Annotated in this window: 86 protein-coding genes, 8 tRNA genes and 1 pseudogene (2 of these 95 cut by a window edge); 23 read left to right on the plus strand and 72 right to left on the minus strand. The window is 43.6% G+C overall.

Annotated elements, in window-relative coordinates; all coding sequences use genetic code 11:
- Nucleotides 1-24, plus strand: partial view of a CBS domain-containing protein gene (locus tag CXF86_RS02045; RefSeq protein ID WP_101090645.1) — the 3' end only. The gene continues 537 nt to the left of window position 1, outside the view; only the last 24 of its 561 coding nucleotides appear in the window; its start codon lies off the left edge, out of view; the stop codon is at nucleotides 22-24.
- A gap of 161 nt (nucleotides 25-185) precedes the next feature.
- Here CXF86_RS02045 and CXF86_RS02050 read toward each other — a convergent pair whose 3' ends face one another.
- Nucleotides 186-671, minus strand: a complete 486-nt coding sequence (locus CXF86_RS02050; RefSeq protein ID WP_180960992.1) for a hypothetical protein — start codon at nucleotides 669-671, stop codon at nucleotides 186-188.
- A 195-nt stretch (nucleotides 672-866) separates the two neighbouring features.
- Between CXF86_RS02050 and CXF86_RS02055 the strand changes: the two genes are divergently transcribed.
- Together CXF86_RS02055 and CXF86_RS02060 are read left to right on the plus strand one after the other, a co-directional pair.
- The gene (locus CXF86_RS02055) at nucleotides 867-1,874 is read left to right on the plus strand and encodes a helix-turn-helix domain-containing protein (protein WP_180960993.1); all 1,008 of its coding nucleotides are present in this window, start codon (nucleotides 867-869) and stop codon (nucleotides 1,872-1,874) included.
- Nucleotides 1,875-2,056: 182 nt separating this feature from the next.
- Nucleotides 2,057-3,055 (plus strand): lipid A deacylase LpxR family protein, encoded by a 999-nt coding sequence (locus CXF86_RS02060; protein ID WP_102038238.1) that lies wholly within the window; start codon nucleotides 2,057-2,059, stop codon nucleotides 3,053-3,055.
- Between the two features lie 78 nt (nucleotides 3,056-3,133).
- Here the strand turns inward: CXF86_RS02060 and CXF86_RS02065 are convergent, their stop codons facing one another.
- Together CXF86_RS02065 and bshA are read right to left on the minus strand one after the other, a co-directional pair.
- Nucleotides 3,134-5,365 carry a cation:dicarboxylate symporter family transporter gene (locus tag CXF86_RS02065; RefSeq protein WP_101090642.1) on the minus strand — a complete coding sequence of 744 codons (2,232 nt, stop codon included), beginning with the start codon at nucleotides 5,363-5,365 and terminating at the stop codon, nucleotides 3,134-3,136.
- Between the two features lie 15 nt (nucleotides 5,366-5,380).
- A complete protein-coding gene (gene bshA / locus CXF86_RS02070; RefSeq protein WP_232775136.1) occupies nucleotides 5,381-6,544 on the minus strand; it encodes an N-acetyl-alpha-D-glucosaminyl L-malate synthase BshA in 1,164 nt (387 codons plus the stop codon).
- A 308-nt stretch (nucleotides 6,545-6,852) separates the two neighbouring features.
- Here bshA and CXF86_RS02075 point away from each other — a divergent pair, with 308 nt between their 5' ends.
- The 3 genes from CXF86_RS02075 (at nucleotide 6,853) to CXF86_RS02085 (ending at nucleotide 10,416) form a co-directional block, all read left to right on the plus strand.
- Complete coding sequence (locus CXF86_RS02075; protein WP_101090641.1) at nucleotides 6,853-9,012, plus strand: LruC domain-containing protein; 2,160 nt, start codon at nucleotides 6,853-6,855, stop codon at nucleotides 9,010-9,012.
- An 11-nt stretch (nucleotides 9,013-9,023) separates the two neighbouring features.
- A complete protein-coding gene (locus tag CXF86_RS02080) occupies nucleotides 9,024-9,542 on the plus strand; it encodes a hypothetical protein (RefSeq protein ID WP_102038239.1) in 519 nt (172 codons plus the stop codon).
- Between the two features lie 271 nt (nucleotides 9,543-9,813).
- Complete coding sequence (locus CXF86_RS02085; RefSeq protein WP_257985264.1) at nucleotides 9,814-10,416, plus strand: CIA30 family protein; 603 nt, start codon at nucleotides 9,814-9,816, stop codon at nucleotides 10,414-10,416.
- Nucleotides 10,417-10,476: 60 nt separating this feature from the next.
- On the opposite strand, the gene CXF86_RS02090 is transcribed toward CXF86_RS02085, so the two are convergent.
- The 6 genes from CXF86_RS02090 to CXF86_RS02115 all read right to left on the minus strand — a co-directional run bounded on the left by CXF86_RS02090 (nucleotide 10,477) and on the right by CXF86_RS02115 (nucleotide 23,113).
- Entirely contained in the window at nucleotides 10,477-11,061 is a 585-nt protein-coding gene (locus CXF86_RS02090) for a lipid-binding SYLF domain-containing protein (protein WP_101090639.1), read from the minus strand.
- A gap of 443 nt (nucleotides 11,062-11,504) precedes the next feature.
- On the minus strand, nucleotides 11,505-12,518 hold the full coding sequence (locus tag CXF86_RS02095) for an HD-GYP domain-containing protein (protein ID WP_101090638.1): 1,014 nt from the start codon (nucleotides 12,516-12,518) through the stop codon (nucleotides 11,505-11,507).
- 39 nt (nucleotides 12,519-12,557) lie between these two features.
- The gene (locus CXF86_RS02100; protein ID WP_102038240.1) at nucleotides 12,558-17,282 is read right to left on the minus strand and encodes a response regulator; all 4,725 of its coding nucleotides are present in this window, start codon (nucleotides 17,280-17,282) and stop codon (nucleotides 12,558-12,560) included.
- Nucleotides 17,283-17,345: 63 nt separating this feature from the next.
- Entirely contained in the window at nucleotides 17,346-18,413 is a 1,068-nt protein-coding gene (locus tag CXF86_RS02105) for a DUF2955 domain-containing protein (protein ID WP_102038241.1), read from the minus strand.
- Complete coding sequence (locus tag CXF86_RS02110) at nucleotides 18,403-19,563, minus strand: HlyD family secretion protein (protein WP_101090635.1); 1,161 nt, start codon at nucleotides 19,561-19,563, stop codon at nucleotides 18,403-18,405. The genes CXF86_RS02105 and CXF86_RS02110 overlap by 11 nt, the downstream gene beginning before the upstream one ends.
- Nucleotides 19,564-19,831: 268 nt before the next feature.
- Nucleotides 19,832-23,113 (minus strand): S41 family peptidase, encoded by a 3,282-nt coding sequence (locus CXF86_RS02115; protein WP_102038242.1) that lies wholly within the window; start codon nucleotides 23,111-23,113, stop codon nucleotides 19,832-19,834.
- Between the two features lie 243 nt (nucleotides 23,114-23,356).
- On the opposite strand from CXF86_RS02115, the gene CXF86_RS02120 reads away from it, so the two are divergent.
- Nucleotides 23,357-23,770 carry a hypothetical protein gene (locus CXF86_RS02120; protein WP_101090633.1) on the plus strand — a complete coding sequence of 138 codons (414 nt, stop codon included), beginning with the start codon at nucleotides 23,357-23,359 and terminating at the stop codon, nucleotides 23,768-23,770.
- A 63-nt stretch (nucleotides 23,771-23,833) separates the two neighbouring features.
- Here the strand turns inward: CXF86_RS02120 and CXF86_RS02125 are convergent, their stop codons facing one another.
- The 3 genes from CXF86_RS02125 to purE all read right to left on the minus strand — a co-directional run bounded on the left by CXF86_RS02125 (nucleotide 23,834) and on the right by purE (nucleotide 25,833).
- Nucleotides 23,834-24,463 carry a hypothetical protein gene (locus CXF86_RS02125; RefSeq protein ID WP_102038243.1) on the minus strand — a complete coding sequence of 210 codons (630 nt, stop codon included), beginning with the start codon at nucleotides 24,461-24,463 and terminating at the stop codon, nucleotides 23,834-23,836.
- Nucleotides 24,456-25,010, minus strand: coding sequence for a sigma-70 family RNA polymerase sigma factor (locus tag CXF86_RS02130; protein WP_101090680.1), 555 nt, complete (start codon nucleotides 25,008-25,010; stop codon nucleotides 24,456-24,458). The genes CXF86_RS02125 and CXF86_RS02130 overlap by 8 nt, the downstream gene beginning before the upstream one ends.
- 319 nt (nucleotides 25,011-25,329) lie before the next feature.
- Complete coding sequence (gene purE, locus CXF86_RS02135) at nucleotides 25,330-25,833, minus strand: 5-(carboxyamino)imidazole ribonucleotide mutase (protein ID WP_101090631.1); 504 nt, start codon at nucleotides 25,831-25,833, stop codon at nucleotides 25,330-25,332.
- Nucleotides 25,834-26,445: 612 nt separating this feature from the next.
- On the opposite strand from purE, the gene CXF86_RS02140 reads away from it, so the two are divergent.
- Nucleotides 26,446-27,657 carry a sensor domain-containing diguanylate cyclase gene (locus tag CXF86_RS02140; protein WP_101090679.1) on the plus strand — a complete coding sequence of 404 codons (1,212 nt, stop codon included), beginning with the start codon at nucleotides 26,446-26,448 and terminating at the stop codon, nucleotides 27,655-27,657.
- Nucleotides 27,658-27,904: 247 nt separating this feature from the next.
- Here CXF86_RS02140 and CXF86_RS02145 read toward each other — a convergent pair whose 3' ends face one another.
- From CXF86_RS02145 to CXF86_RS02160, 4 genes are all read right to left on the minus strand, one after another.
- Nucleotides 27,905-28,522 (minus strand): transglycosylase SLT domain-containing protein, encoded by a 618-nt coding sequence (locus tag CXF86_RS02145; RefSeq protein ID WP_101090630.1) that lies wholly within the window; start codon nucleotides 28,520-28,522, stop codon nucleotides 27,905-27,907.
- A 123-nt stretch (nucleotides 28,523-28,645) separates the two neighbouring features.
- Nucleotides 28,646-29,047 carry a hypothetical protein gene (locus CXF86_RS02150; protein ID WP_101090678.1) on the minus strand — a complete coding sequence of 134 codons (402 nt, stop codon included), beginning with the start codon at nucleotides 29,045-29,047 and terminating at the stop codon, nucleotides 28,646-28,648.
- Between the two features lie 23 nt (nucleotides 29,048-29,070).
- The gene (gene gshA / locus CXF86_RS02155; protein ID WP_102038244.1) at nucleotides 29,071-30,636 is read right to left on the minus strand and encodes a glutamate--cysteine ligase; all 1,566 of its coding nucleotides are present in this window, start codon (nucleotides 30,634-30,636) and stop codon (nucleotides 29,071-29,073) included.
- Nucleotides 30,637-30,813: 177 nt separating this feature from the next.
- Nucleotides 30,814-33,651, minus strand: a complete 2,838-nt coding sequence (locus CXF86_RS02160; protein ID WP_102038245.1) for a M16 family metallopeptidase — start codon at nucleotides 33,649-33,651, stop codon at nucleotides 30,814-30,816.
- A 493-nt stretch (nucleotides 33,652-34,144) separates the two neighbouring features.
- On the opposite strand from CXF86_RS02160, the gene CXF86_RS02165 reads away from it, so the two are divergent.
- Both CXF86_RS02165 and CXF86_RS02170 read left to right on the plus strand, forming a co-directional pair.
- The gene (locus tag CXF86_RS02165) at nucleotides 34,145-35,395 is read left to right on the plus strand and encodes a dicarboxylate/amino acid:cation symporter (protein WP_374702313.1); all 1,251 of its coding nucleotides are present in this window, start codon (nucleotides 34,145-34,147) and stop codon (nucleotides 35,393-35,395) included.
- 97 nt (nucleotides 35,396-35,492) lie between these two features.
- A complete protein-coding gene (locus CXF86_RS02170; protein ID WP_101090627.1) occupies nucleotides 35,493-35,681 on the plus strand; it encodes a hypothetical protein in 189 nt (62 codons plus the stop codon).
- Nucleotides 35,682-35,739: 58 nt separating this feature from the next.
- Here CXF86_RS02170 and CXF86_RS22985 read toward each other — a convergent pair whose 3' ends face one another.
- From CXF86_RS22985 to recA, 22 genes are all read right to left on the minus strand, one after another.
- Nucleotides 35,740-35,865: a hypothetical protein gene (locus tag CXF86_RS22985; RefSeq protein ID WP_257982827.1), complete on the minus strand. Its 126-nt coding sequence runs from the start codon at nucleotides 35,863-35,865 to the stop codon at nucleotides 35,740-35,742.
- 238 nt (nucleotides 35,866-36,103) lie between these two features.
- Complete coding sequence (locus tag CXF86_RS02175) at nucleotides 36,104-37,234, minus strand: sodium ion-translocating decarboxylase subunit beta (protein WP_101090626.1); 1,131 nt, start codon at nucleotides 37,232-37,234, stop codon at nucleotides 36,104-36,106.
- An 8-nt stretch (nucleotides 37,235-37,242) separates the two neighbouring features.
- Entirely contained in the window at nucleotides 37,243-39,051 is a 1,809-nt protein-coding gene (gene oadA / locus CXF86_RS02180) for a sodium-extruding oxaloacetate decarboxylase subunit alpha (protein ID WP_101090625.1), read from the minus strand.
- A gap of 17 nt (nucleotides 39,052-39,068) precedes the next feature.
- Nucleotides 39,069-39,314 (minus strand): OadG family protein, encoded by a 246-nt coding sequence (locus CXF86_RS02185; RefSeq protein ID WP_101090624.1) that lies wholly within the window; start codon nucleotides 39,312-39,314, stop codon nucleotides 39,069-39,071.
- 522 nt (nucleotides 39,315-39,836) lie between these two features.
- Complete coding sequence (locus tag CXF86_RS02190) at nucleotides 39,837-41,093, minus strand: BatD family protein (RefSeq protein ID WP_180960994.1); 1,257 nt, start codon at nucleotides 41,091-41,093, stop codon at nucleotides 39,837-39,839.
- Complete coding sequence (locus tag CXF86_RS02195) at nucleotides 41,086-42,666, minus strand: vWA domain-containing protein (protein WP_102038247.1); 1,581 nt, start codon at nucleotides 42,664-42,666, stop codon at nucleotides 41,086-41,088. The genes CXF86_RS02190 and CXF86_RS02195 overlap by 8 nt, the downstream gene beginning before the upstream one ends.
- Complete coding sequence (locus CXF86_RS02200) at nucleotides 42,656-43,657, minus strand: VWA domain-containing protein (protein ID WP_101090621.1); 1,002 nt, start codon at nucleotides 43,655-43,657, stop codon at nucleotides 42,656-42,658. The genes CXF86_RS02195 and CXF86_RS02200 overlap by 11 nt, the downstream gene beginning before the upstream one ends.
- Complete coding sequence (locus CXF86_RS02205) at nucleotides 43,641-44,114, minus strand: DUF4381 domain-containing protein (RefSeq protein ID WP_102038248.1); 474 nt, start codon at nucleotides 44,112-44,114, stop codon at nucleotides 43,641-43,643. Before CXF86_RS02205 ends, CXF86_RS02200 begins: the two co-directional genes overlap by 17 nt.
- Nucleotides 44,111-45,049: a DUF58 domain-containing protein gene (locus CXF86_RS02210; protein WP_101090619.1), complete on the minus strand. Its 939-nt coding sequence runs from the start codon at nucleotides 45,047-45,049 to the stop codon at nucleotides 44,111-44,113. The genes CXF86_RS02205 and CXF86_RS02210 overlap by 4 nt, the downstream gene beginning before the upstream one ends.
- Before the next feature lie 19 nt (nucleotides 45,050-45,068).
- A complete protein-coding gene (locus CXF86_RS02215) occupies nucleotides 45,069-46,046 on the minus strand; it encodes an AAA family ATPase (RefSeq protein ID WP_101090618.1) in 978 nt (325 codons plus the stop codon).
- 97 nt (nucleotides 46,047-46,143) lie between these two features.
- Complete coding sequence (locus tag CXF86_RS02220; RefSeq protein WP_180960995.1) at nucleotides 46,144-47,694, minus strand: arylsulfatase; 1,551 nt, start codon at nucleotides 47,692-47,694, stop codon at nucleotides 46,144-46,146.
- Nucleotides 47,695-48,158: 464 nt separating this feature from the next.
- A tRNA-Ser gene (locus CXF86_RS02225) sits at nucleotides 48,159-48,250 on the minus strand.
- A gap of 104 nt (nucleotides 48,251-48,354) precedes the next feature.
- Nucleotides 48,355-48,431 (minus strand) — tRNA-Arg (locus CXF86_RS02230).
- A 32-nt stretch (nucleotides 48,432-48,463) separates the two neighbouring features.
- Nucleotides 48,464-48,540 (minus strand) — tRNA-Arg (locus tag CXF86_RS02235).
- A gap of 30 nt (nucleotides 48,541-48,570) precedes the next feature.
- Nucleotides 48,571-48,647: transfer RNA gene (locus tag CXF86_RS02240), tRNA-Arg, on the minus strand.
- A gap of 33 nt (nucleotides 48,648-48,680) precedes the next feature.
- Nucleotides 48,681-48,757, minus strand: a tRNA-Arg gene (locus CXF86_RS02245).
- Nucleotides 48,758-48,789: 32 nt separating this feature from the next.
- Nucleotides 48,790-48,866: transfer RNA gene (locus CXF86_RS02250), tRNA-Arg, on the minus strand.
- Nucleotides 48,867-48,898: 32 nt separating this feature from the next.
- Nucleotides 48,899-48,975: transfer RNA gene (locus CXF86_RS02255), tRNA-Arg, on the minus strand.
- A gap of 21 nt (nucleotides 48,976-48,996) precedes the next feature.
- A tRNA-Ser gene (locus CXF86_RS02260) sits at nucleotides 48,997-49,088 on the minus strand.
- Nucleotides 49,089-49,288: 200 nt separating this feature from the next.
- The gene (gene csrA / locus CXF86_RS02265; protein ID WP_101090617.1) at nucleotides 49,289-49,486 is read right to left on the minus strand and encodes a carbon storage regulator CsrA; all 198 of its coding nucleotides are present in this window, start codon (nucleotides 49,484-49,486) and stop codon (nucleotides 49,289-49,291) included.
- A 474-nt stretch (nucleotides 49,487-49,960) separates the two neighbouring features.
- On the minus strand, nucleotides 49,961-52,585 hold the full coding sequence (alaS, locus tag CXF86_RS02270) for an alanine--tRNA ligase (protein WP_102038249.1): 2,625 nt from the start codon (nucleotides 52,583-52,585) through the stop codon (nucleotides 49,961-49,963).
- A gap of 456 nt (nucleotides 52,586-53,041) precedes the next feature.
- Nucleotides 53,042-54,109: a recombinase RecA gene (gene recA, locus CXF86_RS02275; RefSeq protein WP_101090615.1), complete on the minus strand. Its 1,068-nt coding sequence runs from the start codon at nucleotides 54,107-54,109 to the stop codon at nucleotides 53,042-53,044.
- A gap of 319 nt (nucleotides 54,110-54,428) precedes the next feature.
- Between recA and mutS the strand changes: the two genes are divergently transcribed.
- Nucleotides 54,429-57,011 carry a DNA mismatch repair protein MutS gene (gene mutS, locus CXF86_RS02280; protein ID WP_102038250.1) on the plus strand — a complete coding sequence of 861 codons (2,583 nt, stop codon included), beginning with the start codon at nucleotides 54,429-54,431 and terminating at the stop codon, nucleotides 57,009-57,011.
- A gap of 75 nt (nucleotides 57,012-57,086) precedes the next feature.
- On the opposite strand, the gene rpoS is transcribed toward mutS, so the two are convergent.
- The 13 genes from rpoS to rlmD form a co-directional block, all read right to left on the minus strand.
- Entirely contained in the window at nucleotides 57,087-58,055 is a 969-nt protein-coding gene (gene rpoS / locus CXF86_RS02285) for an RNA polymerase sigma factor RpoS (protein ID WP_101090613.1), read from the minus strand.
- A 76-nt stretch (nucleotides 58,056-58,131) separates the two neighbouring features.
- Nucleotides 58,132-59,028: a peptidoglycan DD-metalloendopeptidase family protein gene (locus CXF86_RS02290; RefSeq protein WP_102038251.1), complete on the minus strand. Its 897-nt coding sequence runs from the start codon at nucleotides 59,026-59,028 to the stop codon at nucleotides 58,132-58,134.
- 82 nt (nucleotides 59,029-59,110) lie between these two features.
- Nucleotides 59,111-59,746 carry a protein-L-isoaspartate(D-aspartate) O-methyltransferase gene (locus CXF86_RS02295; RefSeq protein WP_101090611.1) on the minus strand — a complete coding sequence of 212 codons (636 nt, stop codon included), beginning with the start codon at nucleotides 59,744-59,746 and terminating at the stop codon, nucleotides 59,111-59,113.
- 34 nt (nucleotides 59,747-59,780) lie between these two features.
- Complete coding sequence (surE, locus tag CXF86_RS02300) at nucleotides 59,781-60,533, minus strand: 5'/3'-nucleotidase SurE (RefSeq protein ID WP_102038252.1); 753 nt, start codon at nucleotides 60,531-60,533, stop codon at nucleotides 59,781-59,783.
- Nucleotides 60,530-61,597: a tRNA pseudouridine(13) synthase TruD gene (gene truD / locus CXF86_RS02305; protein ID WP_102038253.1), complete on the minus strand. Its 1,068-nt coding sequence runs from the start codon at nucleotides 61,595-61,597 to the stop codon at nucleotides 60,530-60,532. The genes surE and truD overlap by 4 nt, the downstream gene beginning before the upstream one ends.
- A gap of 15 nt (nucleotides 61,598-61,612) precedes the next feature.
- Nucleotides 61,613-62,092: a 2-C-methyl-D-erythritol 2,4-cyclodiphosphate synthase gene (gene ispF, locus CXF86_RS02310; protein ID WP_101090608.1), complete on the minus strand. Its 480-nt coding sequence runs from the start codon at nucleotides 62,090-62,092 to the stop codon at nucleotides 61,613-61,615.
- 38 nt (nucleotides 62,093-62,130) lie between these two features.
- On the minus strand, nucleotides 62,131-62,832 hold the full coding sequence (gene ispD, locus CXF86_RS02315) for a 2-C-methyl-D-erythritol 4-phosphate cytidylyltransferase (protein ID WP_102038254.1): 702 nt from the start codon (nucleotides 62,830-62,832) through the stop codon (nucleotides 62,131-62,133).
- Between the two features lie 33 nt (nucleotides 62,833-62,865).
- Nucleotides 62,866-63,162 carry a cell division protein FtsB gene (gene ftsB, locus CXF86_RS02320; RefSeq protein ID WP_101090606.1) on the minus strand — a complete coding sequence of 99 codons (297 nt, stop codon included), beginning with the start codon at nucleotides 63,160-63,162 and terminating at the stop codon, nucleotides 62,866-62,868.
- A gap of 90 nt (nucleotides 63,163-63,252) precedes the next feature.
- A complete protein-coding gene (gene eno, locus CXF86_RS02325; RefSeq protein WP_101090605.1) occupies nucleotides 63,253-64,548 on the minus strand; it encodes a phosphopyruvate hydratase in 1,296 nt (431 codons plus the stop codon).
- A gap of 128 nt (nucleotides 64,549-64,676) precedes the next feature.
- Entirely contained in the window at nucleotides 64,677-66,314 is a 1,638-nt protein-coding gene (locus CXF86_RS02330; RefSeq protein ID WP_101090604.1) for a CTP synthase, read from the minus strand.
- A 116-nt stretch (nucleotides 66,315-66,430) separates the two neighbouring features.
- Nucleotides 66,431-67,234, minus strand: a complete 804-nt coding sequence (gene mazG / locus CXF86_RS02335; protein ID WP_102038255.1) for a nucleoside triphosphate pyrophosphohydrolase — start codon at nucleotides 67,232-67,234, stop codon at nucleotides 66,431-66,433.
- Between the two features lie 24 nt (nucleotides 67,235-67,258).
- Nucleotides 67,259-69,472, minus strand: a complete 2,214-nt coding sequence (relA, locus tag CXF86_RS02340; RefSeq protein WP_101090602.1) for a GTP diphosphokinase — start codon at nucleotides 69,470-69,472, stop codon at nucleotides 67,259-67,261.
- A gap of 137 nt (nucleotides 69,473-69,609) precedes the next feature.
- Nucleotides 69,610-70,947 (minus strand): 23S rRNA (uracil(1939)-C(5))-methyltransferase RlmD, encoded by a 1,338-nt coding sequence (gene rlmD, locus CXF86_RS02345; protein WP_102038256.1) that lies wholly within the window; start codon nucleotides 70,945-70,947, stop codon nucleotides 69,610-69,612.
- 98 nt (nucleotides 70,948-71,045) lie between these two features.
- Between rlmD and barA the strand changes: the two genes are divergently transcribed.
- Nucleotides 71,046-73,853: a two-component sensor histidine kinase BarA gene (barA, locus tag CXF86_RS02350; RefSeq protein WP_102038257.1), complete on the plus strand. Its 2,808-nt coding sequence runs from the start codon at nucleotides 71,046-71,048 to the stop codon at nucleotides 73,851-73,853.
- On the plus strand, nucleotides 73,843-74,448 hold the full coding sequence (locus tag CXF86_RS02355) for a YjaG family protein (RefSeq protein WP_101090599.1): 606 nt from the start codon (nucleotides 73,843-73,845) through the stop codon (nucleotides 74,446-74,448). The genes barA and CXF86_RS02355 overlap by 11 nt, the downstream gene beginning before the upstream one ends.
- A gap of 108 nt (nucleotides 74,449-74,556) precedes the next feature.
- On the opposite strand, the gene CXF86_RS02360 is transcribed toward CXF86_RS02355, so the two are convergent.
- On the minus strand, nucleotides 74,557-75,459 hold the full coding sequence (locus tag CXF86_RS02360; protein WP_101090598.1) for a LysR family transcriptional regulator: 903 nt from the start codon (nucleotides 75,457-75,459) through the stop codon (nucleotides 74,557-74,559).
- Between the two features lie 145 nt (nucleotides 75,460-75,604).
- Between CXF86_RS02360 and CXF86_RS02365 the strand changes: the two genes are divergently transcribed.
- Entirely contained in the window at nucleotides 75,605-76,561 is a 957-nt protein-coding gene (locus CXF86_RS02365) for an AEC family transporter (protein ID WP_102038258.1), read from the plus strand.
- Between the two features lie 272 nt (nucleotides 76,562-76,833).
- Nucleotides 76,834-78,495, plus strand: coding sequence for a DNA repair protein RecN (recN, locus tag CXF86_RS02370; protein ID WP_102038259.1), 1,662 nt, complete (start codon nucleotides 76,834-76,836; stop codon nucleotides 78,493-78,495).
- Nucleotides 78,496-78,566: 71 nt separating this feature from the next.
- On the opposite strand, the gene CXF86_RS02375 is transcribed toward recN, so the two are convergent.
- The 9 genes from CXF86_RS02375 to glyA all read right to left on the minus strand — a co-directional run bounded on the left by CXF86_RS02375 (nucleotide 78,567) and on the right by glyA (nucleotide 86,163).
- Nucleotides 78,567-79,061, minus strand: a complete 495-nt coding sequence (locus CXF86_RS02375) for a phosphatidylglycerophosphatase A family protein (RefSeq protein ID WP_102038260.1) — start codon at nucleotides 79,059-79,061, stop codon at nucleotides 78,567-78,569.
- Nucleotides 79,061-80,020, minus strand: a complete 960-nt coding sequence (thiL, locus tag CXF86_RS02380; RefSeq protein WP_102038322.1) for a thiamine-phosphate kinase — start codon at nucleotides 80,018-80,020, stop codon at nucleotides 79,061-79,063. The genes CXF86_RS02375 and thiL overlap by 1 nt, the downstream gene beginning before the upstream one ends.
- A 179-nt stretch (nucleotides 80,021-80,199) precedes the next feature.
- The gene (gene nusB, locus CXF86_RS02385; protein ID WP_101090594.1) at nucleotides 80,200-80,607 is read right to left on the minus strand and encodes a transcription antitermination factor NusB; all 408 of its coding nucleotides are present in this window, start codon (nucleotides 80,605-80,607) and stop codon (nucleotides 80,200-80,202) included.
- A 14-nt stretch (nucleotides 80,608-80,621) separates the two neighbouring features.
- The gene (gene ribE, locus CXF86_RS02390) at nucleotides 80,622-81,098 is read right to left on the minus strand and encodes a 6,7-dimethyl-8-ribityllumazine synthase (protein ID WP_101090593.1); all 477 of its coding nucleotides are present in this window, start codon (nucleotides 81,096-81,098) and stop codon (nucleotides 80,622-80,624) included.
- Nucleotides 81,099-81,243: 145 nt separating this feature from the next.
- The gene (ribBA, locus tag CXF86_RS02395; protein WP_101090592.1) at nucleotides 81,244-82,347 is read right to left on the minus strand and encodes a bifunctional 3,4-dihydroxy-2-butanone-4-phosphate synthase/GTP cyclohydrolase II; all 1,104 of its coding nucleotides are present in this window, start codon (nucleotides 82,345-82,347) and stop codon (nucleotides 81,244-81,246) included.
- 147 nt (nucleotides 82,348-82,494) lie between these two features.
- A complete protein-coding gene (locus CXF86_RS02400; RefSeq protein ID WP_102038261.1) occupies nucleotides 82,495-83,160 on the minus strand; it encodes a riboflavin synthase in 666 nt (221 codons plus the stop codon).
- 4 nt (nucleotides 83,161-83,164) lie between these two features.
- Complete coding sequence (gene ribD / locus CXF86_RS02405; protein WP_102038262.1) at nucleotides 83,165-84,286, minus strand: bifunctional diaminohydroxyphosphoribosylaminopyrimidine deaminase/5-amino-6-(5-phosphoribosylamino)uracil reductase RibD; 1,122 nt, start codon at nucleotides 84,284-84,286, stop codon at nucleotides 83,165-83,167.
- Between the two features lie 46 nt (nucleotides 84,287-84,332).
- Nucleotides 84,333-84,782, minus strand: coding sequence for a transcriptional regulator NrdR (nrdR, locus tag CXF86_RS02410; RefSeq protein WP_101090589.1), 450 nt, complete (start codon nucleotides 84,780-84,782; stop codon nucleotides 84,333-84,335).
- A gap of 124 nt (nucleotides 84,783-84,906) precedes the next feature.
- Nucleotides 84,907-86,163 (minus strand): serine hydroxymethyltransferase, encoded by a 1,257-nt coding sequence (glyA, locus tag CXF86_RS02415; protein ID WP_101090588.1) that lies wholly within the window; start codon nucleotides 86,161-86,163, stop codon nucleotides 84,907-84,909.
- A gap of 508 nt (nucleotides 86,164-86,671) precedes the next feature.
- Between glyA and ettA the strand changes: the two genes are divergently transcribed.
- The 7 genes from ettA to CXF86_RS02450 all read left to right on the plus strand — a co-directional run bounded on the left by ettA (nucleotide 86,672) and on the right by CXF86_RS02450 (nucleotide 96,647).
- On the plus strand, nucleotides 86,672-88,339 hold the full coding sequence (ettA, locus tag CXF86_RS02420) for an energy-dependent translational throttle protein EttA (RefSeq protein WP_102038263.1): 1,668 nt from the start codon (nucleotides 86,672-86,674) through the stop codon (nucleotides 88,337-88,339).
- A 390-nt stretch (nucleotides 88,340-88,729) separates the two neighbouring features.
- Nucleotides 88,730-89,845, plus strand: coding sequence for an acyltransferase family protein (locus tag CXF86_RS02425; protein ID WP_232775138.1), 1,116 nt, complete (start codon nucleotides 88,730-88,732; stop codon nucleotides 89,843-89,845).
- Nucleotides 89,846-89,875: 30 nt separating this feature from the next.
- Entirely contained in the window at nucleotides 89,876-90,961 is a 1,086-nt protein-coding gene (locus CXF86_RS02430) for a shewanella-like protein phosphatase (protein ID WP_102038264.1), read from the plus strand.
- A gap of 340 nt (nucleotides 90,962-91,301) precedes the next feature.
- The gene (locus CXF86_RS02435) at nucleotides 91,302-92,408 is read left to right on the plus strand and encodes an efflux RND transporter periplasmic adaptor subunit (RefSeq protein WP_102038265.1); all 1,107 of its coding nucleotides are present in this window, start codon (nucleotides 91,302-91,304) and stop codon (nucleotides 92,406-92,408) included.
- Complete coding sequence (locus CXF86_RS02440) at nucleotides 92,409-95,513, plus strand: multidrug efflux RND transporter permease subunit (RefSeq protein ID WP_102038266.1); 3,105 nt, start codon at nucleotides 92,409-92,411, stop codon at nucleotides 95,511-95,513.
- Nucleotides 95,514-95,806: 293 nt separating this feature from the next.
- A complete protein-coding gene (locus CXF86_RS02445) occupies nucleotides 95,807-95,986 on the plus strand; it encodes a hypothetical protein (RefSeq protein ID WP_102038267.1) in 180 nt (59 codons plus the stop codon).
- 187 nt (nucleotides 95,987-96,173) lie between these two features.
- On the plus strand, nucleotides 96,174-96,647 hold the full coding sequence (locus tag CXF86_RS02450; RefSeq protein ID WP_101090582.1) for a LabA-like NYN domain-containing protein: 474 nt from the start codon (nucleotides 96,174-96,176) through the stop codon (nucleotides 96,645-96,647).
- Between the two features lie 142 nt (nucleotides 96,648-96,789).
- On the opposite strand, the gene CXF86_RS02455 is transcribed toward CXF86_RS02450, so the two are convergent.
- The 6 genes from CXF86_RS02455 to malQ form a co-directional block, all read right to left on the minus strand.
- A complete protein-coding gene (locus tag CXF86_RS02455) occupies nucleotides 96,790-98,463 on the minus strand; it encodes a glycogen synthase (RefSeq protein WP_374702315.1) in 1,674 nt (557 codons plus the stop codon).
- A gap of 99 nt (nucleotides 98,464-98,562) precedes the next feature.
- Nucleotides 98,563-99,828 carry a glucose-1-phosphate adenylyltransferase gene (glgC, locus tag CXF86_RS02460; protein WP_101090581.1) on the minus strand — a complete coding sequence of 422 codons (1,266 nt, stop codon included), beginning with the start codon at nucleotides 99,826-99,828 and terminating at the stop codon, nucleotides 98,563-98,565.
- Between the two features lie 55 nt (nucleotides 99,829-99,883).
- Entirely contained in the window at nucleotides 99,884-102,415 is a 2,532-nt protein-coding gene (locus CXF86_RS02465) for a glycogen/starch/alpha-glucan phosphorylase (RefSeq protein ID WP_102038268.1), read from the minus strand.
- Nucleotides 102,412-104,649, minus strand: coding sequence for a glycogen debranching protein GlgX (glgX, locus tag CXF86_RS02470; protein ID WP_102038269.1), 2,238 nt, complete (start codon nucleotides 104,647-104,649; stop codon nucleotides 102,412-102,414). Before glgX ends, CXF86_RS02465 begins: the two co-directional genes overlap by 4 nt.
- A 3-nt stretch (nucleotides 104,650-104,652) precedes the next feature.
- The gene (gene glgB / locus CXF86_RS02475; RefSeq protein ID WP_102038270.1) at nucleotides 104,653-106,923 is read right to left on the minus strand and encodes a 1,4-alpha-glucan branching protein GlgB; all 2,271 of its coding nucleotides are present in this window, start codon (nucleotides 106,921-106,923) and stop codon (nucleotides 104,653-104,655) included.
- Nucleotides 106,916-109,234: a 4-alpha-glucanotransferase gene (gene malQ, locus CXF86_RS02480; protein WP_102038271.1), complete on the minus strand. Its 2,319-nt coding sequence runs from the start codon at nucleotides 109,232-109,234 to the stop codon at nucleotides 106,916-106,918. The genes glgB and malQ overlap by 8 nt, the downstream gene beginning before the upstream one ends.
- A gap of 446 nt (nucleotides 109,235-109,680) precedes the next feature.
- On the opposite strand from malQ, the gene yiaY reads away from it, so the two are divergent.
- Complete coding sequence (yiaY, locus tag CXF86_RS02485; RefSeq protein ID WP_101090576.1) at nucleotides 109,681-110,829, plus strand: L-threonine dehydrogenase; 1,149 nt, start codon at nucleotides 109,681-109,683, stop codon at nucleotides 110,827-110,829.
- Nucleotides 110,830-111,653: 824 nt separating this feature from the next.
- On the opposite strand, the gene CXF86_RS02490 is transcribed toward yiaY, so the two are convergent.
- The 5 genes and pseudogenes from CXF86_RS02490 to CXF86_RS02510 form a co-directional block, all read right to left on the minus strand.
- The gene (locus tag CXF86_RS02490; protein WP_180960996.1) at nucleotides 111,654-112,088 is read right to left on the minus strand and encodes a GNAT family N-acetyltransferase; all 435 of its coding nucleotides are present in this window, start codon (nucleotides 112,086-112,088) and stop codon (nucleotides 111,654-111,656) included.
- Between the two features lie 281 nt (nucleotides 112,089-112,369).
- Nucleotides 112,370-113,362, minus strand: a pseudogene (locus tag CXF86_RS02495) (transposase).
- Between the two features lie 152 nt (nucleotides 113,363-113,514).
- The gene (locus tag CXF86_RS02500; RefSeq protein WP_180960997.1) at nucleotides 113,515-114,186 is read right to left on the minus strand and encodes a cold shock domain-containing protein; all 672 of its coding nucleotides are present in this window, start codon (nucleotides 114,184-114,186) and stop codon (nucleotides 113,515-113,517) included.
- Between the two features lie 129 nt (nucleotides 114,187-114,315).
- Nucleotides 114,316-114,588: a hypothetical protein gene (locus CXF86_RS02505; protein WP_102038274.1), complete on the minus strand. Its 273-nt coding sequence runs from the start codon at nucleotides 114,586-114,588 to the stop codon at nucleotides 114,316-114,318.
- A gap of 669 nt (nucleotides 114,589-115,257) precedes the next feature.
- A protein-coding gene (locus CXF86_RS02510) for an efflux RND transporter permease subunit (RefSeq protein ID WP_102038275.1) crosses the window boundary here: on the minus strand, nucleotides 115,258-115,343 show its final stretch. Its footprint extends 3,067 nt past the window's final position; only the last 86 of its 3,153 coding nucleotides appear in the window; the start codon falls outside the window, past its right edge; the stop codon is at nucleotides 115,258-115,260.

The raw sequence follows: 115,343 nt of genomic DNA on the forward strand, positions 1-115,343 counted from the left end.
CATATTTTTAAAACCGCTATTTAGCTTAGCGACGAATGAGTTTCTCATCGATTTAGCTAGCCACCCTTTGGGGTGGCTGTTTTTGTATTAAACTGTAGCATTCGAAATAGAAAAAGCATCCTCAGTACTTGCTGCTAATCATTAGAATGTCATTACTCATCCGTAAGAGACCATGGCTTTTCTCCTTAATCTTCTAGCGAGAAATATATTTTAGAAACCATAAACTCTGCAATTAAGATCCCAAATACAAGTGCAAAGAATGCCACGATTCCATCCGCAGGACCTGTAAACTGAATGCTGTCTCCAAAGAACAAGTTAATGGCTTCTAGCATTATAAATTTAGAACCAAATAGAATAGCCCAAGTAGTAAAAGCTCGGTAAAACTTCGGTGCCCGACCCGGTTTAGTCTTAAAATATTCCGCAATCGCATGTTCTGCCGCAATTGTTAGCTTCAATAATAGCTGTAATAAAATAGCCACTAATAGCGAAATAGAAAAAGACTCTAGCGTGATGTATTCCCAAAACTCATTGAATAAATTAAGCACCGTGAGATCCACTAACACAGCCAACGTATAACCAACAAATAAACGCTGCGGCGTATTAAAACCGTATTCTTTTATCGGGGTGGCCAACGTCGGCTTAGTCTTTATTGGCTCTGTTTGTTGGGTCATTTATCAGCCTCGCTCATTTAGTTAATGAATTTTTTGCTACTTTTATAAGCTAACACCAACTCACCACATTTCAAGATAATTAGACAAACCTCTGCCATAACGCCTACGATATAGAACGAGAAAGTTAACCTATGCAGGATATTGACTACTGTAATAGAAAGACTAACCTGATCAGTAAAAATGAAGGGCTTAAAAATGAAAAAAGTAACGCCCATCGTTCCTTTGATTAAATCTCAATATGCGATCGCTTTCGTCGACATACTCAAACAGATAGATAGTGATATCTATCCCACCATCGCAAAAGCCCAACTTCCAGAAAACATCCTAGAGCCTGATCACGACTATGTACCGCAACTGCCACTGATTAATCTACTGCGTATTATCGGTGAAAAGGCAGGCCCAGATAGATACAGCCAACTCATATGGCAAGTATGCCGACAAGTACTTGTTCCTAGTTATGCTGAAAAACTCAAATACGCTAAAACTCTTGAGCAGGCTATCGAAGAGTTCTCGGTATTTTTTAATCAAGAATCAACCCACTCAACGGTCAAGTTGCGGCACTTAGTCGGTCGGCATTGGTTAATTAGAGAGCATAACTTTAATATAGAGAAGCTCTTGGATTTCAGAGAGCTGTTCATCCTAACCTTTATGATTGAGCTCATTCGTAACTTAACCAAGCGAGAGTGGTCTCCAGCCGAGATAGTGTTAACCTCTGATAATGCTGATGAACTAAAAAAGTCATTACTCGTTGAAGATTCAATTTTTTATGTCAATCGCAGTGTTATTGCTATCTCCTTAACCTCAGCAGAACTCGCACTGCCAATATCGCTAAAATTAGGCTGGCATGAAGCTAAACCCAGTGAGCCACGCAGGCCAACTCAGTTTGTTGACTCATTAAAGCAAGCGCTCAAACCTTATTTGGGTTTAGGTAGGCTCTCCATTGGGTCTGCCGCCGACATATTGGGTATGAACGTCAGAACACTTCAGCGCCGTTTAAAAGCAGAAAAAGCCAGTTATTCAAACATCGTCGAGAACGTGTTGTTCACTCAGGCCTGTGAAATGATGACCGATGGCAATATTCCGATTACCCGCATAGCTTCTTCACTTGGTTACTCAGATCTAGCCCATTTTTCTCGAGCCTTTAAGCGGATAACAGGCCAATCCCCCCGCGCCTATCGTAAGCAATTCCAGCAGCTCATTTAAGTCACTTATATAAATTGCTCACATGAGTAAGGCAGTAACTATAACCCTGCGGTTATGAGCGTAAGTTGACGGTAATAATACCAATATTGGATTAGTTGTCATTTTAGGGTTATGCTGCAAGCGTTATCTTTACTGTAGAACTTCGCCTGAAATCATGCATTGAATATAACGGGAACCTGCAATTGAAGCCTCTACTTGCTTATAAATCACTAATTTCAATCGGCTGCGCCGCTGTGCTTGCAAGCGCTCCTTTATCCTCTTTAGCATCTCAATGGCATGTTGGTTTAGATAACGATGTTGTGATTGGCGATGATGGGGATTACTCCAACGGTATTGCCATTAGCTGGCAAGCAACGCCTCAACATGACTTCTCTAACGCATCTTGGCCTTTTAACTGGCAGAGCCTATTACTTTTTCCACAACAGAGTAATACTAGCCAATGGGGCGCAAACCTATATCAACGTATGTGGACGCCTATAGAGATAAAACATGACTTTGAGCAACCTTTTGACCGCCCTTATGCTGGGCTGTTAGAGCTTGAGAGCTTCAGCGGAATCTATGGCGATGATTTCGCACAAAAGAACTGGTTTACAGTCGGTGTTATGGGCCCAGCCTCTGGCGCAGAAGCGACTCAGGAGTTGGTGCATAAGCTCACCTCATCTACCGCGCCACTGGGCTGGCAGTATCAAATCGAAACGGAAATGACGTTTCAGTTTGCCTATGAAGCAGACATGCTATTGCTACGGCAGCAGGCTTTTGAAGACAGCCAATGGGAACTTAGTGGTCACAGTTATACACAATTAGGTAATTTCCGTACCGAATCAAATCTAGGCTTAACCTTACGCTGGGGAGATGACTTGAACCAGTCTTTCGGGCAGATCAGCAGCCATGCTGGACACTACGGTCAATACAGTGTTTCAGCCAGAGAAGGTGGCAGCTGGACCGTTTTTGCAAGAGCACAAGCGGGTTACCGTCTGAATGACTTGAGTATCGAAGGCGATTTGCCTTATGACTCCTATATTCAAATGAAACATCAGCAAGCGAGCGCGAGCACCGGCGTTATCTGGGCCTTTCCCGGCTGGTCAGTTAGCTGGAGTTTTGATTTATATAGCAAAGAATATGAATCGGACCCACAAGACTGGCATGGTTACGGCGTGATCAGTTATAGCTGGCTGATGTAACGCCTATATGTGCGATAAAAAGTGGCCAGGTTAACCCGGCCACTTTCGACAATCCATATCACAGCTTAACGCTGTTCATTATTTATCGGCCTCAACCCAATGCAATACATCCTTAATGACTGACCAACGGGCTGTTTGGGGTTTAGCGTTTTCACCCAAAATCCAATAGTTGTAGAGAGTATCGACATAACCGGATGATTTTTGGATCTCAAGCCAACTATTGAGGAATGTTTGCAACGAAGCATTGTCTCTTGCGACCGCATACGATGCGGGGAATGACTTAATCTCTTCTCGATTATAAAGCGTGGTGTATTCTGGGTACAAAATAGTCCAGGTCTTACCCGCTTCAAGGCTGATCATTAACCCATCCCATGTTTTGCCATCATCTTCAAAGAACAAACGGTCAGATTGAATCATTTCAAACTCAAAGTTGGGAAACTTCTCTTCAAGCTGAGGAATAATAGAATAGCTGCCTACCGACGCTATTTTAATCGTGCCCGCCTGGCGCAACATTTTATCGGTTTTAAATTCATCGGCTCGATGATCTTTCACCACAAATGAGTAATGAAGATTTAGCACTGGAGTGGTAAAACCGACGAACTCTATCCGCTTCGTGGTCATTTGCAGCCCTGAAATGGCAATATCGAACTGACCTTTATTGATGGCACTCAATACGTTACCAAAGGTATAAGGCACAAACGCAATTTTGACTTCCATTTCCGCCGCCAGCTTTTTCATTAATTCAACATCAAATCCGACGAGTTGATCTTGCGCATTATAAAAAGAAAATGGGACTTGGATGGGGTTATATCCGACTCTTAATATGCCACTTTCTCTTATCGCTTCTAAGTCTCTTGGGCCCGTTGCTTGTGCCAATTCGTCCCATCTAAAGGCGGTGACCTGATCGGGAACCTTCTCTGCTGCGCTCATCTGAGCCACCACTTCATCCATGTTGTATTCAGTATTAACGATACTACTGAGTAGCCAGCTAGACGCTAATAAGCTGACGCCGAATACCACTGGTGTTAATGCGCTATACATAATTAATCTTGCCATGCTGACTTTTGCAATGCCGACCAGCATCGCGGTACCACCCACGGCAAGAATGAATATATTCATCGCCGCTAGCAATGAGGTAAAGCGGCTAGTAAATAAGCTCGACACCATATAAAGCTGAAATAAATCCGATGACAGCTCAAGTGAATCGAGCAGCATTGGAATGGTTAAATATACACTACCAAATAGACTAATTAGGCCATTTATCGACATAGGTACATAAGTTAAAAAATCAATATCTTCACCTGAAAACCAAGCGGCAAACAGCACAAAAACAATGGTCAATAACTTACCCAGATTAGGAAAACTAAAGACTACAGGGATAATAATATTGGCATAGTCATCTGTTTGTTGATTACCAATATTATATTTATGAAACAATTCCTTAGTTCGCTGGATAAGCAGTGGGATAACAATAAAAATATTACCTGCAGCGAAAGCGGTAATCATGGCATCTTTGGCAATGCCAGTAATGTCTCGGTACGAGAAAGGGGTAATCGTCGCTAAAATCGCTGGCAATACCCAATAGGTTAAAATTATTGTCATCACCACATGAGCCACAAAATACACTTGCAGCTTTTGAAACTCCTCAAAGTCCATGGTTCCTGCCGTGGCAGCAGTCATGGCAAAAATACCAATCGGCATCAGTTTTACAATGCTTTGAGTGACCTTATTAAATGCCTCACCAAGCAGTTGCATTGGTCTCATCAAGGAATCTTTCTTGTCTATTGAGATAAGTGCAATACCGGTTGCAACACAGAACAATACTATCGCAGGGATATAACTATTAGACAGCGAGAAAAACGGATTTGAGGGAATATAGATATCTAATAGGTTAATCGAATTTGGATCTTCTAGCGCTGTTAAACTGAAGAACTCACCCGCTTGCCAGTCAGGAAAAGTATATTTTATCAGGTACATGGTTAGTAAACCAAACAACCAGATCACCAACATCAGCTTACCCACTTTAACGCCCAGCGACTTTGCTTGGACCATGGTTAAACTGCCTAAACTGGAGATAAGTGAAACGATGATATAGGGGATAATCGTCATTTGAAGCAGCTTGATAAACGCATCACCAATAACAGACATCCACGCAAGCATCTCACCAAAGAACAGCCCTGAAGCGATCCCGGCCGCAAATGACAGTAAAACCAATGTCGACATGCTCATCTTTTTTTTAGGTTTTTCTATCACCGATGTTGCGAGCTCGCTATCATCCTGTTTATCGGCTACCGTTGTTTTATCGACCATAATCAGCCTGTCCTTTTATTTGATGCTTACTTGAAGAGGCACAATGTCATCTTCAGCAATTGCGTCGTAATAGCATTCCACGTATTGACCAATTTTTTGTGCAGGGCTAAATAATGCTCTTGCTCGACGGCGACCGGCTTGCCCCATCTCTTGCTGCTTATCAGGGTCGCTCAAGATCCCTTCCATTGCTTTCGCCATCCCTAATGCATCATCCGGATCAAACATAAAGCCGCTGACGCCTTCCTCTACGACTTCCGGGACCCCATCAACATTGCTGCTGACGGTTGGTACTTCACAGGCCATCGCTTCAAGTAATACCATGCTAAATGACTCTCTATAGCTTGGTTGGATCATGCAATCAGCATTGGGGAGAAATGACTCCACATGCGTAACCGATCCCATGAAGGTGACGTGCTGCAAAATATCTAGTTTTTCACACTGCTCTTTAATCTTATCGATATAAGGCCCGCTTCCAAGTAGGACTAAACGAGCATTTACCTTTCTAAGTAGCAAGTAAAATGCCCTAACGACGGTATCGGTATTTTTAAGCGCCCTAAAATTAGAGACATGCATCACCACTTTTTCGTCATCCATTGCCATTTGTCGGCGGATATTAATGTCGGCACTTGTTGGGGTGAAAACAGCTAGATCAATGAAGTTATGAATCACTTCTATTGTTTTGTCTTTTTCAAAATGGCTATAAATATAGTTTCGTTGATAAACTGAAACCGTGGTCACTTTAGTGCTTTTATGAATACTAAATTTATTCAACGGGTAAAGTGGTTTGTCTTGACCAACAATAGTGACATCGGTGCCGTGAATAGTGGTGACGGTAGAAAATTTGTGGGTACTTATCTCACAGGCGAGATACGCACATAACGAATGCGGGATTGAGTAGTGAGCATGAACAACATCCAGTTGATATTGCTCTGCAACTTCGACTATTTTTGCAGTTAAAGCAAAGGTATATAAAGGATCAGAAAAAAGCGGATAGTTAATAGCTTCGACAGAATGAAAAAATAATCGTTGAGAATCTTCAATCAGCTTGAATGGTCTGACACTGGAAATAAAATGAACTTCATGGCCAAGCTTTGCCAAGCCAAGACCCAATTCCGTTGCAACTAAACCTGAGCCACCGATGCTGGGGTGGCACACAATCCCTATGCGCAATTTCGACATAAATTTACTACCACCTAAACAATAGTTAATAAAATGTTACGTACCGATAAAACTTAGCATTGATATAGAGTTAAGCCAAGTAGTATGAAAAATATACGCCCTCTCTTCGACCATTATTCACATGAATCCGTAGATATTAGCCCCTTTTATCCCACCCGTAGCTGTCATCTCTATTTGCAAAATGCGAATAAGAGTTCTTAAAACAAAACAAAAAACACATAAGATGTTGATAAATAATGATTTTAATTATTGGCACGGCTTATGCTCTATTCAATTTACTTTGATAACGTTACAGCGAGAGAAGCATTATGAAAATATCCAAATCTATTTCATCTAGCTGCAGTTCACCTTTAATTCTGAGCCTTCTTATATCAGCGAATGTTAATGCGTCTGAGCCATTTAGCGCTTGTCCAACAGAAGCTTTTGTCATTCAAAAACAATCAAATACTCCAAAAAGCTACGGCGTAAACTTAGCCACGGGTAGCTACACCGTATTGTCAGACGATATGGGCACAGGTAGCGGCTACAACGGTGTCGGTTTTAACTATCATGATAACTATATTTACGGTTGGGATTATTCAAATGCGACACTGGGCCGAGCTGGCGATGATTATCAAATTGCTGCTCTTAATGTTATTAAAGATGCATCCGCCGCAGCGGCAGGTAATTTTTATGTTGGTGACGTTGCGGTGACTGAAAACATTTGGTATGGATACCGTAAAGGTAAAGGGATGTTTAAAATCCCACTCGATAACCCTGCCAGTTACAACATGACAATCATTCCCGGCAGTAAGAATTTTGCCAATTATAATATTACCGATTTAGCCTTTCACCCTACTGATGGCTACGCCTACAGTATTAGCAATGGCTCTACGGGTAAGCTACTTCGCATCGATACGACTACCGCAGAAGCTACCGATTTAGGCCCAGTCATCACCTCTAATTCAGGTAACTTTATATTTGGCGCACAATTTTTTGATCCTGATGGCAACTTATATGTCAGTAATAACAGCAACGGTAATATCTACAAAGTTAACGTAGAAGAAGCATCTCCTAGTGCTGTGCTATTTGCTTATGGACCCGCCTCTTCTAGTAATGATGGCGCACGATGTGCTTTAGCCGAAGTTACCGTTGGCGAGTCAGTCGATTTTGGGGATGCACCTGATTCATACGGGACACTGCTGGCATCAAACGGTGCCCGACACGCAATGTCAGACAGCCTATACCTCGGTGCCTCAGTGGATAATGAATCCGACGGATATGTCTCCCCTTTATCTGATGATGCCAGCGACAGCTCTGATGATGAGGACGGCGTTTCAATGCCAACAGGTTTTGAGCTTGGTGAAAGCGCCATATTATTGGTTACAGCAAAAGGTGGAGACGGTTACCTCAACGCTTGGTTTGACTGGAACCAAAATGGCGCTTTTGATTTAGAAGAACAGATCATTTTGGGCGAACCGCTCGATAACGGTATCAATACTATCAGTATTGAAGTACCCACTTGGGCTAAAGAGGGACCCACTTGGGCACGTTTTCGTTTAAGTACCCAACAAGATATCACTGCAACAGGCGGAGTCGGAGATGGCGAAGTTGAAGACTACGCCGTTACTCTCACTGAAACAGGCGTTACCATCAACTACTACCCTTCATCGTCAACTTATACCACCCTCGCTTATGAGGATCTGTACCCAGATCAAGGTGACTTCGATATGAATGACGTAGTGGTACAGCTGCGTATTATTGAATATGTTAAAGACAATAAAGTGCGACGTATCGGCTTCAAAGCGCAACTGGCTGCAATGGGAGCCGCTTACCACAATGGATTTGGTGTGCATCTGCCTGGCGTTGGTCGCAATAAAATTAAAGAGTCTTTAATTAATTGGACTATTGATGACATTGCACAAGATAGTTCGCCGTTAGAGACCGGGCAAACCAACGCAGTTTTTATCTTCACTCAAGATTTATCTGATTACGTCACGCTTGAACAAGGCTGCGAATTTCTACGCACCGAAACAGGCTGTGAGAGTGCTTTCAGAACCACATGGTCACTTGATATCCCATTTGACAGCCCTGTGTCTGAGAGTGTCATTCCAGCATTCCCTTATGACCCATTCATCTTTGCCACGCCAAATACCGATCATGGCTCTGCGGCTAAAAATGCAGTGGGAGCAAATCCTGGTCGTCAACTGGAGGTTCATCTGAAAAACCAAGCCCCTACAGATAAGTTCTCCAGCAATTACTTTGGTTACAGAGAAGATGCTTCCGACCCTAGCGCTGGTCAATACTTCCAGAATAAAAATGGCATGGCTTGGGCAATTGAAATACCTGTCACCTGGAAGCACCCAAAAGAAAATCAACGCTTAGACAACGCTTATACCGAGTTTGTTGATTTTGCCGCCGACAACACGGGTACCACCAATCCAACTTGGTATGAAAATGCTAATCAAGCACTGATCTTTAACGATTAATGGAGAATGTCATGAAAACTCAACTTATAAAATTTATCTCAATGCCAAGCAGTCTAGTCGCATTCTCCTTTATTACTCTTACTGCATGCGGTGGCGGCGGTGATGGTGATAGCCCAACACCTGCACCTGTGGCGGTGACGCCAACACCAATAACAATAACGCCACCGGTGACACCAGATCCAGAACCAGCACCAGATCCAACGTCACTAGATGACTTAGTAGTCGATGCCGACAACGTAATGCAGGCTGCTTATATGCTAACCATCAACGTAGATAAAAGTAATCAAAGTCGTGGCTATTTTTCACTCTGTGATGATTATCAGAATCAAGCAGGAAGCTATACAGTTAACTTCGACTCCTGCCTATTTAGAGGCCCACTGAGCGACGGTAAGATCAGTAAACAGCTAAAAATTGCTAATCATGAGAGTCAATTAATTGCAGTTATCTGGTTCTATGAAGGTCAAAATCCACAATATCAGGAGTGGAGTTATATGGCCGATAACGAGGAACAAGTACTCACCATGAACTAACACCTCCCGGTAACAGCCACTTTTACAGCGATGTGCAACACCATGCATCGCTGTAATTTTTTGCCTTAGGTTATCTCACAAAGCTTAACTGGATTTTATATTACAGCCCTGAATATTAGGCAATACTAAAACGCTAGCTTCGCATTATGCAATTCGAGTTCAAGTTTACAAAAATAACAAACCTTGAATTTGACTCATATCGCTGCTCATTGAGTCATCCAAATGGGCGGCTTCAACGTATTGCTAATAAAGCCTTCAGCATGAGATTTTTATGCCTAGATTAATACCTAGCTTAATCGGCTATATTAAGATGTTTTTAAGCGCCAAAACAAAACGATACTCTGCAGCCAATATTGCATTACTAATAGGCAGTCTAACCATGAGTTTAATCAGTTACGCCAAGCCACTCGTCCTAGAAACCGCTGATAAATGGAACATCATTAATGATTCTGTTATGGGCGGGATATCGACAAGCTCAATCATTAATGATGGTGATATAGCCACTTTTAGTGGTGATTTATCGCTAGAGCGTAATGGTGGATTTGCCTCTACTCGAGCGAGTTTATCGAGTCCGTTGCCGCCAGAAGTACAACAGATAAAAATACGAGTAAAAGGTGATGGAAGAGAGTATCAGCTGCGACTTCGCACTGATGATAAAAGGGATTCTATCGCTTACACACGCCCCTTTAAAACAGAAAAAAACCAATGGCTAGCATTGAGCTTTCACGCAAAAGAGTTTGTAGCGGTGTTTAGAGGACGAACGATTAGTGCTCCGAATCTAAGACTGGACAATATTAAGCAGGTAGGTTTTTTACTCGCTGATAAGCAGCCCGGTAAATTCTCGCTTTCATTTAAAGCTCTTGAAGTGGAATAAGCCATCTCTTTAAAGCAAAAAAGCCAGGTTGTTAACCTGGCATTCTCATGTTAAACCCGCTTACTTTTCTTTCTCAATGAAATCATCAGTAAAGTCTGTTTCCCAATATTTATAACCTTGGACCGTCGCCTGTGCCGCTGCGCCCATTAAGTTAACTTGGTAGGTTTTGACTCCTGAGATATCGACAGATTGATTTGCCGATGCTTGATCGCCACTTTCATCATACTTAGCACTGGCTTCAGCCTGTGCTTGACCTTCATAACCGGACTCTTTATAACGTGTCAAAGGCTCCTTATTCATGAAAGCTTGAACGAATGCGAGTTGCTTCCAACCAATGCCTGCGCCAACGCCACCGGTTGCAAATCGATAATAGGATTTTTTGCCTCCCTCATGTAAAACGCAAACGCCACCACCGGTAGACAGTGCAAATAGATAAGTATTACTTCCAGTACAAACAACATAACCGACTGACTCAGCGACTGCTGACTTGGCTTCTGGGTGCTCCTTATAGATCTCTTGTAATGCAGCTTGAGTCTCTTCACGAGCATTCATCTTTTTATCATCGGGAGTGTTTCCCGTTGCGCAACCTACAAGTACCGCTGGAACTAGAATTGCCGCAAGCTTAAGTTTATTCAGTTGGAACATAGTTTTATCCTTTTGGTAAAACAAAAGAGCGTACAAACTCGCACGCGCATAAAAAGTGACATCAGCTAAAAACTTGGATTCAGGTATATAAGCTATAGCACAAGAATCAAGTTATTGATTCGACTATATATCACTCTCTTGCTTAACCAATGTTGAATCACTTTAACTAACATCTTAGGCGCAACTGCATTGGTAACCTTACAACTCAGTAATGCTGCTGGTTGTGGCGCTATACGGTAAAATTGATGGGATATTTAAAAATAAGCACATCCTCACTAAAAATGCACTTTTATTCATTAGAACTACTTTTATAAACAGCTGCTATTTTATCGTCAATTTACGATTGCAACTCTCAGCATTTAAAAAGCATTACCCATAACGACTGAACGCTTAAGTAATGATTGCTAGCCAGTAAACTGAGATACCTAAGTGGATAGTGACCCTTAATCTTTAAAGGATTCCATAATCTCTGTCACTTCATCAATATGCTCGATAAATAATGGCACTAATTGTGGATCGAAATGCTCACCGGCTTCTTGTTGCAGTAACGATACCGCATCTTGTACTGTCCATGCTCGCTTATAAGGTCGCTCGCTAGTAAGCGCATCAAACACATCTGCAATCGCCACGATACGACCTATACGAGGAATATTCTCCCCTTTTAATCCGTTTGGATAACCTGCACCGTTCCATTTTTCATGGTGGCTAATGGCCACTATCTTGGCCATTTGTAACAGTTCTGATTCATTGTCACCGATGATCTCAGCCCCAATTTGAGCATGCTTTTTCATCTCAATAAACTCTTCATCCGTCAGCTTGCCAGGCTTACGTAATATCGCATCATTGATACCTATTTTACCAATATCGTGCATCGGCGCCGCTGCCATTAACATATCAGCATCGGCTTCACACATTCCTGCGGCTTTAGCCAATATATGGGTGTAATGACTCATTCTAATGACGTGCATACCTGTTTCATTATCTTTGTATTCAGCTGCTCGTCCTAACTTTTGAATGACTTTTAATTGCGTATCGGCAAGCTCCGCAGTCTTTTGTTTAACCTTAATGGCTAACTCTCTACTTTGGTTAAAAAGCGCTAACTGAGTGCGTACTCTTTGCATCACTATCGGTGGGTTAAATGGCTTAGTGATGTAATCAACAGCGCCCAGTTCCAACCCTCTTAATTCATCCTCAGCGGTGATTTTTGCGGTAACAAAAATGATAGGAATATGGCGGGTGGTATGATCGTTTTTAAGGCGTCTGCACACCTCAAAACCATCAATGCCTGGCATCATAATATCGAGTAATATCAAATCCAAAGGTGACTTATTAGCGATTTTAAGTGCTATCTCGCCACTTTTAGCCACTTTTACATGATAATCATCCTTTAACATACCCGCTAAAACATCAATGTTAGCCGGTGTATCATCGACGACGAGTAAGGTTTGTAGTTCCATCACATCCTTCCTATATCGTTAAAAATCTAAGAGTTCAGTTCAGCTCATCTCGTTAGCAACAAGAGTTTGCATCTGTATTGCCACTTTTAATGCCTCATCAAACTCATAATCATCTAACTGTTTCTCTAATTTTTTAAACAAGTTTAATAGTGGCTTAGACGCCAAAATTGAGCGTTGTTCAGCGATCAGTTCTGTGGCTGCTATATCAAAATCGTTGAGCATATCGATAAGTTTATTCAGAACCTCTGCCGCTTTTCCAGCATCAAACTGAGTGGCAATATCAACCACTACCGACTCCGCTAACCGCACTGTTATTTCGCTACAGACTAGCGCAAGTTCCTCCACTAATAATGGATAAGTTTCGCTAGCGGTGATATCAGATGCTTTATCCTGTGCATGCTCTGAATCTTGCTCTAAGCTCTCTGCAAGTTTAGTCAACTTTAGCGCACCAATCGCCCCCGACACGCTTTTTAATGTATGAACAAGCCTCGCCGTGGTCACCGAGTCATTAGCAGATAAACTGGCATTAACCTGCGCTGAAAAATCCTGTTGCCCGCTAACAAATTTATGCAACAGCTTTTTGTATAGACGACTTTTATCCTGAGTACGACTTAAACCGAGCTGCGTATCGATATGTTTAAACAGACCAAAATCCACCTCGTTATCCGCTTCATTTGGAACATGTCCGTGCAACAACGCCGGATTTTTAGGCGTTACCCATTTCGCAATGGTAACGAACAACTCATCGACATTAAGTGGCTTGGGAATGTGATCATTCATACCTGCATCGAGCGCTTTTTCTCTGTCACCTGCCATCGCATTCGCCGTCATGGCGAGCACCGGCAAATGTTCAAACTGCGCTTGTGCGCGAATATGTCGAGTGGCAGTATACCCGTCCATTATTGGCATTTGGCAATCCATCAACACGCCATCAAATTCCTCTTTCGCGAGGAAATCGAGCGCTTCTTGACCATCGTTTGCCAGTACAGAGCTAATACCATTACTGGTTAGCAACTCAACAATCAGTTCCTGATTTAAGTCGTTATCTTCAGCAACCAATAACTTGGCTCCAGCGAGTTGAGCCAAGGCGATATCCACCCGTGTTTGCCTTTGGCTTAAGCGAGTCTGTTTTCGCGGCGCAAAACCTAAAGCGGGTAGTAGTGCATCCCATAACGTTGACTGCGTTACTGGCTTAGTCAGCACTGCGTCAATCGTCACATTTGCAGCATCCAGCAATAGCTCCTCTTTGCCGTAGGCTGTCACCATCACCACATGGGGCGTTATCGACGCTGGAAGCTGCTCTATAAATCGAGCAACCTCAATGCCATCAAGCTTGGGCATTTTCCAATCAAGCAAAGCAAGTTGGTAAGGTGACGCTTCACTCGCTTTAAGCATTTCAACGGCTTCAATACCATCTTTAGCGTAATCAACTTGCACTTTTAACGTTGACAACATCGCTAATAAAATCTCTCGAGAACTGGCGTTATCTTCAACGAGTAACACTCGAACATCTTCCAAATTCCCTTGATAAATCGGCGCGGTGTCATGATGTTCGATAATTGGGAATGCACATTCAAAATAGAAACGACTGCCGATATCTAACTCGCTGGAAACGCCAATTTCACCTCCCATCAAATCTGCTAGGTTTTTACATATCGCAAGCCCCAATCCAGTACCACCATATTTTCTGGTGGTTGACGCATCAGCTTGTGAAAATGGTTTAAAAAGGTCCTGTTGTTGCTCAAGCGTCATGCCAATACCACTGTCAGTGACTGAGAATTTAAGGGTGATCTCATCATCTGTCAGTGATTCAGTATTGACCGCAAGAATGACGCTACCATGTTCGGTGAACTTAACGGCATTATTCGCGAGGTTGGTCAGTATCTGCGCTAACCGGAGCGGGTCTCCTTTCAACATTGCCGGGATAGTCGGGTCAATATCAAATAGTAGCTCTAACTCTTTTTCGGCCGCCTTAATCCCGATCAAATTAATAATGTCATCGAGTACATCTTCTAGTCTGAAATTAATGGTTTCAAGGTCCAGTTTACCCGCTTCAATTTTAGAGAAATCGAGAATATCGTTAATGATCCCAAGCAGTGATTGGGCTGAGCGATGTGATTTATCGATATAGTTGTACTGTTGACGCGTCAGCTCCGTTTTTAAAGCAAGATGTGTCATACCAATAATCGCATTCATTGGAGTACGAATTTCATGACTCATATTCGCTAAGAAATCTCCCTTAGCCCGGTTGGCATCATCCGCTTTTTCAATGGCCGAGGCTAACTCCCTCTGCAGCTCTTTCGACTCGTTAATATTAAGATGCACGCCACTAATTCGGCCAGCATATCCATCTTCGGTATAGTGATGAACTTGGCCAATGCTCATTATCCAGTCATAACTACCATCTTTTCTGCGCATTCTAAATTCACGTTTCAAGATCTGTGGGTTCGACTGAGTCTGTGCTCTTAAATGATCAACGACGAGTGCCTTGTCATCTGAGTGTATTAACTGCAGCCATGTCTGCTCACCATTAGTCAGCGCTGACCATTGGTCGTCATCAATACAAAGATCCTGTACATCATAACCAAGCATATTGGCATACATACGATTAATGACCACTTTGTTGTCTTTCGGGTAGTAGTCCCACATCCCCATCCGCGCACTTTCCGCTGCCACCGTGAGCTTGTCTTCAGATAGATGTAATCTATTTTCAGCAAGTTTTTGTTCGGTAATATCAAAGATAGTACCATCAAAATAACAAGCGTTATCTACGGTATCCTGGACAAATTGGGCTTTAATCTGTAGAAAGCGAAGCTCATCTGACGCGGTAATAATACGCACATCTCGAGTCACAAAACTGTGTGTTTTATATGCTTTATCTAGCGCTTTTCTAAGCAGTATCATATCTTCTTTAACAACCATGTCTGCAAAGCTTAACCGTGGATTCTCGCCGAGGAAATCACTATCTCGGTAGCCAGTAACGACTTCAACATTTGGACTTAGGTACTCCAGTTTGTAATCAATGCCGTCGGCGATATTAATTTTATAGCGGTATACCACGCCTTGAATATTTTCCAGTAACACCTGGTATTGCTGCTGATTTTCTAACATTTCTAACCGGACATTTTCCTGCTCGCTAATATCCAATAATGAGAAACGAACCTCAGTCACTTTTCTTTCACTATCAAAAGCAAGATCGGTTGATATTGAAACAAACATCACCTTTTCATTAGCATCATACAGTTGTACACGGGTATCTTGGGTGTTAATGCCCTTTAACGCTTGCTGATAAACATCATCAATTAGACGGTTTTCTTCTGTTGCAATATCGCGCCAATTTAGGCGACTAAACTCTTCTCTTTCAATGCCTGCCAATAGAGAAAATTGCCGGTTATGTTTTATAAAATTGCCGCTAGGACCCACAGAGGCATAGGCCACCACCGAATTTTCGTAAAGATCCCACAAGGCCTCTTCCCTATCTTTAAGCTCCTTGGTTCTGAGATTAATCTGGCGCTCAAGATTTTCATTATCGACCTGCAACCTGTCATGTACCAATCGACCTATCTTTACCCCACCAAATGACAGCAACACGCACAGCAATACAATCGCCGACATAATCCCAATGATGATGTTTTTAAAGAAGAAGTAGTTACTTGCGGCTTCATCTAAATCCATTTCGGTGATAACACCAAAACCATAGCGGCTATCCCAATGCCAAGCGCCAATAACCTCTTTGCCACGGTAATCTTGATAGCCTTTGTAGTTGTGACCATCCATGCGAATACTTAACTGATTAGCGCTATAAGTTAACGGTTTATCATTATGCTCAGCGCTTGCAGGCCTCTCAGGCGTAAGTATTTTTCCAGGATTGGTCACTCTAAGGTTTAATACGGACATCTGCCCAGGTTGCACTAAACCAAGCGATTGAAGTTCTTTTTCAAAACGGCTATGAGATAATATGTAACCTTCTTGCGACACGAAATAGGACTCGCCAGTTTTGCCAACCCCTGCACTTTCGGCTAGCTTGGCAAACTCAATATAAGGATCAATGCGCAACATTAACACAGCCAATACTTTGCCTTTAGCGTCTCGAATTGGGCTCAGAACGAACATGGTAGGCGTTTGTGCCTGCTCAATACCATACGGATTTGTCAGTATGACTTCAGAACGTATTGGTGCTGTAATGACCGTTTCTCCCGCGACTGCACGGGCAAATATTTTTGGCACTTTGCGCGCAACAATATTTTTTTTGGCTATGTTTTCATCTCTTTTTGATGACAGATTAATCCCCTCTAAAGAGGTGATGAAAAATCCTAAAGAGCCGAAAGATTTGCTATATCTTTCATAGGCTTCTCGCGACCATATTAGATTATCGCTTTCAATTAAGCTGTCATAAGCTTCAGACTCTGTAATTAACTCTAAGGTTCGGTTTTGTAGTAGCGGGTTGCTCGACACTGCGGTGATGCGAGACTCCCAGCCTTTCACCCAGGAACTTAAGGCAACATCTGTGGTTTTCGTTAATGTTCTTAGCGCCTCACCACTTTTATTAACCTCATGATCATAGGTAATAGATAATCCTATAGCACCGACTAACTGCAGAATGAGGGTGAATACCAGCAGTGAAAGGCCAGCAAATATACGGTTTTTTCTTAGCTTGAAAAAGATTGAAATATCTTGATTTACAGCACGTTTGAGCTGCAAAAATAGCCCAAGGAGTAGAATAAATAAGCCTAATAGGGTGATACCGATAAAGACATTTTCCATTACCTATAGACTCCTTTACGCTAGCACGACTCAAGCCATTATTTAATTAATAAAGACTCATTATTAGAGACTATTTCTCTTGTTTAAGAATTTCCAATCTCTTGATTCTAAGTAGAAAGAGGCAAATACCATGTACACACCAACAAAGAAAAGTTGCAATATTCTAAGATAGAAATTGACCGCAACATCTTTGTCTGTAGAGGACACGGTAGAACCTACCACCACCAATAATGCAGAAAGAATTCCCGCAAACAATGGTGCTTTAGCGGGATCTGCGTATATTTTCTGGCCGAAGATCAGCGCCGCAAGCATCGACATACCTATGTAGAATGGCAACTCTGGCACTATCGTCAATAAGTTATAAAAAACAATCGCCAGCGCTCCGCCGATACCGTTAGTCACCAGTAAAAACAAACTGACTTTAATGCTCTTCGCACCTGCCGCCTGCAATGACAGGATCGCAATAAAAATCATGGTCAGTAACGCTCCTGAGATCTCTAAAAAATAGAAAAAACAGATCACTGGGAAGGCCAAAATCAGCGCTCGAAACGCTTCATGAGTACGTTCATCATGACTTTGTTCAGCCCCTGCCAACGACTCCCTCTCAGGAGAAAGATCCGGCAGTAGAACGTGCAGCAGTGCAAAGATGCTAACCGCAACGACCCCAGAAAAACTCAATCCAACGCCCACCATCAGCGATGCGCCAGGCTGCAATAAACCAAGGTAAGGTAATAGTAGCGTTGCTACGATAAAAATCGTCGCAAAGAAATTCCACTTGGGGTTGCTAAAGAGGTAATAAGCCCAAAGCATCATCATTGCGAGTAAGGGCAGTAATACCGCAGGATATTGCGTCGGGCCAAAACTCACCAACCAAGCAATAGCGATGGTACAGATCATCGAGATCAGTAGTTCATAGACGGTTTGCACTGTTGGCTCTTTTCTATCAACCAAAAATTTGGCAACGAAAACCGGCACGATAAACGCTAACGGCCAAGCCCAGATCGATGAAATGGCCACAGCAAGACCAATTCCGAGGGTAAACCTAAGCACTCTACGCGTATAAATAGCCTCGTCGAGTGCTTCCTTATTAGCAGCAGCTATAAGCGCCTGCTCGCGGACACTATCTGACATAAGAGAACCAACTTGACACTCGGATCCAAGCGCGGCCAAATAGGTTAATCAATGAGTTATCTTTTGTGTAAACAATCACATCAGCTTGGCCACCCACTCGGCGTAACCCAACAGCTTCCTCTTTTGATAATACGATAGTGACTGGAAATCGTTGCGATTGTCTGAGCCAGCCCGTTTGACCAGAGATCTGTGCGAGCTTGCCTGTCTCTTCACTTTGTCCCCAATCAATACCGTAATCAATGCTACCCACCGTGGCTTTAAAAACTTCCCCTGGCGCATAATCCAAAGCGAACTCAACTTCATCACCAGCGGAAATATTACCCAAACTATTTTCTCTAAAATAAGCTTCAATCCAAACATCTTCTGAAGAGATAAAAGTCATTATTGGCTGGCCAGCGTTAGCATATATCCCCTCTTTCAATCTGAAGTTAGAGGCAACACCATCGGTAGGCGCGGTAATGGAAGTGCGTTGTAAATTGAGTTGGGCTTTTTCTAAGCTAAGCAGCGCAGATTTAACATTGGTATTATTTTCGCCTTCGGCGCCTAAGCGTTCCTTAGCCTTTGCTAAGTCTGCCTTTGCACTGGCCACGCCCGCCTCCGCTTTGGTTAATTCCGCTCGAGCATTGTCAGCATCCGCTTGTGACATGACTTGCTTTTCGACCATGGTAAAAATTCGCTTTGACTGCACTTTTGCATTTGTATAATTCGCCTGAGCATTGGTCACTTTCGCTTGCGCTGCTGCAACGTTTGCCGTTTGTGCCCCAACATTCTGGCCCGCCTTCTTCAAAGACTGCTCAGCTTGTTCTAGTGCAATTTCATAATCAGTAGTGTCAATCTTTGCCAGTACATCACCCGCCTTAATAAAGGTATTAGGTGTAGCCAAAATTTCTATAATCTCACCCGAAACCTGTGGGCTAATAGGGACGACATAGCCACGAATACGGCCTAAATCTGTTGAAGGAATAAAGCGGTCTGCAATTAAATGAAATACAAACAGAAAACTAACAATAATTAAAATGATATTGGTCGCTTTACGAATTTTATTGCTCTTTTGCTCAACGGGTTGACTGCTTTCTATCGGTGCATTTTCGGCCTGCGAGCTTTCAGTCTGTAGCGCCTGTTCTTCAGCCGTAGCCTTTTGTTCCGTCATATTAATCCCTATGCATAATCGGTGCTTTATACGCCAAAAAGAGCCACTAACGCGGGCTTGTTTTTAACCAGTTTAGTGTTAAAAATGCATAAAACTCAATATCTTTCTTAAATAAACTCGCTTCGATAGGGCGATGGTACTTAACAACTTAAAGAATGCATTGATTAGGAGGGAGTTGCCTTGCAAAAAAAAGAGCGTTATCAACCTGGGAACTACTTGGTCAATAACGCTCGAAACACTTAAATATGATAGATACGGCAGACTAAAATTAGTGAGCTTGTTTTACGTCCTCAGCCATACCTTTAACCGGTAAGACGTTCGGCACAAAATTGACTTTGGGTTGTTTCTTTAACGCTTGCTGTAAGTAATCCATCGCCTTTTCAAGCTGGGCATCTTTGCCAGTAAACGTGGCGTATGGCAGGTTATCGACTTCGATGTCTGGACTCACGCCACGACCTTCAATAATCCAACTACCGTCCATTGCATATTGCGGATACTCGGCAACACGTGCCATGCCTTTATCTGTTAATGAATTTCTCCCAGACAACCATACTCCAGCACCTGCGGTTTGCTTCCCGATAAGTGGTGCAATACCCAACGCTTTTACCCCTGCTGAGAAGGTTTCACCATCTGAATAGGTCAGTTGATCGGTTAACACCACTAATTGGCCATTAAAGGTTTGCTGCATGTTACCTGATGGTGTGCCGTGGGTCGGCGCCCAAAATGCCCATGTCCGTCTAAGTAGTTTTTCAATTATCCAACTATCAATATTGCCACCTCGATTACGGCGAACATCGATAATCAATCCATCTTTATCATAATTGGCGTAGAATTCACGCGCGAAGCTGGCGATATCACCACTGCCCATAGCGTAAAGATGCAGGTAACCAATTTTGCCATCGCTCGCATCATTTACAGCGCTACTGTTATGAGTCACCCAATCTAGATATCTGAATTTGGCGTTGGCAGATGCGCTGATAGGTTTAACGATAGTTTGGTGTGTTTTATTGCCACGTTTAAGTAACAACAGCACCTGCTTTGCGCTTTGATTGCGAATAAGGCGAGTCACATCAGCAATATTATTTAAGGTCTTACCATTAATAGCTAAAATCACATCGCCCACTTTTGCGTCTACACCCATCTTATTTAACGGCGCAGCTTGTGATGGTATCTCTGGATCGCCTTGGTAAATATGCTCAATAACCACACCGGCTTTAGTCTGCTCTAAACGGGCACCTAAGCTAGCCGATCTGGCCTTTTTAGGATCTTTTGCAAAATCACCGCCGCGCACTTGTGAGTGCAGAGAGTTCAACTCTCCCATCATCATTTTAAAGATATCATTGAGTTCATGACGATCAGTTAAGCGGTCAACTAAGGGTTGGTATTTAAGCTTGGTTTGCTGCCAATCAACACCGCGCATCTTTTTGTCGTAGAACGAATCTCGATGCATTAACCACGCATCCTCAAAAATTTGCTGCCATTCTGCTGCAGGTTGTATTGCTAACTGCCAGTTTTGCGTCTGCACTTTGGTGTGGTCGAGCTCTTTTGGCAGTTTGTCACCCGCATCAACAATCAACATCTCCTTCCCTTGCTTTGATTGCTTGCGGATAAACAGTTTTTTACTGTCGACAGATAATGTATATGAGCCTACATCTTTAGAAAATGTTTCTACCTTAGGGCCTAAAGCGGCAAACTTAACCACTTTCAACGATGATTTACGGCTACTCACGTCTTTGTCCAGTAAGTACAGTTTATCTTCGCTCAATTGCAGTGAGGAATAATTTCCCGCAGGCACTGGTACTTGCCATAACCTTGAAGACAAACCATCCCAATCAACCTGCGTTTCAGCCTTGTCGTCGCTATCTTTTTTAGGCTCACTCAATAGCTCATTAGGCTTTTGAAATGCAAAACGAGCCTTGCTGTTGAGTGCAATAGCAAAAATCTGCGTACGTTTGTTAAACATTGGTCCCAAATTTCTATCGCCCCAAGGCGAACTAGGGGTGGACACAAACTTACGGTTTGAAAGGAAGTATAGCCAATCTCCGTCTTTACTAAAGCTAGGTGAAAACGACTCATATTTATCGGTAGTGATCGATTGAGCTTTATCCTTTTTAAGCGAATAAAGTACGATCTGTGGACGCGCTTTACCTAATTCAGCTTTGGTTAAAGCCATAAACTGGCTGTCAGCGGACCAAACAATATCTGCATATGGGCCTAAGCCTTCACCTTGAGTAATGATCTTTTGGTTTCGAGACTTTTTTAAATCTAACAGCCAAACATTGCCATCATAATCATCGTGTGCCAAATAACGTCCATTTGGCGACAGATGCAGATCCATGCGCAGTGCTTTGCCATTTTTGGTTAACTGTTTACGCTTATCGCTGCCATTTGCGGCAAACTGCCAGATCTCCTGCTCGCCGCTAATATCACTAATACCATAAACCCACTTACCATCTTTGCTCATGAGCGCATTGCGGATCCGGCTATCTCCTGGCAGGGCAATTTCAACGAGCCTTTGACCGTCCGTTGACGCGACAACCACATGGCTGCGAGCAGTGATAACCACTTTATCACCTTGCGGTGTAAACCTTGTCGAAGTTGCGTACTTCATCGGCTCAGTGACCCAATGCTCACGCTTATAGGCAAAGTCAGAGGTAAGCTCTATATCAACCGCGATCTCTTTATTTGCCTCGATATCAAATAACTTAATATCGGCACCTTGTTGGAATACAATGCGGCCTTCGTTGAGTTTGGCACTTCTTACCTGCCACTCTTTATAATGCGTGTGTTGCTGCAGATCTTTGCCATCGATTGACATAGACCAGATATTGTCATTACCGTCGCTATCGCTGATAAAATACAAGCGAGATTGCCACAACATAGGTTGTCTAACTGAGCCATCATGTGTCGCTGCGAGCTGCTGCGCTTCTTGCTTCTCGCCTAATTTAAAACGCCAAAGCTCTCCTTTAGCGCCGCCTCGATAAACCTTAGCGTTGTCGCCTGTGGTTTGTAGGCCAAAACGAGTGAAATACACATACTCGTTTTGCTCGTCAATAACACCTTCTATCGCATCTGCTAGCGGTAAGTCAGTGGTCACTAAACTCAAGGGATCAACCGTCCGTAATACCCAGTAATTGGCGGGACCAAAGGCATTATCAGTGGCATAAAGCACTTTGCCATCACTCGTCCAGCCTTGCACTCTCACACGAGAGTTTTCGAAACTAACGCGCTTGGCTTGCCCCCCTTCAATGGCAATAACATAGACTTCAGACGAACCTTCATAGTTAGCAACGTACGCAACAAACTTGCCATCGCGAGATATTGTCGCACCTAATTCTTCAGCCGGTAAACTGGTTAAGCGCCTCGCTTTTGACTCTCCAAGACCTTTAGTCCAAAGGTCGCCTTCAGCTGTAAAGACTAAGGTTTGCTGATTTAACGCTGGCGAACGAAAATAACCGGCTTTATCGCTAGCATCAGAGGCAAATGTAGGAGCTATATTGATAGTACCAAGGGCTAACATGCAACAGGCAAGTGAGTGACGAAGTTTCATCTAAAGAAGCCATCCTATTGTTATTTTTATTAATTGAGAGCAATCCAAGCCAAACAAAATAGCAAACTTTTAGCTACGCTTCAGTAAAATAACAACAAAGAATTATTAGCAAATGTGTTTTGTATTTAACTCACTGATATGTTGTAGGCTTTTGCTATTGCCCACTTTCAACTACGCTTAATCAGCTTAGTGATTTTTTTGCTGTGAAAGGCTTTAATAATTAACATATTCAACGAGGTATAAATGGTCTCAGACTATCAACGCCCTTCATTGCGGGATGATCCACGCGTTAATAAGGCATTACTGAATATGCCTAGCAGATATGCTAATAGTTATACTGAGGCACAGCTTGTCTATTTCAGGTTCGCGCTTGTCGATAATCAGTGGCAAAAGCACTTTATTGATCATCGAGGCACTTTTTATTTTCCCTTTATTGGTTGGCGTTTTTTCTACGTATTCCTGCTAGGCAGGAACAAGCGAGCGTTAAACAGAAAAGAGAAACAACTATCCGTGCTGATTTTTGCCCTTTCAGTGGTGTCATTTATTGTTATCTCAATGGTCTTTGGACTACTGTTACTTTACTTACTCAAGTCTGCTTTGGGGATCGATCTGTTTGAAAACAGCTCTTTAGGCATTTGGGATTGGTTTAAGAGTTAATACGATTCGTTAAATAATAAAGTGCCTACTCGATAAGCAGGCACTTTATTTTGGGTGTATTTGTTATTTCTGCTGTAGCTTGAGCAGTGTCTCTAATTCATTGAAGCGTTGATTTAACGGAGCATTAACCAACAACGTCGCCGCATAGTCACTCTTTATCTGCTGTAAATCACGCTCTGCCTGAGCATAGTCTTTTTGACTCATTAACTCAGATACCTTATTAAGGCTAGTGAGCAGTTGTTGATCTACCGCCTCCACCCTTACAGCATCTTGATTATCATCAAGGCTATTTGATTGCTGCATTAACGGAGTTTTCACCGCCTTTTTAACGTTATCTTCAGGCGATATATCAACCTCTAACGCTTGATTTGGAGACGCCATTCTCATCAACGCAGGAGCTGGACTGCCTTGCGGAGTCATCATTAATGAGGGTATCGCCTCATCACTGATATCACCCGTCGGTATGGGTGGATTAATCACAAATAGAGTGACGACCATAAGCACTGAAGCTGCAGATGATAGAGACCAGCGATGCTGACGCCAAAACGATTGGCTGTTTAACTTAGGTTTTACATTGGTAACAGACAAATTTAAAATAGCTTGATCAAGTTCTTTCGGCGGCTGTTCTTGCGCTATCTTTTGATAAAGCGCATGCACCTCTTTGCGAATGTTGTCATCATTATCGTTAATCATATTCCACCTCTTGCCACTTTAAGTCGACACAGGCCTTAAGGCCTTTTTGGGCATAACGGAGACGACTCTTAGTTGCTTCAAGTGTCGCGCCGGCAATATCGGCAATCGTGGCTGCGGTAAAGCCCATTTCAATATTGAGTAGAAACGCTTCTTTTTGAACATGGGGCAGATCTTTAACACAATTTTTGAGCAGCTGAGCCTTCTTCTGCTGCTGTAATTGTTGCTCTGGCGTGTCAATGGCACTGGCTAGCATTGCATCAGGATCTTGTTCAGTATCATAAACATCACTGAAACTACTCTCAGGCTTTTTAGCTCTGACATGATCAATAATTAGGTTATGGGCAATACGGTATAACCAGGTCGTAAACTTTGCTTTAGCCTCATAGGCAGAGGCGGCTTTAATTACCCGACTCCACGTTTCTTGGTACAGGTCTTCCGCAAGTTGGTTGTCGTAAATCTGTCGTACAAAATAGCGATATAACGGCGCTTTATGTTTGTTATATAGCAATTCGAAAGCGCGAGTATTACCGTCTGCATATTGCAACATTAACGCTTGATCAGGATCAGCATCTAAAGGTTGTTCTACTGTGTGAGTGGGCTGTAACACACCAAGGTCCTTACCAAATATCTTATACAGTAAGTCTGCATCGGCGCAGGTTATTTGTCTATAGCACACATACGGAAATATATTGCCCAAGCAAGGTCAGTGTTGCTCTCTGGCAAATGACGGGACAATACTGCCAATGCAGTAAATGATAAACGCGCATAAAAGATAGAGTCAGATTAATTGAGGAGGTTTACAGCGGGTGTTACATACATAAAAAAACCGCAGTAACATGACTGCGGTTTGATGTGATTAGCGTTGTTTAAGCAAGCTTTGCTTGTAGCGCTGCATCTTTAGCTTGAACCGCTTCAGCTGACTTAGCACGCTCTTCTTTCACTGCGACAGCAAGTGCATCATCGGCGACGGCTAACATTTGCGCTGCAAGATAACCCGCATTTTTAGCGCCAGCGCTGCCAATAGCAACTGTTGCCACTGGCACGCCACCAGGCATCATCACTGTTGATAAAAGTGCATCATGGCCTTGTAGTGGACCACAATCAATTGGAACACCAATCACAGGGCGAGTAGTGATACCAGCAACGGCACCCGCTAGATGTGCTGCAAGGCCTGCTGCACAAATAAATACTTTACATCCACGCGCTTCAGCGTCAGTCACGTAAGCATGAGTCGCCGCAGGTGTACGATGCGCCGAGGTCACTTTAGCTTCAAACGTAATGTTAAAAGTCTTTAGTACATCTAAAGTCGATTGCATTGTAGGCAGGTCAGAATCAGACCCCATTAATACTGCAACAAATGGTTTGCTCATTTTTAATCCTTCCGTAGGGCGGTACATTATTATATTTGCGCGCATTATAATGATAATAAGTGCAAAGAGTAAACAGGCTTCCCCCAAAGCCAATGCCGTAATTATCCCTAAGCTTTGAATGGACTGCAAATAACTTATTAGTACATATGTATAACAAATTATTACGATAGCGACAGAGCCGTTAATTTTACGCTGCTAATGCGCTTGCAACGAGCTATACAATTAGGTTTATTCATCTCAAGCTCATCAAACAGGCTGATAATGTATCATTTTGTAGAGGCGACGAAGCCATGATGAGGCAAATAGGTCAATCAAGGGTTTACGCATATATTGACTCTAATCGCTCGAAATATGACGGTTCTTCAATCGAACCGTTTTGTTAAACTGACTTAATACGCTGTCCACCAATTTTTATTATGCAAGATCATTTCTTTCACTAAATTCGCTTGTTTGAGATGTTTTTTTTGCCTATTATTTAAGTTAGTTATGATTGATTTAGCTAAAGTAACTTTTAGTAACAGTATTTTTAATCTGAGTGCCTTTGGTTAGAGTCTTTTCATGTTTTGGATGCAACAAACAAATGGTTTGAACAAATAGAATAGGATATTCATGTTGCCCATCAAGGATAGTTTAAAAAAGAAGAAAATTGATGCGCTGGATTTTAAGACACATCTAGCTTTACTCGGCGTGCCTTTACTCTTGCTTTTTATCTGTTGGATTATTTTCTTTAGTATTAGCGCAAATCAAAGTTCTGTCGCAAATTTACTCCTGATAAGTATTATCTATTTATTCGGTTACAGCCTGAATTACTATTTCCATCAAGGACGACTCAGTCGACTATGGGAGCACCTACAGCAGGTAGTTCATGTCAATGAGACCACCTTTGAGTTAGTTAATATTGCTAACCAATATCAAGATGAAACCGCCTTTCTGAACGCGTTACTCAATAAGGCCGTTAGCTGTATTGACGGTGCCGAAATGGGAACAATCATTCGGGTTGAACCTGATTCTGGTTCCTTATCATTTGAGTCTGCTGTGGGCATTGATATTAACAAGCTGAGAAAGCTCAATATCCATTTGGAACAATCTTTCGAATATCGGATAACAAAAGGTAAATGTGACCGAGTGGTGGTCATTGACGACATGGAAGCCATTAATGCTCACAGTTCGCTAAGCTCTTCAGATCAAGATGTCTTGCTTGAGGCCCCCTCAATACCAATACGCTCAACACTATCAAGCCCAATTCATATCGATGGTAAGCTTTACGCAATGCTAAATTTAGACAGCGGTAAAGTAAAAGCCTTTAGTCATTATGACCGAAATCTGGTCGCTATATTGACTCATGAGGCGGCGAACGCGATATCTCTTTACCAAAAAACACACAAAATCAATACGCTAGCTAACTTTGATAGTTTAACCGGTTTATATAATCGTCAGCGCTTTGAAGCCCTCGCTAAAGAATGGACCTTAAAGCCCCATTTTGGCAGTTATTTAGTATTAATCGATATCGATAATCTAAAGACAATTAATGATCACCACGGACATCAAGCCGGCGATGCCGCACTGCAGAAAGTAAGCCGTGTACTGAAAGCTCAGTGGCACCAAAAGCAGTTAGTCGCCCGTTACGGTGGAGATGAGTTTATCGCCCTTTGCCATGGTCCATTAGAACGTATAGAAAGCGAGATCATTGCAATAGAGGATGACCTCAGTGAACAAGGCGCTGTCTCGTTTAGTTATGGGGTTGAGCAATATAACGGCCAGTGGAATAAAACCTTAAAGGCCGCAGATGAGGCGATGTACCGTAATAAACGGGGCAAAAAATAGCGACACGCAAATCCGTTTTAGTATTGTCTCTAACGTTGCTGAGGTCGCTTCTTGCTCTCTTGCTTACTCAGTAATCGTCTTTAAACTGCTATGAACATCTTGGCTAAGTCTGGACATTTCACATGCTCGATCGTTAATACTCGAAGTTGAAGTTTGTTGTCCCTCAATACTGTCGTTAATATTACCGGTAAGGGTGTCAACCTAATTTTAGGACTAGACAACATCAATTAATTTGGAACCTGTTTATCTACCCAAAAAACAATCGCCACAACCAAGATGAGTCAAGATCCTCTTCGCATTGTCTATACTGACCCGCATAACGCTTAGAGCGATCGTCGACTTTTTTAGCGACTTTAATTAACCAGGCTTTTTGGTTATAAGTTTTACGCTTATAGCCGCCCCAGCCTTCATGATAATTTAGATATTGATTACGCGCGTCCCACTTAGACACCCCGTTAATTTTATTGGTCTTATAAATAAACCAACCCATGAAATCCATGGCATCATCAAAATCACTGCGGCTTGACCAAGAGTTACCCGTCTCTCTCACATAGTCATCCCAAGTCATGGTTTTAGCCTGAGCATAACCATAGGCGTCACTCGCTCTACCTGTCGGTATGAAACCTAAAAAATACTCCATTGGCGGCGCGGCATTATGTTTAAATGAGCTTTCTTGATACATCATTGCCAGTGGAACGTGCACAGGTACGCCCCACTTTTCTCTGGTATTTTTGGCGGCGCTATACCATGAACGATTCTCTTGAAATATCGAACATAGATTTTCGGGATCTTTGGGAGGAGGAGTTGCGCAACCAGTTAAAAATGTTGCCAAGATAACAGTCGCAAGTAATGCAGGCCATTTCATAAAAATTGATACCAACGGACAATAATAGCAAAGTGCTAGTGTCACATTGATAGCTTAAATATGCAATTGGGGTTTAATTAAATTGTGTTAAAAATCAGACCGTGAAATACATTATTGCGACCATTATCTCGACGCAGGAAGCTCACAATTGTAGGACTCTTGTTGCCATACTTCTGGTTGCCAAAAGCCACTATCCTTACCTCTATAGACTTTGTCGCTATTAAACTTAGCGGCTAAGTGATAGCGCGTATTGGCTTCTACTACCACGATCAAATCTTTTGGGGTACGAGATGCCAGCGATACTTTTAAAGTGGGTGAATCAATCAGCTCCGCCAGCGTAAAACGGTGTTCGCCAACGCTAAGGCGATAATTAGGCTGAGAAATCACAGGTTTTCCATCGAGGTGGGTAACGACTGCGCGATAGATCCCAAGCTCTGGTTCAGGAGCCAAAAAGCTTGAGACGGTGCCACACTGATGACTGCTATCAAGTTGCGATGCGCAGCCAGATAGCAGTAATACCAACATAGAGGCGTTAAGCTGTTTCACCGTTATTGCTCGAAGTAATCAGCGAGAAATTGATCAAAACTCACTTCATCAAGCGCTTCACTCGCCGCTTGCTTGTCGAGTGACGATCTTGCATCTTGCTCATACCGAGCCAACACAGAGTCGCTAATAGGCAAGTCTATAAGTTGCTGATGGTATTGCTGTGCAAGCTCTTTCACCCAATGACCGTGATCAACTTGCTCCTTTTGAAGCTTAGTCATGATCCGACCCGATAAAGTCTCATCAGGATTCACGACCGCTTTATGCCAGTGCGCCAGAGCCTTTTGATACTCACCCTCAGCACCGTCATCAAGCAGTTCTGCAATCGAGCCTAAGTTATCAAATAACGTTTCGAGCCACTGTGTCAACGAAATGTCTGCACCATTCTGACTCAAGACTAAGCCTGGTTTACGCCCTTCTAACACAACGGCTTGTAAGTTAGCTGAAATTTCAGCTTCTTCCGTTTCGTCGCTGTTGCTCGAAGGCTGTAATAAACAATTAAGCAGAAACATATCCAAAAAACGAATTTGTGACTTTTCAATACCAACCGCGCTATAGGGGTTAACATCAAGCGCCCTGACTTCAATATACTCAACGCCTGCACGCGCTAAAGACTCAGAAGGTTTCTCATTTCCTTTAGCGACTCTTTTGGCTCGTATAGGAGAATAAAATTCATTTTCAATTTGTAAAACGTTAGCATTAAGTTGACGATATTCGCCTGCGACTTTGACACCAATTTGGGCAAAGTTTGCCGATGGCATATTGATAGCGGCGTTCATACCATCAAGGTAAGAAGATAGATTGTTGTAACTAATGTCGAGGCTATCTTGTTCTTGATTGGTATAGCCTAAATCACTCATGCGCAGCGATGTGGCGTAAGGTAAATAAAGCGTGCCCTTGCCAATTTTTTCGAACGGTAGCGTCGTTTTTTGGTCTTTAATAAACGATCCGCATAGCGCGGGTGATGCACCAAATAAATAAGGTAACACCCATACCAAACGGCGATAATTACGAATAAGGCCAAAGTAAGAATCAGAGATAAACTCTTCTTTACTCAACGCTTTATTGGATAGTTCATAAAGCCGTGTCCAAAGATCGTCAGACACCGAAAAGTTAAAATGCACTCCAGAGATAATCTGCATGAGTGCGCCATATCGATAAGTTAATCCTTTACGATACAAACGTTTCATTTTGCCATTATTTGAACTGCCATAATCAGCAATAGGAATGTCAGCAACATCACCCACATAGCAAGGCATACTAACCGGCCACAGTTGCTGGCCATTTAAGTTACGCACGCTATACGCATGCGTGTATGTTAAATCTTCAACGAGTTCATCAATGTTTTCAAACACGGGAGTAATAAACTCAAGCAAGGACTCACTATAATCGGTAGTGATCCGCGAATGCATTAAGGCAGAGCCTAATGCTTCAGGGTGACTATCCGTTGCTAAGTGACCTGTCTTTTCAATTCTAAGCGCTTCACGTTCAATGCCTCGCTGCATTGATTTTAGTGCTTGACGACTTGTCGGATCCGACAGATCCCCTACTAATTCATTGAATGATTTCAAAATCTTATTCTCTAGTACGTGACTTTAACCTAAAGCTCATGACAGTCAGACCTGCTTTAACTGGCTAAACTTTCAAGTCATATCAAAATAGTCTTTACGTCACTGTCATGACGATTATAGATGAGGTAACCCCATTAACTAGGATTACCTCTTGTATATAGGGTCTCCCCACTTACTTTACAACTGTAAAACCTCAATTGGATAACCAAGTGTTGATAATTCAGACTCTATCTTGGCACGATCACCTACAACAAGAATAAGCATATCGTCGATTTTCAACTGGCTTTTAGCCAATGAATTCAACTCATCAAGTGTTATGTTATTAGTGATTTCAGTTTGCTGTTCACTGTAATTATCATCCAAATTATAACGTTGAATATTACGCATTAAACCCGCTTTTTGGTACGGAGTTTCGTAGTTAAGTGCTTTAGATTGTGAGATAGAGTTCTGCATAAAGCTAAGCTCATCCTCAGTCATCCCCGTTGCTTGGAATCCATTAATCTCTTTAATAAATTCCACTAACGCTTCGGTCGTCACATCACTACGTACACTAGCAGTCGCTTGATAGAAACCTTGCTCAGGTCCTCCCGAGAAAAAGCTTCTCGCACCATAAGTGTAACCTTTGTCTTCACGAAGATTGAGGTTAATACGGCTATTAAAAGCGCCGCCCAGTGGGTAGTTCATCAAGTAGGATTTGAAAAACGTTCCCGTAGCATCATAAGGCAACGCGCGTTTACCAATTTTTATCACTGACTGCGCCGCTTCTGGCTTATCAACAATATAAATTTTCCCGCCAGTAAATTCAGGAAGAACCGCTAATTCAGGAAAGGAAGTTTTAACCCCAGTCCAACCGTTTAACCCTGTAAGCTTGGATAGCATTTGCGCTTCGTTTAGATTACCAACGGCCACTATTTGCGCATTACCCGCGGTATACTGACGTTTATAAAAAGCTTTAACATCATCTAAGCTAATCGCTGTTACTGATGCAATTGAACCACCACTACTAACACCAAACGGGCTCTTATCACCGTATAACAGAGTACTAAATGCTCTTGAAGCCAAATAATTTGGCTCCGTTAATTGCCGTTGTAGGTTCTGTAATACCTGTTGTTTAACACGATCGAAATCAGCTTGATTGAATGCAGGTTCAAACAACTTCTCTTGGACAATTTTCATTGTCGCATCAAGATTTTCTGTTAACGATGAAATCTGCAATCGACTTTGATAGCCACTGGCACCAAAGCTGACATTACTGCCAAGCATCTCTAATGCTTGAGTCAGTTCTTCAGAACTGCGCTTAAGGCTCGATTCATTCATCATTGATGCTGTTATCGACGCTAAGCCTGCTTGTTCTATGTCAATAACGCGGTGGCCACCATTGAGGTAAACAACCACTTCAACGGTCGGTGTCTCGTTGGTTTCAGTGCCAATAACCTCAATATCATTGGCCAGTTTACCTTGCCAAAGCGTAGGTATTTTTAATACGGGTGCGGCACCGACTGGCGGCACAACGTTGCGATCAAACGCTGAAGTAATTTGAGGCGCGGCATTAAGATCTTGAACCGCAACGGCTGCAATCTTTTCAGTTGGCGCGACAAAGTTATCGGCTTTAGCAATAAGCTGTTTTTGCCCTTGAGGCACAACGCTCATCACCACCATCGGCTTGTCTTTAATATATTTGTTAAACACCCGCATAACGTCTTCTTTGGTGACATTGGCATAACGCGCCAAATCAGTACCAATCATATTAGGGTTACCAGAAAACGTTTCATTGAATGCAAGGCTTGAGACTTTTACCTGTACGCTTTGCAAACCAAAAATGGTGGCAGCTTCAAAGTTGACTTTAACTTTTTCAAGGTCGTCATCCGTCACGCCGCGTTGCTCAAATTCAGTGACCGAGTCACGCATGATTTTTTCTAAATCAGCTAACGTGCCACCCTGTGCTGGATTGGCTAATGCATACATTGAAAACTGGCAAGCCAATTCTTGACATGGATGACTCACACCTGCTTGGACCGCATAGCCATCTTTAACAAGATTTTTATAGAAGATTGATGTCTTGCCACCACCTAAGATGTTAGACAACAGATCCAAAGCGGGCTCATCTTCATGGCGAGCATATACCGTTGGCATTGCCATTTTAATCAAGGGTAAATGCACTCGATCTTCCATCGACAGATAAAGTGTCTTATCCAGTGTCACTAACGTTTTTACGGGCGCCTTAACTTCAGGACCAGCAGGGATTTCACCAAAATACTGATTAACCCATGCAAGGGCCTGCATCTCGTCAAAATCGCCACCAATAGTCAATGTGGCATTATTAGGACCATACCAGCGCTGAAAAAAGTGTTTAACATCTTCAACATCTGCTCGGTCTAAATCTTCTGGCCAACCGATAACAGGCCATGAGTAAGGATGACCTTGCGGATAAAAGGCTTGATCAAAGCGCTCACCCATACGGCCATAAGGACGGTTATCAATACGCTGTGCACGTTCGTTTTTGACCGTCTCACGTTGCACTTCAAACTTTTCTTCCGTTAGAGCCGGTAGGAAAAAGCCCATACGGTCAGATTCTAACCACAACATTTTTTCTAACTGATTATTGGGCACCGTTTCGAAATAATTGGTTCTATCGGTATTAGTTGTACCGTTAAGATTTCCACCCGCTTCAGTGACCATTTTAAAATGTTGTTCATCAGCGACATGCTCTGACCCTTGGAACATCATGTGTTCAAACAAGTGTGCAAAGCCAGAACGACCGACTAATTCACGTCCTGAACCCACATGATAAGTGACATCAACATGGACTAACGGATCAGAGTGATCTTCGTGTAAAATAACGGTCAAGCCATTGGCTAATTCATATTTACGATAGGGAATACCAACATCCTGTCCTGAAAAACTTACCGACTCCAGTAAAGTCACACCTGCAGGTAAAGTCGTTTCAGCCTGTTGTTGACCGGCACATCCAAATAACGCAGCACTAATTGCTGCGGCTAATATCCATTTTTTCAATTATTATCTCCTTCGCCAGAATGCGATATCGTTTTATCATCTGATCAGTAAGCTATGCTTGGCACTAGTATTACCCAGTCAGCTTGAAACAACCAGTGGGTGTTAATCAGTTTAAATCACTTACGACGTAAAAAAGGTTTTGCGATTTCTGCTAACAAAATATTTCCATCACCTTAATCAGCAATCATAGCTCATCTAGCCTACACCCATGAATCTATTGTGGTTTCTATAGTTTTTACAACCCCTATCACGATGTTGCGCGAAAGTTAACTGTTAATATAATTAAAACAAGCTTTTATATGACAATAAGTTATAACTAAATCGGTTTGTGATGCAAGGTGCTCTATCTATAGAATGCCAACGATTGGGTAACTAAATGTAAACCTTCACAGCATTGAAGTGTTAGTCTCCTAGCAAATGATTGCAATAAATTAGGTGGCAACCCTGCCACCTATACGCATGACATAAAAATAATATATTTGGAATATTGATAATGTGGCAAGTAATTAAAAACATCCCTTTTTGGCAAAAGGTATTAGCCGCCTTTGTACTTGGCGCTACTGTTGGTGTCATTTTTGGTGAATCGGCAACGGTATTAAAGCCTTTAGGTGATCTATTTATTAGCGCGATCAAAATGCTGGTCGCACCGCTTATTTTCTGCGCTATCGTGGTGAGTATTACCTCTTTAGGCTCAGAAGCTAACCTAAAACGGTTGAGCTTTAAGACGTTAGGCATGTTTATGTTTACCGGCACTATAGCGTCGTTTATCGGCTTAACCATTGGCTCGCTCATTGATATGGGCGGCTCAATGGAATTGGTTGCTACTGAAGTGAGCGAACGTCAGGTTCCTGGTTTTGCACAGGTACTGCTAAATATGATCCCTGTTAACCCATTTGCCTCTCTGGCAGAAGGGAATGTTCTCCAAATAATCGTATTTGCAGCATTAATTGGTATCGCAATCAATAAGGTTGGCGAAAAAGCTGCGCCCTTGAAAAGAACCCTTGAGGCCGGGGCTGAAGTGATGTTCCAGCTGACTCGTATGGTATTGCAACTTACTCCGATTGGCGTGTTTGGTTTAATGGCCTGGGTGGTCGGTGAGTATGGTTTATCCATGTTATTACCACTTGCCAAGTTCATCGGTGCTATCTACCTTGCTGCGTTAATCCACATTATTTTTGTCTATGGTGGACTGGTAAAATTCGCAGCAAAATTAAGCCCTTTACAGTTTTTCAGAAAAGCCATGCCAGCACAAATTGTGGCATTTACGACGGCATCAAGTTTCGGTACATTGCCGGCAAGCACGCGTTGTTCTGAATCAATGGGTGTATCAAAACGTTATAGCTCATTTGTATTGCCCCTTGGCGCGACCATGAACATGGATGGTTGCGGTGGGATCTATCCCGCTATTGCCGCCATTTTTATTGCCCAAATTTATGGCATTCAACTCGATATGACTGACTATATGCTGATTGCGGTAACGGCAACAGTTGCATCAGTCGGGACAGCTGGCGTGCCAGGCAGTGCCATGGTGATGCTGACGGTAACCTTAGGTGTTGTTGGCCTACCACTAGAAGGGATTGCATTTATTGCCGCTATTGACCGGATCATTGATATGATCCGCACAGCAACCAATGTCACCGGGGATATGATGACAGCCGTTGTTATTGGTAAATCTGAAGGACAGCTTGATCAAGAGCAATTTTATGCCGATGAGAGCACTAAAACAGCACCTGTAACAAGTTAGTAAGGTTACTGTGAAAGAAAAAGGCCGCAATTGTGGCCTTTTTATTTTATACTTTAAAATCATATTGCTAAGTGATTCATATTGAGGGTGTTTAAGTATGGCTAAGCTGTTTTTTATTCCACTGCTACTATCTCTCGCATGGGCGCTATTTCTTAATTACAACGGTGTGCCTCTAAAGAAGGGAAGAACCGGGTTTATCTATATTGTCGGCATTAGCATAACGATTATTTTGTCCTTAGGCTTTCTACTTTGGCTGACCGCAAACCAAAACATTCGTAGTTGGTAACCCACAAATAACCCAATATCGCTTACGCGCCTAGCTCGAAGACCAGGCGCTAACGGCATCAAACTAACGCTTCATCGTTTAATGACCTAGCGCCAATACCTGTATCACTCCAGATCACCACATCGCCCTCCAGCGCTGTCGTAAGCTCAACTTCTATTTCAAATTTAAAACTACTTTGTTGCAAGTAACCTCTAATGACGCTTGCACCACAAGCGAGGATTTTACGATAAGGCTGTGATAACTAAAGCTTGCAATGACACGGCCAAACAGTTGTATATGGAGAATGCTGGTGCATAGGTGATTAAGTTGTTCTTAGTATAGCCAAGCGCACGCTATCATTTTCTGCAGGCAAAAAAATCCCGTACTTTAAAAGTACGGGATTGGTTTAATTGAAAATACTATTCTAAATTTTACAGATATGCTTATCCCAGTACCGCAAGTAACACACCTGCAGCAACCGCACTACCCAGCACACCCGCCACGTTAGGGCCCATTGCATGCATTAATAGAAAGTTCTGATTATTTGCTTCAAGGCCCACTTTATTGACGACCCTCGCCGCCATGGGCACCGCGGACACACCAGCGGCACCTAACAATGGATTAATCTTACCGCCAGATAATTTACTCATGAGCTTGGCCATTAACACTCCAGTCGCGGTACCTATACCAAATGCAACAGCCCCCAACACCAAAATACCTAAGGTTTCAATTTGCAAAAACTGCTCTGCTGATAATTTAGAACCCACAGCGAGTCCGAGAAAAATAGTAACGATATTAATCAGCTCATTCTGGGCGGTGTTAGACAATCTATCGACCACACCCGACTCGCGCATCAAGTTACCTAAACAAAACATACCCACTAACGGCGTTGCTGCAGGAAGGAACAAAATAGTTAATCCTAATACCATGAGTGGGAAGATTATTTTTTCCTTCTTACTCACTTCTCGCAGCTGCTCCATCTTGATCTTACGCTCAGATTCTGTTGTTAGCAGTCTCATAATAGGCGGCTGTATAAGTGGCACTAACGCCATATAAGAGTATGCAGCAACCGCAATAGCACCGAGTAAGTCTGGGGCGAGTTTGGACGCTAAAAAGATAGCCGTTGGCCCATCTGCACCGCCAATAATCGCAATAGCGGCAGCATCTTGCATTGAAAACTCAAACCCAGGGACTAAATTCAAACCAATCGCCCCGAGCAAGGTGGCAAAAATACCAAATTGTGCTGCGGCGCCAAGTAATAACATTTTAGGGTTAGCAATCAATGCCCCAAAATCGGTTAATGCCCCCACACCCATAAAGATCAATAGCGGGAAAATTCCCGTTTCAATACCCACATGATAAGCAAAATAGAGCAGTCCACCTTCGTCGGTAAATCCACCATTAGGAATATTGGCTAAAATAGCGCCAAAGCCTATAGGTAAAAGCAGTAACGGCTCAAAACCTTTTGCGATAGCTAAAAAGAGTAATAAGCAGCCGACACCCATCATTAACAATTGACCTGGCGTAAAGTTGGCAATGCCGGACTCAGACCAAAAGGCGATTAATCCTTCCATGATGACTCCTATGCTAACGCTAACAGCTGACTACCAACTGATACCGAATCACCCTCTTTAACCCAAACCTGAGAGATCACTCCATCAGCCTCGGCTCTTATTTCCGTTTCCATCTTCATCGCTTCTAAAATAATGACAACATCACCCTCTTTAACCGTGTCACCAGGAGACACATGCACTTTAAAAATATTACCTGATAGCGGTGCATTTTGTTCTAACTTGACCACCAACGACTCAACGGCGGCAGTTGTCGCGGGTGCAGCAAAAGGAATCACATTTTCGGCAGAGCTTATTTCACTGATATCCCCCCCTTCGGCCACTTCAACGACAAATCGCTGACCCTGCACTGTTACAGTGTAAGTTGCTGGCCCTTGCTTATTGGCAGCTGCTAGCTCTGCTTTTTTTATTTGTTCGAGCGCTTTTGCAGCCACTTCAGGTTTGGGTTCAAATGCGTCTGGATTATTGCGATTTTTAAGGAATTTGAGTCCAATTTGCGGAAATAATGCGTAGGTTAATACATCATCATCCACCTCTGTTGATAGGGTAATAGCTTCAGCTTTGGCCTTTTCAGCTAACTCAAGACGTAACCTGTCGAGCTCAGCTTCGAGTAAGTCAGCTGGGCGACAAGTTATTGCTTCAGCGCCCGCTAAAACGCGTTGCTGCAGCTCGCTATTCACGGGTGCTGGCGTGGCGCCATATTCGCCCTTGAGTACGCCTTCAGTCTCTTTGGTAAGCGATTTATAACGCTCACCCGTCAGCACGTTAATCACCGCTTGGGTGCCGACAATTTGAGAAGTTGGCGTGACTAAGGCTATGAAACCTAAGTCTTCACGAACCCGTGGGATCTCTTCTAACACTAAATCTAACTTGTCTGCAGCGCCTTGCTCTTTTAGCTGGCTTTCCATATTGGTCAGCATGCCACCAGGGACTTGTGCACGAAGAATGCGCGAATCAATGCCTTTAAGTTCACCTTCGAAAGCTGCATATTTTTTGCGTACCACTCTAAAGTAAGCTGCTATCTCTTCCAATAACGCCATGTCATAACCGGTCGCTCTGTCAGTATCTTCAACCATTGCAACCAGAGTTTCTGTCGCGCTGTGACCATAAGTCTGACTCATTGACGAAATGGCGGTATCAAGTACATCAATGCCCGCTTCTATCGCTTTTTGGTAGGTGGCGGTGCTAAGACCTGTTGTTGCATGGCACTGCATAGAAACAACCAAATCTGTTTGAGATTTGATTTGGCTAATCATGTCAAAGGCATCGAACGGCTTTAATAGCCCGGCCATATCTTTGATACATAAAGAATGACAGCCCATATCTTCAAGACGCTTAGCCATGTCAATCCAAGTGTCCATCGTGTGCACTGGGCTCGTTGTGTAGGAGATAGTACCTTGCGCATGAGCGCCGACGTCAACAACAGACTTAACAGCGGTTTCAAGGTTACGCACATCATTCATTGCATCGAAAATTCGGAATACATCAACCCCGTTAGTGTGAGCACGTTCAACAAAACGGTTAACTAAATCATCAGCATAGTGACGGTAGCCTAAAAGATTTTGTCCTCTTAGCAGCATTTGTTGAGGTGTATTAGGCATGGCTTTTTTAAGCTCTCTAATACGTTCCCATGGATCCTCACCAAGATAACGGATGCAAGCGTCAAACGTTGCTCCGCCCCAAGATTCTAGCGACCAAAAGCCGACTTTATCGAGTAATGGCGCAATAGGTAACATATCTTCGGTGCGCAGCCGAGTAGCGAGAATGGATTGGTGAGCATCTCTTAAGACGACGTCGGTTAAAGCCAGTGGCTTGCTCATGGTAACTCCCTACTTATTTATGCTTTTTGGCGGTGCTGATGAATTGCAGAGGCGATAACGGCTGCCATTAAAGGACTCACTGCGGGTTTAGTTACCGCCGGTTGGCGAGCATTAACGGTTATTTTCTCTTGGGGGGCAGGCGCATATTTTTTAGCAACTAGCTTCATTCCCAAAATCAATATACCTAAAAATACAAAAACCAACGACATGCCGAGGATCATGATCCCCAGCGCATCGGTTAACTGTTCTGATATTGTTTCCATCTCTTCCTCTCTCCAGCCCTATATACACTAAGACAAAACGGTGCAACCAAATCAGTGTATGTTAGTTTTGTCGGCCCATTTTACGGATTATGTAAATATACTGGAATAAAACAAATATTTATTCACTAACAGTTCACATGTTATGCATTCATTTCGATAATGCCTAAGCTTAAAGCAGCTAGAAGACTGCTATCATCGGCAAAAACAATAACCAATCTATAACAAAATAGCGAGGCCTTTGTAAATTGGTCATACCAATAAGCATAAAAATATTACTACACTGATGATGATTCTATAATTTATTATTGAAATAACCAGTGAATCATCAGCGTAAGCCATGGCAATCCAAAATATTTATAATTTGAATCTTAAGTTAAAGGAAAGTAATTTCAGATATAAGAACAAAGAGTAACCCAGTAGCTAGAATGAGATCTTATGCACTAATCAATCAAACTATGGGTCTCGTTAAACTTAGCTTTTTCAGGAGTACAAATTAACTGGGTAGCCCTTTTGCAAAAGCCATTATTTTATTAAGTTCCTAAAGGCTTCTCTTACGAAAAGCTTCTCCTCCTTTTTCAACTTAAACCCATGGTCATCGTTTTCAGCTGTTGAGCTAAAGCATGCTCTAAATAGCTGCGATATAAGCTGGTGTTTTTGCAGTACCTTGGTGGAAGCATGCGGCGTTTGCAGCGATAACGAAGGTTTTATTGTGGCTGGTGCAGATATAAGATCACCACGCCGATACAATAGGTTGATAAATTCACGCCAGTCTTTTGCTAACAATGCTTGGGTCAGCTTTACTCGTATCGGTAGCGTTTGCTTTTTTAGCCCCAATATAAGCAAAACAACTAACATCAAGACGATGATACTGAGCAATACGCTATAACGGTCAATATTAGCCCCAGTAACGTTAAGTTTAATCTCAGAGAAATTTAACCGATGTAAACCAACGTCAGGCTCCCACCAAAGTACCTCTTCTCCTCCGACTACAAATTCTCCACCAGCTGCGATAATGTAGTTAAACTCTTGGCTCAATATTGCACTGTTTTCACCACGATTATTATTGTCAGTCAGTTTAGCTTCAAGCGGCATAACACTAACGCCATCAGGTGCTGTCATGAATATTCGAGGGATATTCATTGCAGGGAGGTTAGTCACAGAAATCTTGATTTCACGCTTAATCACGTCACCAACATTGTAACTTGGCTGTGACACTGACCATTGATCCTCAATCAATACTGATCCTGATACGATGTATTGTTCAGCATGTATAAGGCTTGCTGGGATATGCGCATAAAGCACTACAGCATCCGATATCAATATTGCAGTCTTAGACTCTCCGCTAATGTTGTCCATATACTTGACCTTGAATCGAACACTCGGCACCTCTATAACGCCTTTATGTTCGGGGTAAAGATACACTTCCCAGATCTGAGAGGAGAGCGCTGTCCCAGCGATTGTTCTGTTGCCATTAATGGCAAATGAAGATGCTTGAGACAATCGAGCACTGGACATCGAAGGTAAATCAAACTCGGTGCCGCCGTTAAAAAAACCGTTAACAAGTAGCTCAAAACGCAATACAGTTTGTTCACCGACCACAGGATGAACATTAGATACTTGAGTCAAAATCTGGCTCGAAGGAGCCACGGTGTTTACAGCATTAGTATTAGTGGCTGCCGCACTAGCGTTGATACAAACCATACAAAATAAAAATAAAGCGACCCGCTTACATTGCAGAGTTATTGAATGAAGAGTTAAATTGAACGTCTTGCTAATCATTCCCCTCCTCCTTAGCGTCAGTGTTGCTATTCGCCTTTGGCGGTAGAGATCTATCTTCTTGCTGGGACTCATTGTACTGAGCTTGGAATTTTGCAGCTAAAAACTTTTGCGGATCTTTACTGATATCCCTTAACCACTGTTGCTTTTTAGTATCACTGTTTAATAACTCTTCAACTGACAACTGCTGCAGTTCAACTTCTATTTTGCCCATTTGCGGTTTGTCAGCACCAAGATCCATATCGGTCATATCGTCAGGATTAATCGACTCTGGTGGGTTTTCCTCTTGTTGACTCTCCCCAAGCTGCTTAATGTCTTTTATCAGCTGAGTCACTATTTGTAAGTTCTTGCTAGCGCCGGGGAAATCAGGTTCAATGTCGAGTAACAATTGATAAAGCGTCTTTGCTTTACTGTAGTTGCGCCCACGAGTGTAGGTCATTGCCAGGTTAAACAGGCTTTGTAAATCATCCTGCTGACGATATATCTTAGCGGCCTTGCTGTACTCTTTTGCTTGATAATAGGCGCGGGCTTTCCAGCTAGGATCTTCAAAGCGTAATGCGGCTTCTTGATAATCACCTTTGTCGTAATAGTATTGACCTTGCTGATCGGCACTAAAGAATAAGTCTAGCCACTGTGCATGGACTGGTACTGGCATCAAACTGACGCAGAGCACAATAGAGGTCGCCCAATACAGACTAAAGCCTCTACGAAAAAACAGTAATAATAGCAACGCAGCCGGATAGAGTAACCAGTAGCCTTGATTAACCACCAGACTCGATTGACTGAGAGCAGCCTGTTCTAGCTTTGATACTTGCTCAAGCCAATTGTCATTGCCAGACAAAAGGCCATCCGCAGTCATCACCGTAAAGCCAAGCTGCGTCGCAGAAGACTCGGCTGATGCCGTTAATGCAGCGAATAACACTTGTGCATGCTGTTTTTGAGTGAACTTAGCCAATGCTTGGCCTTGGCCTGCAAAGCCATCCGATAAGACAAGTAAGTCGAAACCAAACTCTTGTGCGTCGGGAATTGCGGCAATAACGGCAATCAAACTGTCAATATCATCACCTTCTACGGGCATAACTTGAGGCGACATATAGCCCAAATATAGCGTTAACAGCGCAAATTGATCCGATGGCGGTAATACTTGGTGACTGCTGCCTGCAAATGCAACCAGCGAAATAGGCCTAGAACTCCCCTGCATTAGCAGTTTTGATACCAGTAATTTAGCTCGCTCTAGGTGGCTTATGCTGCCTTCGCTTTTCAACATTGAAGGCGATAAGTCTAGGGCTATAATCAGCGGCGCTTTAATATCATCGTCACTGGCCTTTAGCCAGCTTGGACCCGCTAATGCAAAAATGATAAAGCTGGCGGTGAGCAACGTTAACCCTATAGGTGCTTTTGTCGCTCTGTGACTATTCTGCATTGAAAATACTTTTGCTAGGTGAGCTGCTATTACGCCTTCTCCAGCTTGTTCTTGCGCCATTTTTCGATTGCGCCAAAGACCATACATGAGTAAACCTATAGGCAAAAATAGCCACAACCAAAGTGGCTCAGCAAACTGAAAACTACTTAACATCAGCCTGCCCCTTATTGACCATCACCGTTGAGATAGTTAGCGCCAACCACACACAAATATAGATAACGAGCATAGGCCCGATAAGCCAAGGGTAAAGGTCTAACTTAGGTAGGTAACTTTGTTGCTGATACTTTGCCGGTGCAATCTGATTCACCTGTTGCAAAATCTGCTCAATAGCACCAGTGCTATTGCCTTCGAATGCTTGGCCTCCAGTGATCTTGGCAATTTTGTTGAGCGTATTAAAATCGACTTTATCTTCCCCTTCGGTATCAATTGAGCCCATGCCTAACGTAAAAACTTCGATACCATCGGCTGCAGCCACGCGGGCGGCATCCACCGGATCTAATCTAGAGCTAGTATCACTGCCATCGGTCACTAACAACAGTATTCGCTCTGTGGTATTGGAGCCATCAAAAGCACGAATACTTAAGCCTATGGCATCACCAATTGCGGTAGCAGGGCCTGCCATTTGAGTATCCATTTGCTGCAGTAATGTCTGCCAAAGCACAATATCCTCCGTAAAGGGCACTTGCAAATATGCGCCAGAACCAAAAACAATCAGCCCTAGTCTATCGCCGCTACGCTGCTCTGAAAACGTATTAAGTAACGATTTAAGTGCAACTAAGCGAGACACTTTACCGTACTCATTGAGCTGATAATCCTCTTGCTCCATGGATTGAGAAAGATCGACCGCTATCATTAAGTCTCGCCCCGTCTTTTGTGTGACAACAGGCTCACCCAACAATACAGGTCGTGCTAAACAAATGATGATCGCTAACCAACTAAGCAGTAACGCCATTGCTTGAATACGTTTTCGCTGTTTAACTTGGCTACCCGACGTGGGGGCTTGTCCAGTCGCAGCAACTAATCGAGCAAAGAAGGGCAAATAGATAGAGGCTGCTGGCTGCAGATAGACGGGAAAGATCCGAAACACAAAGACCGGTAAAATGATTAGCGCTAGCATCCATGGGTAATCAAGACTGATGTTCAAAGCGATGCTCCTTTACCCAACGCTGACATAATTGATTCAGCTTAGAGAAGTCACTTTCTGATAGGTGCTGCGAAATGTGTTTAGCCGATTGATAATTTAACGCTTCTAGTTGTTTTAACTGCGCCTCGGTAAAGATAGCTTGCGGGCTACAGCTTACGATGACCCGATACCAACTCACACCTGTTTGGCTTAATTTATCATCACAGGGCTTGGCTAACATGACTGTGCGCCGTATGACTTGGTTCATGGCACTCGCGTCATGCACCGTCATTGATTGCAACTGAGCCAGTGCTGTTCGTCTATAGCCATTAGCCATCCAGCGTTGCCTTTTTCGAACAATAAGTAGCATCAATAATAGTAATATGGCAAGTATTACCCCGTACCAACCCGGCGCTAGAGGCCACCATGGGATTGACTCCGGTAGCGGTATATCGACGAGTTGAGTTACCGGATTCATGCAGGCTCACCCATTAATAAACGACTTAATTGGGTGATAACAGGCTCATATGTATTAACCAGTCCCACAGGCAATGCGCTTGTTAGCGTTGCCTTTTTCAAACTCGCTAAGCGTTGCTGATAAAGATCATCGTATTTCTGTTGATTTTGGGCACTGGCTTGAATATTAATTTGTTGTTCCCCGTGAGAAACACTCAAACCATGGGCAGCAGTTAAATCATCTTCTAGCGGATCTTGAATGACAAAAAGCAATACATTTGATTTTTGCGACAACACTTCTAACTCCGCTAATTCTTCAATTTCAACCCCCTCAATATCAGTGATCAATATCATCACACTTTGACTGTTTAACGTCGTGACTAATGGTCTAACTTGAGACAGCAACGAGCTGGTGATTGTGGATTCTTTACCATTTTTAAGTGATGCTAAATCCAATTGATTATTAGCCGTCACTATCGCTTCGAGCAGATGAATAACATTGTGGCTTGAGCGTTTAGGCGACATTTGCACCGTACCTCGACAACCGATAACCGCGCCGCCAACGCGGTCTCCTCCATCAAAGACTTGCCATGCTAACAGCGCCGCCAACTGAGCTGCTGTAACCGACTTGGTATTGACTTGACTGCCAAAGAACATCGGTAAGCGTTGATCAACAACAATATGTACTGGTCTGTCTGTTTCTTCAGAATAGACTCTCACATAAGGTTTGCCCAAGCGCGCTGACACTCTAGAGTCTATTTGGCGTATGTTATCCCCCGCTTGATATTGCCTAAGCTCTTCAAAATTCAACCCACGACCCTTTATACGCGACGCATGCCGACCGGAGAGCATTCCAGCCGGCCGGAAACGCGGTGACAATGACAAATGACGGCTATCTTCCCTAAGGGCTAATAATGCACTTAAGTTGGTATAAATTCGCGAGTCTTGCTTGCTCATAAACTGCTCATAGCTTGTTTCATAAGATGGGGGTCACACTAACAAGCTCTTTAACCACATCCTGAGCACTCTTGCCGTTTGCCACTGCAGCATACGAAAGCATGATCCTATGGCTAAGTACGGCCATTACAACCGCCCTCACGTCATCAGGATCAACATAGTCTCTCCCCTCTAGCACTGCGTGAGCGCGAGACGCCTTATCGAGTGCAATTGAAGCTCTTGGGCTGGCGCCAATTTTTATGTATTTTTGTAACTCACTATCAGGATATCTTTCCGGCTTTCTTGTCCCCATCACCAAAGCGACGATATATTTCTCAATACTCTCAGACATAAATACGTCATGAACTAAGCTACGTGCCTGCATAATTAACACTTCAGCATTTTCTATCTTTATTGGAGGACTATCAGTTCGAACTTCTTGGCCTCTGGTTAGACGAATGATCGCTAGTTCGGTTTCATCCTCAGGGTAATCAATCACTATTTTAAATAAAAACCGGTCCATTTGCGCTTCGGGTAAAGGGTAAGTTCCCTCTTGTTCGATAGGGTTCTGAGTCGCTAGAACCAAGAAAACAGATTCCATCGGATGGCTAGTATTACCGATGGTGACCTGCCGCTCTTCCATTGCTTCAAGCAAAGCTGACTGCACTTTAGGCGGCGCTCTATTGATTTCATCCGCGAGTAAAATATGATTAAAGATGGGGCCAGGATTAAAATCAATGTGGTTATTATCAGAGGAAGATAACGCTTCATAACCAATAACGTCCGATGGCAACAAATCTGGGGTAAATTGCACTCGACCTTGAGATAGATGCAGCAAATCAGCTAACGTTTTAACCGAACGGGTTTTTGCGGTACCGGGAAGCCCCTCAAGTAATACATGCCCATCAGCCAACAGCGCTAATACCAACCCTCTTACTACATGTGCTTGGCCTAGAACCTGCTTTTCTAAAGCTATTTGTAAATCACTCAGCTGTGAATATACCGCTTGGCTTTCCATATGATGGCTTTTCCTTTTTACCCATTTTGAAAGGACACCAAACCAGTACCCTTTAAAAATAGAAAAAGGGCGCAAGCGCCCTTAATGATACCAACTTCTATTTACTCGCAGGTTGCTGCAGTTTCTCCATCACTTGATCTAAACTGAAGCTAGCTGCTTTTTGGCTAGGTGGATATTCCTTAAAGGTTTCTAGGAATTTACCCACATAAGCTTGCGCCGGTACTAACATGAACGCTCTGTCTAACATCCAATCCCAGTAGGTATTGGAAGTGATATCTGCATTTTCATACGGGTCTGTTCTTAAGTTATAGATTTTTGGCAGTCGTAAAACAACAAAAGGCTCAGCCCATAACGCTAATGTACCGGCCATTCTTTGCTCCATAAATACCAGCTTCCAATTATTGAAGCGAAGCGCCGCTAAATCACCATCATCAGTAAAGTAGAAAATCTCCTCACGAGGACCTGTTTTATCTTTACCGGTTAAATAGGGCAAAAAGTTATAACCATCGAGATGGTTCTTGAACTTCTTACTGCCCGCTTTATGGCCTTTTAACAACTTTTCTTTCACCTTGCTATCGCCAGCGGCAGCGGCAAAAGTCGGCAACCAGTCCATATGGTGCATAATGTCATTGGAAACCGAACCCGCTGCAATTTTTCCAGGCCAGCGTACCATGGCCGGAACTCGGTAAGCCCCTTCCCAGTTTGTATTCTTTTCACCTCTAAATGGGGTTGTACCCGCATCAGGCCAAGTATTCATGTGTGGCCCATTGTCGGTTGAATAAAAAACAATGGTATTATCTTTTATGCCCAACTTATCAACGGTATCGAGTAATTGCCCTACATGGTTATCATGTTCAATCATACCGTCGGTATAATTACTCAAACCACTTGAACCTTGAAGCTCAGGTTTAACATGAGTACGAAAATGCATACGAGTACCACTCCACCAAACAAAGAATGGCTTCTTGGCTTTGACCTTTCGTTCCATAAAATCTATTGCCGCAGCGACCGTTTCATCGTCCACCGTCTCCATACGCTTTTTCGTTAGCGGTCCAGTATCTTCGATTTTGCCATCGGCAGAAGACTTAATAACGCCACGAGGTCCAAACTTTTTACGGAACTCAGGGTTTTTAGGGTAATCAATATTCTCAGGTTCTTCTTCAGCATTAAGATGATACAAGTTACCGAAAAACTCATCAAAACCATGGTTTGTTGGTAAAAACTCATCTTTATCGCCTAAATGATTTTTACCGAACTGCCCCGTTGCATATCCCATCGGTTTGAGGATTTCAGCTATGGTTGCATCAGAGGCCTGTAATCCGACATCAGCTCCAGGCATTCCCACTTTTGACAAACCAGTACGAAACACGCTTTGCCCCGTAATAAAAGTAGAGCGACCTGCGGTACAAGACTGCTCACCGTAGTAATCAGTGAACATCATCCCCTCTTTGGCGATGCTATCAATATTCGGGGTTTGGTAACCCATCAAGCCAAAGGTATAGGCACTGATATTAGATTGACCAATATCATCTCCCCAGATAACGAGAATATTAGGTTTATCAGCTGCGGTCGCCGCGAAGGACATTAATCCAGCAGTAACCGATAGTAGAGCTAACTTTTTTGTAAACTTATTGCGAAGTAGCGTCATAAAAGATCTCCGTTCTTTAATACAAACTTGTTTTTATACAAACCTGAACTCATTCTGCGCAAAGCGACTTCCAGAATGACTACGACAAATATAGTTGCTAACTTTAAAATCACACGTTACCAAAGTGTAATCAACTAAAATTACAATTATTTGACTCCAGCTATAGCTTAATGGGCTAAAAGTAAGGTAGGGGTGCAGTATTTCGTGGCGGTCGTAAAACTAAAGTCTATCTTTAGTGAGGTAAATAGATGAACAAAGCTTTGCTTAGAATTTAAAACTATTGATGCAATCTGTTGTTAATACTGCAAGCAACTATCAGGAAAGTTGCAAGTAACTGATTAATATAAAACGAAAGGAGATTATTATGGATACTGACACTGATGAAAATAATGACACTATTCATATAGGTAAAATTCAGGCACAAAAAAACCGCTTTAGTAAGCGGTTTTTTTGTATTTTAAGAATGGCGGAGAGGGAGGGATTCGAACCCTCGATGGGATTTAACGCCCATACTCCCTTAGCAGGGGAGCGCCTTCGGCCACTCGGCCACCTCTCCGCAAAACATGGTGCGCGTGGAAGGAGTTATATTCACCATCCGTTTAATTAGTTTCCAAAGACATTATCGATGAAAACTAAAACGCAAAATCTGTAAGCCTTATATGGTGCGGATGGGAGGAGTCGAACCTCCGACCGCCTGGTTCGTAGCCAGGTACTCTATCCAGCTGAGCTACATCCGCATATATAAAGATAAAACATTTAAAAAACTTAATGGTGCGGATGGGAGGAGTCGAACCTCCGACCGCCTGGTTCGTAGCCAGGTACTCTATCCAGCTGAGCTACATCCGCATATATTAAGGTAAAAAATTAAAAACTTTATGGTGCGGATGGGAGGAGTCGAACCTCCGACCGCCTGGTTCGTAGCCAGGTACTCTATCCAGCTGAGCTACATCCGCATATATAAAGGTAAAGCAATTAAAACAACTTAATGGTGCGGATGGGAGGAGTCGAACCTCCGACCGCCTGGTTCGTAGCCAGGTACTCTATCCAGCTGAGCTACATCCGCAAATATTAAGCAAAAACTTTCAAATGATTTAATGGTGCGGATGGGAGGAGTCGAACCTCCGACCGCCTGGTTCGTAGCCAGGTACTCTATCCAGCTGAGCTACATCCGCTCACTAAAACATTTAAACACAACAGTAAATTATGGTGCGGATGGGAGGAGTCGAACCTCCGACCGCCTGGTTCGTAGCCAGGTACTCTATCCAGCTGAGCTACATCCGCATCGTCGTTTACTGTAAGAAATGGCGGAGAGGGAGGGATTCGAACCCTCGATGGGATTTAACGCCCATACTCCCTTAGCAGGGGAGCGCCTTCGGCCACTCGGCCACCTCTCCGTTTCTTGGCGCACATATTACTGTTTGCCGAAAATAAGTCAAACCATTTCGAAGAAACTATTTCCGTTTGGACTGTTTTTAAGCATGTTGACTGTATATCCGCCTAAGAACGCCCATAATAATACTTTTCATATCCTAAAAAATAAAAAAGCCAGTTAAAAAACTAGCTTCTAAAATTCTCAGTAATCATCAAACTACAATCAGAAGTTTCCGCCTTCTGGAGCAGTCCCTGATTTTTCAGATTGAATGCGTTGATATATCTCTTCACGATGGACAGAGATTTCTTTAGGTGCATTAACACCAATTCTTACTTGGTTACCTTTAACGCCTAATACAGTGACCGTAACTTCATCACCAATCATCAGTGTTTCACCAACACGACGAGTCAATATCAGCATTATGTTGCTCCTTTAGTTCCTAAACTTGCTTTATACGGCATTATTCCGCTATATACTTATTATAGAGTTAGCTTAGTACAAATTAACAGTATTCAATTTGAAATACGCCAATTAATTGCACCTTTACTGCCTTTATATACAGTTCTAGCATCAAAACCCTACAAGCCATATTAAAAAAATTCTGCACTAAAAGGCTATTATTAAACATAGAGATTAAACGGGCATGAAAACAGTTTGAAGACCATTTCAGCAACACCTCTAAAATCCATTAGCCAAACAACATTACATTGTCACAATCACCATACCAAAGTTAACTGTTATATCTACTAGTTTTCTCGTAAATAGTGATATTTATGCAATTAGTTTGCTAAACATAGCCGCTACCATTAGCACTTATGCTAACTTTTAGCCTCCAGACAACAAAAAACGCTCATAAAGAGCGTTTTTCAAACTTTCATTCAACAGCTATCTCGATTAAGCCAGCTTGTCAGAAATCCAAGGTATAACGCTATCTAATGCACTTTGAAGGTTTTCAGGCTGGCTACCACCTGCTTGTGCCATATCAGGACGCCCACCGCCTTTACCACCAACTTGCACAGCGATGGAAGCTATAAGTTCACCTGCTTTCACTTTGCCAGTGAGATCTTTAGTGACACCCGCAATGAGGTTCACCTTGGCGTCGCCAGCAATCCCCAATACAACAATACCAGACTTAAGCTTCTGCTTGAGTTCATCTTGCAAACTGCGAAGCGAACCTGCATCGACACCATCAAGCTTCTTAACTAAAACTTTAATACCATTGACGTCAACAGCTTCACCAACGAGATCGGCACTGGTTGCTGCCGCAAGTTTATCTTTTAACTGTGCAAGCTCTTTCTCAAGCAACTTAGCCTTATCCAGTTGTGCCTTGAGCTTTACCACAACAGAGGCACTATCGCCTTTCAATAACGACGCAGCTTCTTCCAGCTGATCCTGCTGCTTAGCAATATAAGCCATTGCAGCTGCCCCTGTTACCGCTTCGATTCGACGTATACCCGCGGCAATACCACCTTCAGAGGTGATCTTAAACAAGCCAATATCACCAGTACGACCTACGTGTGTTCCGCCACAGAGCTCAATTGAGAAGTCTCCCATAGAGACAACACGAACTTCATCGTCATACTTCTCGCCAAATAACGCCATAGCGCCTTTCTCTTTGGCTTGCTCTATGTCCATCACTTCAGCAGTTAACGCGTGGTTATGGCGGATTTGAGTATTAACCAACTCTTCTACTTCTTTGACCTCAGAGGCTTTAACGCCTTCAAAATGAGAGAAGTCGAAACGTAAACGTTCAGGGTCAACTAACGAGCCTTTCTGAGTTACGTGCGTACCTAACACTTGGCGCAACGCTGCATGAAGTAAATGCGTAACGGAGTGGTTTAGCTCTGTTCTATGACGACGGTCTTTGTCGACATCAGTAGAAACAGACAGACCAACTTTAATTGAGCCGCTCGCTAACTTGCCAATATGGCCAATTGCTTGGCCGTATTTTTGGGTATCAGTAACGTTATACTCAACACCATCAGCAATAAGCACACCTTTGTCGCCACACTGGCCACCAGATTCACCGTAAAATGGTGTGTTATCCAGTACAATTACCGCTTCGTCACCTGCAGCAAGCTCATTGACCGATTCACCCGTTTTATAGATAGCAATAATCGTCGCTTGGTTATTAAGACTCTCATAACCAACGAAAGCACTTTGTGCATCTATCTTTAGACCATCATTGTAATCAGTTTCAAACTGGCCAGCGGCTTGAGCACGGCTTCGCTGCTCTGCCATGGCAGTTTTAAAACCAGCTTCATCGACAGTGATATCTCGCTCGCGACAAACATCTGCGGTTAAATCAACTGGGAATCCGTATGTGTCATACAATTTAAAGGCTGTTTCACCGTCTAATACATCACCTTTAAGATTTGTTAACGCATTATCAAGAATACCTAGACCGCGCTCGAGTGTACGAGCAAACTGCTCTTCTTCAGCTTTAAGTGACTTTTCAACTATTGGTTGCGTAGCCACTAAACCTTTAGCGGCATCACCCATAACTTCGATCAGAGTCGGAACCAGCTTATAAAAGAAGCTGCTAGTAGCACCTAATTTATTTCCGTGACGAACGGCACGGCGAATAATACGACGTAATACATAACCGCGGCCTTCATTCGATGGCATCACACCGTCAGCAATTAAAAATGCACATGAGCGGATATGATCGGAGATAACACGTAGTGATTTATTTTCTAAATCAGTAACGCCGAGGATTTCAGCCGTCTTTTTGATTAACGCTTGGAAAATATCAATCTCATAGTTTGAATGCACGCCCTGCATAATCGCAGCAATTCGCTCAATCCCCATTCCTGTATCAACAGAAGGTCGAGGTAACGGATTCATATCACCATTTGATTGACGGTTATACTGCATGAATACGATGTTCCAGATCTCAATAAATCTGTCACCGTCTTCTTCTGGCGTACCGGGACGGCCACCCCAGATATGATCGCCGTGATCATAGAAAATTTCAGAACAAGGACCACAAGGTCCTGTGTCGCCCATCTGCCAGAAATTATCGGAAGCATAAGCAGCGCCTTTGTTATCGCCTATACGAATAACATTTTCAGGTGCAATACCGATTTTTTTCGTCCAGATATCGTAAGCTTCGTTATCGGTGTCGTAAATAGTGACGCATAAACGCTCTTTGGGCAGTTTTAGCTCTTTAGTTAGAAAATTCCAAGCAAAGTTTATCGCTTCTTCTTTGAAGTAATCACCAAAGCTAAAGTTACCGAGCATTTCAAAAAATGTATGGTGGCGCGCTGTGTAACCAACATTATCTAAATCATTATGCTTACCGCCCGCTCTTACACATCGCTGAGATGAGGTGGCACGGCTATAATTGCGCTTGTCTTCTCCAAGAAATACGTCTTTGAACTGGTTCATACCCGCATTAGTAAATAATAACGTAGGGTCATTAGTTGGCACTAGAGAGCTACTATCAACGACCTGATGACCATTGGTACCGAAATATGCCAAGAAAGCACTACGCAGTGCTGCAGTAGTTTGATACATGAAACCGTCCTGAATTAGGTTGTGCAACTAGCCCGAAAAAGAGCCTAATGATAAATTTTTATGGAAAGCATTATAAGCAGTGTCATGGCTAACAACCAGCCCTGTAGTGACAAAACTGCGTAGACAGCTAAAAAAATGGGTATTGCGGGATCATTCTAAGATATGAGTGGTGAAAATGAGGTTGCTAGCAAATGACAAATTAATCGTAAGGATCACATTCAAGAGCATAAGATATTTGTTCGAATGAAGACTTTGCCCTATTAGATAACGACTGTCGTCTAAATAGACTGTAAGAGCACGGCTATTAGCACCATTTTAATTTTTAGTACGTCAAACTCAGAAAGTTTAGTTTGGTTTGGATTTTTTACGGGAATGATCACGGCGCGCTATAAGCGCGCCGTGACGTGTAATGCTGATTGGGGCATAAGTATTAAAAAGCTAACTCAAAAAAGGGACTTAAAAAACTTCGCCTGTTTCTAAATCAACATTGTCACCTGCAGTGTCAGTAGTTTCCGCTGTTACTTTTTCGCCTTTGCCTAATAACATTGAACGCAAAGTAGCCTCAATTTCGTCAGACACTTCTGGGTTTTCAATTAAATACTTACCAGCGTTTGCACGGCCTTGACCAATTTTACTGCCTTTGTATGCATACCAAGCACCTGACTTTTCAATTAACTTATGAATAACGCCTAAGTCAACTAGCTCGCCAGTACTGTTAATACCTTTGCCATAAAGGATTTGGAATTCAGCTTGCTTAAACGGCGCAGCAATTTTGTTCTTAACCACTTTAACGCGCGTTTCGTTACCAATAACTTCATCGCGGTCTTTGATCGCACCAGTACGGCGAATATCTAAACGAACAGAAGCGTAGAACTTAAGTGCGTTACCACCAGTCGTGGTTTCAGGGTTACCAAACATGACACCAATTTTCATACGAATTTGGTTAATGAAGATAAGCAAAGTGTTTGATTGCTTAAGGTTACCTGCAAGTTTACGCATTGCTTGGCTCATCATACGCGCCGCTAGGCCCATGTGAGAGTCACCAATTTCGCCTTCAATTTCAGCTTTTGGCGTTAATGCCGCCACGGAGTCAACAACAATAACGTCAACTGCGCCAGAACGACTCAATGCATCACAAATCTCTAACGCTTGCTCACCAGTATCAGGTTGTGAGCAAAGTAAATTATCAATATCAACACCTAGATTCTTTGCATAGATGGGGTCCAAAGCATGCTCGGCATCGATAAATGCACAAATCTTGCCCTGCCTCTGTGCTGCAGCAATCACTTCCAACGTTAGTGTTGTTTTACCTGATGATTCTGGACCGTAGATTTCGCAAATACGCCCCATAGGCAGGCCACCAGCACCCAACGCCACATCCAAAGATAGAGAGCCAGTAGAGATTGTTTCAACATCCATTGAACGATTTTCGCCCAACTTCATAATTGAACCTTTACCAAATTGCTTTTCAATTTGACCTAAAACGGCGTTTAACGCTTTCTCTTTATTTGGATCTATCTTCATTATTATTTCCTTAAAATCACAGTGCTAACACAGTTTCAGCACTGTATTATCATTTTGATGACGACTCTAATATCTACTTTAGGGCCTCAATATGAAACTAGTATACTGTACAATCATACAGTATCAAGTACTGTGCAAGATTTTTTTATTAAACCAACAAAATCATACAGATAAGCAATCGTACGTAAAAAACGCCCTTAGTTAACAGTATTTCATCATAATAATCCCCACTAAGATGAGTAAAAAATTGTTAAGATTGGCAACCATAAATGTTTAATGGCCACTACGCGCCGCAGTAAAGTACAGGCAAAGCAAATTGATGACTGCTATTGATCCGCAAAACTTAGAAAAACACACCCCGATGATGCGTCAATATTTGACGCTAAAAGCGGAAAATCCAGATATGTTGCTATTTTATCGCATGGGGGACTTCTACGAGCTTTTTTACGAAGATGCCAAACTCGCTTCTGAGTTGCTTGGTATCTCATTAACAGCACGCGGAAAAAGTGGTGGCGACCCGATCCCTATGGCTGGCCTACCCTACCACGCTGTTGAAGGGTATTTAGCGAAGCTAGTGCAACTTCGTGTGTCTGTCGCGATCTGCGAGCAAGTAGGCGATCCAGCCACTTCAAAGGGACCAGTTGATCGAAAAGTTGTCCGTCTCGTCACCCCAGGGACTTTGACTGATGAAGCCTTGCTACAAGAGAAGCAAGATAATTTACTTGCCGCACTCTATCAAGGCAAAGCGGGATATGGTTACGCGACTCTTGATATCGCATCCGGCCGTTTTGTGGTCACAGAGCTGAAAGATACCGAGGCTCTGGAAGCTGAATTGCAAAGAACCAATCCGGCAGAATTGCTTTATAGCGAAGACTTTTCACAAATGAGTCTTATTGCTGGCATGAATGGCACTCGCCGTCGACCGGAGTGGGAATTTGATTTTGAGACTTGCCACCGTTTGCTGCTAAGTCAATTTGGCACTAAAGACCTTAAAGGTTTCGGTATTGAAGATGCCAGACTGTCGCTGCAAGCTGCAGGTTGCCTAATGCAGTATGTGAAAGATACTCAGCGTACAGCATTACCACATATAAACTCGATCATACGTTTTAACCAAGCTGACAGCATCATACTTGATGCTGCGACGCGTCGTAATTTGGAGTTAACAGTAAACCTGCAAGGCGGACAAACTAACACCTTAGCCTCTGTATTAGATAATACAGTTACAGCTATGGGTAGCCGCATGCTACAGCGCTGGTTGCATCAGCCACTGCGTGATCACCAAGTCATAAATGCTCGACAGTCATCTATTGCCGAGTTAATTACCAGTGAGCATTACCTTACCCTTGCTGAAGACTTAAAAGCGTTAGGTGACGTTGAGCGAATAACAGCTCGTATCGCCCTGCGCAATGCCCGTCCAAGAGATTTTGCGCGCTTACGTCAAGCATTAGGCTTGTTACCGCAACTACAGCAAACGCTTAAGTCGACAACAGTTCCTCACCTTCAATACCTGTCTCAAGTCATTGGCGAGTTCCCTGAAGAACTAGTCTTGCTGTCAAATGCCATTGTCGATAATCCACCAATGCTTATTCGTGATGGTGGTGTAATACGTGACGGTTATGATGCAGAGCTTGATGAATGGCGTGTACTAAGCGCCGGTGCTACCGATTACCTTGCCCAGTTGGAAGCTCGAGAGAAAGAACAAACAGGGATATCTACCCTAAAAGTCGGCTACAACCGAGTACATGGATACTACATTGAAGTCAGCCGCCGCGAATCAGATCTGGTGCCCTTGAGTTATCAACGCCGTCAAACGCTAAAAAACACAGAGCGTTATATCATTGCGGAACTGAAAGAACACGAAGAAAAAGTCCTTTCAAGCCAAGGTAAAGCACTCGCATTAGAAAAACAGTTATGGGAACAGTTATTTGACCTCCTATTGCCGAAAATACATGAGCTGCAAGAGTTTGCCAAAGCCGCGGCTGAATTGGATGTCTTGTGTAACTTTGCTGAACGCGCTGAAACACTTAACTACGCCTGCCCAGAACTATCAGAAGCTTCAGGAATACATATAGAAGCAGGTCGCCATCCTGTTGTCGAGCAAGTAAGTCAAAGTCCCTTTATAGCGAACCCAGTAACGCTAGATGACCAACGTAAAATGCTGATTGTTACCGGTCCAAACATGGGGGGTAAGTCCACCTATATGAGGCAGATAGCCTTAATCACCTTGATGGCACATATTGGTTGTTACGTTCCTGCGGAGCATGCCGTAATTGGCCCTGTCGATAGAATATTTACCCGTATTGGCGCGTCAGACGATCTCGCTTCTGGACGATCGACTTTTATGGTCGAGATGACCGAAACGGCGAATATCCTTCATAATGCAACGCCAAACAGTCTGGTCTTAATGGATGAGATTGGCCGCGGTACATCTACCTACGATGGCTTATCATTGGCATGGTCGGCTGCAGAGTATTTAGCCAAAAACCTTAACGCAATGACGCTATTTGCAACGCATTACTTTGAGTTAACCCAGCTTCCGGAGCTGATGGATAACGTCGAAAATGTGCATCTGGATGCCGTTGAACATGGTGATTCAATCGTGTTTATGCATGCGGTGCAAGAGGGCCCAGCCAGTCGAAGTTACGGATTGCAGGTTGCCGCACTTGCAGGTGTGCCAAACAGCGTCATAAGTGCTGCCAAACAAAAGCTTCACCATTTAGAAAGCCGCGATCAGGCAATGGAGCAGTCGCAAAATGGTCAGATTTTGGCTCAACAAGCCATCAGTTTGCCAACACAAGCATCATCAGCTGTGATTGAGGCACTTGAAAAGCTCAATCCCGATGAACTGACACCAAGGCAAGCGCTCGATTATCTTTATCACTTAAAAAAGTTATCACTGTAATAATATAAGTCTCTTTGCTTTAAGCAATAGAAACAAAAAAGGCGCCAGCGGCGCCTTTTCTTTATCTACCGGTTGCTAAATTCTAAAAATAGCCTCAACAGATAGACCTTGGGCGCCTAACAAATCTTTTAAGCGCTTTAATGCTTCAACTTGAATTTGGCGTACACGCTCACGGGTTAAGCCAATCTCTTTACCGACGTTTTCAAGTGTTGATGGCTCATAGCCTAATAAACCAAATCGGCGCGCTAGCACTTCTCTTTGCTTGGTATTAAGTTCATCTAACCACTTCACTACTGATTTCGACATATCTTCATCTTGAACCTTATAATCAGGTCCAACATTGTCGTCATCAGCTAATACATCCAGTAACGCCTTATCACTTTCGCCACCCAACGGGGTATCGACTGAGGTGATGCGTTCGTTTAACTTGAGCATACGACTGACATCGCTGCTTGATAGATCGAGTTTATCTGCAATTTCTTCTGCGGTAGGCTCATGGTCTAATTTTTGAGCTAGCTCTCGTGCAGTACGCAGGTAAACATTAAGCTCTTTTACGACATGGATGGGTAATCGAATCGTACGAGTCTGATTCATAATTGCTCGTTCGATTGTTTGTCTGATCCACCACGTCGCATAAGTTGAGAATCTGAAACCACGTTCAGGATCGAACTTCTCTACGGCACGGATTAAGCCCAAATTACCTTCTTCAATAAGATCGAGCAGCGCTAAGCCACGATTATTATATCGACGTGCAATTTTTACGACTAATCTGAGGTTACTTTCGATCATGCGGTTGCGGGATTTTTCACAGCCTTTAAGTGACTTGCGTGAAAAAAACACCTCTTCTTCTGCGCTGAGAAGGGGGGAAAATCCTATTTCACCTAGATACAGTTGTGTCGCATCGAGGTTTTTTTGTAAATCGTCTTGTACTTGTTGCTCCAACTCTGCTTCTTTAACTTCCTTTTTATTGACGTCTGATGTTAATCCTTTTACAGAAGTATTCGTAGGTTTTTCTGCCACTACGGCATTATTTGTTCTGCCCATAATATATCTCCCAAATTTCATATTTAACTACTGCACTATACTGTCCTCCGATTTGCCAAACTGGCAGCCTAATCAACTATTGCTTAGGCAAATATTTAAGTGGGTTTACTGACTTCCCATGATAACGGATCTCAAAATGTAGCATGACCCGATTAGTGCCGGTATTACCCATTTCAGCAACTGTCTGTCCAACATTAACAAGTTGCTTTTCTTTTACTAAGATCTTATCAGCATGTGCATATGCACTTAGATAATCGTCACTATGCTTTATAATAACTAAATTACCATAACCTCGTAGTGCACTTCCTGCATAAACCACTCTACCACTAGCAGCAGCTTTAATTGCATCACCACGATTACCCGCGATCTTTATTCCTTTATTTCCCTGCTCTTTGGCTGAGAAAGTTCCAATCACCTTACCTTTCACAGGCCAGAACCACCGACTTACCTTTTTAGGTAAGGTTGACTCTCGCTTGTGGATAACAGGGTTAACAACTTGTTGACTGCTTGTTACAGAGTACGCAGGCTTTGCAACTTGATCAAGCTGTTTTTTTGACGCTGTTTTAGTCGTTTTTTTATCAACAGAATTAGGCTTAACACTTTGTTTACTAATAACTTTAGTGTTCTTTGCAGTCGATTTAACAGCTGTTTTTGACGTTTTTTTGGCAGTATTAGTATTTGTAACAGATTTTTTAGAGCGAAAACTCAATACCTGTCCAGGGTAGATGGTATAAGGCTTTCGCAGGTTATTGACCTTAGCAACATCAGCAAAATCTTTATTTGCCCCCCAAGAGATAGAGTACAAGGTATCGCCCTGTTTAACTTTATATCGGCTACTGGTAATCGAACCTCTGTCATAAGACGGCTTTATCGGGGAGTTCAAGGATTCCACGGGTGCGGGGCGCTCAGCTTGGAAGCTGCAACCTGATAATGCAAAAGTAAAAATGATACAGAAGTACGCAATAAACTTCATATGACTCGGCTACCCCAAATCGCAAATCTGCGACCATGACTTAAAATTTAGGACAAGGACTACAACAAGAGTAACAATAAAGTTAAGCAAGTTCACCACTCACTAATGGCACAAATCGCACAACCTCTATTGCCTCTGACACACATTTATCACCCACACGAGTGACTTTCAGTAATTGCTGAGATGCTTCTCCTACAGGGATAACAAGCACACCACCCTCTGCTAGCTGTTCTATTAACGCGCTAGGCACACTCGCAGCAGCAGCGGTGACCATAATCGCATCATAAGGCCCTTTACTCGGCCAGCCTTGCCAACCGTCGCCATATTTAAAAGCAATATTATGTAGATCAAGCTTTTTTAAACGTTGTCTTGCTTGAATTTGTAGGCTCTTAATCCGTTCAACAGTACATAGCTGTGGTACTAACTGAGCTAATATTGCCGCTTGATAACCTGAACCAGTGCCTATTTCTAGCACCTTTTTCGGTTTACTTTGCAATAAAATCTCGGTCATCCTGGCAACAATATAAGGTTGCGATATGGTCTGTCCTTGACCAATTGGCAGTGCCGTATTTTCATAGGCTTTATGCCCTAGCGCAGCATCTAAAAAACGCTCTCTTGGCGTATTAGCCACCGCTTTTAAAACTGACTCTTGACGGATGCCAGCTTCATACAGACTTTTTGCTAGATTCAAAGCTGACGTTGACGCGAGCCGGTTCATAAATAACGGTTCCAATAGTATTAAAATTATTTGTCTACAACTCTACGGTTGCTAACCAAGTCGTCATTGCCGCTAACTGCTCAAAGGCGGTTAAGTCGACAGTCAATGGCGTTATAGAAACATAGCCGTTGGCAACAGCATAAAAGTCAGTACCTTCACTTGCGTCTTGTTGATCACCTGGCGGGCCTAACCAAAATATCTCTTTGCCTGCGGGATCTTGTGTCCTGATCATCCCTTCAGCTCGATGCCTTGCACCCAATCGAGTGATCTTGATGCCTTTAACATCAGTAAGAGGCAGGTCAGGCACATTGATATTCAAAATCTTATCTTGCGCAATAGGTTGTTTCTGTAAGCCTTTAACAATTTTCAACGCAAAATAAGCTGCTGTTTCATAATGTTTTAACTCAGAGCCCACAAGCGAAATAGCTATCGCTGGAAAGCCTAAGAAGCGGCCCTCCATTGCTGCCGCAACAGTGCCAGAATAGAGAGTATCATCGCCCATATTTGCACCAGCGTTGATCCCCGACACTACCATGTCTGGTTCATCTTGATACAACTCTCTTATCGCAAGGTGTACACAATCAGTTGGAGTGCCGCTCACCGAGATATAACCATTGTCTAACTTATTCAGCCGCAGTGGATTGGTCAAGGTCAGCGAGTTACTCGCACCAGAGCAGTTACGATCTGGGCCAACAGTTAAGGTTTCTGCTATCTGCTTTAACGCGTTTGTCAAAGCAACGATACCTTCGGCATTTACACCATCATCGTTACTAATTAAAATTTTCATTCTGTTGCAACGAGTTCCTGTTGTGCCGCTAGCATTTGTTTTCTAGCCACCTCTTGCACATCTTGATACTCAAACAGTTCTCGTAAGACAGAAGTAGCATAAGAGCCTGATGGTAAAGCAAATTTAAGCGTAATGGTATCTTCTTCAATTTGATACTGTAAATGCTGTGGTTCAAGTAGCAGAGCACGACGCTCTTGACTTAGCCCCGCATGTTCTAATCCATCACGATCAATCGCTAAGTCTTCAAGCGCGTTTGCTTCCACTTCAGCGGCGTCAGCTTGAGCTAATGGCAAACCACGCCCCCACATAGGAGCCGAGAGTTGGATATCTTTTTTGGCCAAACGTGCGGTTAAGGTTTCATCCCATTGCTCGGCAATGAAATAGCTCTTGCTACCCGCCAGCATGACACAATCACCGCTTAGCGTCGCAATGCCATGTGAGGCTAATCTCGCGGATGTAGCCACATTAAACACATTCGAGCGAACAGCAGAAAGATACATACTGCGTTTATTGCGGTCTTTAACATTGCGACCGCCAAACATCTGCCGACCAAATACAAGGTTCTTGCCTTCATGACCAAAACGTTGCTCACCAAAATAATTGGGGACACCTATTTGAGTTATCTTTTCCAGCCGAGCGACAACATCGTCAATCTCAGTGACGTTTCTCAATACTAAGGTGAAACGGTTTCCCGCCAAAGCCCCTATCCGTAATTTTTTGCCATGACGAGAAGCGGTCATCACTGTGATTTTGTCACTGTTAAGTGCTTGCCATTTAGGTGTTTCTTTACCTGGGATACGAACACCAAACCATTGTTCGGTCACTGCATGTTTATCTTTTTGCCCTGCGTAAGTCACCTCTTTTGGATGAACATGAGCAAAACTTGAGAGCATTTTTGCGACTTCGAGTGTATTAAGGCCATCTTTGCGAATGTGTAGCAGGTGGTGCTCGCCCTCGCCTGTTGGCACAAAAGGCAGAATTTCTTGTACTAAGAAATCACTATTATGTGTTCTTAGATCAGCAGTAGCTGCGGGCTTACCGTGTAAATAATGAAGTTCGCTCATATCTCTATAATCTCTTTATATCTTTGCCAGCAGCACTACAGCTTCAACTGCAATACCTTCTTTTCTGCCTGTGAAACCAAGCTTCTCTGTCGTTGTCGCTTTAACATTAATATCGCCAATATCAGACTGCAGATCCGCAGCTAACAAACAACGAATACTTTCTATATGTGGTGCCATCTTTGGGGCTTGCGCAATAATGGTCACATCCAAATTTGATAACGAAAAGCCTAAATCCAGCACCAATTTATAACAGTGCCTCAGCAAGACCCGGCTGTCAGCGCCTTTAAACTGGGCATCAGTATCCGGAAAGTGCTTACCTATATCACCCAATGCCATTGCACCGAGTATTGCATCAGAAATGGCATGTAACACCACATCACCATCTGAGTGCGCAATAAGACCAACATCGAAAGGGACAACAACGCCGCCTAAGATCAATGGTGGTTCGCCGCCAAATTTATGCACATCGAACCCATGGCCAATTCTAATTTTCATTTCAATTCCTAGTGATGACACTAACCAGCGTTTAAACGTTAGCCTATGCTGCTTAGATTTTTAAGAAATAGCGAAGCCAGCTGCAGATCATCAGGATGGGTCACTTTGATGTTGTCAGCGCGACCGCTAATAATACCCGGCATAATGCCTGCCCACTCCATAGCTGACGCTTCGTCAGTGATAAGTGCTCCTGCAGCCAATGCAGCTTTTAGATTATCCCTTAACGGCTTAACAGGAAAATACTGCGGTGTTAAGGCATGCCAAAGTTTGTCACGGCAAACAGTATTACATATCTCGCCATTATCCTTGCTGCGCTTCATGGTGTCACGCACTGGAGCGCCTAATATCGCCCCTTGTGGAAAGACCGAGCTTGAAGCTATGAGTTTATCGATATCGGCATGACTTAAACAGGGGCGCGCCGCATCATGTACTAACACCCAACTGTGTTCATCAGCATGTTGCAGAGCCGCAAGCACTGAGTCAGCTCGCTCATTTCCGCCAATTACGGCTAATAATTTAGGATGTGTCGCCTGAGGCAGCGTTGAAAAATACTTATCTTGTGGATGGAGCGCAATGATCACCGTTGAGATGCCAGCATGACTCAACAAGCAATCCAAAGTGTGTCCGAGGATCGTTTGCTCGTTAAGGGCTAAATACTGTTTTGGCACCTCAGCACCCATGCGACTGCCTATCCCTGCGGCTGGTACGACAGCGATGATTTGTTTAGTTGATTGGCTCATTAAAGAATTCCACTTAGCAGCTGATATCTAGCATCAATCATTCTGTTTTGAGAGGCGGTCACCACCAACAACTCGAAAGAATGTCTCTCCCTCTTTAACCATGCCTAATTCGTTACGGGCTCGCTCTTCAATCGCTTCAGTTCCGCTACGTAGATCATTGATTTCTTCTCTTAATACTTGGTTTCTAGCCACCAATTGTGCATTGCTCTCTTGCTGTAGTTTAATCTGCTCTTGCAGGTGAATAGAGTCCGCAAGGCTTTTATCCCCTAACCAAAGGCGATATTGCAGCAAGATAAGTAACACTATTAAGGCAAGAAGAAGGCGTTTCATGATGCTAAATAGAAAGAGTCTGGGAATAGTAAACAGATAGTACAACAAAAAAGGCCACCGAGTGGTGGCCTTTTCAAAATTTATAGCAAATTATGCTTGGCCTTTAATCTCGCTTAAGCCGTTATAAGGTGCTTTTTCGCCAAGTTGCTCTTCGATACGCAGTAATTGGTTGTATTTAGCAACACGGTCACTACGACATAGAGAACCTGTCTTAATTTGGCCAGCAGAAGTCGCAACAGCAAGATCAGCAATAGTTGAATCTTCTGTTTCGCCGCTACGGTGTGAAATAACAACAGTGTAACCCGCTTCTTTCGCCATGCGAATTGCAGCTAATGTCTCAGTAAGTGAACCAATTTGGTTGAACTTAATAAGAATTGAGTTAGCGATATTGTTGTCGATACCACGCTTTAAGATTTTAGTGTTAGTCACGAATAAATCGTCACCCACTAATTGAATCTTGTCGCCCATGATTTGAGTTTGGTAAGCCCAACCATCCCAATCAGACTCATCTAAGCCATCTTCGATTGATGCAATTGGATACTGCTCAGTTAATGACTTAAGGAAGTCAGAGAAACCGTTTGCAGTGAAAACTTTGCCTTCGCCAGCAAGATTATACTGACCATCTTTGTAGAACTCAGAAGCAGCACAGTCAAGTGCAAGCGTGACATCAGTGCCTAGCTTGTAACCCGCTTTTTCAACAGCAATCTTGATCATAGCAAGTGCGTCTGCGTTAGAAGCAAGGTTTGGAGCAAAACCACCTTCATCACCAACAGCAGTGTTTAAGCCTTTAGACTTAAGTACGCTCTTTAGACTATGGAAAATTTCTGCGCCCATACGTAATGCTTCACGGAAGCTCTTAGCACCAACAGGTTGAACCATGAACTCTTGGATATCAACGTTGTTATCAGCGTGCTCACCACCGTTCAAGATGTTCATCATAGGAACAGGCATTGAGTACTGACCTGGAGTACCGTTCAGCTCAGCAATGTGCGCATATAAAGGCATACCTTTAAATGCAGCAGCCGCTTTTGCAGCAGCCAAAGAAACAGCAAGGATCGCGTTAGCGCCTAACTTATCTTTGTTCTCAGTGCCGTCAACATCAATCATAATCTGATCGATTGTCGCTTGTGCCGTTGCATCTTGGCCCAGTAACGCGTCTTTAATAAGACCGTTAATGTTTGCCACTGCCTTTAATACACCTTTACCCATGTAGCGAGACTTGTCGCCATCACGAAGTTCTAGTGCTTCACGGCTACCCGTAGATGCGCCAGATGGTGCTGCAGCCATACCCATGAATCCGCCTTCTAAATGAACTTCAGCTTCAACAGTTGGGTTACCGCGAGAATCCATGATTTCGCGACCGATAATGTTAATAATCTTAGCCATAATGCCCTCGATTTAAGTTTGAAAGATAAATTTAAAGTAAAAAGTAAAACGAATTTGTAATATCTAAACTCACATCACCAAAAACAAAAAAACCGCTCCCATTACATGGAAGCGGTTGATATTTTGGTTTAGCCTAAATCGCGTTTCTGATACGCGGCAGCTGCTGCAATAAACCCTTCAAATAATGGCTGACCATCACGAGGTGTCGATGTAAATTCAGGGTGGAATTGACTCGCTACAAACCATGGGTGATTTGGTAGCTCAATCATTTCAACCAATTGACGATCTGAAGAAAGGCCACTAAAAATCATGCCTGCATTTTCAAGACGATCTTTGTAGTTGTTGTTCACTTCATAACGATGACGATGACGCTCAACACAACTGAGTTCTTTATAGGCTCCAGCCGCTTTTGTGCCTTCTTCTAGATGGCATAACTGCGCACCTAAGCGCATAGTACCGCCTAGATCTGATGTTTCATGACGCTCTTCAACCTGACCTTCTTCGTTAGTCCACTCAGTGATCAAGCCAACTACAGGATGTGGTGTCTCTTTATTGAATTCAGTTGAATGCGCACCCTCAAGGCCCGCAACGTTACGTGCAAACTCAATCAGCGCAACTTGCATACCTAAACAGATACCAAAGTAAGGTAAGTTATTCTCACGAGCGTATTTAGCCGCCATGATCTTACCTTCGATACCACGTTCACCGAATCCGCCAGGAACCAAGATACCGTCAAGACCTTTAAGGACTTCGTCGCCTTTAGCTTCAACGTTTTGTGAATCAATGTACTTAATATGCACAGATACACGATTAAATAGACCCGCGTGCTTCAACGCTTCGTTAACTGATTTATAGGCATCAGGTAGTTCAATATACTTACCGACCATACCAATAACGATTTCGCCCGTTGGGTTCGCTTCTTGGTAGATAACGTGTTCCCACTCGTGCAAATCAGCTTCAGGACAATCAATGCCAAAACGCTTAGTGACCAGTTGATCAAGATTCTGCGCTTTAAGCAAAGCAGGGATCTTATAGATACTATCAACATCTTTAAGTGAAATAACGGCACGTTCTTCTACATTACAAAATAGCGAAATTTTCGCTTTCTCATTTGCAGGTACAGGACGGTCACCACGACAAACCAACACATCAGGAGCGATACCGATTGAACGGAGCTCTTTAACTGAATGCTGGGTAGGCTTGGTTTTAACTTCGCCTGCAGCGCCTAAGAACGGCACTAACGTAAGGTGCATAAAGAGTGTTCTTTCGCGACCGAGTTCAACACCCAGTTGACGAATAGACTCAAGGAAAGGCAGTGATTCAATATCACCTACCGTGCCGCCAATCTCAACGATGGCAACATCGTGGCCTTCGCCACCAGCGAGTACCTTTTCTTTAATTGCATTGGTGATATGTGGGATAACCTGAATAGTGGCTCCCAAATAATCGCCACGACGTTCTTTACGCAATACTTCTTCGTAAATTCGACCGGTAGTAAAGTTATTACGGCGATTCATCTTGGTACGAATGAAACGCTCATAGTGACCTAAATCGAGATCTGTTTCCGCGCCGTCTTCAGTCACAAACACTTCACCGTGCTGTGTTGGACTCATGGTACCTGGATCAACGTTAATGTATGGATCCAGCTTCATAATGGTTACGTTTAGGCCACGGGCCTCTAAAATTGCAGCCAAAGATGCTGCTGCAATGCCTTTACCTAGTGATGAAACAACGCCACCAGTAACGAAGATATACCTTGTAGTCATTCTGAACCTGAGAAAAATGAGTTGGAAATATGTGCTTGTAAGAAAGCACGAGGACGGGGAAATATTATACCAAAGCATAGTGGATTCGACAAACTAGAATTAACCTAAAATTCAGTTTATTTGTCCGACTCAGCTCGTTTCACTTGATCCCAATAGCTATCCAATTCTGCTAATGTGTGTTCACTCATCGGCTTACCGTTAGCTTCGGCACTAGTTTCAACCCCTCTAAAGCGCCTTTCAAACTTTTGATTTGCTTGCCTTAATGCAGCTTCAGGCTCAACTCCCAAGTGCCGAGCTAGATTGACCACCGCAAATAGCAGATCACCCATTTCATCTTTAACTCTAGCAGGATCAATATCGTCTTGATTGACCTCATGCAGTACTTCATCAATCTCCTCGTGGATTTTTGCAACCACTGGAGGCAATTCAGGCCAATCAAAACCGACACGAGAGACTCTTTTTTGAATTTTCATCGAACGAGAAAGTGCTGGTAGGTTAAGAGGAATATCATCTAGTACTGAATGTTGTTCACGCTTTGCGCGTTCAGATGCCTTAATTTTTTCCCAGTTTTGTTTTATCTGATCGGTACTACTGCTTTTGAGGTCGGTAAATACATGCGGGTGACGCCGAGTCAACTTATCGCAAATGCGATTAATGACAGTGTCAAAATCAAACATGCCCTGCTCTTTGCCCAACTGGCAGTAGAACACCACCTGAAACAATAGGTCACCTAACTCGTCTGGCAGTTCATCAAGTGCAATTCGCTCGATGGTATCGGCGACTTCATAGGCTTCCTCTAAAGTAAAAGGCACGATTGATTGAAACGTTTGGGCTTTATCCCAAGCACAACCCGATTGAGGATCTCGCAGCTTTTGCATAATCGTCAGCAAAGGCTGCATGTTTCCCACTGGCTTAGTCATTAAGCTTTCCTACTTTATGTTGGCTTATACTCTACGAGCTTCGCTGACGCCATCGACTTGTGACAACTTGGCCATCACACGAGATAAACCATCCAAATTGTACAGTTCAAGCTCAAGTTCAATGGCTGCTGTTTGCGTTTTCACATCTGACGATGAGCTCATTGCAAGAACATTAGACTTTTCCGCAGCAAGTACAGATGTCAGATCTCTAAGCAATCCCGAACGATCACTTGCAATCACTCGTAAACGAATTTTGTAGCCGCCGGAGTAGTTCTCTCCCCAGACAACATCAACAGAACGTTCTGGTTGGGCGCGAATAAGCTCTTTTACTTGATCGCAATCGGCGCGATGCACCGAGATACCACGGCCTTTAGTAATGAAACCGAAAATCTCATCACCGGGGACCGGCTGACAACATTTAGCAATGTGGCTCATTAAATTGCCTACGCCGTTAACCTCTACCTGTCCTTGGCCTTTTCTGGCCGGTTTGCTGTGACTCTTTTTAACAAGATCTTCTAGTACCTCTTCGTCAGACTGCTCGTGAGTACGCAACTTGCTTTGAACATGGTTAACAACTTGATTAAGACGAACATCACCACCACCGATCCCGGCAAGGAGATCGTCCATGCTGACCATGTTAAATCGTTCCACGGCGGATTGAGCGTCTTTGAGTTTTAAGTTAGTGCGCGCCAGTTCGTTTTCAAGCATTTCACGGCCTGCAACAATGTTTTTGTCTCTATCTTGTTGCTTAAACCAATGTTGGATCTTAGAGCGTGCCCGTGACGTTTTGATATAGCCTAGATTAGGATTAAGCCAATCTCTTTTCGGATTTGGATTTTTAGAAGTAATGATTTCAATCCGCTGCCCTGTTTCAACTTGGTAAGTAAACTGGACGATACGGCCGTCAACCTTGGCGCCAATGCACTTATGTCCGACATGCGAATGAATATAGTAAGCAAAATCCAGCACCGTCGAACCTAGCGGAAGATCAACAACTTCGCCACTAGGGGTAAATACATAGACACGGTCTTCAAAAACTTGGCTACGTACCTCTTCAACGAGGTTACCGCTTTCAGCGACATCTTCTTGCCACTGTAGGATTTTACGTAACCAGTTAATCTTTTCTTCATAGCCGCTTTGCTTGCCACTGCTACTTGCACTGCCCTCTTTATATTTCCAGTGGGCGGCGACACCTAATTCAGCATCTTCGTGCATCTGTTCAGTACGGATTTGAATCTCGACTGTTTTTCCTTCAGGCCCCACAACAATAGTGTGAATCGACTGATAACCATTCGGCTTAGGGTTAGCGACGTAATCGTCAAATTCACGCGGAATATGATGCCAAAGAGTATGTACAACACCCAATGCTCCATAGCAATCTTGTAGTCTGTCGGTAACAATTCTTACCGCTCGAACATCAAACAACTCATCAAATTTGAGTTGCTTGCCATTCATCTTTTTCCAGATGCTGTAGATATGTTTTGGACGGCCATACACTTTGGCTCGGATCTCGTCCTGATCTAAACGCGCTTGCAGCTGGCTCACAAAGTCGTCGATAAAGGTTTCTCTATCGAGGCGTTTACCATCAAGTTGCTTGGCGATATCTTTATAAGTTTGCGGATGCAGGTAGCGAAAAGAGATATCTTCAAGCTCCCATTTCAACTGCCCAATACCAAGACGATTTGCCAACGGTGCATACACATCAGCAATCTCTCTCGCAATAAGTACCTTTACGTCTTCGTCGGCATTCTTAATTTCCCGCAGCAAACAAATACGCTCAGCAAGCTTAATCACCACGGCACGCACATCTTCAACCATCGCCAGCAACATTTTACGAATGTTGTCTATTTGCGGCTCACCATGGCGGGTTTGATTGTTAACTTTTAGCGCACCAATGGCATTCATGGTTTCCACACTGGAGACCAAAACTTCAAGTTTTGGGCCAAAGCGCTCTTGAATGTCTTCTTGAGTGATTAAGTCTGCATCAAAAACAACAAACAAAATGGCAGCTTGCAGCGTTTCAATATCCATATTCAAAGGTGCAAGGATTTCAATCATCTCTCGAGCACGTTGCAGTACAGGAAGGTTGGCCTCTTTATTTTGGCCCACTAATAACTCAACCTGCTCTATCAACTCCAAAAGAGTTTTGGCTTCGTTGGAATCACTAATATAACGTTTTACCCACTCTTCTAGTTGAAAGTGAGGGTCGTTAAAATGTGCTTCGCGAACTGATACCATCGTCTATTATTCCTTTACGTCTCGAAGTGGATTAAACCAAAAACATCAGTCCAAACCATTAAAATTCAGACCTTCTATCTTCAGCATTGAGCGTATATTGTCAATAAACAAACGCTGACAATCGTAACTAAAGTTGTCTATTTATCGAGTTCAAATAATGCCATTGATTCTAAATGGTGTGTTTGTGGAAACATATCCACCAAGGCTATCTTTTTAAGTGCATAACCTTGCTTTAATATCACTTCGCTATCACGCGCTAAGCTTGCAGGATTACAAGAGACATAAACCAATGCCTTAGGTTTAAGCTTCTTTAGCGATAACATGCTTTCATAAGCCCCCGCTCTTGCAGGATCAATCAGCATCTTATCCACTTTGCCTAACCATGGTTCTTGTGACAAATCCGCACTTAAATCGGCATGAAAAAAGGACACTTTATCTAAACCACTATGCTGCGCGTTAAGCGCTGCCTGAGCCACCATGGCTGGCACCCCTTCAACACCAATAACTTCAGCGCCACTTTTAGCTAATGGCAAACTAAAATTACCGATACCACAAAACAGATCAAGCACCCGCTCATCTGCTTGAGGGTTAAGCCAGTCTACCGCTTGCTTGACCATTGCTTGGTTAACCGCTGCGTTAACTTGAATGAAGTTACCCGCTGAAAACTTAAGTTCAGTATCGCTGTCACCCAAACAATAGAATGGTTGTTCACCATTGCCGCTAAGATGTTCAGTCTCGGCATTATCGTCTTGCAACACCAGATTGAGCACCTTGCTCTCACCAAATGCAGCCAAACGTTCTCTGTCTTTATCCGATAACGCCTTGGTAATACGTAATACTACAAAAATGCCGTTGTCAGCCTGGGTCAATTCTACATGCCCTAACGCTTTTTTGCCGCTGAGCTGATTTAATAAGTAAGCCAGATCAGGGATCAACCCCGATAGTGGTTTTGTCATTACAGCACAGGATTGGATCTCTACGACGTCGCTGCTACTACTGGCCCGAAACCCTAAACTAATATGTTTGGTGTTTCGATCAAACCAAGTCGCTAAGCGCGCTCTTCGACGATAGTGCCAAGGCGAATCACTCAATGTATCACAGACTTCACTTGCCTGAGTTTGAGCAAATTTAGCGACCAATTCCTGCAATGCTCGAGCTTTGTGTGCTCGTTGAGCCTCGATATCTAGATGCTGTAAATCACAACCGCCACAGCTAGCATAATGCGGGCACGCAGGCTCGACACGCTCGCTTGATGGTTTTTCAACCTTTAACAGTTTTGCTCTAGAAAACTTCTTTTTCTGCTCAGTCAACTGGACTTGAACCGTTTCGCCAGGAAGTGCACCGCTTATAAACACAATCTTCCCTTGATCATGAGCAATGCCTGCACCGAGATGATCCAGCTGGGTTACAGCCAAAGATAACTTTGAGGATAATTGTTTAGATCTATTTGGTTTTGCTTTAAAAAATTGTGCCATGTTACTCTCTAAATAGATAAAAAAAACTGGCCAACACAGGCTGTTACTGGCAGTCTATCGAATACTCTCACTATATTTATCGGTAACCCAATCGTCTCATGAATGAAGCCAACAATATGACCAAGTACAGCCTGCGTTCATGGGTTCTGGTATTGGCGTTAGCTCCAACTATTTTAGTGGGTATTTTATTGGGAAGCTATTTTACCATAAATAGATTTTATGAACTTGAAGAAACGCTCATAGATCAAGCGAGTAGTATCATCGAGCCTTTAGCCATTGCGGCAGAGGTCGGTTTAGACAGTAAAGATTTTGAAACCACAAAGCGCTTAATCACCGCCGCTCAGCTCAACAAAGCCTCTTTAGTACAGTTTATTGCTATTTTTGATGTCGACAACCGTGTCGTCGTCACCTCGCATCATTATAAAAATCATGAAGTCATGCGTTACGACAAACCGCTAAGTTCGATGCTAAGAACTGAACTTGAGCAAGTCGGTGACAGTATGATTTTACGCAGCCCGATTTTCAAAAACAGTGCAGTGCGACCTGTCGATACCTTCGATGAGAATGACAATAGGATCTCAATAGAGGCCGTTAAACTCGGCTACATATCGATATTGATCAATAAAGAGAATGCGCTGCTTGAGCAACATCGCGCCGCTGTGGCGGCGTTTATTATTGTATTGATTGGGGTGCAGCTGAATCTATTTTTTACTTTCCGACTGGTTAAAAACGTAACCCAACCCATTACCGAAATGGTACGAGTGGTTGCCAAAATTCGAGAAGGTAAACTCGACACCCGTTTAACCGGAAACCTCATTGGTGAGCTGGATCTGCTTAAACGCGGTATTAATGCCATGGCAGGCTCCTTGTCGGAATACCATGATGAGATGCAGCAAAATATTGACCAAGCCACATCTGATTTACGAGAGACACTCGAACAAATTGAGATCCAAAACGTTGAGCTTGATATGGCCAAAAAGCGGGCGCTAGAAGCCAGCCGGATTAAGTCTGAATTTTTAGCCAACATGTCCCATGAGTTACGCACCCCACTTAATGGCGTCATTGGTTTTGCAAAACAGTTATTAAAGACCCCATTACACTCCAGTCAGCAAGACTATATTCGTACCATTGAGCGCAGCGCCACGAGCCTACTCAGTATCATCAACGATATTTTGGATTTTTCTAAGCTAGAAGCCGGTAAAATGGTATTGGAAAACATGCCATTTTCTTTGCGTGAAATAGTCGAAGAAACCGTCACTATGTTGTCTAGCAGTGCACGAGAAAAACAGATTGAGTTGGTGATCGATGTTGACCCACGTATTCCAGAGGATGTTACTGGCGATGCGATGCGTTTTAGCCAAATCCTGACGAATTTAGTCGGCAACGCAATTAAGTTTACCGACAGGGGGAGTGTGCAGCTTAAGATGCAACTTGAAGAGATTGCGGACGGTAAAGCGCGTGTCCGTATTGAGATAATTGATACAGGTATCGGTATTGATGCCGAAAAACTGGCTGCATTATTCCAAGCTTTTGGCCAAGCAGATTCTTCTATCTCAAGGCGCTTTGGTGGTACAGGTCTTGGACTGGTGATCACCAAGCGTTTGGTTAATCGAATGGGTGGCCAAATAGGCTGTAATTCAGAGCTACAACAAGGCTCAACCTTCTGGTTTTCCTTACCTCTTAACTTAAGCCAATTCCCCATCAGCGATACCTTACCAATTGGTACGCTTAAGAATAAAAGCATTTTACTATTCGAACCTAATCCGTTATCACAGCATGCCATTGAACGTATGCTGCTACGCTGGGGTCTTAAAGTCACTAAGGTGACCAGCAGTAAACAGCTCGAATTTATTGTGACTCAGTCAAATCACTTGTTTGATTATGGGCTCTTTAGTTGTAAACCGCTCGCGACTGGCGGCAACGGTGTTGAGCTGCTCAAAGTGGCTAAACCTAAAATAAGTTACTTAATGCTGATAAACAATTGCGTCGAAAGTGAGGATATCTTCACTCAAATTCGTCCCTATATCGACAAGCAACTCACGATGCCTATCGGTGAGAAGCGACTGTCCAGTAGCTTGATCGATCAACAATCTACACTTGAAGCCGAAGTATTGCCAATGCCTGCAATAATGTCGGCCCCCGAGGTGAGAGAAAACTTAACCGTACTGGCAGTTGACGACAACCCTGCTAATTTAAAGCTTATTGATACATTACTAAAAGAGCTAGTGACCCAAGTGCTCATTGTCGATAATGGTGATGCCGCGGTAGAAATTGCAAGACAACGCAGTTTTGACCTTATCTTTATGGATATTCAAATGCCAGGCACTGACGGCATTAGCGCCACTAAACTGATAAGACAAAATTCAGCGAATCGCAATACGCCCATTATAGCAGTGACCGCCCACGCTATAGCTGAAGAGCGAGAGCGTATATCATCGAGTGGTATGGATGGCTACTTACCCAAACCTATCGATGAGGCAGCACTGAAGGAAGTGATCCGCAAATGGAAAAACAAACCCAAGTTCACCCACTTTGATCAGCGCACCTTAAATTGGGAACTGTGTTTGACGCAGGCAAATAACAAGCCAAACTTAGCAATTGATATGTTGAAGATGTTGTTAAAGTCACTGCCAGAGACGGTGGAGCATATCAATAGTGCACTCACGAATTTTGATCAGCAAAACATGCTTACCTGTATTCATAAATTACACGGTGCAAGCTGTTATTGTGGCGTGCCGACCACCCAACAACTTTGTCAGGAGATAGAGTCAGGGTTAAAGCGTGGTGTTACTGTAGAAGATGTAGAACCTGAAATCCTTGAGTTACTTGATGAGTTAACTAAGGTAGAATCAGCCGCTAATCAAGTGATCACCCAGCTATCAGTGGAAATAAAAGATGACAAATAAACCGGGCTTTTTTCAACGCTTAAAAGGGCTAACACTAGCACAAAAGAAACTTTTTGCTATTGCATTATGCCAGCGCATGCTACCCAATTATCAGCTTTTTTCTGAAGTGTGTGAATTTGGCAACCCGAAGGTGCTCGATACACTGCTCAACCTGCTTTGGCAGTCAATGTACGACAATAAACTGAAACTAAATTTAGAGCTACAAATGGAACGTATAGAAGAAAATACGCCAGAGCCTGCTGATTTTGACGTCTACGGCGTATATCCAGCCCTAGATGCAGCGGTAGCCTTAACCTCTTTGCTAAGCGCACTAGAAAGTAAAGTTGAAGAAGATATCACTAATATCAGTAAGCTCTCGTCAGCCACGGTTGCCAACTATATTGAAGCAACCTGCGAGCAAGATTTTGATAAAGAATCAGAATTAGATGATTATATTTTTAACCATGAAGTCATGGTTGAAGAAAAAGAGATGCAAGAAGATCTTCTGCAAACCATCGAAAAGAACCCACATCTCAAAGCCGATTTCATCAAAGAGTTACGCCGAGAAATTGTCACCGTCGGCATATCAAATATTGGCGTCAGCGCAGCAGAGTAATACCGCAAAAGAGTCGCTTTATTAAAGCGACTCTTATACTCATGCCATTTGTAACATCAGGATCACGTGGGTATAGAATACGCTTAATTCAAGGTGATAGTTGTTCCCTTAACTGTCCATCGAGAACAATTGCTCCGCTTTGGACTGCATAAACTCGATAAAGAGCTTAACCTTCAAAGGTTGATGACTGCGTTGATGATACAAGATTGAAATCCGCCTTTTCTCACCAATCCATTCAGGTAATAGCGTTGTCAACTGGCCGCTCTTAAGCTGGTTTTTCACAAAAAGTGCTGGGCCATATAAAACCCCACCATGATCTACAGCGGCCTGCACTGCGCCATTTAACTCACTTAACGTCAGTTTTGCAGGTCCATCATAATAAAAGTTCTCTCCCGATGGGTGCTTTAAAGTCCAGTTAAACAAAGGCCATACTTTAATCAACGCGTGTTGTTCTAAATCGCTTGGATGGCACAAGCTAGGTGCCTTATCCATATACTGCGACGAGGCAAACAAACCATAATTAAGCACGCCAAGAGAGCTCGACACCCAAGAAGAATCTGGTTGGGTGCCACCGACAATAGCAACATCAACCCCCTCATCTATAAGATCGATTACGTTATTATTTTGTACTATATGCAGCTGTATATCTGGGAATTTTTCACAAAACTCGTTAATGGCATGGATGAAAATCATCGAAATAATTGACACCGGAGCCGCTATTCTAAGGGTACCTTCAGGCTTATCCACCGCAGCGCCTCTGATACTGTCAAACTGAGATACTATGGCCTGATATTGCTGAAACAGCGCTATGCCCTCCTCTGTTAGACGCAGCTTGCGAGTGTTCCTCATCAACAACTGCTTATCGAGCTGTGTTTCCAATTTAGTCAACTTACGGCTCACCGTTGCAATTGGCATCTCCAGCTCTTTAGCGGCTTGGGAAAAGCTCCCTGCATTAACTAAATGAACAAATTGGTAGATCAGCTGTAATTCCAAACCAAAATTACTATTCATCAATATAAACCCAAGCGTTTAAAACATAAAAAGGGGATCGGCTACGACCTAAGATTAATAGTATAACAAAACGTAAATATGATAATGTTCTAACTCAATTTTATGCGTGTTTTACGTATATTGTAGACAAGTTAATAGAGAAAATATGTCAGCTGTTATAACGCCACTACTCGCTGTATTTGGCATCATGTTGATTGGCACTTTGGTGCAAAAATCAAAACTGCTGCCTGCTGAGACCGATCAAGTTTTAAACCAATATGTGTACTATATTGCGTTTCCGGCCATTATGCTGATCACATTGGCACAAACCCCGATCAACGACATACTGCACTGGGGTTATATCGCTGGGTTTAGTGGCGCCATGCTAACCAGCTACGCGATCACCTTTCTCGTCTCGCGTTGGACCAATCCATCTCAAAACGCAGTCGCGTCTATGCGAGCGCTCAACGCCACCTTTGGCAATACTGCTTTTATCGGTATTCCCTTAATGGCGATGTTGTTTCCCAATAATCAAACGGCACTCGCCGCAGCCGCTATTGCCAGTCTATTATCGGTGTTAATTTTTGCCATCGCGCTCGTGTCATTGGAAATGATTGGCCGCAAGCAAAGCAGCTCAGCGGCAAAAATCATTAGCCTCGCCTTAATGCACAACCCTATTGTAGTGGGTAGTATGGTTGGGATAGTCCTATCCGCAATGACAATTACTTTGCCTGATAGTATCGCCCTCATCATTCGTCAACTGGGTATGACCTCGAGCCCTTGTGCACTGTTTGCCATCGGTATGGTGCTCGCTAAATCAGCTCAACACCAAACTTCAACACATATTATTAGCCTGAAACAGCTCACAGAGATTAGTGCTATCAATGCCATTAAACTGATTTTTCAGCCTCTAGTCACTTACTTGATCATGTTTAGCCTAGATGTTGATCCACAATTGATTGCTATGGGCGTCATACTCGCGGCGCTGCCGACTGCTGCCAGTGTCTACCTACTTGCACAACGGTACCAAACTCAAGTCATCACCAGTGCTCAGGGAATACTATTGGGTACCCTTGTCACCTTTATTACTTTACCGTTATTAGAAGCTTATCTATTGGGTTAACATTCGATGCTTAATTTAAAAGCCCGCCTTGCTAAACCTTGGTTCTAGCAACTTTTACTTCTGCATAGTGAGAGAGTGCACTAGCTAAATTTATTACTCCGCCAATAAACATCTTCCATCTAACTGTATTAATTACATTTTAGCTTATAGGGTGCGGTAATTAGAGATGAAAAAAGTTGCCGATATCGATTAATTTTCCAACTGATAGTTTACTGTATAAAAAAACAGTATATACTGTTCATTAATACAGTGTATTGGGATAGGACATCACTATGCTTTGCCAACTCAGCATTAATAATTTTGCTATTGTGCGTTTTTTGGAACTCGATTTTAAAGCCGGCATGACCAGTATCACTGGTGAAACCGGCGCGGGTAAATCTATTGCTATAGATGCATTAGGCTTGTGCCTAGGTAATCGAGCCGACGCTAATGCCATTCGGCCTGGCGCCACCAAAGCGGAGGTAAGTGCACGCTTTTCATTATCTGATATTCCACTCGCAAAGCGCTGGTTAGAAGATAATGATCTCGAACTAGATAATGAGTGTATCTTAAGACGAACCATCAATAATGATGGCCGCTCACGCGCATATATCAATGGTAATCCAGTCCCACTTGCACAGATAAAATGCCTCGGACAACTGCTGATTGGCATTCATGGCCAACACGCTCACCATGCGATGCTAAAAAGTGAGCACCAGCTTACTTTACTCGATAGTTACGCCAACCATAAGATGCTACTCGACACTGTAGCGGCGAGTTATCAGAGATGTAAAACGGTTGAAAAACAGTTACATCAATTAGAGTTAGCGCAGCATGAAAGGCTTGCTCGTAAACAGTTACTGCAATACCAGGTTGAAGAACTCAATGAGTTTGCCATTGCTAAAGGCGAGTTTGAAACCATAGAGGCTGAACATAAAAAACTCGCCAACAGCACTGCATTAATCGAGCTATGCCGTAGCCAATTAAATATTTTGCAGGACAATGATCAAGCGAGTGTTGAGTCATTATTAAATACCTCTATAAGTCAGGGGCAAGATTTAGAAAGTTATGATGCCGAACTTGGCAGCGTTGTCGCCATGCTTAATGATGCACTTATTCATGTACAAGAGAGTAGTAGCGAGCTTGAACGGTATTTAGAAGGTTTAGAACTCGACCCTGAATACTTTGAACAATTAGAGCTTCGGATCTCTAAAGCACTGCAACTGGCGCGCAAACACCATGTCAATGCCAGTGAATTGTTTGCTCACCATCAAGGTCTGTTGAATGAACTCAATGAGCTTGGATCGGACGGGGACAAACTTGAAGAGATCCGCAATCAACTGCAAAATAGTCAACAGGCATATTCGAATCACGCACGAAAACTAAGCCTTAGTCGTGGCCGCTACGCTAAAGAACTCGATAAAAAAGTGACTCAATCGATTCATGAGCTGAGCATGCCTAAAGGTAAATTCAGTATCGCAGTCAACTTTAATCAAGCCGTCATTAGCCCTCAAGGCTCCGATGCTATTGAGTTTCTCGTGACCACCAATCCAGGTCAACCTTTGCAGCCCATTGCTAAAGTGGCCTCAGGCGGAGAACTCTCTCGAATAGGCCTTGGCATACAAGTTATTACCGCTAAAAAAGTCGCGACTCCAACACTCATTTTTGATGAAGTAGATGTGGGGATATCAGGTCCAACGGCGGCTGTCGTCGGCCGGATGCTGCGGAGTTTAGGGGAATCGACTCAAGTATTTTGCGTGACCCACTTACCGCAAGTTGCCGGTAATGGCCATCAACATATGTTTGTTAATAAGACCAGTAAATCTGGTAAAACAGAAACATCCATGGTCGCCCTAGATAAAGACCAGCGAATTGAGGAGTTAGCTCGCTTACTGGGAGGTGACACCATTACCAGTAATACGATTGCCAATGCTAAAGAGCTGCTGTTTAGTTAAATGAACTTGCGTAAAACAACCATTAAAAAAGGAGCTAACAATAGCTCCTTTTTTAATGCCACACTCACGACCTAAATCAAGTAGTGAGCTGCGGTGTGTAAGCAAATCAAGGAAAATATCCCTGCAAGTACATCATCAATCATAATCCCAAAACCACCTTGCACTTTTGCATCCAGCCAACGAATCGGCCATGGTTTCAAAATATCAAAAAAGCGAAACAACACAAAACCGGCCAGTAACCATTGCCAACCCGCTGGCGCCGCTATCATGGTGATAAGTAAACCGGCAATCTCATCCCAAACAATAGCACCGTGATCATGCACGCCCATATCTTTAGCGGCTTTATCACATATATAAAAGCCGATTAAGACGGTAAAAAGCGTCAAGCCGATATACCAAGGTAAGCTCAATGGTGCCATTAATAAGTAGAGCGGTATGGCGGCAAGCGTACCAAACGTACCTGGCGCCTTTGCGGCTAAACCTGAGCCAAATCCTAATGCCAAAAAATGAATAGGATTTTTAAGAGACAGCTTGGTTAGTGCCTTATCTTTTGAAAGTAAATTCATCAATTAAAGTGCTCAAATCCGAGGTTAATGGGCTCAAATGGCTGTTTATCTAACAACAATTTCAACTTGCCACCCGTGCAAATTTGACCAATCTTAGTAAACTTCACACCCGTCTCAGCCAATGCGATCTCTAGTGCGCCTTTTTGGGCTTCAGAGACAGTAAAGAGTAGTTCATAATCCTCACCACCCGTTAATGCATAGCTTAGCGCCATCTCAGCTGAGACATTGGCTTTGAGCTGGGGAGATAAAGGCAGCTTATCGACATTGATTGTGGCGCCAATATTCGAGGCTTTCAGTACATGTTGGATATCAGAGACTAAACCATCTGAAATATCAATGGCACTCGATGCCAGCGTGCGCAGTGCTTGCCCCGCTAATACCCTTGGAGTTGGCCGGTAATGACGATTAATAAGATAGTTTCTATCGTCTTCATTACAATCCGCTTTTCCACGCAGTAGATCTAGCCCTAAAGCTGAATCACCTAATGTGCCGGTAGCGTAGATCCAATCTCCATTTCTTGCGCCGCTACGAGTCAGACCCGCATGCTTAGGCACTTGGCCATTAATGGTAATGGTGATTGAGCGGGGACCACGAGTAGTATCACCGCCAATAAGTGCTACGCCATAGTATTCGGCAATTTCAAACAAGCCTTCACTATAATCTGCCAACCAATTTTCGTCGACTTCTGGCAAGGTTAGCGCCAATGTCATCCATGCAGGCTCCGCGCCCATAGCAGCCAGATCGGATAAATTCACCGCTAGCGACTTATACCCCAGATCTTTTGCAGGCATATCAGCAAAGAAATGCACGTTTTCCACTAAGGTGTCACAAGATATCACAACAGATTTATTTGCAGCGGGTTCAACAATGGCGCAATCATCACCAATGCCAAGTGCAACGTCTTTTCGAGACTGGGCACGCCCAGTAAAAAAGCTTTCGATTAATTGAAATTCTTTCACAATACCAATCACAAATTAAGAAGTGGTTTGAGGAAAAAAGAGGAGCTAATAGTAAGAGGATCTTAGCTATGATTTTAGTTACGTTAGATGTGTTCTGCTATTAAATGCCAGCCACGGATCATGCAACTGTTATTCTCTTTTTAGGCATACAAAAACGGCATCCGAAGATGCCGTTTTTACTATTTCGTTCTTGCGACTAGCTTATCCAGAATACCGTTAACGAACTTATGTCCATCTTCAGCGCCGAATGCTTTGGCAAGCTCGATAGCTTCGTTAATTGCTACTTTATAAGGAACATCCTTGCGGAAAGTCAGCTCATAAGTTGCTAAACGAACAATCGCCTTTTCGACAGGGTCAACTTCATTCAAAGGACGAGTCAAAAATGGAATGATTAGCTCATCCAATTGGCTTTTCTTAGTTGCTACGCCCGCTAATAACTCACGAAAGTAAGTTATATCGACACCATCAACATTTTGTTCAGTTAGAAACTCATGCTCAACATCAGCAATATTGTTGCCACTTAGCTGCCAAGAGTAAATGGCCTGAACCGCTAAACGACGTGCCTTTCGGCGCTCTGAAGGCTTCATTAAATTGTCCTAGATTACAGGTGTTCTTCAAGTGCTTGCAGCACGTTAACCATCTCTAGCAGACCCAAAGCAGCTTCGCCGCCTTTGTTGCCTGCTTTAGTACCTGAACGTTCAATTGCTTGTTCAATAGTATCAGTGGTTAAAACGCCGAATGAAACAGGAATATCAAATTCAAGTGCAACTTGAGCTAGACCTTTATTACATTCGCCTGCAACAAAATCAAAATGAGGTGTACCGCCACGGATAACCGCACCAAGTGAGATTATTCCGTCAAATTTTCCGCTTGCCGCAACACGACGTGCAGCAAGTGGCAGTTCAACAGCGCCAGGCACTTTAATTACAGTGATATTATCATCTGAAACTTGGCCAAAACGCTTAAGAGTGTCTACCGCACCACTAAGTAAACTATCTACAACAAAGCTATTAAAACGTGAAACTACGATCGCAATTTTTGCGTTTTTCGATTCGATATTACCTTGAACTATGTGCATTTATCTTACCTAAAATTAGCTAATTACCCAGCATGGGGGCGGAAGAGGCGGTATGATACCACAGCCGTTAACGCTGATCCCCATGCAATTTATAAGAAAAGTGTTAAATTACCCCTTGGATGATTTTCCAACCCAAGATAGTATTTTATTCTGCTATATAATCAGTTACTTCTAAACCAAAGCCTGATAGTGAATGATAACGCTTTGGTGAGCTAAGCAACCGCATTGATGTCACGCCTACATTTGCTAGGATTTGCGAGCCAACACCCACTTGACGTGAGGTTCCTTGCCACTTAGCTGTAATAGGTGCACTGCCGTTATCTTCAGCTTCAAATGCTTTAACTTTGGCTAAAATATCACTGCTATGCTCTTGATGACCGAGCAGTACTAGTACGCCACCGTCTTCGCTAATGCGCTGCATTGCTTTTTCTAGTGGCCAACTGCGTTGCTGATCGCGCTCGGAATGTAAAAGGTCGTTAAAGGTATTTTGTAGGTGAACACGTACAAGTATGTTCTCTGTAACCGGACCTTTGACTAATACATAGTGTAATTGATTATCGATAGTGTCACGGAAAGTCAGCATATCAAACTCACCAAAACGGGTTGGTAGCTTACATTGCGCTTCACGTACAACACTGGTTTCTTTAGTGTTGCGATATTCAATTAGGTCAGCAATAGTGCCCATCTTTAATCCGTGCTTTTCAGCAAAAATTTCAAGATCTGGACGACGCGCCATGGTGCCATCGTCCTTTAAAATTTCAACGATGACTGATGAAGCTTCAAAACCTGCTAATCTTGCTAAGTCACAGCCCGCTTCAGTATGACCGGCACGGATGAGCACGCCACCCTCTTTTGCCATCAATGGGAATATGTGGCCAGGTTGCACAATATCACTAGGCTTAGCATCTTTGGCAACTGCAGCTTTTACCGTGACGGCACGATCTTGCGCTGAAATACCCGTTGTGACACCTTCAGCCGCTTCAATAGACATTGTAAAGTTGGTTGAGAACTGGGCATTATTGTTGGTGACCATTAAAGGCAGGTTTAGCTGTTCGCAGCGTTCTTTAGTCAAGGTTTGACAAATAAGACCGCGACCGAACATCGCCATAAAGTTAACCGCCTCAGGCGTCACCATGTCAGCAGCCATAATAAGGTCGCCTTCATTTTCTCTATCTTCATCATCCATCAAGATAACCATCTTGCCTAGACGAATATCTTCGATGATCTCTTCTATACTATGTAGCGACATGTTCAGACCTTTATTTTGTATTACTGCATTAAGTGAGGTTGCTAACCTTTATGCCTATCGTGGCAAAACAGTATATAAATTTATATGATTATTTTTTTGGAGCTTCTAAAGATAAATTCTATCTTTAAAATAGCCTTAAGCCAGTATTTAACGTAAAAAACCTGAGCGAGCTAACAGTTCCATAGTAACTTCGGACTTAGGTTGCTGTTTTTCATGCTCTGATGAATAGTTCATCAATCTTTCTAAGTGGCGAGCAATGAGGTCAACTTCAATATTAACGCTATCGCCAGCCTTCAAATTTATTAAGGTAGTCTCACCTGCTGTATGCGGCACTATGGTCAGTCTAAATCGATGCCCTTGCACTTCATTAACCGTTAAACTCACACCATCAATAGTAATAGACCCTTTATGGGCGATATAGCGACCCAGCTCTACGGGAGGTGATAACCAAAATTCAATTGCCTGACCGCGAACTTGACGGTCATCAATACGCGCCATGCCATCTACATGACCACTGACCATATGGCCACCCAAGCGTGTTGTTGGCGTCACGGCTTTCTCTAAGTTAACCGAGGTGCCGACAGCGTAATGTGCAAACCCGGTAAGGCTGACTGTCTCGGCTGAAATGTCCGCAACATAACCATCTGCTAGCCGCTCTACAACAGTAAGGCACACACCATTGGTGGCAATGCTGTCACCGAGCTTAACGTCCGACAAATCAAGCTTAGCGCTTGCAACTGTTAATCTAATATCATCGCCACGACGTTCAACTTTTCGTAAATGACCTACAGATTCAATAATTCCGGTAAACATAAAGTTAATTACTCATTCTTAACGTCAAGCGAGTATCTTTACCCACTTTTCGTTCATCTATTACATTAATACTGGGTATTTGGGACATCGCCTCAAATGGAGGCAAAGCAAGTAAGTCTCGCCCCTGAGCACCGAGTATTTTCATTGCTTGGTATAAAATAATTTCATCCGCTAATAGCGCGCTAACAAATGCACCAGCGAGTGTTGCACCGGCCTCAACTAACACCGAGTTACAGCTTTTACCGAGAAATACCAGCAAGGCACTAAGGTCTACCCGCTTATCTTTGGCGGGTAATATTTGGTGACTAACATGGGCCGGCCATGCCGACTTCACCTTATCAGGGTAGTCACAAGTGCTAATAAGTAAAATCGGGCTGTTGATACTAAACATCTTAAGGTCAGTACCTAGCCGTGCTTGGCTGTCTAATACTACACGCATCGGTTGATGTAGTTCTGCTGGCGCGATCTCATTTGATAAAGAACCCAGTTCACTATGTCGTACATTTAGACTCGGGTTATCGGCCAAAACCGTTTCAACGCCAGTAATGAGTGCACAATGTCTTGCACGTACCCGCTGCACATCTCTGCGAGCTTCTGGCCCTGTGATCCATTTAGACTCACCGTTTGATAGTGCCGTTTTACCATCAAGACTCGCCGCAAGCTTTACCGTCACCCAAGGTAATCCTTGCTCCATTCTCTTCAAAAAACCGAGGTTAACCTGTTTAGCAGCATCGGTTAATAAACCAACGTCAACCTGTATGCCTGCATCACGGAGCATGGTAATACCACGACCAGAGACTTGTGGGTTGGGGTCCGTAACGGCAATAACAACGCGGCTAACCTTGCTTTCGATCAAGGCCTTGGCACAAGGTGGAGTTCGACCATAATGGCTGCACGGTTCTAATGTGACGTACGCGGTCGCACCAATGGCATCATCACCGGCCATGTTAAGTGCGTAGACTTCGGCATGGGGGCCACCAGCACGGATATGGTAACCTTCTCCCACAATCACGCCGTCTTTAACTAATACACTACCAACGCAAGGATTTGGTCGGGTGGTATAGAGTCCTTTTTGCGCTAATTCAATAGCAAGACTCATCATTTGATTGTCTTCAGTTGACCACATAGTGAAATGAGTTCCGATTAATCAATTGGGTAATAAGGGGGTATAACTACTTCTGTAAGTTCGCGATAGCGTCGCCGAACTCCGACACGTCTTCAAACGCGCGGTAAACGGATGCAAAGCGTATATAAGCCACTTTGTCTAAGTTGACCAATTGGTCCATCATCAAGTTACCTATCATCTCTGATTTAACTTCACGCTCACCTGTCGCTCGCAGCATCGACTTAATTTTAGTTAAGGACTGCTCGATTTGGTCCATCGATACCGGTCTTTTCTCTACCGCTCGAAGCATGCCACCACGCAGTTTATCTTCATCGAAAGGTTGACGACTACCGTCTTGTTTAACCACACGAGGCATCACCAGTTCAGCACCTTCAAATGTAGTATAGCGCTCATGGCATTGCACACACTCTCGACGACGACGTACCTGATGGCCATCTGCGACAAGTCGCGAATCAATCACTTTAGTGTCTGTTGCGCTGCAAAATGGACAATGCATCTAGCCTCCGGTCAGGTATTAAAACGACTTATATAAACGATTTAATAAAAAATCATTATCAATTACCAACAAAAATGGCCGCATAAATGCGGCCATTAAAGTTTACCTGATTTAACGCTTAAGGTTAACCGTAAACAGGGAACTTAGCGCACAATTCAAGAACCTGTGCTTTTACACGCTCGCTAACAGCAAGATCTGTAATATCATCAAGTACATCACACATCCAGTGAGTCAGCTGCACAGACTCTTCTTCACCAAAACCACGTCGAGTAATCGCAGGTGAGCCAATACGCAGACCAGATGTCACAAATGGTGAGCGCGGGTCATTAGGTACTGAGTTTTTGTTGACAGTAATGTTGGCATTACCGAGCGCTGCATCAGCTTCTTTACCGGTAATATCTTTGCTGATCAAATCAAGCAAGAACAGGTGGTTATCAGTACCACCAGAAACAACATCATAGCCACGTTCAATAAACGTGCGAGCCATTGCTTTTGCGTTTACCACCACTTGCTCTTGGTATGTCGTGAACTCTGGCTCGAGCGCTTCTTTGAATGCAACTGCTTTAGCAGCGATAACATGCATCAAAGGACCGCCTTGACCACCAGGGAAGACCGCTGAGTTTAGCTTTTTATAAATAGCTTCATCATCGATGGCAGAAAGGATCAAACCACCACGAGGGCCCGCTAATGTCTTATGCGTTGTCGTTGTCACAACATGTGCGTGTGGAAGTGGGTTTGGATAGATACCCGCAGCAACAAGACCTGCAACGTGCGCCATATCAACAAATAGGTAAGCACCTACTTTATCGGCGATTTCGCGGAACTTGCCCCAATCAACAATGCCAGAGTATGCACTGAAACCCGCAATAATCATCTTAGGATTATGTTCAACCGCTAGACGCTCAACTTCAGCGTAATCAATCTTGCCCGTTGACTCGTCAATGCCGTACTGAACCGCATTATAGAGCTTACCAGAGAAGCTGACATGTGAGCCGTGAGTCAAATGACCACCGTGAGCAAGACTCATACCTAGAACCGTGTCACCACCTTGAAGAAGGGCCATAAATACGGCTGCGTTAGCTTGTGAACCAGAATGCGGCTGAACGTTAGCATACGTTGCACCGAACAACTCTTTAGCACGAGATATTGCGAGTTCTTCAACAATATCAACATGCTCACAGCCACCATAGTAACGCTTACCAGGGTAACCTTCGGCATACTTGTTAGTAAGCTGAGAACCTTGAGCTTCAAAAACGCGTGGGCTCGTATAGTTTTCTGAAGCAATAAGTTCGATGTGCTCTTCTTGACGGCGAGTTTCATCTTCAATCGCTGCAAACAATTGTGGATCGTAATCCGCGATATTCATGTCTTTTTTCAGCATTATTTACTCCAGCTGTAAATTCTTATAGTAGGGTTGCGCGGTATGATACAGCGCAATTGATCACAATCCCAGCATTAGAAACATGAAATTACTTGCAATTTCCCATGAGCGATATTTCAACAATAGCAAATAGACGCCGTAAACTTGCTCAACGATTGTATTACATAGAAAAAACGCCTTTAATCTATTGATTCATTACTTTGTGGTGTAAATCTAGAAAACTCTGTTCTGCAAACACTCCAGCCCTGACATCATTTAATGGCCCATAATGGCAATAACACCGATACGCGATGTCTTTCTGTTATTCATTACTCCTCCGTCCAGTATCAATATATAAAATACAATCTAGTATGCCCCTCAGTAACGGTTATTTTTGGAGATATTAGCCAATCCCCAAATGTAGAACAGTACTTTTATTTAACTAAGCTGCGCCTAAGATAAAGATCAGATTTAAGTTAGGCGGTGATTCGAGTAGAATTGCTGCCATTCCCAGTCAAAGAGAAATAAAATGGCTCAGTTTGTATACAGCATGCTTAGAGTGGGCAAGATTGTTCCGCCTAAAAAGCAAATTCTAAAAGATATCTCCTTAAGCTTTTTCCCTGGTGCCAAAATTGGTGTGTTAGGGCTCAATGGTTCAGGTAAATCAACTCTGCTACGCATCATGGCCGGTCTCGATACCGAAATTGAGGGCGAAGCAAGACCAATGCAAGACCTAAAGATTGGTTACTTACCGCAAGAACCAAAACTTGATCTAAATCAGACGGTTCGTGAAGCTGTTGAAGAAGCGGTTTCCGATGCCAAAAATGCCCTCGTAAGACTCGATGAGGTTTACGCGCTTTATGCAGAGCCAGATGCTGACTTTGATGCACTCGCTAAAGAGCAAGGCCAACTCGAAGCCATCATCCAATCACAAGATGCTCATAATCTTGATGTCGTTTTAGAGCGCGCTGCTAATGCACTGCGCTTGCCTGATTGGGATGAAAAAATTGCAGTGCTATCGGGTGGTGAAAGACGCCGAGTGGCTATTTGCCGTCTGCTGCTTGAAAAACCAGACATGCTACTGCTTGATGAACCCACCAACCACTTAGATGCTGAATCAGTCGCTTGGTTAGAGCGTTTTCTGCAAGACTATGTGGGGACTGTCGTGGCAATTACCCACGATAGATATTTCCTCGACAATGCGGCGGGTTGGATTTTAGAGCTCGACCGTGGTGAAGGGATCCCATGGGAAGGTAACTACTCTTCATGGTTAGAGCAAAAGGATGCTCGTTTACAGCAAGAATCTGCAACTCAAAGCGCTCGTCAAAAGACCATCGCTAAAGAATTGGAGTGGGTACGCCAAGGTGCTAAAGGACGTCAATCAAAAGGCAAAGCACGTATGGCTCGCTTTGAAGAGCTTAATACCAATGACTATCAAAAGCGTAACGAGACCAACGAACTGTTTATTCCACCAGGACCACGCTTAGGTGACAAGGTGATTGAAATTAATCGCCTGACAAAATCCTACGGCGACCGGGTGTTAATTGATGACTTGAGTTTTGCCGTCCCTAAAGGGGCGATTGTCGGTATTATCGGTGCCAACGGTGCAGGTAAATCAACACTGTTCAAAATGATCTCTGGCGAAGAACAGCCAGACAGCGGCAGCGTTGAAGTCGGTGAGTCGGTACAAATTGCTTCAGTAGATCAGTTCCGTGATTCGATGAATGACAAGAACACCGTCTGGCAGGAGATCTCTGGCGGCCAAGATATTATGCGAATTAACAATTCTGAAATATCAAGCAGAGCCTATGTTGGCCGCTTTAATTTCCGTGGTGGCGATCAGCAAAAGATCATTGGCACCTTATCGGGTGGTGAACGTAACCGTGTGCATTTAGCCAAACTGTTACAAGCCGGTGGCAACGTGCTACTGCTCGATGAACCTACCAACGACCTCGATATTGAAACACTACGAGCACTTGAAGAAGCGCTACTAGAGTTTCCTGGTTGCGCCATGGTGATTTCGCATGACCGTTGGTTCCTTGACCGTATCGCGACGCATATTCTCGATTATCGTGATGAAGGTAAAGTGAACTTCTATGAAGGTAACTACACCGAGTATTCAACCTGGTTAAAAGAAGAAATGGGCACTGACGTTGTTGAGCCTCATCGCTTAAAATACAAACGAATGAGTAAGTAACACTTCAATTATCCACTGTTAAACAGAGACTTAGGTCTCTGTTTTTATTTCTACAATCTAAACCTACTCCGTATTTTTCTGCCACATCTCAGAGGCATACACCTCAATGCCGCAAAAAATACTGGTGACATCGGATGCTATTCAAATATGAAAGCAGGTAAAAGTTATCAACTTTTCATTGGTGTATCTTCTAACTTCTAATCCCAAAAGCAAGGCATAGAGTTTCTCGATACAAATACCGCATTTGCCTTTAGCTCACTCACTGTTCGAGTAGGCTGAATAACAACAACAAAAACTCATCACAGCTTATTTTCAATTTCACAACAAAATAAGCTCAAATTATGAGATGCTAGTTTGTAAATCAGTGGAATAACAATAAGTGTAAATACCATGGATGAAAAAATTACTCAGCCACAAGACAATACGCCTCCTCAAACTGTTAGTGCACCTAAAGATATAAAACCAAAGAAATTTTTAAACAGCATTAATCATTTTCGTGGCATCGCTATCATCTTTATTGTTATGGCGCACTGCTACCGCCCTGCCGGGTGGCAAATTGAAACTTTTGCCGACAAAGCTTGGTTTAATTTAATGATGAATGGCACGGTCTTTTTTGTGTTTATTTCAGGCTTTCTGTTTCACCATGTATTTTATAACCGCTGGGATTACAAAAAATACATGAAGAGCAAAACTAAGTTTGTTTTTCTGCCCTATTTACTGCTGTCGCTACCTTGGATTGTCTGGCATCTCACCGTTGGAACCGAGCCTGCATTACATGTTCTTTATGCCGATATAACAGCGCCTGCAGAGGCTGCCAGTTGGTATGTCATCACCGGCCGTACATTAACCGCCTACTGGTATATTCCAATGGGTATGATGCTTTTTGCCCTGTCACCGTGGGTAATGTACTTAATTAAAAAACAACACGTCATGTATTGGGCTGTTGCGCTGCTTGCTATTGCCGTGATGGTGCATCGGCCAATTTCCAACCTTAATGCTATTCAATCCTTGGTTTACTTTCTCCCGGTGTATTTACTGGGGGTGTGGGGCTCAGCACATCGCGATAAGCTGTTCCCGTTTATTGATAAGTACTGGATCCCTATGTTTATTTCAGCCATTGCATTGGCATTGATTCAAGCACAATTTTTTGGTGCTGGCGTGCTTAATAAAGCGCCATTTGAAATGACTGTGCCAGACCTGATGCTACCGCAAAAACTGTTACTGACATTGGTGATCTTGGCCATTTTGAACAAGTTTGAACATATTTCAATCGCGCCACTGCAAAAGTTAGCGGAGGTGAGTTTTGCCATTTACTTTATCCACCCGTGGCTTACTACGCCTTGGTGGATGATCTACGATAGCCCAGATTTATTCGGCCTCGCAGGTAAAGGCAACATCTTCACTACGTTAATTGTCACGCTCATAGTGGTCGCCATCTCGTATATGATCGCCGTGTTAATCAAAAAATTATTAAGTAAACGCAGCCGATACCTTATTGGTTGGTAGTCATTTGTACAAAATAATAAGAAGTATAAAATGAATAAAATTTATTGCCTTGCATTACTGGGGCTGACATTGCAGGGCCCACTAGCACGCGCCGATGCAGCAACTGAGTTTGATGGCCCTTACGTGATAACCCCGATATCTGGCCAAAGCACGGCTTACTGGATCTGTGACAATAAACTCAAAACGACCTCGATAGACAAGCTGCAAGTGAATCGACCAGAGCATTGCGGGGATTTACCCGAGGCTAAGATCTCAAGCGAGATTAAGCAGCTCATGCCTGACACTTACGTAGGTATTAAAAAGGTGGTCGCGTTAAGTGATGTACACGGCCAGTATGACGTGCTGATGACTCTGCTTAAAAAGCAAAAGATTATTGATAGTGAGGGAAATTGGGCCTTCGGCGAGGGGCATATGGTGATGACGGGGGATATTTTTGACCGCGGCCATCAAGTCAATGAAGTGCTGTGGTTTATGTATCAGCTCGACCAACAAGCTAGAGATGCTGGCGGCATGGTACATCTATTAATGGGCAATCATGAACAGATGGTACTCGGCGGTGACTTGCGCTATGTACACCAGCGTTATGATATAGCCGCAACCCTCATTAATCGCCCCTATAACAAGCTCTACGGCGCAGATACTGAAATAGGTCAGTGGTTAAGAAGTAAAAACACCATTATCAAGATCAACGATGTGCTGTATATGCATGGTGGGATCAGCAGTGAATGGATCAGTCGAGAGCTAACCTTAGCCAAAGCGAATGCCCTGTATCGAGCTAATGTGGATGCGTCGAAAAAATCACTAAAGGCAGATGACTTACTCAATTTCCTTTTTTTTGGAAACGGGCCAACTTGGTATCGAGGCTACTTTTCAGAAACATTTACCGAAGCTGAACTGGATGCCATTTTGCAACACTTTAATGTTAGTCATATCGTGGTCGGACACACCTCCCAAGAACGGGTCTTAGGTCTATTTCACAACAAGGTGATTGCCGTTGATAGCAGCATAAAAGTCGGTAAATCAGGTGAACTGCTATTACTGGAAAATAACCAGCTTATACGCGGGTTATATGACGGAACACGTGAAACACTGCAGGCAAATAGCCGTAATCAATAAAAAGTCCTCTAAGCTAGATAGTAAGCAAAGCAGTATGGTGGCGGTCAATAAGTGACAGCCACCTAATTCATTTTGGTTGACCCTCTAACCATTATTCATTTAGCACACTCTGTCAGTCAACACGCTTATCTGCGCTTCATTACTCAATAAACCCCACCTACAGCGCGACAAGTGATACACAAACTCAAGAGATGATACCTAGATGTTAACTCAGCCGTTTTTTTGTACCGAGACTGTAAATAACTAAACGCTAATTTTCTCTACTTTACATTGCTTTACCCTACTGAGGCTGTTTTTTTCTTAAAATACACCCAACTTCGGCTGTCTTAAGTAATCACTCATGAAAACCTCATATTTTCTCATTCCTATCTTGCTGATACTGGCCGGTACGCTGACGTATAGCCGTTTATCTGAGGCTAAAAAACCGGTTTCAAAAGAGCGAGCAGTTCGTACAGTCCCCGTGATAACCGGGACTGTTGAGCAACATGATTTAGCACAATCGCTATCACTCGTTGGTAAACTTGATGCTGAACAGTCAGTGTTTATTGCACCGCAAATCGCGGGGAAAATACGTGCGATTAATATCAGCTCAGACCAAGAGATAAGCGAAGGCCAACTACTCATTCAACTTGATGATGCAAAAGCGCAAGCAGCACTAGCAGAAACCGCTTCATACCTCGCGGATGAAAAGCGCAAACTCAAAGAGTTTTCAAAACTGATTAGCCGCAATGCCATTACCCAGACTGAAATTGATGCACAAAAAGCCAATGTTGATATGGCAACAGCCAGACTCGCAGCAGCCCAAGCCGACTTGGATTATCACTATTTAATCGCTCCCTTCTCGGGAACTGCAGGTTTAGTCGACTTTAGCCAAGGAAAGATGGTGACGGCCGGAACGGAGCTCATCACCCTCGACGACCTGTCGAGTATGCGCTTAGATCTTCAAGTCCCAGAGCATTACTTAGCCTTGCTAAGTCCCGGAATGACAGTGGTCGCTACTAGCCGTGCTTGGCCAGATACCCACTTTACCGGTGAAGTCATTGCAATCGATTCTCGCGTCAACCAAGACACCTTGAATTTGCGCGTTAGGGTCCAATTCACCAATCCTAATCATCACCTAAAGCCTGGCATGATGATGTCTGCCACCCTGGTTTTTCCGACAGTCTCTGAGCCGGTTATTCCCGTGCAAGCATTGGAGTATTCCGGTACCAATCGATTTGTTTATGTCATTGGAGAAGACAATATCGCTAAGCGCACTAAAGTGACCTTGGGTGCCCGCATCGATAATGAAGTATTGATCACTAATGGCTTAACCATTGGCGATAAGGTCGTCGTACAAGGGCTGGTCAATATGCGCGATGGTTTACGTGTCGAAGATTTAACAACTCCCTCAGTGATCGCCAAAGAAGCTGAACAGCTTACAGAACAAGCTCGAGGTAGCATTTAAATGTGGTTATCAGATGTATCCGTCAAACGTCCTGTGGTGGCGATTGTTTTAAGCTTACTGCTGTGTGTATTTGGCGCAGTCTCGTTTAGTAAGCTCTCTGTGCGTGAAATGCCTGACGTTGAAAGTCCAGTCGTCACAGTGATGACCACCTATGATGGTGCCTCGGCGACCATTATGGAGAGTCAAATCACCACCGCATTAGAAGATGAACTTACCGGTATTAGCGGCGTAGACCAAATTGAGTCGGTGACCCGTAACGGCATGAGTCGGATAACAGTGACCTTCTTTTTAGGATGGAACCTAACTGAAGGGGTCAGCGATGTACGTGATGCTGTCGCCCGCGCTCAACGCCGGCTGCCAGATGAAGCAAAAGATCCTATCGTTTCAAAAGATAACGGCACCGGTGAGCCCTCGGTATACGTTAACTTGAGTTCCTCAATAATGGATAGAACTCAACTTACCGACTACGCCCAGCGCGTACTTGAAGACCGATTCAGCCTCATCAGCGGCGTGAGTAGTGTCGACATCTCTGGCGGCTTATACAAAGTCATGTACGTTCAACTCCAACCAGAACTCATGGCTGGCAGGCAAGTGACTGCCAGCGACATTATTAAGGTTCTCAATCAAGAAAACGTAGAAACCCCAGGCGGTGAAGTCAGAAATGACACCACTGTGATGGCCGTAAGAACGGCAAGGCTATATCAAAAACCTGAAGATTTTGACTACCTAGTACTGCGCAGATCGAGTGATGGCACACCGGTTTATTTAAAGGATGTCGCTAATGTCTTTATTGGTGCAGAGAACGAAAACTCGACGTTTAAAAGTGATGGCGTCGTCAATATCAGTTTAGGCGTGGTACCGCAATCCGATGCAAACCCGCTTGAAGTTGCTCAAGATGTGCATAAAGAAGTCGACCGCATTCAGCAGTTTCTTCCTGAAGGAACAAAGTTAATCGTCGACTATGACTCCACCGTGTTTATCGATCGCTCTATTGATGAAGTGTTTAATACCTTAGCGGTAACGGCTTTACTGGTGATATTGGTGCTGTACATTTTTATTGGCCAAGCACGCGCAACGCTTATTCCTGCCGTTACCGTGCCAGTGTCTTTGATCTCAGCCTTTATTGCCGCTAACACTCTGGGTTTTTCGATTAACCTATTGACCTTGATGGCGCTAATTTTATCCATTGGCTTAGTGGTCGATGACGCCATTGTGGTGGTTGAAAATATCTTCCACCATATTGAAAAAGGGGAGCCCCCTCTCCTTGCTGCTTACAAAGGCACGCGTGAGGTTGGTTTTGCGGTTGTCGCCACCACTGCTGTACTGGTGATGGTGTTTCTACCCATTTCATTTATGGAAGGCATGGTTGGCCTGCTATTTACCGAATTTTCGGTGATGTTGGCAGTATCCGTTATTTTTTCCTCGATTGTCGCATTAACTTTAACGCCAGTACTGGCCAGTAAACTGCTAAAAGCAAATGTTAAGCCGAATCGATTCAATATTTGGATAGAGTCCATGTTCGCGCGCCTAGAACGGTTCTACCGACGCATGGTTAGCAAAGCGGTGTCATTAAGATTAGCGGCACCACTGGTGATTATCGCTTGTATTTTAGGCAGTTGGTTTTTGATGAATCAAGTGCCCGCTCAGCTTTCCCCACAGGAAGATAGAGGAGTAATATTCGCCTTTATCAAGGGTGCAGAAGGTACCAGTTACAACCGTATGGCCGCCAATATGGAGATAGCCGAAAAGAAACTCATGCCGCTATTAGGCCAAGGTGTGGTCAAGTCCTTTAGCATTCAAGCTCCCGCTTTTGGTGGTCGTGCTGGTGATCAAACTGGCTTTGTGATTATTCAGCTAGAAGATTGGAACGAACGTGACATCAATGCCCAACAAGCGCTAGGCGTCATTGCCAAAGCCTTAAAAGGGATCCCCGATGTAATGGTGCGCCCAATGTTGCCTGGCTTTAGGGGCGGTTCGAGCGAACCAGTACAATTCGTTTTAGGGGGCTCAGATTACCAAGAATTATTTAAATGGGCGTCCGCGCTGGAAGAGGAAGCTCTGTACAGTCCAATCCTAGAAAGTCCTGAAATTGACTATAAAGAGACCACACCGGAACTGGTGGTCACGGTTGATCGTGAACGCGCAGCTGAACTGGGCGTTAGCGTGGCAGAAGTGTCTGAAACTCTAGAGGTCATGTTAGGTGGCCGCAGTGAAACCACCTTTGTCGAGCGTGGTGAAGAGTATGACGTCTATCTTCGTGGTGATGAAAATAGCTTTAACAGCGTTGCCGATCTCAGCCAGATTTATATGCGATCCGCAAAAGGAGAGCTCATTACGTTAGACACTATCACCCATATTGAAGAGGTCGCTTCAGCGCAAAAGCTAAGCCACAATAATAAACAGAAGTCGATAACCCTTAAAGCCAACTTAGGCGAAGGTTACACTTTAGGTGAAGCGTTAGACTTTTTAGATCAAAAAGCGATTGAGATGCTGCCGAGCGATATTTCAGTGGCTTATACCGGTGAGTCAAAAGACTTCAAAGAGAACCAGAGCAGCATATTTATCGTATTTGGTTTAGCACTACTGGTCGCCTATTTAGTGCTTGCAGCGCAATTCGAAAGCTTTATCAACCCGTTAGTGGTGATGTTTACCGTGCCTATGGGCATATTCGGTGGCTTCTTAGGGTTATATTTGACGGGTCAAGGGCTGAACATTTATAGCCAAATTGGCATGATCATGCTTATCGGTATGGTGACCAAAAACGGCATTTTGATTGTTGAATTTGCCAACCAGCTTAGAGATAAAGGCTTGGAGATAGAGCAAGCAATTATTGACGCATCGGCAAGGCGTTTGCGCCCTATTCTAATGACCGCTTTTACCACACTGATTGGTGCGATACCTTTGATTATGTCAACGGGTGCAGGCTCAGAAAGTCGTATTGCCGTAGGTACAGTCGTGTTCTTCGGCATGGCATTCGCCACATTAGTCACACTACTGGTGATCCCCGCCATGTATCGATTGATCTCGGGGGCGACTAAGTCACCAGGGTATGTAGAGGCTCAGCTCGATAAAGCCATTGCTGAGCAGGAGCTAAAACTACAATAAATATCAAAGTTACATCGCTTAAAAGGGCTTGCTAGCGCAAGCCCTTTTATTGTGTCAGTCACCTGGTGCTGAATCTGCCTATCTCAAGCTAGGACAAATGGAGTAATGTTAGAAGACGCTGTAATAAATGCCTTCGCTCCATAGAACAAATTAACTTACCCATAAAGCTAAACCAAATGTTGGACAATTTAGCCCCTCTAATACACAGTTTTGTAAAACCCTACTACAATTAAAAGTATATTCAACTGGTTGAAAGTAAGTGGTCTTTAACCTCAGATAAGACGGTTAAGCTTATGATTAAGTCTAAAATGCCCCCTCGAGTAATTGAAACTATTAATATTAATGGCAAGTATTTTGCTGACCGACGTGCTGTATCCAGCGAGCAAACGACTGACAATACTCAAGTCGAAGCCTATGAGCGTAGACGCAAAAATAGCAGTCATAGATACACCAATATCGACATTTGGGTCTAATATCAACTTACTTACTGCACTTTGTATTGCCACCGAATAACCCTATATTGGGTGCGATGGGAATAAGCTCTGCTTATGCTCAGCTGTCACTAACGTTAACTATCTGCTTTTAATCTCTCGCGACGCTTCACTCCTTTACCAGCCTAATGTATTGTCTTGATCGCTACTTTCTAAAAATGGTCATCCCGTGAAAAAAATTGCTCTGTTTGTTGATGTACAAAATATCTACTACACCTGCCGACAAGCCTACGGTCGTCAATTCAATTACCGTAAACTTTGGCAACACCTTGGCTATGAAGGCGAGATAACCAATGCCACAGCTTACGCTATTCATCGTGGCGATGACGGTCAGTTAAAATTCCAAGATGCGCTGAAACACATAGGTTTTGAGGTCAAGCTCAAGCCTTTTATACAACGCAGTGACGGTTCGGCTAAGGGTGACTGGGATGTGGGGATCACCATCGACATTATGGAAGCCGCAAGTGACGTTGATTGTGTGATTCTACTGTCAGGAGATGGCGACTTCGACCTGTTGATGCTAAAAATCTACCAAAAATATGGCGTTGAAACCCAAGTGTATGGCGTCCCAGGTTTAACGGCAAAATCCTTGATCGACTCTACAGGTCAATACCACGAAATTGATGATAGCTTGTTACTCTAAATTGCGACCTTGTTAGCTGACTAAAGTGTAGCGAACAGCCGATGTTGAATATCGCTCGCAATGCTGCTTCATCGTTACTGCAAACCTAAACCTGCAAAAAGCCTTTAACGGTTTCATTAAAGGCTATTCCGAGCAACCCCTCTTAAACTCGATAAAGCTGTTCTACATATTTAGGCGCTTGGCTTTGCCAATCAAAACGTTGCTGTTTCGCTAATCGCTCCATCGAATGCCATTTGTCACTCTGATATAGCGCCATAGCACCTTCAAAAGTAGAGACAAGCGCAGCGCCTTGTTCAAACACATTGCTTCCTTCAAATACAAATCCCGTTTCTAAATGATGCACCGTATCTTTAAGTCCACCCACGTGATTGACTAAACAAAGCTGCCCTTCTCGCATGGCTAACATTTGACTAATGCCACAAGGCTCAAAGGAGCTCGGCATCAGAAACAGTGAACCGTGTTGGTAAAGCGCCGTAGACACCCCTTCATCATAACCATCAAGAAAGATAAAATTAGCATTGCGAGCAGCAACATCTGCAAACTCACGTGCGATTTGAGGATCGCCGCTGCCCAGCAATACAAACTTGCCGTCAGGCGCTAGCAACGCCATGCGCTCAAGTAAAACTTGCAGCACCGTTTTGCCACGCCAGCACGCTTCAACCACCTCATCAGCAAAACGATAGCGTAAAATCATCACTTTTTGGTCGGTGAGTCGACCAACAGAGGTCATTAGAAAATCAGCTTCACTGGTTAATGCTGAATCTTGCTGCCATTGATGCAACCGAGACAGCGCAATAAAATCCTGACTGCTGACATGCTCTCTCCCCATTTGCCAACGCAGCAATGCTGATTCAGCTTGAGCTAACAATGCTTGCCAATCGTTAAGCGGGAATACACGCGGAGCAGACAGGTTGCCCCCCATGTCTGTGACTTTACTTAACGGCAGTGCGGGGTACATGCAACCATTCAAAATACCAATAAGGCTTTGCTGGTCAAGCTTTGCTTGCAAGTCAGCTTCCAGCCCTTCCCCCCCAAAAAAACCTCGGCTATGTGCTGAAGGCTGTAACACCTCTGCGGCATAACTGGGTGACACCAAATGCACCTTATCGCTCAAGACAATCGCGGCTCGTAGTGGGTTAACACAATTGGGATACCTTGGGTCGGTAATCGCTGCAAACTGTTGCTCGCTTAGCCTATCCGTTAGCGTCGGCAACCAAGTCGAAAGTGAAGAGCTATCATTGCTAAGTGGTCGAATACCTTGCAGTGCCAAATTGTGAATTGTAAACACACAAGGTAGCGTTTTAAGTGAATGAAAATGGCTATCAAATGCCCGCAACAGTGCAAAAATACCACAGTGCCAATCATGCAGATGAATCACATCGGGCGCTGGCGATATCACCTGACTTGGCTCATCCGCTGCAATGGCTAACAAATCATCACTCAATGCCTTGGCGACAGATAAACTAAACAGGGCGAACTTAGTCGCATCATCTGCAAAAGGACGCGCTGCATCGCCTTGGGAATAGATCTCGCCATTAGTGTTAAACAATGGATGTGAGAACAGATAGAAATAGCGATTATCCAGACTCGGATGAACCGCTTTATAGACAGTAACCTGCTCTTCTCGTCCAGAGAAATTAACCTTGATCTCTGCAAGCCACTGCGCATTAGCAGCACGGTCCAAAAAACCATAACTGGGCATAGCCACATCAACGGCAACGTTGAGCTTTGCTAACACGAGTGGCAGATCCCTGATAACGTCCGCCATGCCGCCCACTTTACCGCCTTCGATAGCAGCGTTTTCAGCCGCTAACATCAATATTCTGGGCATGATCTTATGCTCAGATTGATGATGTGTTTTGTTGCCAGTGATATGGCTTGCAACATTAACTGCTGGTTGTTCATTTGCCATCGTTTACTCGTACCCCACTGGCAGACCCAACATGTCTCGCGTGACCAGCACCACACCTTTCTCGGAAACTCTAAAACCTTTGGCGCGATCATGGTCAAGGTTATAACCAATCACACTGCCTTCTGGAATGATGCAGCCGCGATCGATAATGGCATTTTTAATCTTGCAGTTTCGAAGCACCACCACGTCAGGCAGGATCACGGAGTCTTCAACCAATGAGTATGAGCAAACCCTCACCTCATTAAACAGCACGCTGCGCCGCACCGTTGCGCCAGAGATAATGCAGCCACCCGAAATAATCGAGTCGAGTGCCATGCCACGTCTGTCGTCATCATCAAAGACAAATTTTGCTGGCGGTAGCTGCTCTTGATAGGTCCAAATAGGCCATTTAGCATCGTATAAGTTTAACGCTGGCGTGGGCGACAATAGCTCCATATTCGACAACCAGAATGAATCGAGCGTACCGACATCGCGCCAATAAGCCTCTTCATTTGGAAATGCGCTTCTAAATCGATGGGCAAAGACCTTGTGATCTTCAATAATCGACGGAATAATATCTTTACCAAAGTCGCGCTCAGAGTTCTCATTTTGCGCATCACGTTTAAGCTGCTCGAATAAAAATTCGGTGTTAAATACATAGTTGCCCATGGACGCTAAACACTTTTCAGGGTCTTCAGGTAGGTGTTTTGGTAATTCAGGCTTCTCTTCAAATCCTAAGATCCGTCCAGACTCATCGACCTCAACAACACCGAATGCACCAGCCGCTTCAGGCGTGGGCACTTCTAGGCAAGAGACGGTCATATCTGCCCCCGACTCAGCATGCGTGGCTAAAAGTCCCGCGTAGTCCATGCGGTAAACATGGTCTCCCGACAAAATCATCACGTATTTCGGTAGTTCGTGGCGAATAATATCAATGTTTTGAAACACAGCATCGGCAGTGCCTTGATACCAGTTTTCAGAGTAGCGCTGTGAGGCCGGTAAAATCTCAACCGATTCGCCCAACTCTTTCTTAAAATGACCCCAGCCCCGCATAACATGACGGATAAGCGAGTGTGACTTATATTGCGTCACCACCCCAATACGGCGGATCCCGGAGTTAACGCAGTTCGATAATGGAAAATCAATGATCCTAAACTTACCTCCAAAATACAGTGACGGCTTAGCACGCCATTCGGTGAGTTCATGTAGCCTAGAGCCCCTGCCACCCGCAAGAATAATGGCATAGGTATCGCGCGTTAAATTACTAATGTAGCGTGGATCATTGCTCATACTGGTTCACTCCTTGAACGTACATTATTGATATTCTTTATTAATTGAATGCTCATCACGCTCTCCAAATTTCATCGCGGTATCCAGCGATAGTCATATCACTTGAGAAGCGACCACTGGCCGCGGTATTTCTAATACTCATTTGTGTCCAACTCAATTGATCTTTATAGCTATTAGCCGCCTCGACTTGCGCTAGACGGTAAGATTCAAAATCAGCCGCAGTCATCCAGGGATCATCAGGGTTTTTAATACTATTGATAATAGAGGCAAAAATGTCGGGTTCTTGCAGGTTAAAGTGACCACTTTCTAATAACTCCATCACCCCTGATAAGGCGCTAGAAGCGGTGATAAACGACTGTGGTTGATATTGATCGTCCTGTCGCAATTGCGTGACTTCACTGGCATCAAGCCCAAATAGGAAAAAGTTGTCATGGCCCACCTCCTCCAACATCTCAACGTTGGCGCCATCTAAGGTGCCGATGGTCAGCGCACCGTTCATCATAAATTTCATATTGCCAGTACCTGAAGCTTCCTTACCTGCGGTTGAGATCTGTTCAGACAGATCCGTTGCCGGACAAATTTTTTCCATTGCACTGACGTTATAATTAGGCAAAAAGGCAAATCGCAGATATGGGCTAACAACCGCATCAGAATTAACCATGTGTGCAACGTTGTTGGCCAATTTAATCAGCAGTTTAGCCATCGCATAACCTGGCGCGGCTTTGCCCCCAATAAGCACACAACGCGGCACTAAGTTGTCAGTATTACCCAGCCTAATCTGTTGATAGAGATGGATAACGTGCAAGATATTAAGCAGTTGGCGTTTATATTCATGAATACGCTTAACCTGTACGTCGAACATCATCTCCGGATCAAATTCAACATTGCACTCGGTGCGGATCAACTGTTGCAACACCACTTTATTGGCTTGCTTAACATCCGCCCACTCTTTGATAAACGCCACATCATCGGTAAAGGCGTTAAGCGCATTTAGGTGACTTAAATCAGTCACCCATTCATCCCCTAAGCGCTTACAGATCAATGCACTTAACTTAGGATTACACTGTGCAAGCCAGCGCCTTGGGGTCACACCATTGGTTCGATTGTTGAACTTTTCAGGCCAAAGCTGATAAAAATTGCTGAACAAACCAGAGGTCAGCAGCTGAGTATGTAAACCTGCAACACCGTTAATAGAGAAGCTGGCCACAATGGCTAAATACGCCATGCGTACATGCGGCTCATCGCCCTCTTCAATAATTGACATATCAGCCAGTTTTACCGGATCGCCAGGCCACTGATGAGCGACAACCTCTAAGTAGCGCGCGTTTATCTCAAAAATGATCTCCATGATCCGCGGTAACATATGCTGCATCATTTTTACTGGCCAGCGCTCCAGCGCCTCAGGTAACAATGTATGGTTGGTATAGGCCATGGTCTGCGTTGTAACCTGCCATGCGTCATCCCATTCAAGGAAGTACTCATCAACCAGTAAACGCATCAACTCAGGTATGGCAATAGCAGGATGCGTATCATTAAGTTGCATCACATTGAACGTGGCAAAGTCACTAAAGTCATTGCCATGCAGACTAACCCAAGTGTTAAGAATGTCTTGTAAGCTGGCAGACGACAGGAAATATTGCTGCCGTAGCCTTAACTCCTTGCCGTTTTCACTGGCATCATTTGGATAGAGCACCATGGTGATCTGCTCAGCCATGTTTTTGCGTGCCACGGCTTCACTGTAATCGCCTTGGTTAAACTCAGTGAGGTCGAAATCATCGGTCGCTTCCGCTTTCCACAATCTTAAGGTATTAATACGACCATTTTGATAACCCGGTACAGGCATATCGAAAGCCACAGCAAGCACATCTTGCCTATCAACCCAAGTGACATTACAGCGTCCATTGGGGTCGATATAACTGCTGGTTCGGCCAAAAAAAGGCACTTTAACATTATGTTGTGCGGCTCTGACTTCCCAAGGATTCCCCTCTCTAAGCCAGCCATCCGGACGCTCTACTTGAAAACCGTCCACCAGCTTTTGGGCAAACATGCCATATTCATAACGAATGCCATAGCCTGTCACCGCCAAGTTCATACTGGCGCAGCTATCCAAAAAGCAGGCCGCTAAGCGCCCTAAACCACCATTACCTAGCCCAGCGTCATGCTCTTGTTGCTCAACCTCTTCAAGCGTTACTGCGTAATCCTTTAATGCGTCACGAGTGGTTTGCTCAATATCGAGATTAAGCAACGCATTGCCCAGCGCGCGCCCCATCAAAAACTCCAGTGACAAATAAGCCACCTGCTTACGTTGTTGCGCAACATCATCAATTCGAGTTTGTCGCCAAGGGGCTAACATCTGCTCTTTTACCGTGGTCGCCAGCGCTTGAAACAGGTCCTGTTTTTCATACTCATCACGCGTTAAACCATTATTAATATGCCGCGCCATCACCAGATGAAATGCATCGCAAGGCTCACATGGGCTATTTTCAGTCGGCTTATCATTCACCAAAGTGACCTTCGTCTTGTTGGCTTTTGTGAGTTTTGCTGTTGATTTGGCTTTAGTGGTAGTCGTCTTTACAGGTGCAGTCATGCGGTTGCTCCTTTAAGTTGGGCATAAAACAACATCACACTTCGCTCTTTGAGCTGATAGCTCTGAGTGAAAGCTGAAGGTGAAGTGTCTATTTTTGATTCAGTGTTGGTTAAGCCCAGCTCTGGCTGAGAAAAGACCTGGTGCACAAAGGGAGCAGTCCCCTCCATGGCGACGGTACTCGACGTGATGTCATCATCGGTTTGGGTGTGTAATAAGCAGTGCCACTCGCTGTAACCTTCAATACTCGGGGCATTAAATACCAAGCTTTGATCATCAGCATTAAGCATTAACAGTAACGCCTGCTGCTCTGGCGCTATTGAATGTTCAGCGGCAACCTCACCGCAAAGTACCAAGCTTAAGCTGCGCGTGTGAGCATCGCCCCACTGCAGCTTATTCATCGGTTCGCCTTGCCGACAGAACCAACCTAGCCCACCGCCGTCTGTCGATACGTTTTGGTGAATAAAATGCTGAGGGTATAAACCACAGAAACGCTTTCTAATCGCAATCAGACGTTTTACAAAATGCAGTAAACTGCGCTGCTCGGCAGTATTTGACCAGTCACGCCAATTGGTCGAGTTATCTTGGCAATAAGCATTGTTGTTACCGTTTAAACTGTGGCCTATTTCATCTCCCGCTAGCAGCATCGGCACGCCCTGCGACAAGACTAATGTGGTGAGCATGTTTCTCACCTGGCGCTGGCGCTGTGCGTTAACATCAGCGCTGTTACTTTCTCCCTCTTCACCATAATTATGGCTGTGATTTTCTTGATGTCCGTCGCGGCTTTGTTCACCATTAGGATCATTATGCCTTTGGCAGTAACTCACCAGATCGTGCAGACTAAAACCGTCATGACTGGTGATAAAGTTGATACTCGAACTTGCCCCTCTATCAGCATGTTCAAACAAGTCGCTCGAACCGTGTAGCCTGCGAGCCAATTCAGGTAGCATGCCAAAGTCACCGCGCCAAAAGCGGCGCACGGTATCGCGATAACGATCGTTCCATTCACTCCAGCCCTGCGGATACCCCCCTAACTGATAGCCTCCAGGCCCAATGTCCCAAGGCTCGGCGATCAGTTTGACTTTATTCAGTACAGGATCTTGCGCTATCGCATCGAAAAATCCGGCGCCTTTATCAAAACCATGGCTTTCTCGACCTAGGCAACTGGCTAAATCAAACCTAAACCCATCAACACCCATAATCTCGACCCAGTAACGCAGCGAGTCCATCACCAACTGCAAGACTTTGGGGTGACTAATGTTGAGCGTATTACCACAGCCGGTATCGTTGATATAAAACCGTTTATCACTCGGGAGGAGCCCGTAATAACTCAGATTATCGATACCTTTAAAACACAAGGTAGGTCCAAGACGGTTGCCCTCGGCGGTGTGGTTATAAACCACATCTAAAATCACTTCGATACCAGCGCTATGCAGTGCACTCACCATGTTTCTGAACTGTTCAATAGGTGTTGGGGCTGTGGGAGAGTCACTTTGATATTGATGCTGAGGCACAAAAAAACTTAAGCTGTTATAGCCCCAATAGTTAGTCAGTTGTTTATCTTGTAGAAATGCTTCACTTATAAAACTGTGTACCGGCAATAGCTCAACACAGGTAACCCCTAATTCCGTTAAGTAACGCAGCACATTAGGCTCCGCCAACCCCAAATATGTGCCTCGAATTGACTCCTCTATCTCACCGCAAAGCTGGGTAAAGCCCTTAACATGTAGCTCGTAAATAATGTGGCCGTTGAGATCATTAGTAATAGGCGTTGCTGACGCGCGTAAAGGAGAGATAGCAGATAGCAAGGAGGTATCAACCACTTTGCATTTAGGCATATAAGCCGCGTTATCACACTCGTCAAAAGAGAGATCTTCTAAGGCATGATCAGCGCAATAGCCATAGTGACTTTGATGTTCAATAAATTGACCCAGCCATTGTTTGGCGTATGGGTCGAGCAGTAATTTATTGGCATTAAAGCGATGACCAGAATGAGGTTCATAAGGACCATCGACTCGATAACCATAAACCAACGCCTTGTCCGAACATTCAATATGCAGGTGCCACACTTGCTGGCTTTTTTGCGTCAACGGATAACGTGCAAGTTCATTCTCGCCTGCGCTATCAAACACACACAGGGTTACCGCTGTGGCGTGGGCCGAGAACAGGGCAAAGTTAACGCCATGCTCATCTACCGTGGCACCCAGTGGGTAAGGCCGCCCTACTGTGGTTTGCATCACTTACGCCTTCCCTATGACTAAGCACGACAGCGGCGGAACCGTCACCAGTGCGCTATAAGGCATCCCTTGGTAAGGGCTAGCGTCTGCGCTAATAACACCTTGATTACCAACGTCACTGCCACCATAAAATGCGCTATCACTGTTAAGCCTCTCAACAACATCGCTATTGTCAGCAAGCCCAATTCTAAATCCGTAATGCACCTCTGGCGTCATATTAACGATAAATACCAGTGGGCTATTATGACTCCCCTCACTTTGATCAGTGTCATCAGCCCCATAGCGGATAAAACTGAAAATACTCGACTCAGCATTATCACAATCTAACCAGCTAAAACCGCTGGGGTCGCAATCTTTTAACCACAGTGCAGAGGATGCTTTATAGAGCTGATTTAAATCTTTGACCCAAGATTGCATTCCCGAATGAGGCGCGTACTGCAGTAAGTGCCAATCCAAACTCACATCGTGGTTCCACTCATCTCGTTGAGCAAACTCATCCCCCATAAACAACAACTTCTTGCCCGGGTGACCCCACATAAAACCGTAATAAGCCTTTAACGTGGCAAATTTCTGCCAATCATCTCCCGGTATTTTATGCAGTAATGAGCCTTTACCATGGACGACTTCATCATGGCTTAACGCTAAGATAAACTGCTCGGTATATTGGTACACAAGGCTAAAGCTAAACTCGTGATGGTGGTGCTGTCGATGGATAGGGTCGCGTTGTAAATAACCCAAGCTGTCATTCATCCAGCCCATATTCCACTTAAAGCCAAAGCCCAAATTATGTTGCGCGTTGCTATCTATCGACGGCGACTCTGCTAACGGCTGGTCGATAATATGGCTTACCCCAGGCCAAGCTGTCGACTCCTCGGCTATCATGCAAACCCCTGGAAAGCTGCTATAAACGCGTTGATTCAAATTTTGTAGAAAGCTAATAGCCGCTAGATTTTCTCGCCCGCCATTAGCATTGGGTAACCACTGCCCCGCTTCTCGGCTGTAATCTAAATACAGCATTGAAGACACGGCATCGAGCCTTAGCCCATCAAAGTGAAACTCTTCCAGCCAGTAGCAAGCGTTACTCAACAGATAACTTTGTACCTCACCGCGTTCATAGTTGTAGATCAATGTATCCCAATCAGGATGTTCACCTTGGCGCGGGTCGGCATGCTCATACAAGCTCGTGCCATCAAACTGACATAATCCATGGGGATCTTTTGGAAAGTGCGCCGGAACCCAGTCAAGCAGCACCGCAATATCTGCTTGATGACAAGCATCAATAAAGCCTTTTAAGCCATTCATATCTCCGAAACGGTAAGTCGGCGCATACAGCCCCACGGGCTGATAGCCCCAAGAACCGTCGAACGGATACTCGCTGATTGGCATTAACTGCAGATGCGTAAAGCCCATCTCAAGTAGGTAGGGGATCAGCTGCAGCGTTAGTGCTGCATAATCAAGATACTTAGCACCATCATCACCTTGCCTGCGCCAAGAGGCTAAGTGCACTTCATAGATGGACATGGGCGCTTGATGCCACACCTTTTGGCTACGCTCAGCAAGCCATTGTTCATCTTGCCAAACATGAGCCTTTGCACTGCTCACCACCGAGGCATTACCCGGGGCGGGTTGCATCGCTTTGGCATATGGGTCGGCTCTTTCGATGCAAGCGCCATTGGCATCGATGATCTCAAATTTGTAGTAAGCACCAGCCGCCACATTGGGCACAAAAATCTCCCAAACACCGTTAGCAAGATGCTGGCGCATCACATTAACAGCGCCGTCCCAATGGTTGAAATCACCGATTAAAGAAACCCGTTTAGCGTTAGGTGCCCAAACACAAAACAGCACACCAGCAACGCCTTGGCATTCACGCCAATTAGCCCCTATAAATCGATAAGCTTGTTGCTGAGCTCCTGCGCCAAAAAGATAGAGGTCATCAGCAGCGAGTAAACTGTCAAATTGATAAGGGTCGACAATATCGACCTCAGATAAAGGATATTGAACTCGCAATTTGTAGAGAAATGGCTTAACTCTGCGGCCCATTTTGCCGCTAAACAGGCCTTCATCATTCTCTTTAGTTAAACTGGCCACTTTGCGAGACGTTTTAATGCAAATCACCTCAACACTCACCGCGCCACGTAAAAAACAACGCACCGTAAGTGATTTACTGTTGTCACTTGCATGCATCCCTAATAGCGAAAACACATCGACAAACTCACCGTTTAGCAAGGCGACAGCGGAACCATGTTGAAATTCGGGAGCGTTGTTAGTCATAGCGGTTTAATCCATTAGATTGTGGTGACAATGTTGTCGGGCAAGGTGGAGTTTGAGCATCGGTTACACTCGCGGATGCTCGCGCCAGCCTAAGGTGTTTAAACAGCGCCTTAACACTCGTCGCAGCGGCTAAGACTTCAAGCGTAACTGGCATACGTCGCTGCCAATTGGGGTATTCAAGCCAAGTACCAGGGATATTTACCGGTTGATTGTCTTGCACTAGATCGCTCAACTGCACACTAAACAATGCGGCAGTACCCGCAGCGCAAACGGAGATCCAAGCCGGCAATAATGTTGAATAGTCGGTGGCGTTGATATCGCTATGGCTCAATGCGCCTGCATTACACAGCAGCGTGAGTAATTGCTGCTTTTCATGCTGACGATGTGACAGCGCATGTTGAAGATGACTGTCTTTATCAGTGTCAGTGTCAGTGTCGATAAGGCCAATCTTGTGTCTAAGATGAAGATCATCGGCTTGCCACCAAGCCAATAACGGCGGCACATCGTGATTAGCCAGCATCATCAAGCTTTGCGGTTTATAGTTTTCGGGCAAGGTAAAAGCATCATCTTGCTTACTGAAATAGAACAGATCATTTGACAGCACACCCGCATCAAAGAGTTTGCTGACTATCTCAGGCGGAATAAGCCCTAAATCTTCACCAATGACGCGGCAGCGTGCTCGCTGACTTTCAATGCACAAAATGGCCAGTAACGCATCCAGTGGATAATAAACGTAGGCGCCATTACCCTGTGCCGCAGATGCGGGCCACCACCATAGGCGCAACAGCGACATCACATGATCGATCCGCAGCGCACCACAAGCCTGCATATTGGCGCGCAGCAGATAGATAAAATGTTGATAGCCACTGTGTTTAAGAGCAATAGGATCGAGCGGAGTCAGCCCCCAGTTTTGACCTTGGGGTGCAAATGGATCTGGCGGCGCGCCGATACTGGCTTGTTGGCAAAAGGGATTATTACCCGCTTGGACTTCAACACTGTTTGCCGCGGCGCCAACAGCGAGATCGCGTACTAAGCCAATCGACATTCCAAGCTGTTTAGCGTGTCCTTGGCATTGGGATAATTGCTGCTCAGCAACAAACTGTAGATAGGCAAAAAAGCGGTTATCTAGGCCTTCAAACTCGCTTAAACTTTGTGTGTCAGCCACCTGCTGATCACAGAACTGCATTAACGCCTCGCCTTTTTCGGCGATAAAAGCGTTAAAGCGTCGTGCCCGCGCACTCATAGGCTCAACATGACCTGATACAAACAACCGATATAACTGAGTAAAAATACGGTATTTGTGGCTACTGACCAAACGATAATCGAGCCAATCTGTCGCGTTAACCAGCGCCTTAGTTGCCAATAACTCGGATTCAAATTCAACATCACCCGAGTCAATTGTCCCTTTAGCCTTTTGTCGCAATAACAACTCAAATTCAGGCACCATCTCAATATTAATGTAGAGCGGGTTTAACCGGCGTCGATCAGATGGACTGTAGGGACTACAAGTTTGCGGGCTTGCAATATCAAGCGCATGCAAAGGGTTAAGTAGGATGAAACTCGCGCCCTCTTTGGCGACGACGGCAATGAGAGATAACAGATCAGCAAAATCACCAATACCCCACTGGGTATCACTGCGTAGGCTAAACAACTGAATGCTAAGGCCCCACAATCTATCGTTTAACGTTGTGCGACTAGGACTGCCTTGATAGGTCGTTGCGGGCGCAACTAACCAAGTACCAGAAACGGCCTCGCCTTTAATGGTGGAGTTTTCCAACTCAATACTTACTCGATGATAACCGAGTCCAATATAAGGAAGTTCTGCGCCGGACATTGGCTCAGTGCGCACAAGAGCAGACAGCAACAGCGCTTGAGTCATCGACAATTGGTAATGCAGGTATGCCACTGCACCCATTTGATAATTACCCACTACATTGACCAAACCGCCAATGTGACAGTGCAGCTTAGCGGCATAAAGGGAGAATTGATAAACGTCACCACTTTCAAGTTGTAGACGAATATTCAGCAAGTCATTGGTATTTTCTGGCAAATAAAGGCTGAGCAAAGGCGCATTGATACTGCAGTGCTGAAAACTCGGCAATAGTTGGGTCCATGGCAGTGCATCGAGCTCGAAGGTTTTGCTCGCAACCATATCATCGCTAAGGCGTTGTTGGTTGTCAGTAATACCAGCATCCAACATGCAGCGTAAAATCCCGATGCGATCTTGTTCTGGAGTATAGATATTCTCGCCACTACAACTGACAAACTCGGCACCGACACCTTGCAAATACAGTAACTTCTCTAGCCCCATACTTGTCTTCCTTGAATTTAGTGACCCACTCTCTAGATGGAGCAGTAACCATGCCAACAACAAGTAACAGCTTAAAGACAGTTTTATTTCAATGAGGTGACAATTCTCTGCTAATGAAAATCAATAACTTAAACCAGCAAGAGCTCGTTGCCTCCTCAGTTATAAAATGATAATTAGACTTAGGGTGATTGACTTTTTGCACAAAAAAAACGCAACAGTGCTTCAATAAAGAGCACTTGGGCCACATAAAGGGGGTTTAATGATGAAATTAGCAGCTGTCAACGTCATAAAATTACAGAATTAGCTACCTAGATCGAATTTTGGAGTCATTTCCACTAGTTTAAGGGCTAATTAAGAGCCAGATCACACCTTTATCGCATCAGTATTGGTACTTTAATTACCAGAAGATATAACAACTTTTAACATTAAGCGTATAGGTGAATTTTATGGCTGCTAAATTTTTTATCCCATCTGTCAATATCTTAGGCAAAGACGCGGTTACCGAAGCTATTGCAGATATCAAAGATCTTGGCTTTAAGAATGCTCTAATTGTGACAGACAAGCCTTTAGTTAATATCGGACTGGTTGCTCAAGTCACGGATAAGCTCGCAAGCAATGGTATTGCAGCGGTAGTATTCGATGGTGTACAACCAAACCCGACTATTGGTAACGTTGAAGCTGGCCTTGAGCTGCTCAAAGCAAATGATTGTGACTTTGTCATCTCTCTGGGTGGTGGTTCTCCTCATGATTGCGCTAAAGGCATCGCATTAGTGGCAACTAACGGTGGCAGCATTAAAGACTATGAAGGTCTGGATGTGTCTACTAAGCCACAACTACCACTTGTCGCGATTAACACTACAGCTGGCACAGCAAGTGAAATGACGCGTTTTTGTATCATCACTGATGAAAGTCGCCACATTAAAATGGCCATCGTCGACAAAAATACAACGCCACTTTTATCCGTTAATGATCCTGAATTGATGCTGCTCAAACCTGCTGGCTTAACAGCTGCAACAGGTATGGATGCACTCACTCACGCAATCGAAGCTTATGTTTCAATTGCTGCAAACCCAATCACAGATGCCTGTGCGATTAAAGCCATTGAGCTTATCCAAGGTAACCTTGTCGAAGCGGTTGAAAATGGTCAAAGCATTCAAGCACGTGAGCAAATGGCTTATGCACAGTTCTTAGCAGGCATGGCATTTAACAACGCGAGTTTAGGTTATGTGCATGCAATGGCGCACCAGTTAGGCGGATTCTATGACCTGCCACACGGCGTATGTAACGCATTGTTATTACCGCATGTACAAGCCTACAACGCACAAGTGGTACCTGAACGCTTAAAAGACGTTGCTAAAGCGATGGGTGTCGATGTCATTGCAATGAGCGATGAAGAGGGAGCTGCTGCTGCATTAGAAGCAATTAAAGCGCTATCTGTTGCTGTCAAAATCCCAGAAAACCTAACAAAGCTTGGTGTAAAAGCTGAAGATATTCCAACGCTAGCAGACAATGCATTGAAAGATGCCTGTGGATTCACCAACCCTAAACAAGCAACCCATGAAGAGATCTGTCAGATCTTTACTAACGCTTTATAGCGTTAGGCTTGAACTGAGTATTGGTTAAGTAAAAGGTGAAGCGGTAGCAAGCTTGTCAACACTCCCTTGGCAGAGCTTGTTATCTTTCATTGCCGTTTCAATCTACTGCTTAATTTAAAGCAGATTATAAAGCTTGAGTAAAAAATCTACTTAACTTAACGCCGAGTTCTTTATGAGATGTGCTTTGAGAAGATTTCCAGATATACAAATATCTCAAAATCAGTAAAAAAGCCTATAGATAGGCGATTTCAAGTGGTTTTCGATCGATTTTAATGATACAAATTGCTACAGTTACGATATAATTAAAGTGTTCGCTTTTTCCCTGCAAAAGTTAAAGCCAGCTTAAAAGCCCACTCCTCGGAGTGGGCTTTTTCCTTTCAGTCAATCCCTCCACTCTATGCTCCCCTTTACATTTACCAACAGCTCGTGCTATTCAATATTCCACCAAAAAATGTTAAGTCATCTATGAACGCTTAAGCGAAACATCCATGCTGCGAGTCCGTTGTCGGCACTCAATAAAGTTTGATCATTTATCTATACGTTTTCAGATAAAGGAACTGAACTCATCTTAAGTTTTGATCGATGCGACAAAGACTGGCACCTTAAAGAAATTGAGCCCGTGACCCTATAGCCTGCTCACTTTCAGCACGTTTATGGACAAAAATTAGTTAATGGTTAAGCTCTGAAATCTACGATTACCATTAGGGAAAGTGTGGCAATCGGATATGCGGTAACGCCCTCGTTAATAGACAAAATTTAGTTGGTTAAAATTGTTGAGCGAAGCGGGACGTAGCCAACTGTTTTTGTTACGTTTAAAGTGCTTGTTATGTGTTAGTTTGATTTAAACACATTTGAATTAATTGATGCTCACCAACTTTTTCAACTTGTTTAATGTAATGAAATCCAAACGTTTCGTAATATTCTTTTAGGTATTCATGAGCATGAATTTCAATGCTGTTGATGCCTAATTCCCTAGCCTTAGTTATTAATGAATCCACAAGTTTTGTTGAAATCCCCTTGCCTCTATAATTTTTTTTGATAGCGACTCTAGCCATAACTGCATTGTTATTTTCGACTAAAGCCAATCTTGCAACACCAATTGCTATACCATCAATATAAACTAACGAATGGTATGAATTAGCGTCCAACCCATCGAGATCTAAATATAACGGTATTCCTTGCTCTTTAACAAATACTTCATTGCGGATTTCCTGTGATATTTTTATTGACTCTGCGTCATTACTTACAACAATTCTCACGTTTATCTCACTTCATATAGTAAATGATTAAGTACACATAACGCCCGCTTAAGCGTAAGGCTTATACCAGCCAGCCATTGTTAATCAATAACATAACTAGCTTTCAACCCAATATCAACGATTGACGTCTATCAAAGAAGTACTTGAACCATTTTCAACAGAGTGGCGCGAATAAATGCCAGAAGAGAAGTGAATTTACAGAGATTAGTGAGTTTTAAGGCGTGAATTGTTAACCCTGTGCATTAACAGAGGAAAGTGCTCTTGAAGTTACGGTCTTTAGGCTAGTCTACTTGCATATACTGACAACTATTTGAAAAGTGCCGTCGTCGCATATCTAAGTGTTCACAGTAGCTGCTTAGCTCTTGCAACGTCCCGACGGGGCCGTAAAACAGTTGCCCAAACTCGGTGATTATTTGTACCCAATTAGCCGCTGGGATATTTAATCGGCTCAAAATCCTTTCTGCACTCGAAGATATCGCGCCACGCTTATCGTTACGGATACCCCTGCCTGTTTCATCAACCAGTTCAAGGTAGTCTTTCAGCGAGAAAGCAATACCTTTTGGTTGGTGCTCTCGCTCGTTGCCAATAAAGGCTAATAGCTTGCTCGGTTGTTGACCTTTAAGCGCTGCGGTGACTCTGAGTTTTAAACTGGTGAAGTCTGATTGCTCTGGCGTTTGCGCCATCTTCGCACGGATTGGCCTATCTATTGGCAAAAAGTGCTCAACATAGGCCATACAGGCCAATACGGCTGCTTCATCTAACAAAGCTTGGGATTTGAATCGCCCTTCTCAAAAATGCCCAGTGCAATTATCTTCAAGATTGGCTTGTCTGGCTATTGGTTCATTCAAGCATCTCATGAACCATGAGATATCACTGAGTCGTGAGCGGTAAATCGCTATTTGATGCTTTAACTGAGCAACTAGGTGTTCATCAATCACTTCACCTTTAGCAAACTTTTGAGTCAATGCGGTACCGTTAAAAAGCTTATGCCATTGCTCAACAACCTCTCTATCTGACCAGTTATTCACGGTTTCTAGGTCAATATAAAGCACAACATGCAAATGATTACTCATCACGGCATAAGCCGCCACATCAATAGCAAACACCTCGGTAAGCTTCAATATTTGCGTTTCAACCCAGCCTCGACGGTGGTCATAGTTTTTACCCGTGTATTTATCATCACCACACAAAAAGGCACGCCGTACTACACGGCTACAGCAATGATAGTAAGGCGTGTCTTCGATACTAATTAGCGTTCGTCTTGGACGGGGCATACAACCTCCTTGTTAAATGCTCTTGCAAAGCTTAGTTGGAGGTGATCAGTTGTGCCATTAACAATGGCTGTCTATGTATTTTTGTCCTGCAATCTCGGGCTTGTTCAACACTTGGGATAAGGACGCGGCTGCGCGCGGCCTATCCTTATTTGTTAAGTTACCGATTGCACCAACCAATCAACTACTGAATACCCGCCCAAAGTCGCTGTGGTGGCAATGAGCGTAAATACACCTAAGCAACCACCTCTTTTACTTGAAGAGTAAACTTCTGCTTGGTTATTACTAGGTCTACTTCTTAACCATTGAACATGACAAGTATTACAATATAAACGAGTTAAGCCTCTATTCCACGCGGTAATACTTCTCGAACCAAATCGTTCATTTTTTTTACACTTAGAACAGTTGAATGAACTATTTTTTGGTTTCTTTTGACGGTTTAGTAAAAGGAAAGCAATAACAGCAGGAACACCAAATATAACCGAGCTTTCTATGTTGCTTGATTTGAAATATATATATGCTGTAAATACTACAGAAATTACCAAAACAATAATCAGGATGTAATCAAAAATATTTTTAGTTTTAGGCTCAACTTGCGTATGACTTTTATAGTTGCTTGTTTTAGGTAAGCCTTCAATGGCAACACTAGTTGCCTTTAATCTATTTTGATCATCTTTTTTTTCAACAAATACAACAATATCTCCAATCTCTGGTCTTCGACCTTTAGTCGTAAGGCTAGAAACATGAAAAAACACTTTTTGGTTGTCGTCTGAGGTTATAAAGCCAAAACCTTTATCATCTTTCCACTGGCTTATTTTTCCTTTCATATTATCTAAAGACTCCATTCTCGTTAGGTAATTTAACGCCTAATTAACAGGCAAAAAATTGTTGGCTAAAATAAGCGACGAAGGAGCAAAAGCCAACTGTTTTTTGTCTTTGTTTAATTTCTTGTTAGGTTAATCTTTTGATTTCAAACGCGTTAACAAACCAGCTACTAATCCACTAATAATTCCCGTAATAAGATACCTTGGAATATCCTCATGCGATATAAAAGGAATAATAAATTCATCCGTTAAATAATTGACAAAAATAATTAAGACCACAAATAGTAAAATATTAATATCTGTTGCGATTTTTCCATTGCAACTCGGGCACCTTTTATCACTTGATAAATTATTAATTGATTTAGAAAATATACTGATTTTTTCGTCACAATGTGGACATTTCATGCGATCATCCTTGATTAACCTAACATTTTAATATACGGCTTGCGTGTTTTGCCAAGCCATGTTGAGAAAGCGTGCACAGGTAAAAGCCTGAAAAAATCACTAATAACAAATAATTAAACATTTACGCTTAAGATTGTATCCAATACACCTCAGGACAAAGTGAGTCGCACACTTTGCTTTCCGGTTATCTAAACTTTTCATGAACGCACACTTACATCTTACTGAATTTATACAAGTTAGCAATCAAACCGTTATAGGTCGTATCTACACCAACTGTCAGTTGTAGATACGGCCGTGACCGTCCATGACATGGACGTCATGGCCGAGCTTACAAGGATGTATTTATAGCGTGTCACTGCAGTGTCTGCACATGCGATCGTTCCTACACACCCACCTGTTCACGACATTCGGACATCCTGTCCAGCACCCGATGTAGGCGATTGATAACAATGAAGCTGCAATTTAGAGCTCAATTCCTTGTCGCCACGACTTTGTTCAAGCGTAGCTTGATGAAACTAATAGATAACTAAAACGTTTTGGGACACAAATGAGTCCCCCAATCAGCTCACCTTTAGCCAACACAGAACTCTCGTTCACCCCACGCTTAGTAAACAAAAAGGCCTGCAACAATGCAGGCCTTAATAATCTTAAGCATTCAAACTTAAGCGCTTAACTCTTGACCTCTTCGCTGTTAAGCTCTTCCGCTTTAGGCTCTGCTGTACCTTTAAACTTTTCACGCATGGTTTGCATCATCA

It is taken from the genome of Shewanella sp. GutCb, from assembly GCF_002836135.1.
In the GTDB taxonomy this organism is placed as follows: domain Bacteria; phylum Pseudomonadota; class Gammaproteobacteria; order Enterobacterales; family Shewanellaceae; genus Shewanella.

Excerpts from the sequence above, each read along its gene's own strand:
- CXF86_RS02050 (WP_180960992.1), bottom strand. The coding sequence starts at position 671 with ATGACCCAACAAACAGAGCCAATAAAGACTAAGCCGACGTTGGCCACC.
- CXF86_RS02055 (WP_180960993.1), top strand. The coding sequence starts at position 867 with ATGAAAAAAGTAACGCCCATCGTTCCTTTGATTAAATCTCAATATGCG.
- CXF86_RS02065 (WP_101090642.1), bottom strand. The coding sequence starts at position 5,365 with ATGGTCGATAAAACAACGGTAGCCGATAAACAGGATGATAGCGAGCTC.
- bshA (WP_232775136.1), bottom strand. The coding sequence starts at position 6,544 with ATGTCGAAATTGCGCATAGGGATTGTGTGCCACCCCAGCATCGGTGGC.
- CXF86_RS02075 (WP_101090641.1), top strand. The coding sequence starts at position 6,853 with ATGAAAATATCCAAATCTATTTCATCTAGCTGCAGTTCACCTTTAATT.
- CXF86_RS02080 (WP_102038239.1), top strand. The coding sequence starts at position 9,024 with ATGAAAACTCAACTTATAAAATTTATCTCAATGCCAAGCAGTCTAGTC.
- CXF86_RS02085 (WP_257985264.1), top strand. The coding sequence starts at position 9,814 with ATGCCTAGATTAATACCTAGCTTAATCGGCTATATTAAGATGTTTTTA.
- CXF86_RS02090 (WP_101090639.1), bottom strand. The coding sequence starts at position 11,061 with ATGTTCCAACTGAATAAACTTAAGCTTGCGGCAATTCTAGTTCCAGCG.
- CXF86_RS02095 (WP_101090638.1), bottom strand. The coding sequence starts at position 12,518 with ATGGAACTACAAACCTTACTCGTCGTCGATGATACACCGGCTAACATT.
- CXF86_RS02100 (WP_102038240.1), bottom strand. The coding sequence starts at position 17,282 with ATGGAAAATGTCTTTATCGGTATCACCCTATTAGGCTTATTTATTCTA.
- CXF86_RS02105 (WP_102038241.1), bottom strand. The coding sequence starts at position 18,413 with ATGTCAGATAGTGTCCGCGAGCAGGCGCTTATAGCTGCTGCTAATAAG.
- CXF86_RS02110 (WP_101090635.1), bottom strand. The coding sequence starts at position 19,563 with ATGACGGAACAAAAGGCTACGGCTGAAGAACAGGCGCTACAGACTGAA.
- CXF86_RS02115 (WP_102038242.1), bottom strand. The coding sequence starts at position 23,113 with ATGAAACTTCGTCACTCACTTGCCTGTTGCATGTTAGCCCTTGGTACT.
- CXF86_RS02120 (WP_101090633.1), top strand. The coding sequence starts at position 23,357 with ATGGTCTCAGACTATCAACGCCCTTCATTGCGGGATGATCCACGCGTT.
- CXF86_RS02125 (WP_102038243.1), bottom strand. The coding sequence starts at position 24,463 with ATGATTAACGATAATGATGACAACATTCGCAAAGAGGTGCATGCGCTT.
- CXF86_RS02130 (WP_101090680.1), bottom strand. The coding sequence starts at position 25,010 with ATGTTGCAATATGCAGACGGTAATACTCGCGCTTTCGAATTGCTATAT.
- purE (WP_101090631.1), bottom strand. The coding sequence starts at position 25,833 with ATGAGCAAACCATTTGTTGCAGTATTAATGGGGTCTGATTCTGACCTG.
- CXF86_RS02145 (WP_101090630.1), bottom strand. The coding sequence starts at position 28,522 with ATGAAATGGCCTGCATTACTTGCGACTGTTATCTTGGCAACATTTTTA.
- CXF86_RS02150 (WP_101090678.1), bottom strand. The coding sequence starts at position 29,047 with ATGTTGGTATTACTGCTATCTGGCTGCGCATCGCAACTTGATAGCAGT.
- CXF86_RS02165 (WP_374702313.1), top strand. The coding sequence starts at position 34,145 with ATGTGGCAAGTAATTAAAAACATCCCTTTTTGGCAAAAGGTATTAGCC.
- CXF86_RS02170 (WP_101090627.1), top strand. The coding sequence starts at position 35,493 with ATGGCTAAGCTGTTTTTTATTCCACTGCTACTATCTCTCGCATGGGCG.
- CXF86_RS02175 (WP_101090626.1), bottom strand. The coding sequence starts at position 37,234 with ATGGAAGGATTAATCGCCTTTTGGTCTGAGTCCGGCATTGCCAACTTT.
- oadA (WP_101090625.1), bottom strand. The coding sequence starts at position 39,051 with ATGAGCAAGCCACTGGCTTTAACCGACGTCGTCTTAAGAGATGCTCAC.
- CXF86_RS02185 (WP_101090624.1), bottom strand. The coding sequence starts at position 39,314 with ATGGAAACAATATCAGAACAGTTAACCGATGCGCTGGGGATCATGATC.
- CXF86_RS02190 (WP_180960994.1), bottom strand. The coding sequence starts at position 41,093 with ATGATTAGCAAGACGTTCAATTTAACTCTTCATTCAATAACTCTGCAA.
- CXF86_RS02195 (WP_102038247.1), bottom strand. The coding sequence starts at position 42,666 with ATGTTAAGTAGTTTTCAGTTTGCTGAGCCACTTTGGTTGTGGCTATTT.
- CXF86_RS02205 (WP_102038248.1), bottom strand. The coding sequence starts at position 44,114 with ATGAATCCGGTAACTCAACTCGTCGATATACCGCTACCGGAGTCAATC.
- CXF86_RS02210 (WP_101090619.1), bottom strand. The coding sequence starts at position 45,049 with ATGAGCAAGCAAGACTCGCGAATTTATACCAACTTAAGTGCATTATTA.
- CXF86_RS02215 (WP_101090618.1), bottom strand. The coding sequence starts at position 46,046 with ATGGAAAGCCAAGCGGTATATTCACAGCTGAGTGATTTACAAATAGCT.
- CXF86_RS02220 (WP_180960995.1), bottom strand. The coding sequence starts at position 47,694 with ATGACGCTACTTCGCAATAAGTTTACAAAAAAGTTAGCTCTACTATCG.
- csrA (WP_101090617.1), bottom strand. The coding sequence starts at position 49,486 with ATGCTGATATTGACTCGTCGTGTTGGTGAAACACTGATGATTGGTGAT.
- alaS (WP_102038249.1), bottom strand. The coding sequence starts at position 52,585 with ATGTATCAAACTACTGCAGCACTGCGTAGTGCTTTCTTGGCATATTTC.
- recA (WP_101090615.1), bottom strand. The coding sequence starts at position 54,109 with ATGAAGATAGATCCAAATAAAGAGAAAGCGTTAAACGCCGTTTTAGGT.
- mutS (WP_102038250.1), top strand. The coding sequence starts at position 54,429 with ATGACTGCTATTGATCCGCAAAACTTAGAAAAACACACCCCGATGATG.
- rpoS (WP_101090613.1), bottom strand. The coding sequence starts at position 58,055 with ATGGGCAGAACAAATAATGCCGTAGTGGCAGAAAAACCTACGAATACT.
- CXF86_RS02290 (WP_102038251.1), bottom strand. The coding sequence starts at position 59,028 with ATGAAGTTTATTGCGTACTTCTGTATCATTTTTACTTTTGCATTATCA.
- CXF86_RS02295 (WP_101090611.1), bottom strand. The coding sequence starts at position 59,746 with ATGAACCGGCTCGCGTCAACGTCAGCTTTGAATCTAGCAAAAAGTCTG.
- surE (WP_102038252.1), bottom strand. The coding sequence starts at position 60,533 with ATGAAAATTTTAATTAGTAACGATGATGGTGTAAATGCCGAAGGTATC.
- truD (WP_102038253.1), bottom strand. The coding sequence starts at position 61,597 with ATGAGCGAACTTCATTATTTACACGGTAAGCCCGCAGCTACTGCTGAT.
- ispF (WP_101090608.1), bottom strand. The coding sequence starts at position 62,092 with ATGAAAATTAGAATTGGCCATGGGTTCGATGTGCATAAATTTGGCGGC.
- ispD (WP_102038254.1), bottom strand. The coding sequence starts at position 62,832 with ATGAGCCAATCAACTAAACAAATCATCGCTGTCGTACCAGCCGCAGGG.
- ftsB (WP_101090606.1), bottom strand. The coding sequence starts at position 63,162 with ATGAAACGCCTTCTTCTTGCCTTAATAGTGTTACTTATCTTGCTGCAA.
- eno (WP_101090605.1), bottom strand. The coding sequence starts at position 64,548 with ATGGCTAAGATTATTAACATTATCGGTCGCGAAATCATGGATTCTCGC.
- CXF86_RS02330 (WP_101090604.1), bottom strand. The coding sequence starts at position 66,314 with ATGACTACAAGGTATATCTTCGTTACTGGTGGCGTTGTTTCATCACTA.
- mazG (WP_102038255.1), bottom strand. The coding sequence starts at position 67,234 with ATGACTAAGCCAGTGGGAAACATGCAGCCTTTGCTGACGATTATGCAA.
- relA (WP_101090602.1), bottom strand. The coding sequence starts at position 69,472 with ATGGTATCAGTTCGCGAAGCACATTTTAACGACCCTCACTTTCAACTA.
- rlmD (WP_102038256.1), bottom strand. The coding sequence starts at position 70,947 with ATGGCACAATTTTTTAAAGCAAAACCAAATAGATCTAAACAATTATCC.
- barA (WP_102038257.1), top strand. The coding sequence starts at position 71,046 with ATGAATGAAGCCAACAATATGACCAAGTACAGCCTGCGTTCATGGGTT.
- CXF86_RS02355 (WP_101090599.1), top strand. The coding sequence starts at position 73,843 with ATGACAAATAAACCGGGCTTTTTTCAACGCTTAAAAGGGCTAACACTA.
- CXF86_RS02360 (WP_101090598.1), bottom strand. The coding sequence starts at position 75,459 with ATGAATAGTAATTTTGGTTTGGAATTACAGCTGATCTACCAATTTGTT.
- CXF86_RS02365 (WP_102038258.1), top strand. The coding sequence starts at position 75,605 with ATGTCAGCTGTTATAACGCCACTACTCGCTGTATTTGGCATCATGTTG.
- recN (WP_102038259.1), top strand. The coding sequence starts at position 76,834 with ATGCTTTGCCAACTCAGCATTAATAATTTTGCTATTGTGCGTTTTTTG.
- CXF86_RS02375 (WP_102038260.1), bottom strand. The coding sequence starts at position 79,061 with ATGAATTTACTTTCAAAAGATAAGGCACTAACCAAGCTGTCTCTTAAA.
- nusB (WP_101090594.1), bottom strand. The coding sequence starts at position 80,607 with ATGAAGCCTTCAGAGCGCCGAAAGGCACGTCGTTTAGCGGTTCAGGCC.
- ribE (WP_101090593.1), bottom strand. The coding sequence starts at position 81,098 with ATGCACATAGTTCAAGGTAATATCGAATCGAAAAACGCAAAAATTGCG.
- ribBA (WP_101090592.1), bottom strand. The coding sequence starts at position 82,347 with ATGTCGCTACATAGTATAGAAGAGATCATCGAAGATATTCGTCTAGGC.
- CXF86_RS02400 (WP_102038261.1), bottom strand. The coding sequence starts at position 83,160 with ATGTTTACCGGAATTATTGAATCTGTAGGTCATTTACGAAAAGTTGAA.
- ribD (WP_102038262.1), bottom strand. The coding sequence starts at position 84,286 with ATGTGGTCAACTGAAGACAATCAAATGATGAGTCTTGCTATTGAATTA.
- nrdR (WP_101090589.1), bottom strand. The coding sequence starts at position 84,782 with ATGCATTGTCCATTTTGCAGCGCAACAGACACTAAAGTGATTGATTCG.
- glyA (WP_101090588.1), bottom strand. The coding sequence starts at position 86,163 with ATGCTGAAAAAAGACATGAATATCGCGGATTACGATCCACAATTGTTT.
- ettA (WP_102038263.1), top strand. The coding sequence starts at position 86,672 with ATGGCTCAGTTTGTATACAGCATGCTTAGAGTGGGCAAGATTGTTCCG.
- CXF86_RS02425 (WP_232775138.1), top strand. The coding sequence starts at position 88,730 with ATGGATGAAAAAATTACTCAGCCACAAGACAATACGCCTCCTCAAACT.
- CXF86_RS02430 (WP_102038264.1), top strand. The coding sequence starts at position 89,876 with ATGAATAAAATTTATTGCCTTGCATTACTGGGGCTGACATTGCAGGGC.
- CXF86_RS02435 (WP_102038265.1), top strand. The coding sequence starts at position 91,302 with ATGAAAACCTCATATTTTCTCATTCCTATCTTGCTGATACTGGCCGGT.
- CXF86_RS02440 (WP_102038266.1), top strand. The coding sequence starts at position 92,409 with ATGTGGTTATCAGATGTATCCGTCAAACGTCCTGTGGTGGCGATTGTT.
- CXF86_RS02445 (WP_102038267.1), top strand. The coding sequence starts at position 95,807 with ATGATTAAGTCTAAAATGCCCCCTCGAGTAATTGAAACTATTAATATT.
- CXF86_RS02455 (WP_374702315.1), bottom strand. The coding sequence starts at position 98,463 with ATGTTAGCGGCTGAAAACGCTGCTATCGAAGGCGGTAAAGTGGGCGGC.
- glgC (WP_101090581.1), bottom strand. The coding sequence starts at position 99,828 with ATGAGCAATGATCCACGCTACATTAGTAATTTAACGCGCGATACCTAT.
- CXF86_RS02465 (WP_102038268.1), bottom strand. The coding sequence starts at position 102,415 with ATGACTGCACCTGTAAAGACGACTACCACTAAAGCCAAATCAACAGCA.
- glgX (WP_102038269.1), bottom strand. The coding sequence starts at position 104,649 with ATGCAAACCACAGTAGGGCGGCCTTACCCACTGGGTGCCACGGTAGAT.
- glgB (WP_102038270.1), bottom strand. The coding sequence starts at position 106,923 with ATGACTAACAACGCTCCCGAATTTCAACATGGTTCCGCTGTCGCCTTG.
- malQ (WP_102038271.1), bottom strand. The coding sequence starts at position 109,234 with ATGGGGCTAGAGAAGTTACTGTATTTGCAAGGTGTCGGTGCCGAGTTT.
- yiaY (WP_101090576.1), top strand. The coding sequence starts at position 109,681 with ATGGCTGCTAAATTTTTTATCCCATCTGTCAATATCTTAGGCAAAGAC.
- CXF86_RS02500 (WP_180960997.1), bottom strand. The coding sequence starts at position 114,186 with ATGAAAGGAAAAATAAGCCAGTGGAAAGATGATAAAGGTTTTGGCTTT.
- CXF86_RS02505 (WP_102038274.1), bottom strand. The coding sequence starts at position 114,588 with ATGAAATGTCCACATTGTGACGAAAAAATCAGTATATTTTCTAAATCA.